This is a genomic window from Haloarchaeobius baliensis (assembly GCF_052060055.1).
In the GTDB taxonomy this organism is placed as follows: Archaea; Halobacteriota; Halobacteria; order Halobacteriales; family Natrialbaceae; genus Haloarchaeobius; species Haloarchaeobius baliensis.
In genome coordinates, this window is sequence record NZ_JBPPFR010000001.1 from 1825529 (window position 1) to 1932799 (window position 107271).

Genomic DNA, 107271 nt, shown 5'->3' on the forward strand with positions numbered 1-107271 from the left:
ATTGTTCGATAGACAATCCGAACTGCGAACGGGACGGGAATACAGGTTCCCAACGGGTTCCAGACGCCCGGGATTCTCGTAACTTATGAGAATCATGTGAATCTCGTGCGCTTCTCCACGGCGGGAGTGAACCGCAAAACAAGCCTTGCTCCGGCCCGTCGGTGCGAGCATGAGCAACTATCTCGTTGTGATGGAGGCCGCGTGGTTGGTCCGCGACGTCACCGATATCAACGACGCCATCGGCGTCGCCGTGAGCGAGGCCGGGAAGCGGCTGAACGAGCAGGGCAAGGACTACGTCGAGGTCAACGTCGGACTCACCGACTGTCCCGCCTGTGGCGAGCCGTTCGAGTCCTCCTACATCGCCGCCGACACCGCGCTCGTCGGCCTGATGCTGGAGATGGAGGTCTTCAACGCCGACAGCGATGAGCACGCGAACCGCATCGCCAAGAGCGAGGTCGGCGGTGCCCTGCGCGACGTCCCGCTCAAGGTCGTCGAGACCATCGAGCGCGAGAGCGACGAGGGCGAGTGACACCCGGAACACTTATTCTATAACCTCGGGTAATTCCCCGGTATGGAACTCCCGACCCCGGCGGACCTGCGCGAGCGCCGCACGGAACTGGGGCTCACCCAGAGCGAACTCGCCGACGCCGCCGACGTCTCACAGCCGCTCATCGCCCGCATCGAAGGCGGTGACGTCGACCCCCGGCTCTCGACCCTCCGCCGCATCGTCGAGGCGCTGGACGAGGCCGAGGGCGAGATCGTCCGCGCCGGCGACCTGATGCACGAGGACGTCATCAGCGTCGCGCCAGAGGACACCGTCAGCGACGCCGTCCGCACGATGGAGCGCGAGGCGTACTCCCAGCTCGCTGTCATCAAGGACGGCATCCCCGTCGGCAGCATCAGCCAGTCCGACCTCGTCCACGTCGAGGAGGGCGCGCGCGACGAGCCCGTCCGCGAGTTCATGAGCGAGTCGTTCCCGACCGTCAGCGAGGACGCGACGCTGGAGGAGGTCAGCAACCTGCTCGATCACTACAAGGCGGTGATGGTCACGAAGGGCGGCGAGACGCTCGGCATCATCACCGAGGCGGACATCGCGGCGCGGCTCTCCTGACCCCTGGCAAAGGTTGACGTATCGGGCGCTCGAACTGTCACGGATGGCGCTCCCGATGTCGACCACCGGCCCCGTTCCCATCACCCGTGCCCTCCGCGACGCGCTCGCCACCTGGGTCGCGTTCCTCGGTCTCCTGCTCGTCGCCGGACTCGCGACCGGCGTCTGGTGGCCGGCGGACGTCGAACTCTCCGCGTTCCTCACCGACATCGGCCCCCTGTACGGCCTGCTGTCGTTCGGACTCGTCGCGCTACCGGTGTTCGCGCTCCGCCGCTATCGGTTCCGCAGCCCGGCAGCACTGCTGGTCGGCTGGTGCCTCCTCGCCGTCGCGTACGGCCTCACGCAGGGAATCCAGCCGGTTCGCGCGTTGTACATCGCCGTGCTGTACGGCTTCCTGCCGGTCGCGACCTATCCGCTGCTCGCCGGGGTCGAGTACGTGTTCCGTCGGATGGGCGCGAAGAAGTCCTCGACCGCGGCCTGAGACTACGACAGCGAGAGTCCGCGCACCTCGACCGAATCGCCGTCTCCGACCTCACCGATGACCTTCCCGTCCTCGGTCGCGTCCGCGAGGTCGTCGGCCTGCTCGGCCGGCACGGCCGCGACGAACCCGGTGCCCATGTTGAAGGTGCGGTACATCTCCTCGGGCAGGACGTTGCCGAGGTCCTGCACGAACCCGAAGACCGGCTGGGCCGGGAACGGATCGTCGACCTGGTACTCGAACTCGCCCATCCGCGAGAGGTTCGTCCAGCCGCCGCCGGTGACGTGCGCGGCCGCGTGGACGCCGTGCTGGCGCATCGGTTCGAGCAGCTCCGTGTAGATGCGGGTCGGTTCGAGCAGGGCTTCCCCGATGGTCGTGTCGGGCTCGGGTGGGAACGGGTCGTCGTAGTCGTGCTCGCGGGCCACCGCCTTCCGGGCGAGGGTGAGCCCGTTCGAGTGGATGCCCGAGGACGGCCACGCGACGAGCTTGTCGCCCGCCTGTGCCTCGCCGTCGAACACGGCGTCCTTCGGGGCGAGCCCGGCGCAGGTGCCCGCGAGGTCCAGCCCGTCGACGACCTCCGGCATGACGGCCGTCTCGCCGCCGAGGAGGGCGACGTTCGCGCGCTCTGCGGCCTCGGCGAGCCCCTCGCCGACCTGTTCGGCGAACTCCTCGGTCGGCTCGTCGACCGCGAGGTAGTCGACGAACGCGACCGGGGTGACACCCGCGGCGACGAGGTCGTTCGCGTTCATCGCCATGCAGTCGATGCCGACCGTCGAGTAGTCCCCCAGTGCCTCAGCGACGAGCAGCTTCGTGCCGACGCCGTCGGTCGCCAGCGCGAGGTACTGGTCGCCGATGTCGAGCATCCCCGCGTACTCCGTGTCGACGACGTTGCCGACGGCGTTCAACAGCGCCGCCGTCGCGGCCTCGCTCTCCTCGATGTCGACCCCCGCGTCCGCGTACGTGAGCTCCTCGTCCTCGGTCATGGCAGAGAGCGCGCTGTGGACCCGCAAAAGCCCACCGAATTCTAGAATCATTCTGGCCGGAGTTCGAACAATGGCTTTAGGGCACGGGTGCCAGGGATACATCGAGGATGGCCGACAGAACCACCGATGGACGGCTGACGGACGCACTGATGGCGGTACTGGCGGGACTCGCGGCGACCGCGGGGTCGTTCGCGCTGGCGGGCTGGTCCCGCGACGCGTTCGTCGTCGCCCCCGTCGACGCACGCATCGTCCAGCTGACGCCGGGCCCCATCGTGGCCGTCGCCATCGAGGAGCTCGGCGCGGCCGGCCACATCCTGCACATCACGCTCGCCCTCGCCGTGGTCGTCGGCGGTCTCGGGCTCGCGACGGCCGCCGCCGTCGCCGTCGGTCGACGCGTGGGTGGTCCCCCGCTGGCGCTCGCGCTCTCCGGACTCCTCGTCTTCGCCGGCCTCTACCTGCCGACGGGCGCACTCCAGCCCGCGATCCTCGGCACGCTCTCCGCGATGGTCGTGGTGGGGGTGTACGCCGCCGCGCTCGACCCCCGGATGCGCGCCGACGCGGACGAGTACATGCCCGACGACGCGGCCCGCCGGCAGACCCTCGGCCTCGCGCTCGGCACCGTCGCCTACGCCGGCATCGGAGCTGCACTCGGAAGCCGCCGGGAGTCGGTCGATCCGACGGAGCCGCTCGATTCGGCCCAGCGACGGGCCGCCGAGGACCGCATCGCCGAGGCGGAGGCGCTGTCGTTCGAGTCAGAGACCCTCGGCGGGATGGTGACCCCGAACGCCGACTTCTACGAGACCGACATCGCCACGTTCGACCCCGACGTGGCGCCGTCGACGTGGGAGCTCCGGGTCACCGGCTCGGTCGACCGGGAGGTGTCGATGGACTACTACGACCTCACCGGGATGGAGCCCGAACACCGGTTCGTCACGCTGCGCTGCGTCGGCGAGGACCTCAACGGCCACAAGCTGGACAACGCGCTCTGGACCGGCGTGCCCATCCGCGAGTTCCTCGACCGCGCCGGCCCGTCGCCCGAGTGTGGCTGCGTGAAGGTGTACGCCGCCGACGGCTACTACCAGGTGTTCCCGCTGGCGGTGATGGAGACCGCGTTCCTCGCCTACGGGATGAACGGCCAGCGACTCCCGCTGAGCCACGGCAAGCCCGCGCGCCTGCTCGTCCCCGGCCACTGGGGCGAGATCAACGTCAAGTGGGTCACCGAGATCGAGCTCATCGACGAGGAGCAACTCGGCTACTGGGAGGAGCGCGGCTGGCACGGCACCGGTCCCGTCAACACCGTCGCGAAGCTGTACGACGAGGGTATCACCGTCAACGACGACGGCACCGTCGAACTCGTCGGCCACGCCTACGCCGGCCTCCGCGGAATCGACCGCGTCGAGGTGTCGACCGACGGTGGCGACACGTGGCACGATGCCGAGCTCACCGACCCCCTGCCCGACGAGGACGTCTGGCGGATGTACCGCTACGAGTTCCAGGGCGACGGCGAGCACGAGGTCGTCGTCAGGGCGACCGACGGCACCGGCGCGCTCCAGCCCCGGGAGCAGGCGAGCCCGTACCCGAACGGAGCGAGCGGCTGGGTGTCGAAGCGGATCGAGGTCTAGCGATGTCACTAAATAGCCTGTCCGAGGACACATGAGACGAACCGATGGAGAAGGCGTTGTGGTACCTACTGGTCGGGACGCGCGGCGGGAAGAACCGGGTGCGCATCATCCGGTCGCTCGACGAGCGCCCGCGCAACGCCAACCAGCTCGCCGAAGCAATCGAGGTGGACTACAACACCGTCAGGCACCACCTCGAGATGCTGGTCGAACACAACGTCCTCGAGAAGGGCGGTGAGGACTACGGCGCGATGTACTTCCTCACCGACCAGTTCGAGCACAACAGAGAGACGTTCGAGAACGTGACAGAACACATGGAGGAGACATGAGCATGGACCAGACGATAGCGGTCGCGAGCGCCTTCGCCGGAATCAACGTCGTGCTGCTGACCGTCCTGACGGTCATCTGGATACGGAACTATCGGACGTTCCGCACACCGTTGATACTCGGCCTCGTCGCCTTCGCGGTCGTCATGCTGCTGGAGAACGCAACCGCGCTGTACTTCTTCTTCAGCATGAAGATGTTCTACGGCAACGCCCCGAGCGTCCAGCAGGCCGTCGCGGTCCTGCGCGGGATGCAGTTCGTCGCCCTGCTGTTCCTGACCTGGGTGACGCTCAAGTAGCCGCTCGTCGCCGCTCCCGCTACCGCAGGAAGAACCCGTCCGGGAACGGGTCGTCCGGGTCGACGACGAACGTGTTCCGGCCCGTGATGTGTGCGCTCCCCCGAACCTTCGGAACGACCGCGTCGTACCCCTCGAACTCCGTCTCCTCGTCGTACCAGCCCGTGAACCGCGAGTCCACGATGCTCTCGACGGTGAACCGCTCGCCGGGAGCCACCCGGTCGTCGGCGGCGAGCAGCGCGAGCCGGCCGCTCACGCCCGTCCCGGTCGGACAGCGGTCGACCTCGCCGTCGGCGAAGACGCAGACGTTCCGGCTGTCCGCGTCCGAACCGGGGTCGTCGTCGACGAAGATGGTCCCGTAGAGGAACGAGAGGTCCGCCTCGGTCGGATGGTCGATGGCGAGGTCGTCCGCGACCGCCCGCTTGATCCTGCGGCCGACGTCGACCAGCTGCGACGCGTCGCCGGTCCCGAGCCCGACCCCCGCATCGGCGGCATCGACGTAGGCGTAGAACGCCCCGCCGAAGGCCACGTCGTAGCCGACCTCGCCCACACCGGGCACGTCGACGGTCCTGTCGCGGGCGTAGACGAACGAGGGCACGTTCTCGAACGCGACGTGCTCGACGCGCGGCCGACCCGCCGAACCCGTTGCGCCCGCGGTCGTCGCCGTCACCAGCCCCGCTGGCGTCTCGAACACGACCTCGTCGCCGGGGTCGCACGGGCCGGCCTCGACGAACGCGACCCCCAGCGCGACGATGCCGTGTCCGCACATCGTGCTGTAGCCCTCGTTGTGGGTGAACAGCACGCCGACGTCGGCCCGCTCGTCGGTCGGTTCCGTCAGCACCGCGCCGTACATGTCGGCGTGGCCGCGGGGTTCGTGCATCAGCATGCGCCGGTAGTCGTCCAGCTCCTCGCGCAGGTACCGTCGCTTCTCGAGCAGCGTCTCACCCTCGAGGTCGGGGAGCCCGTCGAGCACGATGCGCAGCGGTTCACCGCCGGTGTGTGCGTCGAGCGTCTCCACCCGTCGCCAGTCGTCGGGTGGGGTCCAGTCGAGCGAATCGGCGTCCATCGTCGGGGAATCGACCCCCACCGACAAGTAGGTTGGTCGTCGGACAGACTACGAATCCGCGAGCTGGTTCGCACGGACGACGACGTACATGAGGACGAGGGCAGTACCGACGGCGAGGACGAACTGCGAGGCGAGCGTGAACACGAAGCCGAAGACGGGCGTGGCCGCGACGAGTTCGAACAGGAGCCAGCGCAGCACGAGGGGGACGGCGGCGACGGCCGCGACACTCGCGACGAGCTTCGCCAGCGGAATGGCCTCGTACAGGATCTGTCCGGTGTCGAATTCGCCGGACGGCGACGTGAAGAACGGTCTTGAAATCGACATGATGGAGGGATTCGAAGCCTCGGTGGTTGAACCTTTCGTGTCGGAACGTGGACGAAACGATGCGGCAGTGCTCGCGGCGGCAGCTACTCAGGGCAGGTAGCCGAGGAACGCACCCGCCGCCAGCGAGCCACAGACTGCGAAGCTCGCCAGGAAGACGGGTTTGCTCCAGTTCCAGACCTTCTTCCCGTCGAGCGGGCCGTACGGGATCATGTTGAAGCCCGCGAGGAAGGCGTTGATCCAGACGCCGAGGAAGCCGACGACGCCGACGACGCCGCCGAGCAGGTACAGCGGGTAGAACACCGCGAGCAGCGCGACGTTCGTCGCCGGGCCGGCGAGCGCGATGAGGCCGCTCTCCCGTTCGGTCGTCTGCGGGTGGTACACCGCTCCGGGCGCGGCGAAGAGGAAGCCGACCATCGCGCTGAAGATGGCGAGCAGCAGCATGTTGTAGTCGGCCTTGAACGCCGCCGGGTAGCCGAAGCGTTGTGCGGTGAACTTGTGGGCCAGCTCGTGCAGCAGGAACGCCACGCCGGCGGTGATGGCACAGACGACGATGGCGAACGGGAGCTCGACGCTCGAGCTGCCGCCCGGCCGGAACGCGCCACGGAAGAACAGTAGCGCGAACGCGACAGAGAGCGCGACCCAGGCTGCCGCGAGGTCCCGCAGCTCGGTCTCCTTGATGGAGCGCATCGAGACGCTCATAGCAGCCCCACGATGATGTCGAGGCTGTTCTCGGCCCCACGCAGCAGCACGGCCATCAGCTCGTCGACGGTGTCGATCTCGTCCGGGGCGAGCCACGGCAGGACGACTACGGGGAAGCTGAAGCTCGCGATGACGCTCCCGATGTTCGTCGCGGCGACGACCATGATGAGCTTGAACAGCGGCACGTCGAACATCCGCTTCACCACGTCCATGAGCGGGCTCTCCTCGTCGGAGAGGATCTCGTTGAGCGTGGCGATGTCGCCCACGTTGACGGGGTCCTTCCGGAGCTCCATGTAGCCCGCGAACCAGCCGGGCGCGAGCACGGGGTTGAGGCTGGTGAGCCACGCGATGGCGCCGCCGACGCCCGCGCTCGTCCAGCGCGCACCGACGAGCTTGGCGAGCCCGAACGCGAAGATGCCGTTGTAGAGGAACCACGCCGCGAACAGCTGCAGGAGGAACAGGTCGTTGACGCCGGCCATCACGAGCAGGAAGAAGAAGGCGACGTAGCCGACGGTCAGCAGGTAGACGACCGCCTTCATGATGGAGAACCGGCGCTTCTTCTCGGTGCCCTGCAGGGACGCCATCGGCGGGAGCGTCTCCGGGTTCGCGAGGTAGCGTTCGATGCCCTCGCGGTGCCCCGCGCCGACGACCGCGACGACCGAGTAGCCCTGGTTCCGGAGGGTGACGAGGTTGTGGGCGATGTAGGCGTCGCGTTCGTCGATGAGCGCCTGTGCCCCACCGGGGGAGAACCGGCGGAACTCCTCCATCATCGCCGTCACGACGTCGCCGTCGGTGAGGTCGTCGATGTCGAACTCCTCGTACTCCTCGACCTCGTCGGCGTCGTAGCCGGTGACGGCGAGCAGGAGGCCGAAGACGGCGCCGAAGCCGACGCCGGCGAGGATGCCGCCGAGCAGCCCGGCGGCGAAGGCGACGCCGAGACCGCCGCCGAGGATGTTCGCGACGTACGGCGCGGTGACGCCGCTTGCGGCGACGCCCGCTCCGACGGTCAGGCCACCGATGGCCCCGAGCGCGATGGACTGGTCCTCGCGCATCGTCCGCATCCCGCCCTCCCAGAGCAGGTAGCCGGTGAGCAGGCCGACGAGGCCCCCACCCGCGACGGACTGGATCGTCGTCGTGCCCACGCTGAACAGCGCGGGGACCGCGAAGCCGGCGAGCGGACCGAGGAACAGGCCCAGGAACAGGCCGGCGGTGACGCCGACGACGAGCGCGTCCGCGACGCCGAAGATGAGCCCGGACATCATCTTGACCTTCTCCAGGGCGGTCATCCGGCGCCAGAACCGCTGGATGGTCACCTGGATGTCGCGGTCGACCAGCGAGACGCCGAGACCGTGCTCCTCGGCTGCCTCGACCGCCGCGAGCATGTCCGCGCCGGGCTCGATGTCGAACTTCTCGCCCATCCGGGTCTGGACGTACGAGAGCATCCAGTAGGCGATGAACTGGAAGACGGTGTTGCCCTCGAGCAGGTCGCGGGGCTCGATGTCATCGGGAGTCTCGCCGCGCATCTGGCGGTAGCGGTCCTCGTCGAGCTCGACGGCGACCACGTCCGGCCGTTCGTCCGCGATGGTCTCGCGGACCTCCTCGACGCTCCGCTCCGACACGTGGGCCGTCCCGAGCACGGTGACCGAACCCTCGCCGTCGCCGGGCGGTTCGGGTGGTTCGGGTGCCGGAGGGGCGGCTGAATCACTCATTGCCCCCGCTTCTAACTCGGACGGTAAACGGTTGTCGGAGCGCGTTCGTCACTGTCACACCCCCGGGATGGGTCCGCCGGGACGGCACCGTCTCAGCGGATCGCCCAGTTCGCCGCGGCGATGAGGGAATCGAGCTGGGAGTGCCCGAAGCGGTCCTCGTGGTTCGCACGGAGGGACTCGTCGCTGTTCGCGAACCCCTCGGGCGTCCAGAACCTCGCGTCTGCGGCATCGTCCGCGGCGTCGAGCTCGCCGGTCGTCGCGGAGCGCCTGACGGCGTACTCCAGCGAGACGACCTCCTTCCCGGGCTGGGTCTCGGCGGTCCGCGCCTCGAACAGCGTCAGGTCACCGGGGGCGACCGCGAGACCGGTCTCCTCGCACAGCTCGCGGGCGGCGGTCTCGTGTGGGTGCTCGCCCAGCTCCACGTGCCCGCCCGGGACCATCCAGTCGCCCGCCGTCTCGCCGACGGCCCGTTCGACGAGCAGGATGCGGTCGTCGTCGACCACGACGATACCGGTCCCCGGAACGGGGTTGTGGAAGACGTACTGGTCGCACGACCCGCAGAACCGGACCGTCCCCTCGTCGTGGGTCGTCAGCTCGACTTCGGTCCCGCAGTACGGACAGAACTCCGGAGGGAAGTTCACCATCGGAGCCACGTAGGGACGGCCGTTGCAAAAAGAGACTGCCAAACCGGATGGACCGAACCCGGTAGGCTATTCCATCGTGCCCCGGTACGACCAGCCATGCCCAGCCTGACCGACACCTACGTCGAGAACCGCGTCATCGTCAACCCGAACGACGCGAACAACCTCGGCGCGGCCCACGGTGGGAACGTGATGAAGTGGATGGACGAGGTCGCGGCGATGGCCGCGATGCGCTTCGCCGGCGAGACCTGCGTCACGGCGCGGATGGACCAGACGAACTTCCGTCGTCCCATCCCGCAGGCAGATATCGCACTCGTCAGGGCCTACGTGTTCGAGGCGGGTCGGACCAGCGTGAAGACCCGCGTCCGCGTGTTCCGCGAGGACCCCCACACCGGTGAGACGGAGCTGACCACGGAGTCGTACATGGTGTTCGTCGCCATCGACGAGGACGACGAGCCGACGCCGGTGCCCGAGCTGACGATCGACACGGAGCGCGGGCAGGAGCTGTACGAGGCGGCTGTCGACGGCGAGGAGTAGGCCCCCGAACGCTCACGCCAGCCGCGCCCGCACGCAGAGGAACACCGGGTAACGGGACTCCTTCTCGTAGCGCTCGGGGAGTCGCTCCCGGAAGCCCGCCGTCGGCTGTGGCTCGACGACCGTCTCCAGCCGGAACCCGTTCTCGAGCAGCGGGTTCACGACCGCCGAGAACGGCCGCCGGTAGTACGGCACCGGCACGTCCCACTCCTTCGTGAGCCGCTCGACCTCGAAGTAGTTCTCCGCGTCCGCCGGCTCGCCGCCCTCGTCGAGCGGGAACTGGTCGAGGGGATGGCCGGTCGAGAACACGACGAAGCCGCCGGGCCGGAGGACTCGGGCGAACTCCGCGAACAGCGGCTCCCAGTCCTCGACGTAGCCCAGCGCGAGGGCGCTGACGACGCCGTCGAAGCTGTCGTCGGAGAGGTCGAGCGGCTCGCCGAGGTCGGCCTGCCGGAGTTCGGCGCGGTCGCCGACCGCCGCCCGAGCGTGGGTCAGCATCTCCTCGCTCGCGTCGAGGCCGACGACCTTTGCACCCCGGTCGAGCAGGAGCTCGGTGTAGACGCCGGTGCCACAGCCCGCGTCGAGGACTCGTTTCCCGTCGACCTCGGGGATCATCGACGACGTGGCGGGAAACTCCAGGTGGGCGTTGTAGGCGTTCGAGCGCACGTCTTCGGCGTAGGAGTCCGCCAGTTCGTCGTAGGCGGCTCTGGCGATGGGGTCGTCGTCGGGAACCATGGGGTACCGTGCTACCGATGCGGCGTCCAAAATCCTTCCGGAGTCACCGCGACCCTACAGCAGCGTCAGCGTCTCCGTCTCTGGCTCGATGCGGACCTCGCCGCCGATGGGCAGGGGACAGGTCGGGTAGGTGTGGCCGAACTCGCAGTCGAGCACGACCGGCGCGTCCGGGTTGTACTCGGCGAGGACGGACTCGACCACCTGTCGATGCTGGTCGCGGAACGTCTCGCGTTCGTGGGCCGGCGTGTCGCCGGCCGGGGTGTGGTTCCGGGCGGTCGGTCGTCCGACCAGCACGCCGTCGAAGGCTTCGAGATAGCCCGCCTCGCCGAGCGCCTGCAACCACCCCTTCACCATCCCGGGGTGGGGGAGCTCCTCGCTGGTCTCCATGGCGAAGACGCAGCCCTCGAGCGCCTCGGGTTCGGGCAGCCACTCGTCGTGGACGAACCACTGGTCCAGCACCTCGAAGCAGCCGCCCCAGATGCGACCCTCGCATCGTTCCTCGCCGCCGACCCAGGTCCGACCGTCGGACGGCTCGATGTCGCGGTGATAGTCGAGGCTCCGGGGGTCCTCCCAGTCGCCCGCCTGGTCGGTGAAGCAGTCCGCCGCCTCCCACTCGCCGATTCTCTCCTCGAACAGCGCCCGGCCGATGTACTCGACCGAGTAGTCGAACATCTCGGCGTCCATCGCGTACTCCAGCAGCGTCGAGCCGCCGTAGTAGGAGACGATGCCCTGGTTCCAGAGGTAGCACGCGAGGTTCGTGTTGTCCGACCAGCCGTAGAACCGGGTCGGGTTCTCGCGGAGGAGCTCGGGGTCGAGATGTGGGAGCACCTTCAGCTGGTCGTTGCCGCCGATGTTCGCGATGACAGCCGAGATGTCGGGGTCCGCGAACGCGTCCATCACGTCCTGTGCGCGGGCTTCGGGGTGCTCGGCGAGCCACTCCGGGTCCTTCGTGGCGGTCGGGTACTCGACCGGTTCGAGGTCGAACTGCTCTCGAATCCGTTCGAGCCCCAGCTCGTAGACGTGTGAGAGTTCGGACGGGACGTTCGACGCCGGTGCGACCACGGCCACCGAGTCCCCTCGTTCGACGGGCGGCGGCGTGACGAACTCCTGCATGGCTGCTCCGACGAAAGCCGACAGAAAAAGCGTTCGGTGCGTCTGTGAGGCGGTCGCAGGGTCAGCCGAGGTCGGCGCGTTCGAACCGCCAGTAGCCCAGCGCGAGGGGGGCGACGATCCAGAACGCGAGGATGACGAACATGAACTCGGGCTGGAGGTAGAACGGGTCCGCCGCGGTCGCACCCGACTCGCCGCCGGTGAAGCGGCTCGGGAAGATGAGGTCGAGCGCGTTGAAGTACGAGCCTGTCGGGCTCAGCACCCAGACGAGGTCCTTGAAGTTCTGGGAGACGCTCGTGCCGAGCTTGTCCGCGAGGAACTCGATGACGGTCGCGGGCTGGATGGGCAGGAAGTTCCAGAACACGTTGAGCACGAACCACGAGCCGATGGCCGCCCCCATCGCACGGGACCGGGTGCTCGTCGCGGCGGAGATGCCGACCGCGATGGCGACGTAGCTCAGTGCGTAGACGAGCGTGATTGCGACGAACCCGGCGTAGTCCGCCAGCTCGACGGTCGGGAAGTAGTAGAACGCCATCCCGAGGCCGACGAGGAACGCGAAGACGATGGCGGCGACCACGATTGCCGACCGCGCGATGAACTTCCCGAGCACCACGTCACGGCGGCTGTTCGGGTACGAGAGCAGGAACTTCAGGTTCCCGGACTCGCGCTCGCCGGCGACCGAGAGGTACGCCGCGACCAGCGCGACGAGCGGGATGATGAGCACGGCGACCCCGGCCATCGAGAACAACGCGTTGTATATCTCGCTGTTCGGGCTCGAGCCGGTCCCCCAGAACGAGAGCACTGCGAACAGCGTGTAGAGCAAGCCGACACCCCAGACGAGCTTCGCCCGGCGCACGTCGAGGAAGTCCTTCTTGACGACCGCCTGCAGGCTCATCGGGCCACCTCCGGGGGCTGCTCGCGTTCCTCTGCGAGCTCGCGGGCGTCCTCGTCGAGGCCGTCGCGCCCGCCGCCGGTGTACTTGTTGAACAGCTCCTCCAGCGAGGTCTCGGTGGCGACGACGTTCGTCACGGTCGCGGCGCGGTCGACGTGCCGGATGACGTTCATCTTCGCCTCGCCGTCGTGGCAGTAGGCGCGGATCTCGTCGCCGTCCACCTCGACGTCGCTCACGTCGTCCATCACCTTCAGGCCGAGGTCGTCGGGCACCGTCTCGACGGTGAGTTCGACCTCGCCGGCGTCGCCGGAGCGCTCGCGCAGGTTGTCGATGGTGTCGACGGTGACGAGCTCGCCCTGGCTCATGATGCCGACGCGGTCACAGACCGCCTCGACCTCGCTGAGGATGTGCGAGGAGAAGAAGACGGTCGTGCCGTCGGCGGCCTCCTCGCGGAGGAGTTCGCGCATGTGCTGGATGCCGTTCGGGTCGAGCCCGGAGGACGGCTCGTCGAGGATGATGAGGTCGGGGTCGCCGACCAGCGCCATCCCCAGGGCGAGCCGCTGGGACATCCCGGTCGAGAAGCCACCGGCCTTCCGGTCGGCCTCCGCGCTGAGTCCGACGCGTTCGAGCACGTCCATCGGGTCGTCCGGGGCGTCCTTCATCTCGACGCAGAGCTGGAGGTGTTCCCGGGCGGTGAGCCGGTCGTACAGCTCGAGACCTTCGGGGAGGACGCCGACCCGCTCGCGGATCTCGTCGATCTCGTCCTGGGCGTCGAAGCCGAGGACGGTCGCCGAGCCGCTGGAGGGACGGTGGAAGTCGAGCAGCATGTTGATCGTCGTCGACTTGCCGGCACCGTTCGGGCCGAGGAAGCCGAAGATCTCCCCCTCCCGGACCGTGAGGTCCAGCTCGTCGACGGCGAGGACGTCGCCGAATCGTTTCGTCAGGGCGTTCGTTTCGATAGCTGCCATCGTGTTCGCTTCATCTCGCTCACCCGTTGTATAAACGTTGATTCGATTTCAGGAACAGAAAGTTTGGCCTCTTTTATAAGGGGTCGCGCAGAAAACCCGACTCGATGAGCGATGAGGTGCTCGTGGACGTCGCAGGGCTGCTCGAGGACGAGTACGCCCGCGCGATCCTCATCAGGACCAGCTCCGAGCCGATGTCGGCCGGCGAGCTTGCCGAGCGGTGCGACGCCTCTCCCCCCACCATCTACCGGCGGATCGACCGGCTCCGCGAGCACGACCTCATCGAGTCTCAGCAGGAGCTCGACCCCGACGGCCACCATTACGAGGTGTTCGTCGCCAACCTCCAGCGGGTGACCATCGAGCTCGGCGAGGACGGTTTCGAGGTGGAGATCGAGCGACAGACCGACCCGGCGGACCGGTTCACCAGCCTGTTCGAGGAGTTGAGATAGATGCAAGGCGTCACCACCACCGGCGGGCCGACGGTACTCGTCCTGACGCTGTTCGTCGGCGTCTTCGCCTCCATCGTGCTGGCGAGCATCATCGCCTACCGGGCCTACCGGGCCTACCAGCGCAGCCAGAGCACGCGGCTCCTCGCGCTCAGCACCGGACTGTTCACCCTCGTCGCCGTGCCGAAGGTGCTGAACCTGGTGCTGTCGACGCTTCGGTACCCCGGGCCGACGACGAGCACCGTCGTCGCGACCGCGCGCCTCGCCGGCCTCTGCATCGTGCTGTACGCCATCTACGCGGGTGACTGACCATGACCGGACCGACACCACAGACGAACGACCGAGACGGTGACCACCAGCCGGAGGTGTCGCGATGATGGACCCGCTTCTCGTGCGCGCTGCGGTCGCCGCGGTCGGCGTCGTCGTCAGCCTGCTCGTCGTCTACCAGGCGTACCGCGGCTACCTGCGGAACGGGAGCCAGGCGATGCGCGCGCTGGCGCTCGGCATCGCGCTGCTGGGTACCGTGCACTTCCTGCTCTTGCTGCCCGGTGGGACCACTCGGGAGCTCGACCTCGGACTCTCCATCCTCCGACAGGTGGTCGACCTCGTCGGGCTCGCCGTCGTCTTCTACGCGCTGACGCGGGCCTGAGACGGGACCGTCCACCGGCGACCATCGACTCGTCCCCGCTCACCGGCTCGTTCGGAACCGCGCTTTTACCGACGCCGGCCCAACGTCGGGTATGACCGTCTGGGTGCTCGGCGACCAGCTCGCGACCGACACCGACCCGCTCGCCGACCTGACACCCGGCGAGGAGCCGGTGCTGCTCGTCGAGTCACGGGCGTTCGCACACAGGCTGCCGTACCACCCGCACAAGCTCGTGCTGGTGTTCAGCGCGATGCGTCACTTCCGGGACCGGCTCCGCGACGCCGGCCACACGGTCGACTATCGCCAGGTCGGGACCTTCGGGGAGGGCGTCGCCGGCCACCTCGCCGAGCACGACCCCGACCGACTGGTGACGATGCGGCCGCCGAGTCACGGCGCGCCCGAGCGCCTCCACGAGGTCGTCGCGGCGGCGTCCGAGGAAGCGGGGGTCGACGTCGAACTGTCGGTCGTCGAGAACGACCTGTTCCTGTGCTCCCCCGACGAGTTCGACGACTGGGCGGGCGACGACGACCCCATCCACGAGCAGTTCTACCGCTTCCAGCGTCGCCGGACCGGCTACCTGCTGGCGGGGGACGAGCCGGTCGGCGGGGAGTGGAACTTCGACGAGGAGAACCGTTCGTTCCCCCGTCCGGAGGTCCGGTTCCCCGACCCGCCCACGTTCGAGCCGGACGAGACGACCCGCGAGGTCGTCGACTGGGTCGCGGAGACGTTCGACACGTGGGCCGACGCGGAGGCCGAGCCGTTCCGCTGGCCGGTCACCCGCGAGGAGGCACTCGAGGCGCTCGCCGCGTTCGTCGCCGACCGGCTCCCGACGTTCGGCCCGTACCAGGACGCGATGGTCGAACGGTCCTGGTCGCTGAACCACGCGCTGCTCTCGCCCGCGCTCAACCTCGGCCTGCTCCGCCCCGAGGAGTGCATCGAGGCGGCCATCGACGCCTACGAGGCCGGTGACGCTCCGCTGGCGAGCGTCGAGGGGTTCGTCAGGCAGCTCCTCGGCTGGCGCGAGTACACCAGACACGTCTACCGCCGGGAGATGCCCGCCATGGTCGACGCGAACCAGCTGGGACACGGGATGGAACTCCCCGACGCGTACTGGACGGGCGAGACCGAGATGCGCTGTCTCGAAGCCTGCGTCGGCCACGTCCGGGAACGGGGCTACGCACACCACATCGAGCGGCTGATGGTGCTCTCGAACCTCGCGACGCTGCTCGGGGTCTATCCCGCCGAACTGAACCGCTGGTTCCACCTCGGCTTCGTCGACGCGTACCACTGGGTGACGACGCCGAACGTCGTCGGGATGGGGAGCTTCGCGACCGACGCCATGTCCACCAAGCCGTACGTCTCCTCGGCGAACTACGTCGAGAAGATGAGCGACCACTGTGGTGCCTGTCGCTACGACCCCGACGAGACGACCGGTCCGGACGCCTGCCCGTTCAACGCGCTCTACTGGGCGTTCCTCGACCGCCACGAGGAGCGGCTTCGGGCGACCGGGCGGATGGGACTCGTCTATCACCATCTCGACAACAAGGACGAGGGCGAGCTCGCGGCAATCCGCGAGCGGGCAGCGACCGTGCGTGAGGCGGCGGACGACGGGACCCTCTGAGACCGAGGGCCACGACCGTCCGTCCCCGGACCTGCACCCTTATCGGACGGCGTGCCCTACCTCGGGGCATGGGACTTGACGTCGACGCCCCCGCCCCGCCAGCACTCGAGTACGTCGACCCGAACGAGTACGAGGACGCGTCGGTCGCCGCCGACGCGGACTACCGCCGGGAGGAGCTGGAGGCGTTCCTCCACGACGGCGCGTGGGAGCGGGCGTTCAACGAGTGGGCGGAGCACGCCGACATGACCGAGGAGGAGTTCCGCATCGCCGGCGAGATGGACCTGTTCGAGCAGTTCGACTTCTTCTGGGACGACTTCGCCGATCGGGTGGGCTACCACGCACCGGGCATCCCGGAGGACTGGAAGGAGCGGAACTACCACACCGACATCGACTCCTGGGGGACGGTCTCCGCGATCAACGCGGGCCTGACGGAGCTCGGGCAGGTCGTCTGCGACGTGCTGAAGGAGGAGTACATCGACTGGGAGGCGGACTACGAGCCGCCCGAGGACCTGCCCGACTTCTGACTCACTGACCGAGACCGACGCGACGGACCAGCCGGCGTGCGACGAACCCGGTCGAGAGGGACGCACCGAAGTACCACGCCAGCCAGAGTTTGATCGGCCCGACGACCGTCGCGGTCCACGACAGCTGCCCGACGAGCGGGACGAACACCATCGCCGGCGCGATGCCGGCGGCGGGTGCGAGGAACACCCAGCGCAGCCAGAGGAACGTCGGGACCGTGACGAGCGTGCTCCAGACGAGCGGCCTGAAGTTCGCCTTCAGCATCGCGAGCATCGTCCGGTTCAGCTCCAGCTGTTCGTCGTCGAGGTCGTCGACGGACAGGTCGTCGGCCTCGCGCGCCTCGCTGAGTCGTGCCTGGAGCTCCTCGATGCGTTCCTGGAGTCGTTCGGCCCGGTCGGAGTCACGCAACCTCGCCTGGAGGAGCGCGGTGAACACCCCGTTGGTCCCGGCGAGCAGCAGGAGCAGGGCCGAGAACGGGAGGACGACCGCCAGCGGGGCCAGAACCGCCGACCAGACCGCCACCACCGTCCGCTGGATCGGTGGGAGTACGTAGCCGAGGCCGAGGACGACCGCGAGCACCGCCGCGCCCTTGTCCGCCTTCGTCCAGCCGGCACGCTCGTTATTGTCCATACCCTGACCTGACTCCGAACGTACCTAAATCTTTCCTGAGACGTCCGTCGGGGTCGGTGAACGGCGAGTGCGGCCCGAGGGGGCCGCAGGAACGGGATCCGGTGGCGCTGGCACGTCGGTGTTCTCCGGCAGTGTGCTGTACTACTCTCGCGAGACGGCGACGTTCCGGACCTCGCCGTCACAGAGCGGGTTGTCACAGGTCGCGCTGGCCGAGTCGAGCCGCGCCCCACAGCGGACGCACTCGTACTCGGCCCTGGTCGGTGTGTACGGGTCGTTTCGTACCATCGTGATAGTATGTTACACATCCACACAATAAAGCGTTATCCTGTAACAAACGCATACTCCCCCAATGCAATCATACTCCTAGAACACATCCTAGCGGGAAAACTGGACAGACGTTCAGTCCCGGGTGGCGACGAGCAGCATGGTCTCGGGGCGCTCCTCCGCGCGCTCCATCGTGAAGCCAGCCTCCTCGTGATGGGAGACGGCGGCTTCCCGGTCGTACCGCTCGTCTCGCGACGGCCCGGACTCCCCCTCACCCGACGCCGTCCAGTCCACGGTGACGAGACGGCCCCCCGGACCGAGCACGCGCGCCAGCTCGTCCAGTGCGCCCTCGCCGGCGAACTCGTGGTAGGTCATCGTCGAGAACGCGGCGTCGAGGGCGTCGTCGTCGAGCGGCAGGTCGTCGATGGGAGCGGTCACGGGCTCGACGTTCTCCGGCATCCCCTTCTCGCGGTACAGCTCGTGCATCTCCGCCTGCACGTCCACGGCGTACACCCGGGCGGCGAACGGTGCCACGTCGTCGGTGTAGAAGCCGGTCCCGGAGCCGAGGTCGGCGACGGTCTCGCTCCCGTCGAGAGCGAGTGCGGCGACCAGCTCCTCACGGGAACAGTAGCGGTAGCGGGAGGGATCCTCCAGCGCGTCGGCGCGGTCGATTGGGAACGTGTGGAAACCCATGGTGACTCTTGATGCCGGACCGTTGTAGCGATGATGGATGACGAACGATGACATGGAACACGGAGTTTCAAGTGGTCCGCTCGACTCGGCCTACTAATGGTCGACCTGAAAGACGACCCCATCGAACTCGTCGACTCGCGTCACGAGACGTGGGTCGAACGGTACGAGGCCGAGCGCGGTCGGCTCCGCGACGCGCTCGCTGCGGCCGGCCTCAGCGACAGTATCGTCCGGGTAGAACACGTCGGCTCGACGGCCGTTCCCGACCTCGCCGCGAAGGACATCGTCGACCTCGACGTCGTCGTCACCGACGGCACGGTCCGCGAGGTGGCGACCGCCATCGTCCACCGACTCGGCGGAAAGCGCTACGACAACCACGACGGCTGGAACGTCGTCCCCCGCCGCCACGACGGCCAGCGGTTCAACGTCCACGTCTTCGGAGAGTCGGACGACGGCTGGAAGGTCAGCGTCGCCACGCGGGACGTGCTCCGCGACCGCGACGATCTGCGGGAGGAGTACGAGTCGGTGAAGCGACGGCTGGCCGACGACACCGACGACCTCGGCGAGTACTCGAAGGGGAAGACGGAGCTCGTCGAGACGCTGCTCGACGAGGCGAGAACCGAGACGTACGAGTTCGCCTTCGAGGTGCCCGAGTCGGCCTGAGACACCTCTCGGCCGTCAGCGCAGTTCGGGTGCGACCTCGCTCCCGAGCCGCTCGATGCACTCCGCCATCGTCTCCGTGCCGATGCCGGGGTGGTACGTGCGGAAGATGACGTGGATGTCGTCGCCGAGCGCGTCGCGATAGCGGTCGAGGTCCGAGACGACCTGCTCGGGCGTCCCGAAGATGGCCTGCTTCTTCAGTTCCGCCTTGCGTTCCTCGGGGAGCTCGTCGACCGGCTCCCCGGAGAAGATCTCGGCGTAGCGCCGCTGGATGTAGAAGTAGCCGGGCTTCATCGTCTCCCAAGCCTCCTCCCGGGAGTCGCCGACGAAGCCGTGCCGGATGACGTAGCAGTCGAAGTCGCCGTCGATGTCCTCCTCGTCGCGGACGGTCCGGATGTCCTCGATGCGCTTCTTCAGCCCGCCGATGGAGAGTTTCGAGGGTGCGCACCACGCGTCTGCGGTCCGGGCCGCACGCCGGACGGCGGGCTTGGCACCGCCGCCGAGCATGATGGGGACGTGCTCGTCGACGGGCTTCGGCGTCACCGACACGTCGGGGTCGATGTCGTGGAACTCGGCGTCGTAGTCGAGCGGGCCCTCGGACCACGCCGCGCGCAGCAGGTTCACCTGGTCGGAGAGGCGCTCGACGCGCTCGTCCTGCGGCACGCCGAACGCCTCGAACTCGCCCGGGTTCGAGCCGATGGCCAGCCCGAGCGTCGTGCGGTCGTGCGAGAGGTGGTCGAGCGTCGCGGTGTCCTCCGCGAGGCGGACGCCGTCGTACAGCGGCGCGAGCGCGATGCAGGTGCCGAGCTCGATCTGCTCGGTCCGCGCCGCGATGGCCGACAGCGACGGCATCGTCCCCGGCAGGTACTCGTCCTCGGTGAAGTGGTGCTCGGACACCCAGATGCTGTCGAGGCCCGCCTCGTCGGCCGTCTCCGAGAGTTCGAGCATCTCGTCGTAGATCTCGGTCGTCGAGCGGTCGTCGTCAGGGCGGCGCTGGCACGTGAACAGTCCCGTACCGAGTTTCATGCCTGTTCGATTCCCTCGGCGACGTGAAAACGGTTCGGCAATCGGCAGCGAGATTCAGCACACGTGGTGTGCGAAGGAGTGTCGCAACCGAACCCACCTGCCTACTTGACCCCCGCCCACGAACGCCGGAACATGACCGACGCTGCCTTCGAGCGACGGACCCGCGCCTGTCAGCAGCGCCTCCGCGAGGGGACCGGCGACCTCGCCGTGCTGTTCCCGAGCCGGAACCTCTTCTACGCGACCGGTTTCGACGAGGAGCCACAGGAGCGCCACCTGTTCCTGTTCGTCCCCCGCGAGGGCGACCCCGTCTTCCTCGTGCCGGCCCTCTACGGCTCGCAGGTCCGGGCCGAGAGCTGGGTCGAGGACGTGCGAACGTGGAGCGACGGCGACGACCCCGTGGCCGCCGTCGAGCGGGTCGTCGGCGACCTCGCCGTCCCGGCCGACGCGCACGTCCTCGTCGACGACACGATGTGGGCGCTGTTCACCCAGGACCTCGAATCGGAGCTCCCCGACGCGACGTTCGGGCTCGCCAGCGCGGTGTTCGACGACCTCCGGGTTCGAAAGGACGAGGCCGAACTCGACGCCCTGCGACGTGCCGGCGAACTCGCGGACGAGGTGAGCGTGGCGGTCCGGAACATGGGCGAGGAAGCCGTCGGCTGGACAGAATCCGAACTCGCCGCCGAGATCGAGTCGCGCCTGCTCGCCGGCGGCGACTCGCTCGCGTTCGACGTCATCGCCGGGTCGGGTCCGAACGGCGCGATGCCCCACCACGCACACGGCGACCGAGCGATCGAGCGCGGCGACCCCGTCGTTCTGGACTTCGGCGCGTACGTCGACGGCTACCCCGGCGACCAGACCCGGACGGTCGTGTTCGCGGGCGACCCGCCCGAGGAGTTCGTCGAGGTCCACGGAATCGTCCGCGAGGCACTCGAGGCGGGCGTCGCCGCGGTCGAACCCGGCGTCGAGGCCCAGGCCGTCGACCGGGCCGCCCGCGAGGTCATCGAGGACGCGGGCTACGGCGAGCAGTTCGTCCACCGGACCGGCCACGGCGTCGGTCTCGACGTGCACGAACCGCCGTACATCGTCGACGGTAACGAGACGGCGCTCGAACCGGGGATGGTGTTCTCCGTCGAGCCCGGGATCTACCTCGAGGGCGAGTACGGCGTCCGCATCGAGGACCTCCTCGTCGTGACCGAGGACGGCTGCGAACGGCTGAACGATTCGCCGCGGGGCTGGCACGCGGGCGACGCCGCGTAGTCGTCCCCCGCTCGGGGGAACAGTAATGGCCCACCGTCGCGTCATATCCTCCCATGAACTTCCGCCACGCGACAACCGAGGACGTGCCGGAGATAATCGGCGTCGCGGAGCGGTCGTGGGAGCACGACTATCCGGGAATCCTCACCCGCGAGACCGCCCGCGAAGCGGTCGCGGAGTGGTACGACACCGACCGGCTCGAGCTCGACGCCGTCGCCGCCGATACGGCGCTCGTCGTCGCCATCGACGAGGACGCGGACGAGGACCGGGCGGGACCCGTCGTCGGCTTCCTTCACGGGGTCGTCGACGACGACACCGGGACCCTGCTCCGGGTGTACGTCGACCCTGAACAGCGCGGCGAGGGGATGGGCAGAGCGCTCGTCGAGTACGCCATCGACGACTTCGACACCCGTGGCGTCGAGCGCGTCGAGGCGATGGTGCTCGCCGCGAACGAGCCGGGCAACGAGTTCTACGAGTCGCTCGGCTTCGAGCTCGTCCAGCGTGCGACGACGACCATCGGCGGCGAACCGCACGACGAGAACATCTACCTGAAGCTGCTGTAGTCAGTCCGCGAGCAACGTGGCGTCGACGACGCGCTCGACCTCTCGCCGAACCGCGTCCGTGTCGACACCGTCGGCCGTCGCTCGCCGGAAGAGGCCGCCCAGCATCACCGTGAGCAACAGCTCCGCCGTCGCCTCCGGCTCGACCGCCCGGAAGGTCCCGTCCTCGATTCCGTTCCGGATGATGCCGGCGAGACGGGCCTGAAGGTTCTCGTCGATGGTGGTGAACCGACTGCGGTAGGTCTCGTCGTGGACGGCCTGGCTCCGGAGCTCGACGAACGGTTCGCCCGAGCCGGGTTCGAACCCGCCCGGTGTCGGCGGGACGACATCCCCTGTCGCCCCGAACAGCGCGAAGTCGAGGTGGACCCAGAGATCCGCCTCCGGGTCGTCTCCGAACGACTCGTCGAGGGGCCCCACGAAGCGGTCCAGCATGTAGTCGAGGAACGACACCAGCAGGTCGTCCTTGTCGTCGAAGAAGTGGTAGACGGAGGACTTGCTGAGGTCGGCCTCGTCGGCGATGCGACCGATGGAGAGTCCGGCGTAGCCGTGGGTGTCGAGCACCCGGAGACACGCGACCATGATGCGCTCGCGCGTGTCGGTCGGCTCGCCGTCGTGCGCCCTGTCCATGTGGCACGGCTATTCGGGGGCGACCGATACGTGTTCCGACGCACTGGCGAGCGTCGAGCCGAAAGACCTATTGCCTACCGAACGTTCGTTCGCCACATGGTTACCGAACGTTCGTTCAGTAGGTTCGTTGCGCCGCGCTCGAGGTGGCCCAGATGACCGACAGGGACGGCATCGCGGCCATCCTCACCGCCCGCAGCCGCGCCGTCGTCGCGGTCCTGCTCGTCCTGACCGCCCTCGTCGGAGCGGGCGTCCCGATGGTCGAACAGGAGACCTCGCTCGACCAGTTCCAGGGCGACACCCGGGAGTCGGCGGCCCAGGACTACGTCGACGCCAACTTCTCGACCGAGGGCGCCGGCGCGGTGACCCAGGTCGTCGTCGGCGACGACGATGGCGACGTGCTCGACCGCGAGTCGTTGCTGGCCACCCTCGACTACCAGCAGACAGTGGTCGAAAACGAGACGGTTCAGGGTTCACTCGCCGAGAACGAGACCGGTCGCAGCATCGCATCGGCCGTCGGGACACGCGCGGTCGTCGAGGAGCGCGCGGCGAACCTCTCGGCCCGGGAGTCCGCGTTGAACCGGACCGCCAGCGCGCTGGAGCGGTCGCTCCTGACGCTCGAATCCGAGCCGAACGCGAGCGTGGCGGCCGCGTTCGAGTCCGTCGAGGCGAACACCGCCGTCGACCTCGACGACGGCGACTACCGCGCGTTCGAGGACTCCGCGGAGACCCTTCGGAACGGACCGACGAACGAGACGGCTCGACAGCGGGCGCTCCGGAGCGGGTCGGTCGGTCTGCTCGAGGCCGAGTACGACGCTCTGGCCGCGGACTACGCGGCGCTCTCGGCGGTCGACCCCTCGCTCGACCGACAGCAGGAGGCGCTCGCCGCCCTGAACGAGAGCGAACTCGACGCGCTGCTCGCGGACGTGCTCGGCGGTGAGAGTGGCGACAGCGGGAGCGCCGGTGGGAGCGGCGGCGACCGGACGCTCGCGCTCCTTCCGACCGGCTTCGACGCCGGGTCGACCGAGGCTGACGCCACGCTCGTGCTGTTCCACCAGGCCGTCGACGCCGGCGGCCCGGCCGCGGGAGCCGCACCCGACTCCCTCGTCGACTCGGAGCTCGCGATGGAGCGCCTCGCAGCCGACGCCGACGGCGAGACCTCGTACCTGGTGTTCGGCAGCGGCATCGTCGCGGAGGAGACGACCGACTCGATGGTCGACAGCATCCTCCTCGTCGGCCCGCTCGCGGCGCTGTTCGTCGTCGTCGTGCTCGCGTTCGCCTACCGCGACCTGCTCGACGTCCTCCTCGGGGTCGCCGGCGTCGGGGCCGTCCTCGTCTGGACCTTCGGCGTGATGGGCTGGGTGGGCATCGACTTCAACCAGCCCTTCATCATCGTCATCGTCCTCCTCATCGGGCTCTCCATCGACTACGCCATCCACCTGGTGATGCGCTACCGCGAGGAGCGCACCGGCGGTGACGACCCCCGGCCGGCGATGCGGACGGCGCTCGGAAGCGTCGGCGTCGCGCTCGTGTTCGTGACCGTGACGACGGCCATCGGTTTCCTCGCGAACCTCGCGAGCCCGCTCTCCGTGTTCCGCCAGATCGGCGTCGTGAGCGCCATCGGCATCGTCTCGGCGCTGGTCGTCTTCGCCGGACTCGTCCCCGCGGTGAAGCTCGAACTCGACGCCTGGCTCGAGAGCCGCGGCGTGGACCGCGACCAGCGCGCCCTCGGCTCGTCGGACAGCCGGCTGGGCCGCCTGCTCGCGGTCGGGGCAACGCTCGCCCGTCGCGCACCCGTGGCCGTGCTCGTGCTCGCCGTCCTGCTCAGCACGGTCGGCGCGTACGGCGCGACGCAGGTCGACACCAGCTTCAGCGAGTCCGACTTCCTCGCCGAGGACCCGGACCAGCGCCTCAAGGACCTCCCCGAACCCTTCGCACCCGGCGACTACAGCGCCAAGCGGGTGATGGACAGGCTCAACGACCGATTCGTCCGCCAGGACTCCGAGGCGACGGTCCTCGTCAGGGGCGACGTCGCCGACTCCGAGACGCTGGACCGACTCGCCGAGGCCGAGGACGACGCCGCCGGTCGCTCGACGACGCAGACGTACGCCAGCGGCGAGGCAGCGATAACCAGCCCGCTCACGGTGATGGAGTCGGTCGCGGCGGAGAACGAGACCTTCGCGGCGACCCTGGACGCCAGCGACACCGACGGCGACGGGACCCCCGACGAGAACGTCTCGGCGGTGTTCGACGCGCTCCACCGGACCGCACCCGAAGAGGCATCACAGGTCCTTCATCGGACCGACGACGGTGAGTACGTCGCCGCGAGGATGGTGGTCTCAGTCGACGGCGGTGCAGCCGGCGGCGAGGTCACGGAGGACGTACGCGCGGTCGCCGAGACGGTCGCGGGCGACGACGTCACCGCGACCGCGACGGGACAGGTGGTCATCAACGCCGTCACCGCCGACCAGCTGCTCGACACCGTCCTCGAGGGACTCGTCGTCGCGCTCGTCGTGGTGTTCCTGTTCCTCGCGCTGGTCTACCGCGTCAGCGAGGGCACCGCATCGCTCGGCGCCGTCACCGTCGTCCCCGTCGCGTTCACCGTGACGTGGATACTCGGCTCGATGGCGGTCCTCGGCATCCCGTTCAACATCGTCACCGGGCTGATCACCAGCCTGACGATCGGGCTCGGTGTCGACTACAGCATCCACGTCAGCGAGCGGTTCAACCAGGAGCTCGCCGCCACGGGCTCGATCGACGAGGCCCTCGTCGAGAGCGTCACCGGCACGGGCGGCGCGCTGTTCTCCTCCGCGGCGACGACCGCGAGCGGCTTCGGCGTCCTGACCGTCTCGCTGCTGCCGTTCCTCCAGTCGTTCGGCGTCATCACCGCGCTCACGATCGGCTACTCGTTCCTCGCGAGCGTGTTCGTGCTCCCGAGCCTGCTCGCACTGTGGGCGCGCTGGCACGGCCACGCCGACGCCGGGGACGACGCGGCCGGCGACACGACGGGTCTGGACGGCAACCCTGGGCCGGCAGGCGCGGCGGACCTCGTCGCCACCCGCCACGTCGAGGACTCGCTGGTCTCGCCGGACGGTGACGCTACGGTCTCGGTGACCATCGCGGGCGTCGCGGGTCGGGTCCGGCTCCGCGAGGCGGTTCCGGGTCCGTACGAGTTGGCCGCGGTCGACCCCGAGCCGGTCGAGCTCGTCGAACGTGCCGAGGGTTTCTACGCGCTCTGGGACGCAGAACAGTCTTCGGACCGGCTCTCGGTCACGTACACGACCCGGCACCCGCCCGGGACGCGCGACGGCGATACCGCGACCATCAGCGGCGAGGTAGCGACCGGGACGACCAGCCGCCCCATCGACGGAGACACCGAGCTCGTCCTCGTCGACGACGTGTTCCAGCGCGTGCTCGAACGGGGCGCGGCCACCGACGTGGACGTGCAGGCCGCCGCCTCGCTGCTGTCGGCCGGCGAGATAACGGAGCGGGAGTTCGAGCGCGTCTGTCGGGTGTGGCTCGGGCGCGAACGAGACGAGAGAACGGACCGGACGGTGGCGGTTGCCGAGGACTGAGACCGTCAGTCCGGGCGGTTCAGTAGTCGATGACCGTGATCTCCTCGACGGGCCACTGGCTCAGCACCTCGACGCCGTCCTCTCGGACGACGACCATCTCCTCGACGCGGACGCCCTGCCGGTCGGCCGGCTCCATCGTCTCGACGGCCATCGTCATGCCCTCCTCGATCTCGATGGGGTGGTCGGGCGAGAGGCCCCGCCAGATGAGCGGCACCTCGTAGAGCTGGAGGCCCAGGCCGTGGGCCCAGTGGTTCGTCGTCATCTGCCAGTGGTCGGTGGCGCCGTACCAGTCGGCGTGCTCGCCCTCCATGTCGGGGAAGCCCTTGCAGATCTCGTCGGTCGTCGCGCCGGGCTCGATGCGGTCGAGCACGTCGTAGAGGTTGGTGACGGCGGTCTCGTAGGCGTCCTGCTGGGCCTGGGTCGGCTCGCCCATGGAGAAGGTGCGGTAGTAGCAGGAGCGGTAGCCGAGGTAGCCGATGTTGTAGAAGTCCGCGTAGACGATGTCGCCGGGGCGGATCATCCGGTCGGTCGTGTTCGCCTGGTGCTTCGGCCAGGTGTTCGGACCGCTGGTGACGTAGCCGCCCTGGGCCATCGCGCCGTGGCGCCAGATCTCGCGGACGGCGTCGCCCCAGACCTCGGACTCGCGCTTGCCCGGCGCAGCGTTCTCGACGATCTGCTGGAAGCCGGCCTCGCAGATGGCCGCGACCATGCGCAGGCACTCGATCTCGTCGTCGGTCTTGATCTTCCGGGCGTCGTGCATCAGGTCGACACAGTCCTTGGTGCGGACGTCGACGCCGTTGTTCTCGAACGCGTCGATGAGGCCCATGTTGCCGACGTCGAGCCCCATCGGTGCCTTGTGGACGCCGTACTCCTCCATCGCCTCGTAGACGAGGTCGGCCATCTTCTGCTTGAGCCAGCTCCGGGCCGAGTCGCGGCCGGACGCCCGCGGGACGTTGCCGAGGCCGGGGCAGGCGTAGCGGATGTCGTCGAGCCACGGGCAGTTGAACCGCTGGTTGCTCGCGTGGTCCGCGGTGTCCCAGTGGACGATGTCGCCCTCCTCCGTGAGCAGCGTGTAGTGGTCCGCGCCGGAGCCGCCCGTCATCGCAAGCCCGGTCACGTAGCGGATGTTCGGGTCAGAGACGAGCAGCATCGAGCCCATCTCCGAGTCCTCGAGGCGTGCGAGTGCCTTCGCGTAGCGCTCCTCGCGGAGGCGCTTCACGTCGATTCGCTCCTCCCAGTCGACCGCCTGGGTGCCCCGCGTTCCCTCCATGAACGTGCGTTCGTACATGGAAGGTGCTACCGCCAGTAGGCATATCAAACTACGGGCGTTCCCCGGTCCCTGCTGGCAGTTCCCACGGTTCGAACAAAGCTTATGCCGGGGGCGCAACTCGCCCCGGACATGAAGCGCGTGCTCTCCAGCGTCGGCATCGGCTCCGCAACCGTCGACACGATCCTCCCCGACACCTCGTTCGTCCCCGGCGAGACCGTCGAGGCGACCGTCGAGGTCGAGGGCGGCTCCTCCGAGCAGGAGATCGAACAGCTCAACTTCGCGTTCGCCACCCGCTATCGCGGCGAGGAGGGATACGAGCAGTCGGTGTTCGAGCGGTTCACCGTCGCCGAGTCCTTCACCATCGGCGAGGGCGAGCGTCGCGACATCCCGGTCGAGTTCACCGTCCCCTACGGCACACCGCTCACGAAGAGTGGGGTGAAGGTCTGGCTCAAGACCGGGCTCGACATCGACTGGGCGCTCGACCCCAAGGACACGGACCACATCGAGGTGACGCCCGACGAGCGTATGACCGCCCTGTTCGCGGCCGTCGAGGACCTCGGCTTCGGCTTCCACAGCTCCGAGGTCGAGCGCGCCCGGTTCGGCCACTCCCACCCGTTCGCCCAGGAGTTCGAGTTCCGGCCGCGCTCCGGCCCGTTCACGGGAGACCTGGACGAGCTGGAGCTCATCTGCGCGCCGACAGCGGACGCGGTTGACGTCCACCTCGAGATCGACCGCCGCGGCGGACTGCTCTCAGAGATGACCGACACCGACGAGTCCCGGGACGGCTTCCGGTTCGACCACACCGACACGGACAGCATCCGGTCGGAGCTCCGGCGTCGCGTCGAGCGCCACGCCTGAGCCGCCGACCGGTTTCGCCCCCGCCATCTCTGGCGACTGCGACACGATCGACTGGAACCTTTTTCCCGTCGGACGACGTGTCTCCGCTATGTTATCACCCGTGAGTGGCGTCTTCCTCCAGCCGGGGTTCGAGCCCGGACCGAGCGGCATCGACGTGGCGGTCAACCTCGGTAGCTCGGCCGGGTCGGCGTTCCTGACGACCCTCGTCGTCGGCGCCATCATGGTCGCGCTCGCGCCGGACTACACGCGCCGCATGATGGAGACGGTCCGCGAGGACGCCGTCGGCTCGTTCGCCTACGGGCTCGTCCTGCTCCTCGGGCTCGTCGTCGTCACCGTGCTCCTCGCCATCACCATCATCGGCCTCCTCTTCGCCATCCCGCTCGTCATCCTCGCCACGCTCGTCTGGGCGGTCGGCGCGGCCATCGGCTACCTCGCCATCGCGGACCGACTCGTCAAGCCCGAGCCGGACGAGTGGCTCGTTCCGCTGCTCGTCGCCGCCGGGCTCAACGGCCTGCTCGTGCTGACCGGGATCGGCGGCATCGTCTCCTTTTGCATCGGCGCGGCCGGCTTCGGCGCGGTGCTGCGGGACTGGCTCGGCTGACCGGAACGCCTGCCGGCACCCGAATTGGTTTGTCGCCGTCCCACGTGTGTGCCTACCACATGGCACACGACGTCCCCATCCGGGTCGACCACGTCGGCATCGCCGTCGAGTCGGTGGCCGACGCCGAACCGGTGCTGCTCGCGCTCGGCTGCGAGAAGATGAACGACGAGACCGTCGAGGACCGCTTCCGCTGGGTGTACTACCGACTCGGCGACGCCTCGCGGATCGAGCTCATCGAGCCCATCGAAGAGGACAGCTTCCTCACGAGGTTCCTCGCCGAGAACGGCCCGGGGCTGCACCACGTCACCCTGGAGGTCGCCGACCTCGACACCGTCGCGGACTCGCTCGATGCAGCGGGGCTCCGCGTCGTCGACCGCGCCGAGTTCGACACCTGGACGGAAGCGTTCGTCTCGCCGGCGAACCCGACCGGGACGCTGTTCCAGCTGATGGAGTACCACGAGGACTACCCGGAAGGCCGGGACCCGCCGGAGGAGCTGTTCGTCAACGGCGGCCGCGTCGAGGAGGTGACCAGCGCATGAGCGAGGACACCGCCACCGGCGACGGCGAGGTCCCCGCCGACGTCCGCGACCGCATCGAGGCCGACCCCTACTGCGAGAAGCTCGGCATCGAACTCGTCGACCTCGGGCCGGGCACCGCGACCCTGGAGCTGACCATCGCCGAGGACATGCTGAACTTCCACGGCACGCCCCACGGCGGCGCGGTCTACTCGCTCGCGGACGCCGCCTTCGCCGCCGCGTCGAACTCCCATGGCACGACCGCGGTCGCGCTGGAGACCAACATGAGCTACCTCGACGCCGTCGAGGTCGGTGACACGCTCCGCGCCGAGGCGCGGGAGACCCACATGGCGGGCCGGACCGCCGAGTACCAGATCCCCGTCACCGCCGACGGCGAGCGGGTCGCGACGTTCCGGGGCCGCGTCTACCGCTTCGTGGACTGAGTGGCTATCTTTCGGGGAACTGAACGGGACCATTTATGTAGTACGGACTAACATTCTCCCCCATGGGGTTGGAAATCAAACAGACGCTCGAGGGGACCGTACAGCGGTTGGCCTCCCCGACGGGCCTCCTGGTGTTCGTCGGCTTCGCCGCCTTCCGTCTCTTCGAGATGGTGATGTACGAGACCGCCTGGGGTGCCGCGATAGAGTGGACCATCGACAACTACGGCGGACAGATCGCCAGACAGTACCTCGGCTACGACGTGCGCGACTCGCAGGTGACCGTCGAGCGGCTGCACATGGAACTGCTGCAGCACGGCTACCCGGAGGCCGCCGCGTTCCTCCAGCAGGCCACCAGCTCAGGGCTCGACCTCTCGCTACCGGTCGTGCTCGCGTTCCTCGTGGCGTTCCCGTTCGTCGCCGATCTCCTGCACGTGCTCGGGGTGCGTGCCATCGCGGCCGCCGGCCCGGACACCGACGGACTCCCGACCGGAGAGCTGCTCTCGGGGCTCCCCGTCGTCTACCTGCGCTCGCTCGTCGCGAACTTCCTCGCCTGGCTGTGCATCGCGCTCGGACTCGTCCTCGGGAGCGTCCTCCTGTTCGTCCCTGGACTCCTCCTCGCGATGGCGTTCCTGTTCGTCCGCCAGCGCATCGTCCTCGACGGCGACGGCATCGTCGCGTCCCTCTCGAACAGCTACGGCCTGTTCCGCGAGCACCTCGGGACGGTGCTCGTCGTGTTCGGCATCACGCTGTTCCTCGGGGTGTTCTCGACCTGGGGTATCTCGCTCGGCTCGGGATTCGTCGCGCCGATGCCGGGCTGGCTCTACAAGCTGTTCACCACCGGGGTCATCGTGTTCAACATGGCGCTCATCACGAGCGCGTACCTCCAGTTCGAACGGCCGAGCGCCGCCTGAACCCGGGGGCGTCGTCGGTCGCGGTCACTCCGTGACGACGGCCTCCGCCTCGACCTCGACCAGCATCGCGTCGTCGACGAAGCCGGCGACCTCGACCATCGTCGCCGCCGGTCTCACGTCCGCGAAGAACTCGCCGTGGGCTCTGCCGACCTGCTCCCAGTCGTCGGCGTCGGCGACGAACATCCGCGTCCGGACGACGTCGGAGAGCGACGCGTCGGCCGCCGCCAGTGCCGACTCGACGTTCCGGAACGCCTGCATCGCCTGGGCGTGCGGGTCGCCCTCGCCGACCACCTGGCCCTCGTCGTCGGTCGCGGTCGTCCCCGAGACGACCACGCGGTCGCCGACCCGAACCGCCCGCGAGTAGCCGACCGTCGATTCCCACTCGGTGCCCGAGGAGACGTGCGTTCGTCGCATGGCTGGCTGGACGAGCGACGACGGCAAGAAGGTGCGTGTCGAGTACCGCGGTCGGCTGCAGGTGGTCGCGACGGGTTACTCTTCGCGGTGGTCGAAGACGCGCTTGACCTTCCCGACCTCGGTGCGCTCGATGACGCCGGGACCGACGACCTCGACCTCGTCGGGCTTCACGTCGAGGACGTCCTTGAGCTTGCTCTCGATGTCGCGGGAGAGCTCCTCGTGGGTACCGTCGTAGGACTCGTCGTGCTCGACGGTCAGCTCCATGGTGTCGAGGTTGCCCTCGCGGTAGAGGTCGATGCGGTAGTACGGCGCGACGTCGGCCATGTCGACCATGACCTCCTCGATCTGGCTCGGGTAGACGTTGACGCCGCGGACGATGAGCAGGTCGTCCGCGCGGCCGGTGACGTTGTCCATCCGGACGATGGTACGGCCGCACTCGCACTCCTCGTAGTTCAGCCGGGTCATGTCGCCGGTCCGGTAGCGGATCATCGGGAACGCCTGCTTCGTGAGCGACGTGATGACCAGCTCGCCCTCCTCGCCCTCGTCGAGCACCTCGCCGGTCTGCGGGTCGACGATCTCCGGGTAGAAGTGGTCCTCCCAGAGGTGCAGGCCCTCCTGGGCCTCCTCGCACTCGATGGAGACGCCCGGGCCGATGATCTCGGAGAGGCCGTAGACGTCGACGGCGGTCACGTCGAGCGCCTCCTCGATCTCCTCGCGCATCGGGTCCGTGAACGGCTCCGCGCCGATGACGACCCGCTCCAGCGAGAGGTCCTTGATGTCGATACCCTTCTCCTCGGCGTACTCCGCGAGGTAGAGGCAGTACGACGGCGTACAGGAGAGCACGTCGGACTCCATGTCCTGCAGCATGTCGAGCTGACGGGCCGTGTTGCCCCCGCCGGTCGGGATGACGCAGGCGCCCAGCTCCTCGACGCCGTCGTGGAAGCCGAGGCCACCCGTGAACAGCCCGTAGCCGTAGGAGTTCTGGACCATGTCTCCCTCGCGGACGCCGGCGGCGTACAGCGACCGGGCCATGACCTCGTGCCAGACGCCGAGGTCGTCCTCGGTGTAGGCGACGATCTTCGGCTTGCCCGTCGTGCCCGAGGAGGCGTGGACGCGGCGGAGCTCGCTGTGGTCGACCGCGAACAGCTTGTCCGGGTAGTTGTCGCGGATGTCCTCCTTGGTCGTGAACGGGAGCTTCGAGACGTCCTCGACGCTCTCGATGTCGTCCGGTGCGACGCCGGCGTCGTCGAAGGCGTCCCGGTACCACGGGACGTTCTCGTACACGTGCTCGACCGTGTGCTGGAGACGTTCGGTCTGCAGTTCGGTCAGTTCCTCGCGTGACGCGGTTTCGATGTCGTTGTATGTCATGTGTCGTGACTCCGTGTGTTCGTCTGTTTCTCGCGCGATGCCGTAACGGTTTGTGAGAGGGTCACATGCTGACGCCGAGGTGTCTGTCGCGGACCTCCTCGTCCGCGTCCAGCTCCTCGGGAGTGCCCTCGTAGACGATGTTGCCCTTGTCGAGGATGTAGACGCGGTCCGCCAGCGCGGACGCCACCGCGACGTTCTGCTCGACGAGCAGGACCGTGATGCCCTCCTCGTTGAGCTCGCGGACCAGGTCCGCGACGCGCTCGACGATGATGGGTGCGAGCCCCTCCGTCGGCTCGTCCAGCAGGAGCAAATCCGCGCCGGCGACGAGCGCCCTCGCGATGGCGAGCATCTGCTGTTCGCCGCCGGAGAGGTCCGTCCCCCGGCTGTCCTTGCGCTCGCGCAGGTTCTCGAACGCGTCGAGCTCCCAGATATCCTCGACGCTCCGGCGATGGGCGGTGTCCGCGCCGCCGAAGCGTCCCATCTTCAGGTTCTCCGTGACCGTGAGGCCGGGGAACACCCGACGCTCCTCGGGGACGAATCCGATGCCGTCCCGGGCGACCGCCTCGGAGGACCAGCCGGTGATGTCCTCGCCCCGGAACCGGATCTCGCCGTCTGTCGGCGGGCATACGCCGACGATGCTCCGGAGCGTCGTCGTCTTGCCGACGCCGTTGCGGCCGACGAGCGTGACGACCTCGCCCTCCTCGACGTCCATCGTGACGCCCGAGAGCACCTCCGTCTCGCCGTAGCCCGCGTGGACGCCGTCGAGTTCGAGCAGGCTCACAGCACACCACCACCGAGGTAGGCCTGCTGGACCTGCTCGTTGTTGGCGACGGCCTCGGGCGGCCCGGTCGCCAGCTCTTCCCCGCGGTTCAGCACCGTGATGCGGTCGGACGCGTTCATGACGAGTTCGATGTCGTGTTCGATGAGCAGCACCGTCCGGTCGCCGAGCACCTCGCCGATGAGCTCCATCGTCGCGCGGGTCTCCTCGGCGCTCATGCCGGCGGTCGGCTCGTCGAGCATGACGAGCTGTGGGTCCGTCGCGAGCACGAGGCCGATCTCGAGCCGGCGACGGTCGCCGTAGGCCAGCGTGCTCGCCTGCTCGTGCCCGCGCTCGCCGAGCCCGATACGCGAGAGCACGTCGTCTGTCCGTCCGTTCAGGTCCTCGAACGAGTCCTTGTGCCTGAACGCGTTGTCGATCGGCGAGCGCTTCCGGAGGACCGCCTGCGCGGCGAGTCGGACGTTCTCCCGCACGGTGAGTCCACCGAAGACGTTCGTGATCTGGAACGAGCGACCGATACCGCGGTGGACGCGCTGGTGCGGTCGCAGCTGCGAGACGTCCTCGCCGTCGAAGATGACCGAGCCCTCGCTCGGGAGCAACGCGCCCGAGATGAGGTTGAACAGGGTCGTCTTGCCGGCCCCGTTCGGGCCGATGATGCTCCGGAACTCGCCGCGTTCGACCTCGAGGTCGAGGCTATCGACGGCGACGAGTTCGCCGAAGCGACGCGTCAGGCCCTTCGTCTCCAGCACCACCTCGCCGGTTCCGAACGTCGTCACGGCGTCGTCTGCGGTCGCCATCAGTCGGACACCTCCGCGGGTTCACCCTCGGGCGGTGCATCGGACGAACTGTCCGACCACTGCTTCACCAGCGACGGGATGGAGACGATGCCACGCGGCACGAAGATGACGAACAGGACGAACACGATACCGAGCACGCCCTGCCACTGTTCGATGCCGAAGTCCAGCAGGAGCTCCTCCAGCGAGAGGTAGCCTGCCGCCCCGACCATCGGGCCGTAGAGGGTACCCATGCCGCCGAGCAGGGTCATGACGATGACCTCGCCCGACAGCAGCCAGTCGAGGAAGCCGGGCGAGGCACGCCCCAGGTTCTGGGTCGCACGCAGCCCGCCGGCCAGCCCGGCGAGCCCACCACTGACGACGAACGCCCGGCGCTTGTACGCCGTCGTGTCGTAGCCGAGGAACGACGCGCGCTGCTCGGACTCGCGGATGGCCTGCAGCACGCTGCCGAACGGCGCGTCGATGAGCCGCCGGGAGACGAGGTACGAGCCGACCACGAGCGCGACGATGACGTAGTAGTACAGGTGGATCTCTCCGAGCAGCGAGACGTCACCGAACTCGGGCCCCGACGAGATGCCGTAGTAGAACGCGTCGGCACCGACGCCGTCCTCGCCGTTGGTCAGCGGCGGTACCGTCGGGAGGCCGAGCGATTCGAGCGTCGGGTTGAACTCCGCGCGCAGTCCGGGCATCTTCAGCGACAGGCTGGCGAACAGCTCCGCGAACGCCAGCGTGATCATCGAGAAGTACACCCCGGACACCCGGATGGAGAGGTAGCCGACCATCCAGGCGATGAGCGCCGCGACGACGATGCCCGCGAGCAGCGCGAGCCAGATCGAGGGTACCAGGTACAGCGCGAACAGCACCGTCGCGTACGCGCCGAGGCCGTAGAACAGCACGTGCCCCAGCGAGACGAGACCGGTGTAGCCCATCACGAGGTCGAGGCTCAGCGCGAACAGCGCCCAGATGAGTATCTCGACGAGGATGCTGTTCACGACGAACGAGCCGTAGAGGACCCCGATGCCGAGCGGGGCGGCGAACAGCAACGCCACCACCCCGGCCCCGATGAGCCGACGTTGTCTCCCGGTCAGCACGCCGCTCCCGGCGGCCGTGAGCAGTTCACCCCCTTCGCCGGGGTCGTGCCACTCGGGGCTGCCGAACAGCCCCTGCGGGCGGACGAGCAGGACGGCGATCATCAGCAGGAAGACCACGAGGCCCTCCAGGAACGGCACCTGCCACTGGACGAGCACCTGCACGACGCCGACGAGCAGGCCGCCGGCGACCGCGCCGCGGAAGCTCCCGAGCCCGCCGAGCACCACGACGATGAACGCCGGGATGATGACGGAGCCACCCATGCCGGGCCCGACCGACTGCCGGCCGGCGAGGATGACGCCGCCGACGGCGGCGAGGAACGCACCGAACGCGAAGACGAGCGTGTAGTAGCGGTCGATGTCGATGCCGAGGTGACGGACCATGTCGCGGTCCATCGACCCGGCACGGACGACCAGCCCGAACCGCGTACGTTCGAGCATCAGCCACGCGCCGAGCGCGATGAGCGACCCAGCGATGATGACGAAGTAGCTGTACAGGGTCTTCTCGAAGCCGAGGATCGTGATGGTGCCCGCGAGCGAGCCGACGTCGATCGTTCCAAGGGGTTGTGTCCCCCAGACGTACTCGATGGCGTCGACGAAGATGAGCACCAGTCCGAACGTCAGCAGGATGTGGTACAGCGGGTCCCTGCCGTACAGCGGTCGGACGGTCAGGCGCTCTATCGCACCGCCGAGTATCGCGACCGCGAGCGGGGCGACCAGCAACGCCACCCAGAAGTTGCCGATGCCGGCGGTCGTGAGCGCCACGCCGAAGTACGCACCCAGGGCCAGCAGTTCGCCGTGGGCGAAGTTGATGACGTCCATCACGCCGAAGATGATGGACAGGCCCGCCGCGAGGAGGACGTAGACCATCCCGACAGTCAGCCCGTTGATGAGCTGGTCGAGGAGGCTGACGCCGAAACTCGCTTGCAGCTCTAACATCTTACAGTGAGCACTCGGTCTCCTCGCAGGGGATCATCGCGTCGGGACCTTCCACCTTCGAGAGGAGCTCGACGTCCGCCATCTCGCCGGAGTCCGGTTCGACACACTTGCCCATCCACGTCGGGTTGAGCGCCTGGTGGTCGCAGGCCCGGAACTGGTTGGTGCCGAGGATGGAGTCCATCTCCAGCCCCTCCAGGGCGTCGATGACGTCGTCGACGTTGGTCGAGCCGGCCTCCTTGATGCCCTCCGCGGTCATCATGACGGACTGGTAGCCGACGCGAGCGAAGTTGTCCGGCGGGGCGCTCGTCTCCTCCATGTTCATGTACGCCTCGCGGAACGTGTTGTTCTTCGGGTTGTCGATGTCGGCGACGTAGCGGACACCACCGTACAGGCCGTACGCTGCCGGACCCAGCGCGCCCCGGACGACCTGGAAGGTCATCGTCGGCGCCATGATGTCCTTGTCCTCGGTGATGCCGGCCTCGACTGCCTGGCCGGTGAAGTTGATGAGGTCACCACCGGTCATCCCGACGACCACAACCTCTGCGTCGGAGTTGTCGATCTGGCTGATGTAGGTGTCGAAGTTCGTGGAGCCGAGCTCGGAGGCCGTGCTCCCGACGATGTTGAGGTTCGAGTTGGCCTCCCGCATCCGGGCCTCGACGCGGTTCCTGACCGAGGTCCCGTAGGCGTAGTCCGCGATGTGGAACCAGACGTTCGACCCGAGGTTGTTGACCGTGTACTCGGAGACGGCCTCGGCGATCTGTGCCGTGTTCGTCTCCGCGCGGAACACGTACTCGTTGCAGCCGCTTCCGGTGACCGGGACGGCGGCCCCGCCCGGGTTGTAGATGACCTCCTCCTCGGCGGCGAGTTCGTTCAGTGCGAGCGCGACGGAGCTCGAGATGGCGCCCATGATGAAGTTCGCGCCGTCCTCCTCGACCGCCCGCCGGGCCGCGTCGACGGAGGCGGTGTCCTCCGTCTGCCCGTCCTTGTAGACGCCCTCGATCTCGAAGTCGAACTCGTCGTCCTCCTGGAGCGTCTGGATGGCGAGCTTCGCGCCGTTGCGCTGTCCGGGTGCGAGACTGCTGTACGGGCCGGACATCGGACTGACGATGCCGTAGGTGACCGAATCGGAACTGCCCGCGGATCCACCGATGTTCCCGAGACAACCCGCCAATCCGAGAGCACTCGCTCCCGCAGTCGCTCGAAGGAAGGTACGACGAGAACCGAATCCACTCGACTCCCCCTGGCTGATAGTGCGCTGCTTGCGATTACTGGTACCCCGTGCCATGCATGAACATTTATTAAATAGAGCCTAAATCAGTTCGCCCGCACATATCCGGGGTACTTATGAGGTACATAGCCGTTCTCGATGCCGCAATCCCGGTTCCGTCGGCGGGAAACGCGAAAAATACTGCGCCGAGTTGTGGCGTCCGGTCCGTTCTCCAGCCCGAGGATACCGGTTGGATGTACACGCACTGCTGGAACGCGAACAGTGGAGCGACCTCATAGCAGTCGAACGCCGTCCCACGGTTCATCGGGCAGGAGTCGGTCCAGAAGGACGAGGCCGGGGACGTCGAGTGGGACTGAGCTGGCCACGCCGTGGGAGGAGGCACCGGTCCGGGAGTCCGCCCCCGAACCGTGTCGGTCGGCCGATCAGCGCAACAGGGCGGCGGCTCCGACCACGACGACCAGCACGAGGCCGAACAGGCCGCCACCCAGCGGGGTCGTGAGCGCACCGAAGAGGCCGACGAGTCCCGCGGTCGCGGCCCCCGAGACGATGCCCGCGGAGACGGCCGAGGACCGGGCCTCACCGTTCGCCGCAGCCTCGTCCGCCGCAGACTCGTCCGCGTCGACCCGTTCCTCGAGCGCGTCGAGTCGCCCCGAGACGCCGGCCAGTTCGTCGAACCGGTCGTCGAGCTCGTCCACGCGCGCCGTCAGTTCGGTGGCCCGCTCGGACAGCTCGTCGTCCCGCCCGGCGTCGTCGACCGCCTCGGCGAGGTCCTCGACCCGGGCCTGCACCTCGTCGATCTCCGCGGCGAGTGACTCCTGGGCCGTCGCGTCGGCGGACTCGCTCGCCACGGTGTCGACGTCGGCCGCCACAGAGTCGACGTCGCCCGCCACCGAGTCCACCTCGTCCGCCACCGTCTCGACCCGGTCGTCGAGGCCGCCGACGTCTGCACTGACGTCCGAGAGCTCCGACCGCAGCTCCTCGACAGCCTCGTGCTGGTCGACCACGTCGGCACGCAGCGCGGCGAGGTCCTCGGTGCTCGGTGCGTCGCGCTCGTCGACGTTCCGTGCGACGTCGTCGACCCGGTCCGACAGCCGGTCGACACGCTCCGCCAGCTCGCCGTGGTCAGAACCGACCTCCTCGACGCGGCCGTCGATGGCCGCCACCCGGCTGTCGACCGAGTCCACGTCCGTCCGGGTCTCGTCGAGTCTGTCGCCGACACCGTCGAGGCGCTCCCCCACCGCCGAGACGTCCGTGGCAACGTCTGCCACGTCCGCTTCGACCTCCGCCATGTCTGCTTCGACCTCCGCCACGTCCGCCGCCACCGAGTCCACGTCCTCCTCGACCTCGTCCACCCGCTCGTCCACCGACTGGACGGTGGTGTCGAGGTCGCCGAGGCTGGCCTCGACCCACTCCAGCGAGGTGGCCACCGAGTCCAGGCGCTCGGCGTCGGCCGCGCCGTCCTCGACCGACTCGACCCGTTCGGAGACCGCGTCGACACGGCCGTCGACGTCGTCCACGCGACCGTCGACATCGGCCACGCGGTCCGAGACGTCGGCCAGCCGGTCGTCTATCGCGCTCACGTCGTCCCGGAGGTCGGCCAGCGAGCCCGCCGTGTCGTCCAGGTGCGCGGCGAGCCCGTCCACCCGTTCGGCGTCGGCGCTCTCCTCCCGCAGGGCAGCGAGGTCCTCGCCGGTCGCGTCGAGCGCGTCCTCGACCGCGTCGAGGTCGGCGGTGAGGTCCAGCCGGAGTTCGGCGAGCTCGTCGGCGACCGTGTCGACCTCGGACCCGAGGCCGTCGAGTTCGGCCGCGACCTCGTCCACCAGCGATTCGAGGGCGTCGTGGGTCTCGGTGTCGACTGCCCGTTCGTCGAGGTCGTCGAGCCGGTCTGCCAGCGCCGACAGCTCCGCGCCCGTCTCGTCGAGGTCCTCGCGGAGGTCCTCCAGCAGCGAGCCGTTCAGGTTCGTGCGTCGTTCGAGGTCGCCGACCCGGTCGGCCGCGTCCTCGATGCTGTCGGTCGCCTCGTCGAGGTCCGCCGTCACGTCGTCGACCCGGTCGGCGGTCTCCTGGAGGTCGGTCGCAGAGGCGGCACGGCCCTCCAGTTCGGCGAGGTCCGTCGCCAGGTCGTCCACCCGGTCGGCGACGTCGGCGAGGTCGGTCGCGACGGCGGCCTCGGCCCGCAGGTCGTCGACCCGCTCGTCCAGTTCCTCGACCGCCGCCTGCACCTCGTCGAGTTCGTCGTCGCGCTGGCCGAGCCGTTCGAACATCTGGTCGATGGCCCGGTTCGCGGAGTCGTCCTCCGGGTTCCGGCTGCCGGTGCTGTCTGGCGAGGCGGTCGAGCCTCGGTCTGCCTGCGTGGCCGCGGCCGTCGCCGACGCCGCAGCCGCACCGTCGCCCCCGTCATCCGTCGCGGCGTCCGACCAGGAGACCGCCTCGTAGGCGTCAACGTCTGCCTCGGCCGCCGCGAGTGCACCACGGACGGGGCATTCGACCGGGTCCGCCGCGCGTCGGACCTCGGAGACCGAGACCGGCACGTCGGACTCGTCGAGCCGGCCACCGAGGAGGAGTTCGAGGCCCGGGACCGCGCCCTCGCCGGCGACGACGACCGGTGCGGCGACGCCCGGGCGCACGTCGCCCTCGTCGGCCTCGCGGGCGAGCGTCGCGAGGAGGTCGCCCACGAGTTCGTCCACGGCCTCCGCGAGTGCACCCTCGACGCCACCCGATGCCGTGTCTGGACCGATCGAGAACGCGGACAGGGCGACGCGCACGTCGCTCTCGTCGGCGCCGCAGATCCAGGCCGCGCGCTCGACGATGTCCTCGGTACCGGTCGGGAGGGAGAACGCGACCACGGGGACGCCGTAGTAGGAGAGACAGACGGCGGTCGATTCGGGGCGGATCGCGACGCCGAGGCCGGTGTAGCCGTCGTCGTCGGCCGCGCCGTAGAGTGTCGCCAGCCCGGTGTGGATGGGCGTCGCGTCGAAGCCCGCCGCGTCGAGCGCGTCGGCGACGGCCTCGCGGTGTGCGTCGGTCGGCAGGTCGGCGTCGACGACGGTCCCCGGCGAGGTGTAGCAGGCCCGGCCCGGGTCGTCGGGTGCGAGCGATTCCACGAGTGCTGCGAGTGCGTCGGCCGCCCCGTCGCGGGCGTCGAGCACGTCGCGCACGAACAGCGGTTCCGCCGTCGCGCCCGTCGCGTCGGCAGCGCGGTTCGCGTCCTCCCCCACCACGTGCACCGTCCCGTCGCGTTCGGCGTGCGCGAGCCCGTCGAGCGAGAGCTCCGCGTCGGCGAGCGCGTCCGCGTCGACCGTCGCGACGAGCGCCGGCGCGTCGACGAGCGTCGGGTCTGCCGGGTCGCCCGTGGCGACGCGAAGTCGGTCCGTGCAGAAGTCTAGTCCAGTCACCATGTCAGATACACGGCTGGTTGACGGGGGGAGGTATTGGTCGTTGTGACCGAGCGGACCAACTTTGAGGTGTCTGGATACTGAAACACGTGCTCGAGCATGAGACGACGTGCCCTCCTCGCCTCGGCGACGAGTGCGGTCCTCGCGGGCTGTTCCGGGCAGGCGGACGCTCCGGGTGCGACGACCCGACCGAAAACCGGAACCACCACAGGGACGACGACAGACCCGACGAGCACGGTCGAGACTGCCGACGGCGGGTCGGAACCGGGACCGGCACCGCGGGTGACCGCCGTCGACCAGTCCTCGTTACGGGACGTGGGGCTCGCTATCGAACTCACGGTCGACAAACGCGCCAACCGGTACAGCCCGGCGATGGTGCGGGCGACGCTCCGGAACGAGTCCGAGACGCGGGTCAGTGTCGTCTGCGACGGCGTCGTCCCCCTCGGGAACGCGCACGACTCCGACGACGAGTCGCTCTTCCTCGCCCCCCAGCGACTCGACATGGCAGGCAGGGTCGGCAACGTCGGTGACTGCCGGTTCGCACCGCCTGAACGGGAAGGCAGGTGCTGGCAGTCCCAGGGGACCATCTCGACCATGGACCGTCTGGCCGGCCACACGCTCTACCCCGGCGAGGCCATCTCGAACGTACACGACGTCCTGGTCGCTGGGCGGCACGGCTGTGTCTCCGAAGGAGAGTACGAGTTCACCGACTCGCGGTTGCAGTACGAGCGACCCGACGACGACCGTCGGACGAGGGTCGAGTGGGGGTTCACGCTCTACTACCCTGGACCGAGTGGCTGAGCGCGAGACCGTTCCGACCGGTTACAGCGGTTCGAGGCCGGCCTCCTCGCGGAGGACGTCGATGTACTTCCGGAAGCCGGATTCGAGGTCGTACTGCACCTCGTACCCCGTGTCCTCCTGGAACGCCGTCATGTCCAGGCGCTGGGTCCACGGCAGCTCGCCCTCGTCGCTCACCTCGATGTCGGCGTCGGGGATGATGGACTCGACAGTCTCTGCGGCCTCGCGGATGGACGCGAGCTCGCCGCGGACGTTGTAGACGCGCTGGCTGAGGTCGTCCTCAGGCGTGAACGCCGCGAGTCGGAACGCCTGCGCGATGTCCTCGACGTGCTGCCAGTCGATCTCCTGGTCGCCGTACTCCACCGAGAACGACTCCCCGACCGCGGGCTTCTCGATGATGTTCGCCAGGAATGCGCTCCCGCCGGTTTCACGATAGGGGCCGTAGGCGACCGTCGGCCGGATGGCGACGTGGTCGACGTCGAACTCCTCGTTGTACACCCGGGCCTGGTGCTCGTTGTACTCCTTCGTCGCGCCGTACAGCGTGTCGGGGTAGACGAGGTCGTCCTCGGTGACCCACCAGTCCCCACCGTCGTCGTAGTTCGCCGGCGGGGCGTAGACCGCAGCCGAAGATGCCCAGGCGACGCGCTCGACCTGGTCGTCGAGGGTGCGCGCGGCCTCGAAGATGTTGTTCGTCCCCTCGATGTTCACCTGCATCGCCGCCCGCGGGTTCGACTCCGCCGTGTTCGTCAGCAGCGCGGCGAGGTGGATGATGTGGGTCGTGTCCGTCTCGGCGACCGCGTTCACCACGTCCGTCGGGTCGCTCACGTCGCCACGGCGGATCGCCACGTCGTCGGCGATGCCGAGCTTCTCCAGGATGCGCGGGTCCGTCGACAGGTCGTAGGCCACGACGTCGTGCCCGTGGTCCAGCAGGTCCTTCGCGACGTACGACCCGATGAAACCGGTGCCACCAGTGACGAGGACGGTCGAATCCGACATTGGCGGAACGTTCACCGAGGCCGGCCAAAAAGGTTCTCGTGAGGGCAGCCGCGTCCGCCGTTCCCGGCCGAACGAGGCGTACGAGCGCTACTCGTGGAGGCCGCCGACCTCGGCGTAGAACGACGACTGGAGCGTCTCGGCCATGTCGGGCTCGCGGTCGATGCGCACGTCGAGCACCGTCGGCACGTCGTTGGCCTTCGCCTCCTGGAGCGTCGGTTCGAGGGCCGCGGGGTCGGTGATCCGGTGGCCCTCGCCGCCCAGTGCCTCCGCCACCTGCACGAAGTCGGTGTCGTGGAACTCGACGCCGGGGATGGAGTCGTCCATCTGGCGGACCATCCCGAGGCTCGTGTCGTTGAGTATCACGAACGTCGGCGCGACGCCGTGGTCGACCGCCGTCTCGACCGCGGTCATCGTCATCGTGAACCCGCCGTCACCGGCGACGCCGATGGCGTCCTTGCCGAGCAGCGCGGCGGTGACCGCCGCGGGGGCCGCCCAGCCCATGCCGCCGACGCCGCCGGAGCCGTAGTACGTCTCCGTGTCGGGCGTCTGGAGGTAGTTGAGCAGCCAGAACCGGTTGTTCCCGGAGTCCGCGGTGACGACCGTCTCGGAGTCGACGACGCTCTCGATGGCCTTGCACGCCCGCTGGGGCATGATAGGCACGTCGTCGGACTCGCACTCGGGCACCGAGAAGTCCTCCCGGGCCTCGGCCGCGCGGTCGAGCGCCCAGCCGTTCTCGCTTCCACCGGCGTCTGCGAGTGCGGCGAGCGACTCGGTAGCGTCGCCGATGAGTCCCACGTCGGCCGGGTACACCCAGCCCGCGTTGCGCGTGTCGATGTCCGCGTGGACGATGGTCTGCTCGTCGGGGCGGATGAACGACGTGGCCTGCCAGTTGGTGTCCATCGGGTTCATCCGACAGCCCACGACCAGCAGCGTGTCCGCCTCGCTCACCACCTGGTTCGCACCCTCGTGACCGAAGGAGCCGATGACCCCGGCGGCCCGGTCGTGGACCTCCGGAATCGTCGACTTGCCGAGGTAGGAGGTGGCGACGACCGCGTCGTAGGCGTCGGCGACGGCCTGCAACTCGTCGTACGCGTCGGCTGCGTGCACGCCGTTGCCCGAGATGATGACGGGCCTGTCTGCGGATTCGAGCGCTTCGACGGCGTCGGCCACGTCCGCGTCGGTCGGCTGGGCCTGCCAGTTCTGCACCTGTCGCTCGTCGTCCCAGACAGGCGGGACGCTGTCCTCGGGGAACTCGTCGCTGACGGCGTCGCCGTCGAGGATGACGGCGGTCGGCCCCGGTCTCCCGGCGGTCGCGTGCTTGAACGCGAGCTGCGTGGAGCGGACCGTCTCGGTCGGGCTCCGGGGGAACCACCACTCCTTGGTGACCCCGTCGAGGATCTTCGGCAGGGCGAGCCCGCCGTAGTCGCCGCGCGACTGCTGGTACGGGGCGAGCGTGGAGTAGTCGCCGCGCTCGCTGGCCTCCGTGATTGCGACCATCGGCGAGGAGGCGAGGCGTGCCTCCATCTGGCCCATGTTGCCGAGGCTCCCGATCCACGGGCCCTGTCCCGCGAGGACGCCCGGCTGGCCGGTCATGCGGCCGTAGGACTCGGCCATCACGCTCGCCTCGCGCTCGTCGCGCGGGCGGACGACCGCTATCTCGTCGTGATCGGCGAGCGTCTCGAACACCTCGATGACGCGGCCGCCGGGGTAGCCGAAGACGTACTCGGTGCCGAGCGCGGAGAGCGTATCGACGACTCGTTCGGCCGTGTTCATTCGTCGCCGTCCATCTGGACGGTCTCGTCGACGTACAGCGTCGGTCCGGCGTCGGGCTTCGCGAAGTTCGCCAGGTCGGCCTGAACCTCCTGGCCGACCTCGGACTCGAAGGCGGCCTGCAGGTCGCTCATGTCGTCGAAGTACAGCTCGACGATGCCGTCGTACTCGCTGCGCTCCGGGGCCGTCGGGACGCTCGTCACGTACCTGTTCGCGTGGGGTAGCTCCTTGGCCAGCGGAACGTGTTCCTCGTACCAGTACTCCACGAACTCCTCGTGCGACATGTCGTCCTGCCGGACGAGGAGGTTGACGAGCTTCACCATAACGGTCGGAACGACGCTCGGCCCGCCCTTGGGTCTACCGGTGGGAGAAACCTGCCGGGGGCGCGTGAGCTTTTGTGCCTCGCCGTCCCACTGGGAGTATGACGGAACTGAAGCGACCGACCGCCCGGACCTGCGAGCGGTGTGGCCGACAGGAGCACTGGGACGGGGACGCCGAGTCCTGGCGGGTGACCGACGGCGAGGTCGGCCAGCGATTCTGCATCCACGAGTGGGACATCAACGGAACGTTCAACCCCGTCGGAGAGTAGTCGAACGGGCTGAAACAGCGGTTTCAGCTAGCAGAAGACCGTTATCTGTCCCTCTCGTTCGTCCGAGCATGAAGCGACGTGCCCTCCTCGCGACCGTCGGTGCGGCCGCCACTGCACTCGCCGGCTGTACCGGACTGCTGGACGGCGGCTCCACCGACGAGCCCGACGACGACGGCGACAGCACGCCGAACGACGGAACCACGCCGAATGACGGCGACAGCACGCCGAACGACGGAACCACACCGAGCGACGGCGACACGCCACACGACCTCTACCTCGCGAACCTCCGCGACGAGACGCTGCGAATCCACGTGGAGCTCCGCCGGACGGACACGGACGAGACGCTCGTCTCGGGAACGTACGAGCTCGACGGCGGGCAGGCAGCCGAGTTCGAGAACGTCGCCGGGTGGGACGGCGAGTACGCGGTGACGGCGACGCTCCCGACCGACGCCAGCGCGACGTACGACTGGCCGACCGAATCCTGTCCCGATGAGTCCTACTCACGCAACGCGAGCCTCCGTGTCGGTGGCGAGACCGCCGACGCCGACGGCTTCTCGTTCGTCGTCGACAACTGCGATGCCATCGTCGCCGGGACGGCCGCGTCGGCGGGCCCGGCCGAGCACTTCCGGGTCGAGGACGGCGACGGTGACGGCGGCGACACGACGACGAGCGCCTGACCCAGGTCCTGCAGACCCGGGTCGTTTTTGCCCACCCGCCCGGAGAGATAGCCATGCCCACCGTCTACATCACCGCTCCGCCGGACGCCGCGACAGACCTGGCCAGCCAGCTCGTCGAGGAGCGCCTCGCAGCCTGCGTCAACCGCGTTCGCTGCCGGTCGACGTACCGCTGGGACGGCGAGGTCCACGACGACGACGAGGAGATACTGCTCGCGAAGACGACCGACGACGCCTGCGACGAGCTGATGGCGCGCGTGACGGAGCTCCATCCCTACGACGTGCCGGCGATCGAGCGGTTCGACGTGACCGAGGCGTCGGCGCCGTTCGAGGAGTGGCTCGATTCGGCCGTCGAGACGGGAGAGAACTGAGTGACTACGGGCGAACCGCGTGGGTCGCCTCGACGAGCGTCGTCGCGCGGGACTCGAACAGCGCTGGTACGTCGTCGGTCGCGTCGAGCCGGAGGTCGTAGCCGAGCGCGGGTCGGTCGCCCTCCCACTCCTGCGAGGGGATGAGGACCGGCAGCTCGTAGCGCTGGAGCCGGCCGTCCGCGCGTTTGACCGCCGCCCACGCCTCGTCGGTCGGGGGGTCGACCTCGAACGCCTGCCAGATGGCGTCCTGGACGCGCTCCTCGGCGCGCCTGTAGTTCGGGAGGTGCTTCTTCAGCGGGCCGGGGACGTCCGCGACGTACGCCTCGGAGGCGTCGTGGAGCAGGCCGTAGAGCTGCGTCCGCTCGTCCGCGCCGGCGCGTTCGAGTTCGCGGCTGACGTAGAGGGAGTGGAGGGCCACGCTGTAGAAGAACCGCGACTGCCCGGCGGCGCGACAGACGTTCGCGGTGCCGTGGGCGAGGTCCGCCAGGTCGACCGCGTCGGGGTCTGGGTCGAACGGGCGGAGAGTCCGGCCGGACTGGGTGCTGATCGCTGCGTCTCGTTCGTTCGGAGTGGGGTCGGTTGCCAGTTTCATGTGAGAGTACCAGTTTCCACTCTCTCAAGAACGGCCTTCATATAACACTTGCCAATCACGAAATCGTGACGGCCGTCGGTGGGTGTCCCATGTCAACCCCCAACATCCGGCGTCGAAAGACAATCCTTAAAACTCGCGCACGGATTCGTTCACGCATGGCTGGAACCATCGAAGTGCTCGTTCCGGGTGGCCAGGCCAACCCTGGCCCGCCGCTCGGTCCCGAGCTCGGTCCGACACCCGTCGACGTGCAGGCAGTCGTAAGTCAGATCAACGAGGAGACCGCCGCGTTCGACGGCACGGAAGTGCCCGTCACCGTCGAGTACGAGGACGACGGCTCCTTCACCATCGAGGTCGGCGTCCCGCCGACCGCGGAGCTCATCAAGGACGAGGCCGGCTTCGACACCGGCAGCGGTGAGCCCCAGGAGAACTTCGTCGCCGACCTCACCGTCGAACAGGTCAAGCAGATCGCCGACCAGAAGCAGTCGGACCTGCTCGCGTACGACCTGAAGAACGCCGCGAAGGAGGTCGTCGGGACGTGCACCTCGCTCGGTGTCACCATCGAGGGCGAGAACCCGCGCGAGTTCAAGCAGCGCATCGACGACGGCGAGTACGACGACACCTTCGCCGACGAAGCTGCAGCGTAATCCGCGAACTCGAACAGCGAGCGGACCCAGATTCTCCGATTCTCCACGACCGGTAACGGAGCGATGCATCGAGCGTCAGCGACCGGTGTCTCCCACGAGGCGGCCACGCAACCGGCCGGCGGCTACGACAGCCGCTCCCGGAGCAGGGCGCCACCGACGACGGTGACGACGGCGAGCACCGAGGCGATGGCGGCGATGACGGCCAGGGGGACGCCGGTCCCGGACGCCGAGAACGGACCACCGGCCTGAGCGGGCTGGAGGCCGACCAGCGCGTCGGGTGCGAGCACGCCGACGACGGCGTAGAGGCCGACCAGGGCGACGGCGAGCCCACCGGTGCCGAGGCCGAGCATGGCGGCCATGTCCTCGACGTTGAGCAGCCGGTGGGCGGTGCGCTCGTCGACGACCTCCTGCCGGAGCCGGAGGGCCGCGATGGCGAAGAGTGCGGTCGCCGCGAGCGTCTCGACGCCGACGGCGAACAGCCCCAGGATGGCGAGCTTCGGCGACGCGAACAGCGCCGCCCACGTCGTGCCGCCCTTCGCCGTCGCGGTGGCGGCGGCGAGCGCCGGGACCGTGGCGACGAGCGTCGCGAGGACCAACCCCTGGCGTCGGAGCTTCGACGAGATTGTCCCCGAGAAGAGGCTGTAGCGTCGTGCGCGTAGTCGTTCGTACGGCGTGCCGTCGACGATGGCACGCGAGATGTGGTCGTCCAGTGCGTCTGTGGTGTCTCCCATCCGCTTCAGTGGGGACAGATTACAGAGCGACAAAAGCGCTCCGGCCCGTTCGTGCTCAGGTAGTTGCACGTTACGCCCCGGTAGAGAACGCGTATCGACCGCGTGCCAGCCCGGGGCAGTCGGCCCACGTACCGTGGTATGACATGCCGATGTCTGGATAACGTCACGTGATGTGGTCGTCGGTGCCGTCGGCCTTCGGTCCGCCGAGCACGGGCGCCACGGCCGCCGTCCGGCACGTTGGTTTCCACGGCCTCACCCTGCAAACTGCCCGAATCACCGCCAGACTGGTTCGACGGCTTTAAGTTTGCACTCCGTCACGGCCTACGTGAGACAGGCTTCGCCTGTTTCACTGACCCGTAGGAGCACTACGCGTACTACGGAGGTGAACGATGGCAGACCAGGATATAGTCACAGCAGTCTCTCGCGCACTCGAGGACGGCCCGCAGCGGAACTTCCGCGAAACGGTCGATCTCGCGATCAACCTGCGCGACCTTGACCTCAACGACCCGTCGAAACGTATCGACGAGTCCGTCGTGTTGCCGTCGGGCACCGGTCAGGAAACCCAGATCGTAGTCTTCGCCGAAGGCGAAACCGGCCTTCGAGCGGAGGACGTCGCTGACGAAGTGTTCAGCGGCGACGAACTGGCGGACCTGGGCGGTGACGACGACGCCGCGAAGGACCTCGCCGACGAAACAGACTTCTTCATCGCACAGGAGGACATGATGCAGGACGTCGCTCGCCACCTCGGGACCATCCTCGGTCCGCGGGGGAAGATGCCGACACCGCTCGGCCTCGACGAGGACGTCGTGGAGACCGTCAACCGCATGAAGAACACCGTCCAGCTCCGGAGCCGTGACCGGCGGACGTTCCACACCCGTGTCGGTGCAGAGGACATGGGTGCGGACGAGATCGCCGACAACATCGACGTCATCATCCGGCGGCTGGAGGCCAACCTCGAGAAGGGCCCCCTCAACATCGACTCCATCTACGTGAAGACGACGATGGGGCCGTCCGTGGAGGTGAGCGCCTGATGAGCGCCGGAGCCGAGCGCAAGACCGAGAACCTTCCGCAGTGGAAGGTCGAGGAGGTCGACGAGCTGGTCGAGATGATCGAGTCCTTCCAGAGCGTCGGCGTCGTCAACGTCGCGGGCATCCCGAGCCGTCAGCTCCAGGCGATGCGCGCGGACCTCTACCCGGACACGAAGCTCCGGATGAGCCGGAACACGCTGCTCGAGCGTGCACTCGACGAGGTCGACGAGGGTATCGAAGACCTCGCAGAGCACATCGAGGGCCAGGTCGGCCTCATCGGCACGGACGACAACCCGTTCGCGCTGTACAAGGTGCTCGAGGCGAGCAAGACCCCCGCACCCATCAACGCTGGCGAAGTCGCGCCGAACGACATCGTCATCCCCGAGGGCGACACCGGTGTCGACCCGGGGCCGTTCGTCGGCGAACTCCAGCAGGTCGGTGCGGCGGCACGCATCATGGACGGGTCCATCCACGTCACGGAGGACTCGAACGTCCTGAGCGCCGGCGAGGAGGTCTCTGACGGGCTCGCGAACGTCCTGAGCGAACTCGGCATCGAGCCGAAGGAGGTCGGGCTCGACCTGCGCGCCGTCTACTCTGATGGCGTCATGTTCGACCCCGAGGACCTCGACATCGACATCGAGGCCTACCGCAGCGACGTGTCCACGGCAGCGGCACGCGCACGCAACCTCTCCGTCAACGCGTCCTACCCGACGACGGCCACCGTGCCGACGCTCATCGCGAAGGCGACGGGCGAGGCCAAGAGCCTCGGCCTGCACGCCTCCGTCGAGAGCCCCGAGCTGATGGACGACCTCGTCCGCAAGGCGGACGGGCAGGTCCGCGCGCTCGCGGCAGCGTTCGACGACCCCGAGGCGCTTCCGGAGGAGCTGCAGGACATCGAGCCTGCGGCACCCGAGGAGGCGGAGACCGAAGAAGCCGAAGACGAATCGGACGACGACCAAGACACCACCGAGGAGGCTGACGCCGACGACGCCGACGAAGACGACGGCGACGACGAGGACGGCGCAGCGGGCCTCGGAAACATGTTCGGATAATCACAATGGAGTACGTTTACGCAGCACTCATCCTGAACGAATCGGGCGAAGAGATCAACGAAGAGAACCTCACCGCAGTGCTCGACGCAGCGGGCGTCGACGTCGAGGAGTCCCGCGTCAAGGCCCTCGTCGCAGCGCTGGAGGACGTCGACATCGACGAGGCCGTCTCGGAGGCGGCCGCTGTCCCCGCCGGCGGCGCAGCTGCAGGCGGCGCTGCCCCGGCTGACGAGGGCGGCGACGACGAAGGCGACGAGGAGGAGGAGGAGGTCTCCGACGTGCCGGACACGACGGACGACGACGATGACGACGACGACGTCTCCGACGAGGGCGCCGAGGGTCTCGGCGGCCTCTTCGGCTGAAGTCGCGCCACACGAACCGCGCATTCTTTCGACGCAGCCACCGAGAAGCGACAGCCGTCGCGACCATCGGAGGCGGACCTTCATATACCGGGACGGTACCAGAGTCGGCGATGGAGCCGTCCCTCCCGCCAGTCGCGGTCGGTCCGACCGCACCGCTCGCCACCGCCGGCGTGCTCGCCGACCTGCGCCTGCTGGCGTGTGTCCTCGCCGGCGTCTGTCTCGGCACGGCGAGCGGGCTGACCCCGGGGCTGCACGCGAACAACTTCGCCCTGCTGCTGGCAGCGGTGGCACCGTCCGTTCCGGCGCCGGCGGCCTGTGTCGTCGCGGCGATGCTCGCGGCCGGAGTGGTGCACACCTTCCTCGACGTGGTGCCAGCGCTCGCACTCGGAGTGCCGGACGCGGCGATGGCGGCGTCGGCGCTGCCCGGGCATCGGCTCGTCCTCGGCGGCCGTGGCCGGGAGGCGCTCCGGCTGTCGGCACTCGGGAGCGGCGCCGCGCTCGTACTGGCAGTCCCGCTCGCGGTCCCCCTGACCGAGTTCATGACCGCGGTCTACCCCACATTGCTCGCGCACCTCTCGCTGGTGCTCGCGGCGGTGGTGGTCCTGACACTCGCCGTCGAGCCGTCGTGGTGGCCGCGGCTGGCCGGGGTGGTCGTCCTCTGCCTGTCGGGTGCGCTCGGGGCGGTCGCGCTGCCGATGGAACCCGGCGCGCCGCTCCCGGCGAGCGTGCTCACGCCGCTGTTCGCGGGGCTGTTCGGTGCGCCCGTGCTGCTCGACGCGATGGACGGCGGTGGCGTCCCGCCCCAGGCCGATGCCCGACTGCTCGTCGACCGACGCTCGGTGGGTGTCGCTGCCGGGACCGGTGCTCTGGCGGGCGGGGCCGTGGGCTACCTGCCCGGTGTGTCGAGTGCCATCGCGGCGACGGCGGCGCTGGCGGGGTTGCCTGCCGACACGGGCGACCGGGGATACGTCGTGGCGACGAGCGGCGTCAACACCGCAAACGGCGTCTTCGCGCTGTTCGCGCTCGTGGCGCTCGGCGCTCCCAGAACCGGCGTGCTGGTGGCCGTCGACCGTGTCGGTGGTGTGCCGTCGCTCCCGGTCGCGCTGGCGGCGGTCGTCGTCGCCGGAGCGGCGGGGACCGTCCTCGTCGTCACGGTCGGCGACCGCTACCTGTCGCTCGTGGGACGCGTGGACTCTCGGCGGCTCTCTGTCGCCGCCCTCTGCCTGCTCCTCGTGCTCTCGGTCGCGTTCGCCGGACCGGCCGGGGCCGTGCTGTTCGTCGCCGCGACACTGGTCGGGCTGGTGCCCGTTCGGCTCCGCACGCGTCGGGTGTACTGCATGGGCGTCCTTCTCCTTCCGCTCGCGTTGTAAGGTCGAAAGACAACCGTTAAAACCGACGGGCGGGAAACCAGCGGTATGAGCGAGTCGAACCAACGCGCCCGGCGCACCTGCGTCTCCTGTGGGATCAACATCTCGGGGACGAACGCAGCCGCGTTCAAGTGCCCGGACTGTGGTGCGCAGATCTACCGCTGCGCGAAGTGCCGCAAGCAGAGCAACCTGTACAACTGTCCCGACTGCGGGTTCGAGGGGCCGTAACGATGGGGAAGGTCGCAGCCAAGATCAAGGTCATGCCGAACAGCCCGGACATCGACCTTGACGAGCTCCAGGAGCGTCTCGAGAACTCCCTGCCCGAGGGCGCGAAGATCAACGGCGTCGAGCGCAAGGACGTCGCGTTCGGTCTGGTCGCGCTGTTCCCGACCGTCATCGTGCCCGACGACGCCGGTGGCACCGAGGCCGTCGAGGAGGCCTTCACCGAGGTCGACGGCGTCGAGTCCGTCTCCGTCGAGAACGTCGGCCGCATCTGAGTTCGGTCCGACCCCATCCGTTCTCACGGTCACCGTACGGTGACCAGCTGTCCGCGCCGTAGCCGCGGCGCCATCGCTGTCAGCGCGGGAGGACGCGCCGCCAGAGGACGTCGATCACGACGACGCCCACGTAGGAGCCGACGGTCATGACGAGGACGGTCGTCATCGCCTCCTCAGGCGTGTCGACCCCGAGGACACCCACCCCGAGGAGGTCGGCGACCACCGACACCGCGGCGATACTGACGACGAACAGGAAGAGCCGCGGGTCGACGAACTCGTCGCGGAGACTCCCCCGATCCGGGGACGTGGAGTCCGACACGGTCAGCTCCGTCGCTCGTCGTAGATGGCGGCGATGCGCTCGGTCCCGGCGTCGGCGGTGCCGCCGTGGTAGCAGTGCGTGGTCTCGACGTCGAGTTCCGCGAGGCGACCGACCGAGTCGATGGCGACGTCCATCTCGGGCGTGAAATGTGGTTTCGGACCGCCGAAGCTGTCCGCACCCGCGTTGTCGTTCGTCAGGGCGTCACCGGCGACGAGGAACCGCTGGTCGGGGAAGTAGAGCGCGACGTGGCCGGGCGAATGCCCGGGTGTCTCGACGACCCACATCGGCCCGGCGGCGGTGTGGAACGTCTCGCCGCCGGTGAGTTCGATGTCGACCGTCTCCGGCGGGTAGCGCTCGTCGTCCGGGTCGGCCTTGACCGGGTGTCGCCGGCCGTCGACGTAGGGGGCCTCGTCCTCGTGTGTGACGACGATGAGCGGCGTCTCGCCTGCCAGTTCGGCGAGCCCCGCGGCGTGGTCGCCGTCGTGGTGGGTCAGGAGCACCATCGAGAGGTCGTCGAGGGAGCGGCCGACGTCGGCGAGGGCGTCCCGGAGCTGGCCGGCTGCGCCGGGAAGTCCGACGTCCAGCAGCACGAGGCCGTGGTCCGTCTCGACCGCCGTCGGGTGGACGGTGAGCTCGCGGCCGCCGAACTCGAACTCGAAGCTGAAGGTGTGGACGCCGTCGGGTGTCATGTCTCGGTCTGCGACCGGGAGGCGGATAGCCGTTGTGCCGACTTCGGAACGGGGTCGAAGGCCCCGTCCGGGTCCACGCCGGCCAGGGCGTCGGCGATGGGCGAGGGACGCCAGCCCAGCAGGTCGACGAGCCGCCGGCAGTCGAGCGAGCGGTCGCGGGGATGGTCGCCCGCCATCGACTCGCCGACGAGGGTCGTGGTGTCGACGCCCAGCGCGGCGAGCGCGTCGCGGTGGAACTGGTACACGCTGGTCCGGGGGCCACCGAGGTGGACGACACCGTCGGCGGCCGACCGAGCGAGGTCGACGACCGCCCGCGCTGCCTCGTGGACCGCAACGGGGCTCCTGAACATATCGGTGAACCGGGGGTAGGGTTCGCCGGCGTCGAGGGCCTCCCGCGCTGCGGCGAGTCGGTCGTCGAGGCCGGTCGGCGCCACCCCGGAGAGGTAGCTCGGCCGGACAACCAGCGCGTCCAGTCCGGCCCCGAGGACGCGGTCCTCGAAGACGGCGAGACGGCGACCGTACGGCGAGACCGGCCTCCGCGGGTCGTGGTGGCGGTAGTCGCTGGACGTGGCGTCCCGGTCACCGTCGAACACGGCGTCGCTGGAGACGTAGACAAGGCGGGCGTCGTGGTCGTCGACCGCGGCGATGAAGCGGTCGACGGCGTTCCGGAAGCTCCGGAGGGAGCGGTCGTCGTCGCCGAGCTCGACGGCCGCCGCGAAGACGACGGCGTCGGGCTCGACGGTGGCGAGCAGCTCGTGGGCGTCGTCGGTGAAGAACTCGAAGGGGGCGCTCGCGTGGGGCGTCGCTGCCGACGGGTCCCGGCCGGTGCCGACGACGACGTCTCCGTCGGCGGCGAGCGTCGCGGCGACGGCGCTCCCGAGGAATCCGGTCGCACCAACGACGAGGGCGGTTGACTCGCTGGTGTCGGCGGAGTCGCTGGTGTCGGCGGAGTCGCTGGTGTCGGCGGGGTCGCTGGCGGGTCCCACGGCGTCGCCTCAGAGGTCGGCGGCGTCGAACGCCTGCTCGAGGTCGGCGGTGAGGTCGTCGACGTGCTCGATGCCGACGCTGGCGCGGATGAGCCCGTCGGTGAGGCCGGCTTCGAGGCGTTCCTCCTTCGGGATGGCCGCGTGGGTCATCGCGGCGGGCTGTTCGATGAGGCTCTCGACGCCGCCCAGGGACTCGGCGAGCGTGAACACGTCGGTCTCGCTGACGACGGTGCTGGCCTGTTCGAGCGTGCCGTCGACCTCGAAGCTGAGCATCCCGCCGAAGTCGTCCATCTGCGCCGCCGCGACCTCGTGACCGGGGTGGTCGTCGAGGCCGGGGTAGAACACCTCGGAGACGGCGTCGTGCTCGGCCAGCCAGTCGGCGATGGCGCGGGCGTTCTCGCAGTGGCGGTCCATCCGGACGGGCAGGGTCTTCGTCCCGCGGAGGACGAGGAAGCAGTCGTGCGGGCCGGGCGTCGCACCGACCGAGTTCTGGTAGAAGCCGATGCGCTCGTCGAGGGCCTCGTCGTCCGTGATCAGCGCGCCGCCGACCACGTCGGAGTGGCCACCGAGGTACTTCGTCAGCGAGTGGCTCACGATGTCGGCACCGTGTTCGAGTGGGCGCTGGAGGTACGGCGTCGCGAACGTGTTGTCGATGGCACAGAGCGCGTCGTGTTCGTGGGCGACCTCGCTCGCGCCCTCGATGTCGACGATGGACATCAGCGGATTCGTCGGCGTCTCCAGCCAGAGCAGTTCGGTGTTGTCCTGCATCGCCGCCTCGATGGCGTCGAGGTCGGTCATGTCCACGAACGAGAACTCCAGGTCGTAGTCCTCGTACACCTGCGTGAAGATGCGATGGGTGCCGCCGTAGACGTCCTCGCCGGTGACGACGTGGTCGCCGGATTCGAGCAGGTTCAGTACGGTGTTGATGGCACCCATGCCCGAGGAGAAGCAGCGACCGTGGTCGCCACCCTCGAGGCTCGCGAGGTTGGCCTCGAGGTCGGTCCGCGTCGGGTTCGCAGTACGGGAGTACTCGTAGCCGCGGTGGTCGCCCGGGCCGTCCTGCTTGTACGTGGAGTTCGCGTAGATGGGCGTCATGAGCGCGCCGGTCTCCTCGTCGGGTTCCTGCCCGGCGTGGATGGAGCGCGTCTCGATGCGGAATGCGTCGTCGTCGTCCATAGGCGGGGCATCGCCCCCCGGACTGGTTACTCTTGCGTTGGGCGGCTACAGCTCGCGGCGCATCTCCAGCTCACCGTGGCCGACGTACTCGCCAGAGAAGCCCATGGACCGGTAGAGGTTGAGCGCGGGCCGGTTGCTCGCCTCGACGTAGAGCGTGATGGCCGGGATGCCGTAGCGGCCGGCCTCCCAGCAGAAGCGTTCCAGTAGCCGGGTCCCGATGCGCGCGTGGTGGTAGTTGCCGAGCAGGAAGATGGCGAGTTCGTGGGCATCGTCGTCGCGGACCTCCATGAGGACGGCGTGGCCGACGACCCGGCCGTCGTGGCGCGCGACGACGTGCAGGCCGGGACGCAGGTTGTCGAGCCAGTCGCGGATGTTCCCGGTCCCGAGCGGCGGGAGGCCGTGGGCCCGATCGCTCGGGTCGAACGCGTCGTACAGCTCGACGAGCGCGTCGTAGGTCTCGTCCGAGAGGCCGTGGCCGACCGAGAGCTGGAGGTAGCGCCCGCGAGCGTCGAGGAACGACTTCGGCGGGCGGTCTGGTCCTTCGGACGGTTCCGAGACACACCTCTCGACCGAGCGCCCAGTTTCTAGCGAATATAATTCTGTTTCGGTCATTGTCTTTGCTTGTAGATGGATATTCGGCCGAGTTTAATACGCCTTTCTTGCTATACGTTCAAAGAGATTGGGGTGGATGAACGTCCTCCAACTGTTTAATGACGTTAAGGACGACACCGCGGCTGACCACCACACGGCACGTGCCGCCGTGGCCCGATGACCGACCGGCCGCGTCTCCGAGCCGAATCCGGGCGTTTCGGCAGTCGAACAACGTGCGATTTATAACGGCGACGAGACAAGGGAGGTGTACGACTATGCCCAACTCCAACGGACCCATGAAGAACACGCGGAACAAGCTCAAGAACCACCCCCGCGAGCGGGGCACATCGCCGCCGCAGCGCGCGATCCAGGAGTACGACGAGGGCCAGAAGGTCCACCTGAAGATCGACCCCTCGGTCCAGAAGGGTCGCTACCACCCGCGCTTCGACGGCCAGACCGGCGAGGTCGTCGGCAAACAGGGCGCCGCGTTCAAGGTCCAGATCACGGACGGCGGCAAGGAGAAGACCCTCATCGTCGCGGCAGCACACCTCAAGGCCCAGCAGTAATCGCATGACGATATTCAAAGAAAAGCTCGACGAGGAGTACGTGACCGTCCCGAAGGTCAAGGAGCTCCTCGCCGATATCGAGGAGGAGAGGGCCCTCGACGAGGAACGCGAGATGCAGTACGAGCTGGCGCGGGCCATCGAGCACGTCAACCGCTTCGCCGTGCTCGAGGTCGAGGAAGCACAGGAGCTGGTCGACGAGCTGCAGGCATTAGAGAAGGTCGACGAGGCGACGGCGTACAAGATCGCGAACCTGCTCCCGCAGGACCGCACCGAACTGCGCTCGGTGTACGCCCAGGAGCGCTACACGCTCGACGGCGACGAGCTGGACGAGATCCTCAACGTCGTCGCGAAGTACGCCTGAACCGGGCACCCCGTCGCCATCTTTTAAATACGCGCCTCCCCTACCTTGTACCTAGAATGAGCGATTCCGAACGCGAGGCGGAGGCGGCGGTCCACGCCGTCGTCCTCGACATCTTCCCCAACGGCCGTTCGAGTGACGGGCGGGCCGGATACGACCGGGAGCCCCTGGCCTACGCCATCGGCACCCGCGACTTCCGCCTGTTCGAGGTCGTCTTCTCCGAGACGCCGGACGTGGCCATCGACGACGAGGTGGCCGTCGACCCGCCGGGAGACACCCTGAAGCGGGTCCGTAACGTCGAGTTCGAGGACATCTCCTCGGGGGCGCAGTCGGAGCTCGAGTACGTCGTCGCCGAGATGGTCGAGGCCGACGAGGACCGCTTCGTCGCGTTCTACAACGACGCCCAGCCCATCACGCTCCGGCTCCATCAGCTGAACCTCCTGCCGGGCATCGGGAAGAAGCTCCGGAACAGCATCCTCGACGAACGGAAGCGCAAACCGTTCGAGAGCTTCGAGGAGCTCGAGGAGCGCGTCGCCGGCCTGCACGACCCGAAGGGCGTCCTCGTCGAACGCATCCTGGAGGAGCTGCGCGACGACGACCTGAAGTACAAGGCGTTCGTCGGCCGGAGCGACGAGTAGGCGGCTTTTTCCCTCCCGGTCCCGTAGCCGGGGGCAATCGATGAGAGACCCCGACGGACTGCTGGCACGGGCGGGGGTCCGTGGCGACCCCGACCGCGACCAGCACTTCCTCGTTGACGACCGCGTCCTCGACCGACTGCCCGGCTACCTCCCGGAGACCGCCGACCACGAGCACCTGCTGGAGATCGGCGCGGGCAACGGCGCGCTGACCGACCGACTCCTCGCGACGGCCGAGCACGTCACGGCCATCGAGCGCGACCCGACCCTCGCCGCCTTCCTGCGCGAGGAGTTCGCCGAGGAGCGCGAGGCGGGCCGGCTCACCGTCGTCGAGGGCGACGCGCTCGAGGTCGACCTGCCCGAGTTCTCGGCGTCGGTGTCGAACCTGCCGTACGGCGTCTCGAGCCCCATCACGTTCCGACTGCTCCCCCTGGAGCGACCGCTCGTGCTGATGTTCCAGCAGGAGTTCGCAGAGCGGATGGTCGCCGAGCCGGGGACCGACGCCTACGGCCGGCTCTCGGTGAGCACGCAGCACTACGCGGACGTGGAGCTGGTCGAGACCATCCCCGCCGAGGCGTTCTCGCCGCCGCCGCAGGTCGACAGCGCGGTGGTCCGCTGTACGCCACGCGACCCGGACTACGAGGTCGACGACGAGCAGTTCTTCCTGGACTTCGTGAAGGCGGTGTTCACCCAGCGTCGGAAGACGATGCGCAACGCCATCCGGAACACGGCGCACATCTCGGGGCTGGACGACGCCGACGCCGTGGTCGATGCGGCCGACGAGGAGCTGATGGGCAGACGGGCGGGGAAGCTCCCGCCGGAGACGTTCGCGGAACTCGCGAGGCTCGCGGCCGACGTCGGCCGTGGTCCGTCGGATGAGTGACGTCGGCGTCCGTCCGACGCTCGCCGATGTCACCGTGAGCCTCCAGTCCGGAGACGGGAGCTGGGTCACGGCCCTCGTCGAGGCGGTGAACAGCATCGCCGACGTCGTCCAGAGCCCGGTGTTGCGGGTCGTGGTGACCGTCGCAGCGGTCGCGTTCCTCGCGGCCATCGGCTACGTCACCAACCGGGTTCAGGGCGAGCTCCGCGAGCGGTTCGGGAACACCGTCGCCGACCTGCTGACGGTGCTGCTCATCGGTGCGGCGGTGTTCGCATCGGCTGCGGTCGTCGTGGGCGTCTGGTCGACCGCGGACGAGGTCGCCACCGCGATGGAGAACCTCCCGGTGACGACCGACGACACGGACAAGGTGCTCATCTCGGTCGTCCTCGTCCTGCTCACGCACATCCTGTCGCGGCTCGTCAAGCGGGTCCTGGAGGACTACCTGGCGACGACCGAGGCGTTCTCGGACCACCAGCGACGGCTCACCTACCGTCTGTCGCAGGTGGTCCTCTGGACCGGTGCGGCCATCGTCGCACTCGGGATCTGGAACGTCGAGCTGACCGGGCTGCTGGTCGGGGCCGGGTTCGCCGGCATCGTCATCGGGATGGCCGCCAGACAGACCCTGGGTGCGGTGCTCGCGGGCTTCGTGCTGATGTTCTCGCGGCCGTTCGAGATCGGCGACTGGATCCAGATCGGCGACGTCGAGGGCATCGTCACCGACATCTCCATCTTCAACACGCGAATCCAGACGTTCGACGGCGAGTACGTGATGTTCCCCAACGACGTGGTCAGCGGCCAGCAGATCACCAACCGCTCGCGCAAGGGGCGGCTCCGGCTGGAGGTCGAGGTGGGCGTCGACTACGACGCCGACGTCGAGGAGGCGGTCGAGATCGCCGCGGAGGCCATCGACGACCTCGACACCATCCTGACGGTGCCGACGCCCCAGGTCGTCGTCAAGCGGTTCGGCGACTCTGCCGTCGTCCTGGGCATCCGCTTCTGGATCGACAACCCGAGCGCCCGCCGGAAGTGGCGGGCACGCACCGCGGTTGTGACCGCCGTCAAGGAGGCGTTCGACGAGGCCGGGGTTTCCATCCCGTTCCCCCAGCGCACGTTCGGCGCGCGTGGGGACGTCGATGTCCCGGAGACCGTCGCCGAGCCGACCCCCGACGGGGGTGAGGAGTAGATGGCTGACGACCTGGCCGAGCGGCGTGGCATCGAGACCGAGGTGTACCAGCCCGCGGAGGACTCACACCTGCTCGCCGAGGCAGCCATCGCCGACGGGGTCTCGGGAACGGTCGTCGAGGTCGGCACCGGCTCGGGCTACGTCGCCGAGCGCATCGCCGCGGAGACGGACGCCCGGGTCGTCGCGACCGACCTCAACCCACACGCCTGCGAGCAGGCCCGCGAGCGCAGCGAGCACGGCGTCGGGGTCGTCCGCGCGGACCTCGTCGCCCCGTTCCGCGACGGGAGCCTCGACGCCGTCGTCTTCAACCCGCCGTACCTGCCGGCCGACGACGCGGCGGCACGGAACGACTGGATGGAGGTCGCACTGACCGGCGGCGAGGACGGCCGGGCGGTCATCGACCCGTTCCTCGACGACGTGGCTCGCGTGCTCGCGCCGGATGGAGTGGTCTACCTGCTCGTCTCCTCGCTCACTGGCGTCGACGACGTCGTCGACCGTGCCGCCGCCAATGGGTTCAGCGCTGTCGCGCTCCGCGACGAGTCGTTCCCGTTCGAGACGTTGACCGTCCTGAAGCTCCTGCGGTAGATTACCCACACGCATCTGCATGGTTCGAAAATATTAAACACTCGCATAGCCAAGCCGGTGACAAGATGACGGAGCTTGTCGCGACGACACCAGGACTGTTCCCCCTCCCGGACTGGGCGAAATCGGAGCTATCGGACCTGAAAGGACACCAGAAGGGCGACCTCATCTCGGGCGACGAGGGGCCCGAACTGCAGGACGCCTACGACCGCGCCCGGAGCGAGGTGCTCGACGTGCAGACCGACGCCGGTCTCGACCGCGTCGTCGAGGGCCAGGTCCGCTGGGACGACATGCTCGCACACCCGCTGGCGGTCCACGACAGCGTGGAGACCCGCGGCATCGTGCGCTACTACGACAACAACAACTTCTATCGCGAGCCGGTCGTACAGGACGACCTCACCTTCGACGGCGACGTGGCCGCCGAGCTGGAGACCGCCGCCGTGCAGGTCGACGAGGGCCTGCAGGCCGTACTACCGGGGCCGTACTCGCTGGCCGACCTCGCGACCGACGAACACTACGGCGACGAGACCGAGTTCCTCCACGCCGTCGCCGACTTCCTCGCGGGCGAGGCCGACGCCTTCCCGGAGGTCGAGACGCTGTTCCTGCTCGAGCCGTCGCTCGTCGAGAACGCCCCCGGTGAGGGCCTCGACAGCGAGGTGCCGGAGGCCGTCTCGACCGTGGCCGACGCGGTCGACGCCGAGGTCGTCGTCCACCCGTACTGGGGCGCCCTCGACGAGAAGGTGTACGCGCACCTGCTCGACGCCGACGTGGACGCCGTCGGCTTCGACTTCGTCTCCGACCACGAGGCGAACCTGTACAACCTGCAGGAGTACGGCGCGACCGACGACATCGCGCTGGGCCTGCTCGACGGCCAGAACACGCTCGTCGAGGAGCCCGAGGCCATCGACGAGCGCATCGACTGGGTGTTCGACAACCTCCCGGTCGCCGAGTTCGACACGACGTACGTGACGACGAACACCGAGACGTTCTATCTCCCCTACAGCAAGTTCGAGGCGAAGCTACAGGCGACCGCCGACGCGGTCGCTCTCGCCGAGACGGAGGTGCAAGCATGACGACGAACGCAAACCGCGACCAGTTCCGCCCCGAGGACCATCCGAACGACCACTTCCTCCTGACGACCGTCGTCGGGAGCTACCCGAAGCCCAAGTGGCTGAACCGCGCGAAGGAGCTCTACGAGGACGAGGACCACGAGTTCGACGCCGACGACTGGGCCGAGGCGAAGGACGACGCCTGCCGGCTCATCACCGACGAGCACGAGCGCGCCGGCCTCGACGTCGTCGTCGACGGCGAGATGCGCCGCAACGAGATGGTCGAGTTCTTCGCCCACCGGATCGAGGGCTACGAGTTCAACGGGCCCGTGAAGGTCTGGGGCCACAACTACTTCGACAAGCCGAGCGTCGTCGACGACGTCGAGTACGACGAGTCGTGGCTGGTCGACGAGTACGAGTTCACCGCAGCGGCCGCCGAGCGGCCGGTCAAGGTACCCATCACCGGTCCGTACACGCTCGCGAACTGGTCGTTCAACGAGGCCTACGAGGACGACGAGGCGCTCGCCTACGACCTGGCTGACCTCGTGAACGAGGAGATCGAGAAGCTGGTCGAGGCCGGCGCCCGCTACATCCAGATCGACGAGCCCGCGCTCGCGACGACCCCAGACGACCACGCCATCGTCGGCGAGTGCCTGGAGCGAATCGCCGAGGACATCCAGGACGACGTGCGCATCGGCCTGCACGTCTGCTACGGCGACTACTCCCGCATCTACCCCGAGATCCTCGACTACCCCGTCGACGAGTTCGACCTCGAGCTCGCCAACGGCGACTACGACCAGCTCGACGTGTTCACCGCCGACGAGTTCACGAAGGACCTCGCGCTCGGCGTCGTCGACGCCCACGTCGCGGAGGTCGAGTCCGTCGAGGAGATCAAGGAGAACGTCCGGAAGGGCCTCGAGGTGGTCCCCCCGGAGCGGCTCGTCATCTCGCCGGACTGCGGCGTGAAGCTGCTGCCCCGCGAGGTCGCCTTCGGCAAGATGCGGAACATGGTCCAGGCCGTCCGCGAGGTCGAGGCAGAGCTCGACGCCGGCGAGATAGAGGTGCCCGCCACGTCGCAGCGCTCGCCCGCCGACGACTGAGCAGTCCACGCTTCTCCGTTCGACCCGGCGCTCTCTCAGTTGGCACGGGGCAGTGTGACACGGACGACGGTTCCCTGCGGGTCGTTCTCGGCGAATGTCACCTCGCCCCCGGCCGCCAGCGCCATCCAGTTCACGAGCCACAGACCGAGCCCCGAGCCGTGGTCGAGCGGCGTCTCCTCGTCGGCGGCCAGCACGCGCCGCTCGGCGTCCGGGATGCCGGGACCGGTGTCCGCGATCGCGACCGTGACCGTGTCGTCGTCGACCTCGACGGTCACGGTGGCGTCGGGCTCCGACGCCCCGTCGTCTGTGGCGCCGTCGTGCGCTACCCCTCCGTCTGTCGAGCCGGGGCCGGTGGCGTCTTTCCGACCGTTCGAGCGGAGGACCGTGGAGCCGTGTTCCACGGCGTTGTCCACCAGCTCGAACAGCGCCCACTCCAGGGTGCCGTGGCCGAGCACGACCACGTCGACGCACTCGGGCACCTCGACGGTCGCGTCGGGGTACGCATCGCGCACCCGCTCGACGGCGCTGTCGAGCGTCGGGGCGAGCGGGACCTCCCGACGCTCGTCGTCGACGCCGTCGAGGGCGCGCTCGGCGAACCGGGCGCGGTCGGACCAGTCGACCAGCTGTTCGGCCGACGAGAGCATCGTCTCCAGTCGGTCGCGCTGGGCGGGCGAGAGCTCCTCGGAGATCGTCTCCCCGTGGCCCAGGATGAGGTTTGTCTCGTGGCGGACGTTGTGCCGGAGGACCCGGTTGAGCACGTTGAGCCGCTGCTCGCGGAGCACCTGGTCGGTCACGTCCTGCAGCGTGAGCAGCTGGCCGACGTACAGACCGCGACCACGGTACACCGGCGTCGACTCCACGTCGACGTAGCGCTCCCGGTCGTCGTCGCCGCTGAGCAGCAGCCGCTGGGCGTCCTCGTCGTCCCCGCCGTCCCTGGCGACAGCCAGCTCCGGCTGGACCGACTCGAGTCGGCGCCCGACCGTGTCATCGACGCCGATGATGCGGTCGGCGGCCGGGTTCGTCTGCGTGATCTCGCCGTTCGCGTCGAGGACGACCACGCCGGCCGCCATCTCGGAGACGACGGCCTCGGTCGCCACCGTCGGGGAGATGGGGACGACCCGGAGCAGCTCGTGACCGAACAGCGCCACGGCGAGCGCGACCAGCGAGACGGCGAAGGCCACCGGCCCCAGCCGCAGTCCGACCACGAGCGGTGCATCGAGGACGGCCGGGAGGCTCCCCAGCAGTGGGGCCGTGGCGGCGGCGAGCAGCGCGACGGTCCGCCCACGGTAGAGCTGTGGCACGCGGACGGTCGCCCGGACGAGGACCGCGGAGCCCGCGATGACGAGCGCGTAGACGTAGAGGATGGTCACCAGGTACAGCGGGCCGTGGTCGAGCGTCGCGGTCGGGAGTCCCGGGCCCCCGACGGAGACGGACTCGACCACCCGGAAGACGCCGTCGGGGTTCGTCCAGACGAGCGCCAGCGTCACCACCGGCTGCACGGAGAGCAGGGCGACGAGCCGCCAGGAGTAGCCGCCGCGGGCCCCGGTGTACGCGAGCACGAACAGGAACCACGCGGGGGCGACGAGCAGGATTCCGACCCACTCGGCGTTGACGAGGAGGAGGAACGACTCGCGGGTGGTCGCCCCGACGCGCAGTCCGTGGATGCCGACCCACAGACCCGACCCGAGACTCAGCGTCGCGAACTCCACCGCCCCCGGAACTGACCGGCGGCGGGCCTCGCGGAGTGCGTACGCCGCGAGACCGAACGCCATCGCTGCCACCGAGATGAGGGCGATCGAGAAGACGTTGAGGGAGATCATCGATGATGACGTGGCGGGGACGGGCCGGTGGTCTCGATGAACTGTCCTCCGAGCCGTGGTTACTTGGCTCTACTTGCCGTTACAGGTTCCCGAGTCAGACGATACCCCGGACGAGCGCGCCGAACGTCGGGAGACCGAGCCCGAGTCCGAGCGCGAGCCAGGCCGGCTGGCCCATCCCGAGGACGAGCCCGAGCGTCCCGGCGAGCCAGAACTGTCCGAGGAACACGACGACCGCGAGGACGCCGACGCCGAAGCCGGCGGCGAGGCCGCGCGGAATCGTCCGCTGGGGGAGTGCCGCCAGGGCACCCGCGAGCAACAGCCCTGACCAGTGGAACAGCGAGAGGCCGACACCGAGCAGGACCGCACCGTTCGTCGCCGCGACCCGTCGGCTGTCGTCCTCGCGCAGCTCGGTGAGGAATTCGGGCGTCATCCGTCTCCCTCCTCGAAGGTGACGTCGACGCCGTCCGGCACCGTCCGGGCCATCGGCTTGTACTCGCCCTCCGCCCACTGGCGGAGCTGGTCGTCGTAGTGGGCGGAGAAGTAGTCCCCCGAGTTCCCGCCGGGCAGGATGGCCCGGGACTCGCCGTCGAAGGTGGCGACCATCCGCCAGCTCGCCCCGGTCGACGCCTCGCTGTGGAAGTTCCGGACGGTGCCGGGCGAGCCCGAGGTGCGGAGGCGGTCGTAGTTCAGGAACGGCTGGTCGAACGGATGCTCGAACCGGACGCGGTTCCAGTCGCCGTAGTCGTCCCAGCTCTCGTCTCGAAGCTCCTCGAACGTGCGCTCCATCGCGCGAACCGCGACCGCCGCTCTGTCGCCGTCGAACCACTCGCTGTCAGACGGCAGCGTGCCGAGGACGTGGTCGTTCGGCTTCGGGAGGTCGTCTGGGAGTCCGGCGTCCTCGAACGCTGCGTCGAACGTCTCCTCCCGAAAAAGGCGAATCCAGCGTTCGAAGACGAGCGCGCCGACGGAGTCGGGCTCCATCCGGCCGTCCCAGTCGAGGACGGCCGTGTACGGGTCGTAACCGAGTCCCTGTCCGAGCGTGTCGCCACGCCCCCGTGCGGCCTCGATAGCGGGCCGGAACAGCTCGTACCGTGGGTCCACGACGTCTAGCTGCACGTCGCGGGCGAACGCGGCGTCCATCGGCTCGTCGCTCGCTGCGCGCTCGTCCAGCCGGTCGTAGATGCGGCCACCCCGGAACGGCGGCGCGTACCCCTCGGAGATGTAGTGCTCGGGGTCGTCCGTGAGCCGCTGGTTCGCCGTCGCGAGGTACTCCGGATTCCTGACGCCCGGCTTCTCCTCGTAGGGGACGAACCCCTCCCAGGACGACTCGCCGAAGGGCGTGTACCCCGGACCCCAGTCTCCCTCGCGGGCCGAGCCGTCGAAGACCCGTGTTCCCTGCACCGCCTCGCCGTCGGTCGTCCGGATGGGGATCTGCCCGGTCACCCAGTAGTAGGTGTTGCCGTCCGCGTCGGCGTAGACGAAGTTCTGCGTGGGCTCGTCGAACTTCCGGATGGCCGCCTCGGCCTCCGCCATGCCGCCTGCGACGTTGAGCTCGTGGACCGCCTCGACGGTTCGGGTCGCCGAGAGGCCCGTCCACGCGACGCCGAGCTCCTCGGCCGCCTCGAACTCGTCCCCGTCGGGGTACTGCGTCAGCACGGCACCGTGGACCGACCGCTTCACCGTCACCTCGACGTCCTCGCCCCCGGACACCTCGACCGTCTCGGCCCGGCTGTCGAACTCGCGGGTCTCGTCGCCGTAGCGGTAGCTGCCGTCGCCGGTCGTCTCGTACGTGTAGAAGTCGATGACGTCCGCGCCGGTGTTGGTGAAACCCCACGCCCCCGCGTGGTTCTGTCCGATGATGACGAACGGCACGCCCGGGAAGCAGACCCCGCGAACGTCGAGCGGGTCGGGCCCCACGACGTGCTGTTCGTACCAGACCGGCGGGACCGTGAGGTTCAGGTGCGGATCGTTGGCGACGATGGGGTCGCCGGAGGCGGTGTGCTCGCCGGAGAGCACCCAGGAGTTCGACCCGATGCCCGGGTCGGACTCGAACGATTCGAGCCACGAGACCATGGCCGCCTCGGGCGTCGAGGCGTCCGTCGCTGCGTCGGTGGTCGCTGCCGTCGACCCCCCACTGTCCCGGATGATGGGAACGTCGTGGTCCATGATTCGCGGGTACAGCTCCTCGGTCGCCTCGCTGCCGAGCCGGTCCCGCGCCAGCGCCCGCCGGAGGGTGGTGAACCGACCGGTCAGCCCCCACGAGATCTGCTTCGAGATGAGCAGGCTCGCCGTCGGCGTCCACTCACGTGGCTCGAACGACAGGAGCCGGTACTCGAGCGGCTTCGACTCCCGCTCCATCGCGTGGTTCACGCCGTCGACGTAGGCCTCGACCACGTCGCCGGTCGCGGTGCCCTCGGCACGCTCCCACGTGGCCTCGGCCGCGCCCGCGAAGTCGAGCTGGCGGTGGAACACGTCCGAGTCGACCGCCACGTCGCCGACGACCGCCGAGAGGGTGCCCTCCATCAGCCGTCGGTAGAGGTCCATCTGGAAGAACCGGTCCGCGCCGTGGCAGTAGCCCACCGCGAAGTACGCCGCGCGCTCGTCGTCGGCCTCGACGTGTGGCACGTGGTCGTCGTCGTAGCTGACCGTCGCCTGCCCGTACGGGCTCTCGACCGTCCCGGCCGCGTTCCGGTTCGCCGCACCCCACACCGTCCCCGAGTTCGGCGCGAACCGTCGCAGGTACGACCGCGCCTCCGTCAGCGCCATCCCCCCGACCCCCGCCCCGAGGACCGCAGAGAGGACCGCGCGTCTCGTGGTCTCTTCGTTCACGATGGACCGACAACGGTACGGACGGGTAAAGTTTCTTTCCGTGGTACACGTCCCCGGGAAGCCGTGTCTCTGCCCAGGCATTGTTCACGATTTGCGCCCATTATCCGCCATAAATTACCAGTACATGATTTTAGGCACCATATTTTTGTACTGTCGGCTATTTCACCCAGGTATGTGGCAAGATCCGTGGACGCCCGGTCGGGACAGACGACCGGTCGACCCTCCCGCAGACCTCCGCCGGCCGAGTACACTGCGTCGCCCCACCGCCCGAGCCCGTGCTGTCGGGTCCCGGGCCCGCACCTCCCACCGCGGCGGCACCAGCGAGACCACCGTCGTGTCTCGCTCCCCTCCGAGGTCCTCGTGAGCGAACCGTCCCGCCGACTCCCCAGCGGACTCCACCACCGATGAGCGACGACGAACTCGCGAAGGACCTCGGACTCGTCTCGGCGATCACGATCGGAATCGGCACGATGATCGGGGCCGGAATCTTCGTCCTCCCGGGCGTCGCCGCCCAGGAGGCCGGTCCCATCGTCGTGGTCTCGTTCGTGGTCGGTGGCATCATCGCCGTCGTCAACGCGCTCTCGGTCTCCGAACTCGGGACCGCGATGCCGAAGGCCGGCGGCGGCTACTACTACATCAACAGGGCCCTCGGACCCCTGTTCGGCTCCGTCGCCGGGATGGGCGACTGGCTCGGCCTGGCGTTCGCCTCGGCGTTCTACTGCATCGGCTTCGGCCAGTACCTCGCGGTGTTCGTCGGCCTGCCGACCATCCCCGGCCTCAACCAGATCCAGGTCGGCGCGCTCGTCGCCGGCCTCGTCTTCGTCGGCGTCAACTACGCCGGCGCGAAGGAGACCGGCGGCATCCAGACCGTCATCGTCTCCCTGCTGTTGCTCGTGCTCACCGGGTTCGCCGTCGCCGGGTTCCTCTCGTTCGACTACGGAACCCTCGCGGGCTCGGGCGGCCTCACCCCGAAGGGCGCCGATGCCGTCCTTCCGGGGACCGCCCTCGTCTTCGTCTCCTTCCTCGGCTACGCGAAGATCGCGACGGTCGCCGAGGAGCTGAAGAACCCCGGCCGGAACCTCCCCATCGCAATCGTCGGGAGCGTCCTCGTCGTCACCGTCGTCTACGCGATCCTCGTCTCCCTGATGCTCGGCGTCGTCCCGTGGCCGGAGCTCAGCCAGGACGCGCCCATCGAGCAGGCCGCCCGCGTCGCGTTCCCCCAGTCCATCGGGCCGGTGACCGGCGTCGCAGCCGGTGCCGCGGCCGTGATGACCCTCGGCGCGCTGCTGGCGACCGCCTCCTCCGCGAACGCGTCCATCCTCGCGTCCGCCCGCATCAACTTCGCCATGGGGCGGGACCGCATCGTCACGAACTGGCTCAACGAGATCCACCCGACGTACCTGACCCCGTACCGGTCCATCCTGCTCACCGGGGTGTTCATCGCCGTCTTCATCGCCGCGCTCGGACAGGACATCGAGGTGCTGGCGAAGGCGGCGAGCGTCCTGCATCTCGTCGTCTACGCGCTGATGAACGTCGCGCTCATCGTCTTCCGGGAGACCGACCCCGACTACGACCCGGCGTTCACCGTCCCGCTGTACCCCCTCACACCCATCGCGGGTGCAGTGCTGTCGCTGGGGCTCGTCGCCTTCATGGACTGGACCGAGATCCTCATCTCGGGTGCCTTCGTAGCGTTCGCCGTCGTCTGGTACGTCGCCTACGCCCGGCGGAACGAGCCGGACACCGGCCTCCTGACCCGGTACATCCGCCGCAGCGAGGACTCGATGCCCGGTGCAGTCGTCGACGCAGCAAACAGCGTCGCACCGGACTCCGCCGACGGCCCCACCGTCATGGTCGCCCTCGCGAACCCACGGACGGAGACACCGCTCGTCACACTCGGCGCGGCACTCGCCGGACAGAAGGGGGGTCGGGTGCTCGCGACGCACGTCGTCCGCGTGCCCGACCAGACCGCACTCGCCGCGGCACGCGAACAGCGCGCCGAACTCGACCGGACCTCGGACCGGCTGCTCGCCTCCGCTCGCGAGGACGCGGCACGGCTCGACGTCCCCATCGAGACGAAGACCATCCTCTCACACCGGGCCGTCGAGGAGGTCATCGACGCCGCCCGCGAGCACGGCGCCGACACGCTCGTCATGGGCTACGGCGGTGCCCGCTTCGCCGGTGGCCGCGCCGAGGGCGTCGCCGACGAGCTGTTCCACGACCTGCCCTGCGACGTACTCGTCTTCGACGGCGAGGACCTCGACACGGGCGACGTCCTCGTCCCGACCGCCGGCGGGGACTCCTCCGACCTCTCCGCCGAGGTCGCGGCCGTGCTCCGGGACCGGCTGGGCTCGACCGTCTCGCTCCTCCACGTCGTCGGCGACGAGTCCGCGGCCGACGAGGGCCGGACGTTCCTCACCGAGTGGGGTGCCGACCACGGGCTGGGGGACGCCGACACCATCGTCGAGGTCGGCGACGTCGAGTCAGTGATCGCCAGCTACGCCCCGGCGTACGACCTCGTCATCGTCGGCGCGACCGAGCGCGGCCTCCTCTCGCGGGTGCTCAGCGGCTCGCTCACGTTCGAGACCATCAGCGAACTCGACGTGCCCGTCCTCCTGGCCGAACGGCCGTCCACCCGGTCGCTGTGGGAGCGGCTGTTCGGACGGCGCTGACGGTCACGTCCGCCGACGGCGGAGCGAGAGTGCCGTCGCTGTTCGGATATCGTGCTGCTGAAAAAGCGGTCGAAGGCCTACTCGTAGAGCCAGCCTTCGTCGACCTTCTCGTAGTCGACGAGCTCGTCCTCGTCGAAGAACAGGTCGATCTCTCGCTCGTTCGACCCGGGGTCCTCGTGGTCCGAGCCGTGGATGACGTTGCGGCCGAGGTCCAGCCCGAAGTCACCGCGGATGGTGCCCGGTGCGGACTCGGCGGGGTCGGTCTCGCCCATCATGCCGCGGACCTGGCGGATGGCGTCGTCGCCCTCCCAGACCATCGCCATGACGGGGCCGGAGGTGATGAACTCGACGAGGCCCTCGAAGAAGGGCTTGCCCTCGTGCTCGCCGTAGTGCTCCTCGGCGAGCTCCTGGTCGATCTGCATGAACTTCGCGCCGACCAGCTTCAGACCGCGGTCCTCGAACCGGGAGACGATCTCGCCGGTGAGGCCGCGCTGGACGCCGTCGGGCTTGACCATGACGAAGGTGCGCTCGCGCTCGCTCATTCCTCGTCGTCCTCCTGCTCCTCGGAGACGCCGGCACCGGCCTCTGTCCACTCGAGGTCGCGGGGCTCGCGGCCGAGGTCGGCGTTCTTCTCACACTTCGCGGAACAGTAGTGGACCGTGGTGCCGTCCGTGTGGACGAACATGGTCCCCGTTCCGGGCGTGATCTCGGTACCGCAGTACTCGCAGTCGCGCGTCGTCACCATTATTGTCCTCCGATGGAGTCGGCCTCGCGAGCGGTCTCCCGCAGCTGCAGGATGTCGCCCTCGCGGACCGGGCCGAGGCAGTTGCGCGTGATGATTCGACCCTGATTCTCCCCTTCGCGGATGCGGCACTTGACCTGCATGGCTTCACCGTGCATGCCGGTCTTGCCGACTATCTCGATGACTTCCGCGGGGGTCGCGCCGTCTTCGGACTCTTCGGCACTCATGGATTACCTCTAAAGGTCCTCGAGCTTGCCCGCGATGTCCTCGACGTCCGTCGAGGCCTCGCCGGCGTCGACGACGGCGGCCGCGGCGCTCCCGACTTCGAGGCCGGCCGCGTGGCCGACGTCGTCCTGCGTCTCGATGAAGACGACCGGGATACCCTTCTCGTCGGCCAGCTCGGGGAGGTGCATGACGATCTCCTCGGGCTGGACGTCCTCGGCAACGAAGATGAGCTCGGCGTTGCCGCGCTCGACGGCCTTCGTCGTCTCGTTGGTTCCTTTCTTTACGCTACCTGTGTCTCGTGCGACCTCGAGGGCCTCGAGGGCGTCCTCTTGGAGGTCGGCTGGGATCTCTTTTGTTACGTAGACTGCCATGGTTGTTCACCTCTCCTACGCGTGGGCTCGCGCTCCCCTGCCGTCGCGGGTCGGGCCCGCATGACCGTCAGCTGGGTCCGACGGTCGGAATCCTGTGGGGCTAGGAGCATCATCAACCCCGCGTAGGGTGTAATACAACGGTAGCCCGGCCCACCTTATAAGGGTGTCCAAACCGTCGAGCGCGTGGGACACCGCCCCACAGTTCGGTCGGGCGAGACGTCGGCCCGTCGTGGGACCGAAACGCCCCTGTCCCTCGGGGTCCCACGCGGCTGTATGGACGCAGTCGACGCCGCTCGTGCGCTGCTCAGCGAGGCCGACGCGACGAACGAGCGACGGCTCCTCGTGCTGACCGGCGCACGCGAGGACTGCTATCGGGTCGCCGACGCCGTGCTCGACGCCGTGCCGGTCGGCGTCTCCGACACCGCACTCGTGGGCGAACGCGACGCGCTCGCCTGCCAGCAGGTCGAGCCGAACCGGGCGTCGTCGCTGCTCGGGACGACGCTCTCGGCGGTCGTCTACGACGCACACGACACGCTCCGGCCCAACTCCCTCGGTCAGGTCGTCGGCGCGGTCGACGGGGGCGGCCTCCTCCTGCTGCTCGCCCCCGACCTGGACGGCTGGCCGAACCAGCGCGACGGCTTCGACGAGGGGCTCGCGGTCCCGCCGTTCGGCGTCGAGGACGTCTCGGGCCGGTTCCGCCGCCGGTTCGTCGCCAGCCTTCGCGCGCACACGGGCATCGGGATCGTCTCGGTCGGCGCAGTCGACGGCGACGACGATGCGGCCGGGTCGCGGGTCGTCGACGACGGCCTGACGAACCCCGCACCCCGACTCGTGGACAGCCGCGAGCCCGAAGACGAGCTCCCCGTCCCGGTCGACCACGAGTTCCCCCGCGAGACGTACGAGGCGTGCCGCACCGCCGACCAGGTCGAAGCCGTCCACGAGTTCGAGCGCCTCGTCACCGACCGGGAGACGGATGCGGGAGCGGAGGACCAGAGCGAACGACGCGCGCTCGTCGTCGAGTCCGACCGCGGCCGGGGGAAATCGAGCGCCGCGGGACTCGCCGCTGGCGCGGCTGCGGCCGACGGGCTCGACGTGCTCGTCACCGCCCCGAACCGCCGGAACGCCGCGGAGGTGTTCGACCGCGCACGCGAGCTCCTCACCACTCTCGAGGCCGCGGGCGACCACCCGGACGAGGACGGCCACCTCGTCAGCGCGGCCGGCGGCGCGGTCCGGTACGAACCACCACGCGTGGCCGCCGACTCGGCCGCCGAACCGGACCTGCTCGTCGTCGACGAGGCCGCCGCGCTCTCGGTCAGGCTGCTGGACGAGACGCTCGCCGCCGACCGGGTCGCCTACGCCTCGACGGTCCACGGCTACGAGGGCGCCGGCCGCGGGTTCTCCGTGCGCTTCCGCGAGCACCTCGACGACAGCGACCACGTGGTACGCGAGTGTCGGCTCGCCGAACCCATCCGGTACGCCGCGGGCGACCCCGTCGAGGTCTGGTCGTTCGACGCGCTCGGGCTGGACGCGCGTCCACCGGTCCCGGAGATCGTCGCGGGCGCGACGCCCGAATCGGTCAGCTACGAGCGCATCGACGGCGAGGACCTGCTCGCCGACCCGACCTTGCTGCGGGAGACGTTCGGCCTGCTCGTGCTCGCGCACTACCGGACCGAACCGGACGACCTCGCGCGGCTGCTCGACGCGCCGAACCTGACCGTCCGCGCGCTGACCCACCGAGGCCACGTCGTCAGCGTCGCGCTGCTGGCCCGCGAGGGCGACCTCGACGCCGGGACCGCCGCCGGGATGTACGAGGGCGACCGCATCCGGGGGAACATGATCCCCGACGTGCTCGTGAGCCAGGTACGCGACGAGGCCGCCGCCGCGCCCGTCGGCTACCGCGTCGTCCGCATCGCCACGCACCACGCGGTCCGGTCCTCGGGGCTGGGCTCGCGGTTGCTCGACGAGGTGCGGGACGAGTTCGCCGACGAGGTCGACTGGCTCGGCGTCGCCTACGGCGCGACCGCCCGACTCGTCCGGTTCTGGGAGCGCAACGACTACGCTGTCGTGCACTACTCCACGACCCGGAACGACGTGAGCGGCCAGTACTCCGTCGTCATGCTCGACCCCTGTTCGGCGGCCGGCGAAGCCATGGCCGACCGCCACGGGGACTGGTTCGGCCGCCGCGTCGGCGGCCAGCTCACCGACTCGCTCGACGACGCCGACCCGGACGAGGTGCGCGCAGCCCTCGCGGCCTGCGACGGCGACCTCGACCTCGCCCTCTCCGAGCACGAGTGGCGGATGGTCGCCGGCGCGGCCTACGGCACCGGGCTGTTCGACGTGGACCCGACGCCGTTCCGCGACCTCGTCGTCAAGCACCTCGTCGACCCCGACCACGCGGTCGACCTGACCGACCGCCAGGAGCGCGTGCTGGTCGAGCGTGCGCTGCAGGCGCGGGACTGGTCGACCGTCGCCGACGACTGCGGGTTCCACTCCCCCGGCCAGTGCATGCGCGCCCTCGGCGACGCGCTCGTCCCGCTCTGTGACGCCTACGGGGGCGCCGTGGCCGACGAGGAGCGCGAGCGACACGGGTGAGGGTCCGACGGGGGATGGCCAGCGGCGGTGGGGAACTTTGGTAACCGTCGGCGCGGAACGTTCTGGCATGGACTGTTCGGAACCGGACTGCGACCGGGCGGCCGCGGTCGAACTCGACATCCCCTGGGACGAGAACCGGGTCGTCTGCCCGCCCCACGCCCGCGTCCTCGGTCGACAGGACGGCGTCGTCGCCCTCCCGCTCGACGGCACGGAGGACGAGTGGCCGTGACGTACGTGATGGCCACCGAGCCACCGACGTACTGCCCGTACTGCGGGGAGACGGTCGACGAGCGCGACGTCGAAGGCGTGGCGACGCCGCACTGTCCGGACTGCGAGGTGACGTTCTTCGAGGAGCAGCTGGTGTCGGCGCGGGCGACCGTCGTCGACGGCGATTCGGCCCTGCTCATCGAACGCGGCCGCGGGGCGGACGTCGGCGTCTGGGCGACCCCCGGCGGCTTCGTCGACCCCGGCGAGACGCTGCCCGAGGCCGCCGCCCGCGAGCTTCGCGAGGAGACGAGCCTCCGGGTCGACCCGGCCGACCTCGCGCTCGTGGGCACCGGTCGCATCGCGTTCGCGGACGGGAACGCGCAGCTGTTCGTGACCTTCGCCGCGCCGATGGCCGCCGCCGATGGGGCCGTCGAGCCGGGCGACGACGCCGCTGACGCACGGTTCTGGACGCGGACCGAGCTGGAAGCGCATCCGGACACGGGCGACCCCGAGACGAGAACGCTCGGGGCCACGGGGCTGGAGCAGCTGCTCGAGGCCATCGAAAGAGACGGAAGGTGAGTGTGCGCCCGGCTCAGACCGTCGTCGCCATCATCACTTCGTCGACGTAGTCGTCAGCGATCTTGTAGTGGTTCTCGCGGACCGCCTCGGTCTCCCAGCCGTGTCCCTCGAGGAACGTGATGGCGGCCTCGTTGGTCGCCGGGACGGAGTTGTAGATCTTCTCGTAGCCGTTCGATGCGGCCCAGCTCACGCCACGCTCGAGCAGGTGCGAGCCGATGTCGTGCCGGCGGTACTCCCCGAGCACGCCGACGGTCAACTCGGCGGTGTGGGACAGCTTCTCCAGCTCGGGCGCGCGGATGTGTACCCAGCCGACGACCTCGTCGCCGACGGTCGCGACGAAGAACATGCGTGACTCCAGCTCGTTGTGCCGGAGCAGTACCTCCTCGTGGTCCAGTACGTCCGCGACGGATTCGGCGACGATGTAGTCGCCACTGCTGGCGACCGCGCGAATCGCTCCGACGAGCCCGGCGAGGTCCTCCTGTCGCGCCTGTCGGATGACGAAGTCGACGTTCTCGGAGGTGTGTTCCTCGGCGGCCGTCTCGTCCTCGAAGGCGACCTTCAGTTCACCGCCGGTGTCGGTGAGGTAGCCGTCGCGCTTCAGGATGGCGACGTGGTGTCGGACCGCTCGCGGGTCCAGGTTCAGGGCACGGTGGAGCGAGTCCCGTTCGACGGTGCCGTGGCTCTCGACGTAGTCGTAGATGCGCTCCCTGTCCTCGTGGTCGAAGCTCAGCTTGTCAGTGAGTTTCATGATGGTTGTTACCACGACGCCAGCTGTAATGATTGTTTGGGAGAATCCCATCCCGCGGGGGAGTCAGGCGAAGCCCTTCAGGAGGTCTCCGACGACGTACGCGACCGTCGCCGCTGCCATGCCGACGACGAACATCTCCCCGCCGTTCCAGTACCACGACCGACTCGTCACGAGGCTCCGGCTCGCACCGACGACGAAGAACGCCAGCCCGGTCACCGCGATGGAGATGAGGAACGCCGGTTCGAGGACGAAGATGTACGGCAGCAGCGGCGCCCAGCCCGCGACGACGAACGCGAGGAAGGTGACGAAGGCGGTGCTCGCCGGGGACTTCCCGCCGTCGGCCGGCCCGTCCGGTTCCCCTTCGACCGTGGCCTGGTAGTCCATCTCCGAGCGCCGGCTCAGGTAGTTGCTCATGCCCATCGAGAAGCCGTCCGCGAACAGGTTCGCTGCCCCGAGCACGAGGACGATGCCCGGGTTGAGCGCCGCGCCAGCGACGCCCGAGACGACGGCGAAGGTCGTGACGATGCCGTCGTTCGCGCCGTAGATGACCTCCGCCAGATACCGACCCGTGTCGTCGACGTCGTCGCCGAGGAGAATCTCGAGCATGTAGCAGCCGCTACGGCGGGATGGGATACGAAACTACGGGTCGGAGAACGGCCGAGACGGTGCCGTTGGAGCCTCAGCGCCGGTCCGGCACCGTCGTCAGCAGCTGCGCCACGTCACGGGCGCTGTGGGTGTCGACCAGCACCTCCGCGCCGGTCCGGATGGCGAACGAGCAGTCCATCTCGACGCCGTAGCACAGCGCGTACAGCTCGAGCCACTCGTTGAAGACGGCCTCCAGCCGCTCGCGTTCGGCCGACGGCAGCTCTGGACCGCCCGTCCGGCAGTCCGCGAACAGCACGACGGCGGGGCCGACGCCCTCGCGGACGTACTCCGTCGCCCTCGCGTCCGGATCGGCGGGCGGCTCGAACGACGCCCACTCGGCAGCGACCCGGCGTTCGAACTCCTCGATGCGTGGGGCGACCGACATGACTCAGCCCTGCTTGTACTCCACGCCCTTGCCGCCGCGTGGGTGCTCCCACTTCGTGTCGGCGACGACGGCGCAGGTCCCACACTCCACGCAGGGCTGGGTGTCGAGGCTCACGACGCGCTCCTCGCTGCCGTTCGTCCCGACGGTCTCCGAGCGGTAGCAGCCGCCGCCGAAGTCCTCGGCGCTGACCGGACAGGCCGTGACCGCCGCCCCGCTGGCCGCCCAGGAGTTGTCGAGCACCTCGATGTGCGGGTTGCCGATGTCGGTGTTGTAGCTCAGGTCGCCGATGCGCTCCTCCAGGCTCGGCGGCTCGACGGTGCTCTCGCCGCTGACCGGCGCACCCTGCTCCTCGCCGATTAGGGTGGGCACGGTGACGTACGCCGGCTTGATGTCCGGCAGCATCGACAGCAGGCGCGGCGAGTTGAACGCCTTCTCGACCATCGACTCGGCGGCACCGGTCCGCAGCACCGCACGGCCGACCGGCGACTTCGCGACCGTCTCCATGACACTCGCCGTCGCCGAGTGCTCGCTGATGGACCTCGTCAGGTCGTAGCTCTTCGGCCGGAGCTTGCCCATCACGCCCTCCTGCTCGAGCAGCGTGGTGTAGCGCTGGCCGGCGGTCTCGGCCGACCGGCCGCGGGACGTGACGTACGCGTCGGCCGCGAGCGCACCCGCCGTGACGGCGTGGTTCATCCCCTTGATGATGGGGCCCTGGGCCTGCATCTGGCCGGCGGCGTCGCCGACGAGCAGCAGGCGGTCGCGGTGGGGCTCCTTCAGCGCCACCTTCTTCGAGTCTGGCACCAGCTTCGCCGAGTACTCGAGCTCGTCGTACTCGTCGGGCAGCCAGTTCGAGAGGTGCGGGTGGGTCAGCAGTGCGTTCAGGAGCTCGTGCGTCTCGGCGCGCTCCTCGACGATGCTGTCGAGGTGGAACACCGTCCCGATGGAGAGGGTGTCCTGGTTCGTGTACAGGAACCCGCCGCCCCGGGCGTCCTGGAACAGGTCGCCCGAGAACAGCCTGGCGACGCCCTCGTCCTCGTCGACGTCGAACGTCTCCTGGACGAACCCGTCCGGCACGTCGACGACGGCCTTGACCCCCTGGAACCACTCCTCGGGGTCCTCCCAGTCCATCAGCCCTGCCTCGCGGGCCAGCTCGGAGTTGACGCCGTCCGCCGCGATGACCACGTCGGCCTCGATCTCGTCGAGCTCGTCGCAGGTGACGCCGATGATCTCGCCGTTCTCGCGGAGCAGCCCGTTGACGCGCACGTCGGTCAGCAGGCCGCCGCCGGTCTCCCGGCACCTCTCGTGGACCTGTTCGGCCATCCACGAGTCCATCTTCCGGCGAAGCACGGAGTCACACCAGAGCGTGTCGTTCTCGTGCAGGGACGTCAGGTCGTACGTCTTCACCCGGTTCCCCGCGATGTTGTCCATCTTGTAGTCCGTGATGGGGCGCTCTGCGGCCTCCTCTCGGAACTCGGGGAACAGGTCGTCGACCGTGTACGGCGCGGACTGCTCCGCGTAGATGAGCCCGCCCGAGACGTTCTTCGACCCGGCGTCGACGCCACGTTCGAGCACGAGCGTCTCGACGCCGTGGTCGGCGAGCCGTGCCGCGGCGGCAGCACCACCGGGGCCGGCGCCGACGACGATCGCCTCGTAGTGCTCGCGGTCAGTCATCGTCACCACCTCCGGGTGCTGCGGCCTCGGCAAGCGCCTCCCCTACGTCCCCGCTCTTGACCGCGTCGATGAGTCCGGGGAGGACGTCGAACAGGTCGCCCTCGATGAAGTAGTCCGAGAAGTCCCTGATGCGGGCGTCGGGGTCGGTGTTGATGGAGACGATGACGTCGGAGTCGTCCATCCCGACCTTGTGCTGGACCGCGCCGGAGATGCCGGCGGCGATGTAGAGGTCGGGTGCGACGACCTGCCCCGTCTCGCCGATCTGTCGCTCCTCGTGGGTGTACTGCTCGACGTTCGCGTCGAACTGGTACGAGCCCGTGACGATGCCACGGGTGACGCCCACGTCGGCCTCCTCGAAGCAGTTCGCGAGCTCGACGCCGAGCTCCATCCCCTTCGTCGGGTTCGCGCCGATGCCACGGCCCATCGCGACGATGACCTCGTTGCCGGTGAGGTCGACGCCCTCGTCGAGCACGTCGTGGTCGGTGACCTCGACGCGGAACCAGTCGTCGTCGACCTCGCCGTCCCACTCGACGACCTCGCCTTCGCGGTCGGGGTCGGGGTCCGGTATCTCGAAGCTGCCCGGGATGACAGAGCCACCCTGCGGGTGGAAGTCCCGGTGCGGGTTGTCGATGCAGAGGATGGTCGAGTACTCGAAGCCGGAGAAGTCCGGCCGCTTCATGTGCAGGATGCGGTCGAACGTCTTCGTCGTGCCCGGCTCGCCCGTCTTGACGGGGTTCGAGATCTCCGCGTCCTCGATGTAGAGCCCGGAGCAGTCCGAGGCGAGCCCGGAGTCGAGCTCCGCCTGGACGAGCGCGGAGAGGTCGCGGCCGTTGTTCGTCGCCGGGAACAGCACGTACCGCGGCTCGTCGTACTCGCGCCAGTCCGCCGGCTCGGGGTTGCCCTCGCCGGGGTCGCCGCCCCAGCGCGCCATGTCACAGAAGATGCGCGTGTAGGGCTTGTGGCGGAAGCGTCCGAGGCGCTCGTCCTCGGCCGTGACGACGACGTCGGCGCCGAGTTCGATGCACTCCTCGGTGTGCGCCTCCACGTCGTCGCCGATGAGCACCGCGACGACCTTCTCGTCGCCGCCGTAGTCCTCGGCGTAGTCGTCCATCAGCTGTCGGGCCTTCCCGAGCATCTCGCGGGAGACGTCGAGCATGTCGCCCTGCTGGGTCTCGCAGTACACCCACATGTCCTCGTAGGTGCCGTCCTCGATGGCCCGGACGTGGCGCTTGTCGGCCGTCGGGTGGTCGAGGTCCGGATGGCGCTCCTCCGGCGTCTCGGCCTCCAGCTCCGCCTCCTCACCGTCGTCCTCGCTCTCGCTGAGGTCGTCGATGCGCTTCTGGATGAGCCGCTTCGCGCTGTCGCGGTCCTCGCCGGCCTCCTCCGCTTCGAGCAGGGCTTCGAGGTCCGCGATCTCCTCCAGATCCCTGACGGCGTTGCCGACGTCGGCGACGCTCATGTCCGAAGGGTCCATGTCGCCGGCGTCGGCCTCTTCGTCGTCCTCGCTGAACTTCTCGATGCGGCTCTCGATGAGGGTCACCGCGCCGGTGCGGTCCTCGCCCGCCTTCTCCGCCTCGAGGATGGCTTCGAGCTCGTCGACGTCCTCGATGTCCTTCAGCTCGGGGCCGAGTTCGGCGATGGTGTACTCGCCGGGGTCGATGGCGGGCACGGTCAGTCACCCCCCGCGAACGGCGTCATCTCCTCTAACACCTGTTCCATGCCCGCCTCGTCGTCGGGCGTCACCATCGTCGCCTCGCGCTCGGAGGGTGCCTTCGGTATCGGGTCGACCGACGAGACGATGGTCGGCGAGCCGTCCAGTCCGACGAAGTCCGGGTCGAGGTTCAGCTCCTCGTGGTTCCACATCGTGAGGTGGTCCTCGTAGTTCTCGGCGCGCTGTTTCGTCTGCTCGCGCAGGTCCTTCAGCTCCAGCCGGTGCTCCGCACGGCGGTACGTCGGCTCGAACTCCGGGTCGGTGACGACGACACAGGGGAGCGGTGCCTCGACGGTCTCGATCTCGTCCACGTCGCCCTCGACGAGGCGCTTCGCGCGCACCACGTCGTTCTCGGGCTCGATGTCGAGCGAGATGACGTGCGTGAGGATGGGTCGGTCCAGTCCCCAGCAGGTCTGCGGGCCGGTGTGGCCCGTCTCGCCGTCGGCCGTCTTGAAGCCCGCGAACACCACGTCGGGCTCGTTCTCCATGTGTTCGAGCGCGGCCGTCAACGTGATCGCCGTCGCCCAGGTGTCCGCCGCGGCGAACTCCCGGTCCGACACCAGCACGAGGTCGTCGGCGTAGACGTCGCGCATCCCCTCCTCGAGGATGTTGTCGTAGCCCGGTGGGCCCATGCTGCACAGTGTGACGTTCCCGCCGTGGCGTACCTTCGTCTGCAGGGCGGCACGCAGGGCGAACTTGTCGTTCGGGTTCATCACCGTCGGGGTCTTCCCGCGCTCGAGGTGGCCGTCCTCGTCGAAGGACACCTGCCCCTCTCGGAAGTCGGGAACCCCCTTCGTGAGTACTGCTATCTCCATCTGTGCCTATGCACGCCCCTGTCGTCCTGCGTCCACGTCGATGGCGTCGACCGGGCAGACGTCGACACAGAGCATGCAGTCGATGCACTGGGCCTCGTTCGCCGGGTCGGCCTTGATCTCGGACTCGGGGTGGCCCGGGGTGTCCACCCACTCGAACACGTCGACGGGGCAGTCCTCGAGACACGCGCCGTCGGCGAGACAGATGTCGAAGTCCACCGCGACGTGCGTGCCGTGTATACCGAGCGTGTCCGGCTCCTCGACCGGCCCCCACACGTCGTGGCCGTTGTGCTCGTCCACAAGTTCACGGTTCTCCTCGAAGTTCGGATCGATGGGCATTGTCAGCTAGGGCCATAGGGTGCCCGGGTCTTAAATTTACGTTCGTGAACGTCGGGACGGCGGCGCGGTCGGCACTCGCCAGCGACCACGCTGCACCCCTCGCAGAACACACCTGTCGAGACCCCGACCGCTGGGTGCACCGGCCGTAGTGGAGCGTACTCCCCGGTTTCCCACGGCAAAACAGCCTTGGGGGCGACGCGTCTACCAGCTGGCATGGACGTCAGTGCCCTCCTCGGCGGGGTCGAACCCGTGCTCGTCGTCGCCGTCGTCCTCCTGCTCGCCGGCATCGTCGGGAGCGCCGTGCCATCGATGCCCGGGCCACTGCTGTCGGTCGCCGGCGTGCTCGTCTTCTGGCTCTGGGGCGACGGGCTCGGCCCGTTCGTCGCGCTCGCCCTCGTCGCCGTCGGACTGTTCGCCGTCGTCGCCGACCTCCTCGCGGACGCCGTCTCCGCCCGCGTCGGCGGTGCCTCCTGGCAGACGACGGCGCTCGCGGGCGCGGTTGGCTTCGCGCTCCTGTTCGTCACCGGCCCGCTGGGCATCCTCGTCGGGGTCGTCGGCACCGTCTTCGCGCTGGAGTACTGGGAGACCGAGGACCACCGCCACGCCGCTCGAGCTGCCGCAACCACCAGCCTCGGCATCCTCGCCAGCGCGGTCGTGCAGGTACTGCTGACGCTCTCGATACTGCTCGGCTTCGGGTTGTTCGTCTTCGTCCTGTAGAAGGAGCGTCGCCTGCTACTCGTGAGCGAAGTACGCCACGGAGCCGTCCTCGTCGTGCGAGTCGACCCGGGCGAAACCGACGCGCTCGAACTGCACCATCGCGTCGACCGGCTGGTCGCGGAAGCCCGGCTCGGCGTGGCCGGAGACGACCCCGTCCATCGTCCAGAGCTCGACGGGCTCGTTGTCGTCCGCGGGCACCCAGTGCACCACGTCGACGCCCTCCTCGCGCACCGCGGAGATGTCGTCGCCGGTGTACTGGAGCGCGTCGCGGGTGAACCGGAAGCAGCCGAGGCCCTTGAGCCAGACGCGCTCCTCTCGCTCGGGCAGGTCCTTCGGCTCCAGCAGGACGGCCGCGCCGACCGGAATCTCGCGGACGCCACGGTCCTCGTGGTCCGGGTGGACCGGCGGCTCGCCGACCTCGGGTGCGCCGCCGATGATGCCGAGCTCGGTGCCGTCGCGCACGAGGAACTGCCGGTCCGCACCGTCGTCGATCAGGTCGCGGTTCTTCGAGTAGACCGACGACATCGCGAGGTCGACGTTCGAGGTCGAGGTGCCGAGCTCGATCATCGACTCGACGATGGCCTCGCCGCGGATGCCCCGCCGACGGAGACTCTTGATGGTCGGCGCGCGCGGGTCGTCCCACCCGTCGAGCTCGCCCGCGTCGACGAGCTCCTTCAGCGTCGAGGTGGACATCTTCACGTCGTAGGCGTCGACCTGGACGTGGCCCCAGTGGACGACCTCGGGGTACTCCCAGCCGAAGTAGTCGTAGACGAAGCGCTGGCGCTTCGCCGAGTCCTGCAGGTCGATGCCCCGGATGATGTGCGTGATGCCGACGAGGTGGTCGTCGATGCCGGACTGGAAGTCGAGCATCGGCCAGCAGCGGTAGTCCGCGGCCTCCTCGCGTGGGTGGGGCGTGTCTATCATCCGGAAGGCGACCCAGTCACGCAGCGCCGGGTTCTTGTGCTCGATGTCGGTCTTCACCCGCAGGACCATCTCGCCGGAGGTGTACTCCCCGGCGACCATCTCCTCGAACTCGGCCATCGTGGTCTCGGCGTCCTTCTCCCGGTGCGGGCAGGACTGTCCGCTGTTCTTCAGGTCGGAGAACTCGCCCTGCGGGCACGAGCAGGTGTACGCCCCGCCCATCTCGATGAGCTCCCGGGCGTGCTCGTAGTACGTGTCCATCCGGTCGCTCGCCTTCATGACCTCGTCGGGCTCGAAGCCGAGGTACTCGATGTCCTCGAGAATCCCGTCGTAGGCGTCCATGTCCGGACGCTTCGTCTCGGGGTCCGTGTCGTCGAACCGGACGCAGAACCAGCCGTCGTAGCGCTCCTTGTACGTCCCGATGACGGCGGGCATCCGGGCGTGGCCGACGTGCCACGGGCCGTTCGGGTTCGGCGCACAGCGCATCCGCACCTGGTCGTACTCCTCGGCGTTGTGCAGGTCCGGCAGCGTGTGCGCCTCGCCCTCGTCCTCGCTGTCGAGCTCCTCGAGCAGCTCCGGCGCCAGCTCGCCCAGCCGCTCGCGCTTCTCGTCGTGGCTCATCTGGTTGACGCGGCCGCAGACGCCGCCGACCACGCCGGGCACCTCGTCGCCGTGCTCGCGGAAGGCCGGGTTCTCGCCCATCAGCGGGCCCATCACCGCGCCGACCGCCGCGTCGCTCTCGTGCTTGATGGCGTTGAACAGGGCGTGCTTCTCGGCCTCTCGCTCGACCTGCTCGCGTAGCGAATCGTCCATTGGCGTGGCCTACTGCCGGAACCGTCAAAACAGTCGTGATGTTCGTCGCGGAGAACCGTGTGGTCGACATCCACCAACCAAGCCGACCGGCGCGCGCTGGCGAGCGTGCCGAGCCATAGCGAGGTCTCCGCGAGCTTGCGAGCGGAGGGCAGCGAGACGACGGAGGAGTCTCGCCAGGCCGCGAGCCATGCACGTGCGAGGGATGAGAAGCGCAGGGAGCGTGCGACCGAGCATCGGTCACGAAACGCTCGCGTTTCGTGAGCCCGCCGGAAATCTCTGATTTCCGGAGATGTGGCCAGAAAGCGGAGCTTTCTGGCTGCTAACCGGAAACCGGAGGTTTCCGGTGATGCAATCGGTTGGGGAGGCGTGAGGTGCGGTGCGGTCGGGCGGGACTGAAAGGGGCGAGGGTATCGACGAACCCGGCCGAAGCAAGGACCGGAACGGAGTGAGGACCGCTGCGAGGCCCGGGAGTCGATGCCCTCGGGGCTTTCTGGCTGTTGGCGGTATCGGACAGTCCACAGCAAGTAAGCAAGCTGTAACCGTCGAGCTACTCACAGAGATACGAATAACAGTCCGAGAAGACAGCAGACCCGGCGTGCTCTTTCCACCGTGGAGCCACCAACCGCACCGCATCCACCGGCCGCACCGTAGACCGCCACTATCACACCGCGAACCGCCACTATCGCACCGCAACCGTCGCACGCACCGCAGTCGTTGCCTCCGTACCGCAGTCGCCGTCAACCGCACCGCGTCGACCGCAACCGCACCGCAGCCGCACGTGTTGACCGACACTGCGTCGGTCGACCACCCAGATTCGGAGTGTCGGTCGGGAAGCCGACACAGCCACGGACGCACTACTTCGTCACTCGGTCGCGGACTCGGGGAACTGGCGCGTGTTGAACACGCGCTGGGCGACGAGGGCGTCGGACATCTCGCCGGCACGCCACTGCGCGACCCACGAGGCCTCGACGTGGTACTCCTGGGCCTGCTCGGCGAACCGGTCGCCGATGCTCGCCTCCAGCCGCTCGGACGGCCCGCCGCTGTCGATGATGAGCCCGTACGAGGAGATGACCTGACCGATCTCCTCGCGGGACTCCGCGCGGTCGCTCGCCCGGGACTCGTACTCGAGGGTCACGACGTCGTCGCTGTAGGTCATGCTCGTCACCGACATACCGTGGGTCTCCTCGAGGATCCAGCGCAGTTCGCCGAGGGTTCCCTCGCCGTCCTGGTTCGGTTCGGACTTCTGTACCTGGTTGCCGCCGAGGCACCCGGCGAGTCCCGCCAGGGTCGCGGCCCCACCCGCGAGGACGCTCCGCCGCGTCGTCATGCTGTCCTGTGGCATAACTACGGGTACAGGGGGAGACCCACTAAAACCGCGGAGGATTTCGCCCCGCGAAACGGGGTTCGACTCAGGAACTGAGTCGTCCGCGAACCGTCAGTAGCCGCGCTCTATCAGGTAGTCGGCGATATCGCACAGCAGGTCGCGCGCCTCGTTGTCCGGGAGGACCTCGAGCCGGGACTTGCCGCGCTCGACGAGGTCGCGCGCGGTCTGGTTCGCGTACTCGATGCTGCCGGCGTCCTCGAGGGTCGCCACCGCGTCGTCGATCTCGGCCTCGGTGACCGCCTCGACGCTGTCGGTGTCGACCAGTCCGCCCACGTCGACGCCCTGCTCGCGGGCGTGGACCGTGATGAGCGTCTGCTTGTTCTCGACGAGGTCGGAGCCCCGCTGCTTGCCCAGCTTGTCGGACGGAACGGTGAGGTCGAGCACGTCGTCCTGGATCTGGAACGCTCGCCCGACGTCGAGCCCGTAGCCGTACAGCGCGTCGACGACCTCGTCGTCCGCAGAGAGCAGCTCGCCGGCGATGGCCGCGGAGGCCGCGTACAGCACCGCGGTCTTCTGCTCGATCATCTCGAGGTACTCGTCTGGGTCGACGTCGCGACGCGTCTCGAAGGAGACGTCGAGGCTCTGGCCCTCGCAGATCTTCGTGCAGGTGGACGCGAGCGTGTCCGTCGCCGCGACGACCCGCTCCGGTGGCGCGTCGGTCTCGACCATGATCTCGAACGCCTTCGAGTACAGCGTGTCGCCCGCGAGGATGGCCGTCTCCAGGTCGTACTCCTTGTGGACCGCCGGCACGCCGCGCCGGAGGTCGTCGTCGTCCATGATGTCGTCGTGTATCAGCGTGAACGACTGGATGACCTCGACGCTGACGGCGGCGGCCATCAGGTCGACGGGCTCGTCGGTCAGCGACGGGAACTCGCGGTAGTCGACCGACATCGGCTCCACGTCGGTCAGGGCCTCGCCGACGACGAGCAGCACCGTCGGGCGGAGCCGCTTGCCACCCGCGTCCAGCAGGTAGCGGGACGCCTCGTACAGTCGCTTCGGCGACTTGATGGGCAGCTCCTCGGTGATGGCCTCGTTGACGAGCTCGCGTCGCTGGCCCACCGCGTCGAGCACCGTCTGTTCTCGCGTCTGCGGGTCTGTCATGCTGTCACTCGGTCAGCTGGATGAGGTTGCCGTTGCGGGTGACGTGGAGGTCGCGACCCATCTTGTAGCCCTCGCTCTCGCAGAGGTTGACGTAGCCGCTGAAGCCGCTCATGTCCTGGTGGGCCGGGATGATGTTCTGGGGCTGGAGCGCCTGCAGCATCTCGTAGTGGCCCTCCTGGTTCAGGTGGCCGGAGACGTGGATGTCGTCGTAGATGCGGGCGCCCTGCATGCCGAGCAGGCGCTCGGACTGGTAGCGCTGGCCCTCGTTCGTCGGCTCCGGGATGACCCGGGCCGAGAAGATGACCTTGTCGCCGTCCTCCAGTTCGTAGGGAGTCTCGCCGCGACCCATCCGGGTGAGCATCGCGCGCGGCTCGCCCTGGTGGCCCGTGACGATGGGCAGGAAGTTGCCCTTGCCCTCCTTCATGACCCGCTTGAACGTGCGGTCGACGGACTTCCGGTGGCCGAACATCCCGAGGTCACCCGGGAAGTCGACGAAGCCGAGCCGTTCGGCGGTGCCGGAGTACTTCTCCATCGAGCGCCCGAGCAGGACCGGCTGACGGCCAATGTCGCGGGCGAACTCGACGAGGGACTTCACGCGGGCGATGTGGCTGGAGAACGTCGTGGCGACGATGCCGCCGGTGTAGTCCTCCAGCGAGTACATCACGTCCTTGAGGTGGCGCCGTGCGACGGCCTCGCTGGGCGTGCGACCCTTCTTGTTCGCGTTGGTACAGTCCTCGATGTACGCCAGCACGCCGTTGCCCTCGCGACCGATCTCGCGGAACCGCTTCATGTCGATGGGGTCGCCGATGACCGGCGTGTGGTCCATGCGCTTGTCGAGGCCGTAGACGACCGCGCCTTCGGGCGTGTGCAGGACCGGGTTGATGGCGTCGATGATGGAGTGGGTGACGTTGACGAACTCGAGCTCGACCTGCCCGGAGTCGCCGATGGTCATCGTCTCGCCCGCGTCCATCTTCACGAGGTCGTTCTCGACCCCGAACTTCTGCTCGCTCTCGACCTGCTGCTTGACGAGCTCGATGGTGAACGGTGTCGCCACGACGGGTGCGTCGTAGCGGTGGGCCAGCTTCGAGATGGCCCCGATGTGGTCGAGGTGGCCGTGCGTCGGCACGATGGCCTGCACGTCGCCCTCGAGGTCGCTCATGATCCGGTCGTCCGGGATGGCCCCCATGTCGATGAGGTCCAGGCTGTGCATCTTCTCGGTCTCGACGTTGTCGTGGATGAGAACCTGCGAGAGGTTCAGACCCATGTCGAAGACGACGACGTCGTCGCCGGCTCGAACGGCAGTCATCTGCCGGCCGACTTCCTCGTATCCGCCAATGGTTGCGATTTCGATTTCCATGGTTGGTAGCACCGAAATACCGCGTCTCGGTATGTGCAAACTCCCCCGGAGAACGGAACGCTACGCCCCGGCGTCTTACAGCGCGTCGGCGCACATCCCGCTATGTGGCCGCGGGCGCTGTCGGGGATGCCGACATCGTCGCGACCACACTTACCCGCGGGGTCTGTTAGCCGACCATTCTCGGCCCGAGGTTAAAAGCACGTGGGTTACGCCGCGAGGACACTCGCCGGACCCATCGCCAGACCTCCCGGCCGGCCCGACAACCGACCCCGTGAACGATGCGTGTGAACAGTCCACAGGTTTAACTTTCACTGCGCCCAACCCGAGGTATGGCGTCGTGCTCGTTCTGCGGTCGGGAGGTCGAGGGCATCCCGTACTCCTGCAACGAGTGCGGCGAGACCCTCTGTGGACGCCACCGCCTCCCCGAGCGCCACGACTGCAGCGGGCTCGCACGGGTCGACGACCGACCCGACGACGGTGCGGGGTTCATCGGACGGTCAGACGACCACGAACCGAAGGAGAGCAGCGTCGTCGGGCGGGCACTCGACGCGATGCTGTCCCCGCTCCGCCGGCTCCGACGGTAACCGACAGTTACTCGCGACCGCTGTTCAGTCGACCGTCGTCCCCGGCGTCTCGCCCGCGAGGAACGCCGAGAGGTCGTCCAGTCCGAACACGCTCGCTGGCGTCGGCAGGTCGAGCAGCGTCCGCACCTTCCCGGCCATCCCGCCTGAGACGTCCGTCGACTCCGCCCCGCCGAGCGCTTCGGCGGCGTCCTCGAACCGGTCGATCCTCGGGATGACGTCGCCGTCGGTATCCAGAACCCCGGGTACCGTCGAGCAGAGTCCGACTCGTTCGGCGTCGAGGCTCCGCGCGAGCGAGGTGACGATCTCGTCCCCCGACAGCACCGTCACGCCCTCGCCACGGTGCGCGACGACGTCGCCGTGGAGCACCGGGACGAATCCCTCTGCACGGAGCGTCGCGACCTGCGCTGCCGGCAGGGTCAACTCGCCCCCGGTATCGCGGCTCGCCGCCGAGAGCGGGTGCACCGGCACGGCGGGAACGTCCCGGTCGTGGAGACGCCGCAGGACCAGTCCGTTCAGTGCCTTCATCGCCGCGTGGATCTCGGTGACACCCTCGATGTCGTGTGTCCCCTCGGTCGTGCTGACGCCGTACGCCTCGGCGTTGTGATGTCCGAAGCTCCCACCCCCGTGGACGATGACGAGGTCGTCCGCCGCCCGGGCGACCGCGTCCGCGGCCCGGTCCAGCGCCGCGCCGTCGACGGTCTCCGCGCGGTCCTTGTCGGTGATGACCGAGCCGCCGAGCTTGAGGACGGTCGTCACGAGACCACCACCCCGTCACGGGCGAGCGCTGCACGGAACACCGCCTCGCAGGACTGCGAGTACGACAGTGCCGTCTCCGTCGCCGGGGAGTCGTCGAGGGCGACGATACAGCCACCACCCCCGGCACCGGTCAGCTTCGCGCCGTAGGCACCCGCCTCGCGAGCGGTCCACACCATCTCGTCGAGCGAGCGCGAGGAGACGCCGAGTGCCTCCAGCAGTCCGTGGTCGAAGTCCATCAGCCGTCCGAGCTCGTCGAGCGACGGGTCGTCGGCCGTCAGGACGGTCTCGCCACGGCGGACGACGTCGCCGATGGCGGTGACGGTGTCCGCCGCGAACTCGTAGCGCTCGCGCAGGTCGCGCACGCCTGCGACGAGCTTCCCGGTGTCACCGCTCCCGCCGTCGAAGCCGATGACGAACGGGAGGTCCGGCGCGTCGAGGGTGCGGCAGTCGTCGCCCTCGACCCGCACCGCGCCACCCATCGCCGAGCAGAACGTGTCCGCCCGCGACGCCTGGCCGTCCTGCACCGCGAGTTCGACCTGATACGCCCGGTCCGCGACCTCGCGCGGGTCGAGCTCGACCCCGAGCTCCGCCGCCGTCGCCGCGATGGTGGCGACGACGACCGCCGCCGACGAGCCCAGGCCGGCACCGAGCGGAATCTCGCTCTCGACGGTGACGTCGAAGCCCGCGTCCGGCTCGTCGCAGGCGTCGCGTGCCTGTTCGACCGCGCCGTCGACGTACTCCGTCGCCGCCTCCAGCAGTTCGGTCGGCACCTCGACGCCGAGCTCGTCCGTCGCCGCGCCGTACTCGACCGTGAACCCCTCTATCTCGAGGTCGCGTGCGTCGACCCTGAGACGAGCGTCCGTGCGCTCTTCGACCGTGACGGTCGCCCGCCGCTCGACCGCGCAGGGGACCGCCGGCTCGCCGTAGACGACCGCGTGCTCCCCGAAGAGGTACACCTTCCCGGGAGCGCTTGCCGTGACCATACCGTCTCTCTCCCCGCCACTCGTATCAGTGTTGCCGATTCCGGCCCCACAGGACAGCCAGAACACTCCTAAGGGCTGCGCCCGTGAATCCTGTCACGCTCGTGCAACCACTCCTCGTCGCGTATCTCGCCAGTCTGGCGTTCTCCGCACTCCTGGCACCCACCCTGGCGGTCCAGGTCTGGCGGCGACACGACCGGCCCGGCGCCCGCTGGTTCGTCTTCGCCCTCGCCAGCGTCGCCCTCTGGAGCGGCGCCCAGTTCGTGAGCGCGCTCCAGCCCACGAAAGCCGCCTCGATGCCGTTCTTCAAGCTCGTCTACGTCGGCGCCGTCTCGCTCGTCGTCGCGATGCTGCTGTTCACGCTCGCGTACACCGGCCGCGACCACCTGATTACCCGACGCCTGCTCGCACTGCTGGCGGTCGAGCCGCTCGTCGTCCTCGCGCTCGTGTTCACCACGGAGCAGCACTCGTACTTCCACCGGACGATCGCCCTCGACCCGGCGACCGGACAGCTGCTCACCGTACAGTACGCCATCGGCTTCCACCTCCACATGGTCTACTCGTCGGTGCTGCTCGCCATCAGCACCGCCCTCCTCGTCCAGCTGGCGATGCGCGCCAGGGACCTCTACCGCTGGCAGGCGATCGCCCTCGTCGCTGCCGTCGCGCTCCCCTGGGCGGGCAGCATCGCCGACGTCGTCTCGACGAGCGGCCTCAGCTACACCGAACCCTCGTTCGCGTTCAGCGTCATCGCGCTCTGGGTCGGCCTCTTCTGGTACGACCTCATCGACGTCCCACCGGTGGCGCGTGCGACCGTGCTCGAGACCCTCTCCGACGGCGTCCTCGTCGTCGACCGGCGGGGCCGCCTGGTCGACCTGAACCCAGCCGCCAAGGAGCTGCTGGGGCTCGACGAGGCCGCCGTCGGCGACCAGGCGACGTCGGTGCTGGCCTCCCACCCCGACCTGCGTGACAGCGTCGACGGTCCTGGGCCCCCATCCGGTACCGTCACCATCGAGACCAGCGACGGCGAACGGCACCTCGAGGTCACGCAGACACCGCTCGCAGCCCGCGGTGGGAACGTGTTCGTCCTTCGCGACGTGACCGGGCGTATCGAGCGCGAACGCGAGCTCGAACGACAGAACGAGCGCCTCGACCAGTTCGCCGGCGTCGTCAGCCACGACCTCCGGAACCCGCTGAACGTCGCGGAGGGCTACGTCGACCTGCTGGAGGACCACGTCGACAGCCAGGAGACTGCGGGCTACATCGCGGAGGTCCAGACCAGCCACGACCGCATGGACCGCATCGTCGACGACGTGCTCGCACTCGCCCGCGAAGGCGACTCCGTCGAGGACCCCGAACCCGTCGCCCTCGACGGCGTCGTCGCCGACGCCTGGGCCCAGGTCGACACCGCAGACGCCGCCCTCGTCTGTGACATCGACCGGACCGTCCACGGCGACGCCGGCCAGCTCCAGCGCAGCTTCGAGAACCTGTTCCGCAACGCCGTCGAGCACGGCTCGACGAGCCCTCGTTCGACTTCGTCTCACGAGGACGCGGTGGAACACGGTTCCACGAACCACCGTTCGAACGCTCGCGGGGAGCGCACGGACCACGCCGGACGGGACGTGACCGTCACCGTCGGGGAACTCGAGGACGGCGAAGGCTTCTTCGTCGCCGACGACGGCCCCGGCATCCCGCCGACCGAGCGCGACCGCATCCTCGACTCCGGCTACTCCGGCAGCGATGGCGGCACCGGACTCGGACTCGCCATCGTCGACAGCGTCGTCCGCGCCCACGGCTGGACGCTCGCGGTCACCGACGCCGAGTCCGGCGGCGCCCGTTTCGAGGTCCGGGACGTCGAGTTCGTCGCCGCCGGAGCAGAGACCACCGCGTAGCGCCGCCGCTGCGCCGCGGTGAGAAACAGGAAAAGTCGACCAGTTCAGATACCGCTCTCGAAGTCGTCCAGCGAGTACGTCGGCTCGGCACCGCGGCGGTCGAGCGTCTCGTTGGCGAGCAGCCAGTAGACGACCGACAGCGCCTTGCGCCCCTTGTTGTTCGTCGGGACGACGAGGTCGACGTTGCTCGTCTGGTTGTTCGAGTCGCACATCGCGATGACCGGGATGCCGACCGTGATGGCCTCCTTGACGGCCTGTGCGTCACCGATGGGGTCGGTGACGACCACGACGTCCGGCTCGATGTAGCCGTCGTACTTCGGGTTCGTCAGCGTGCCGGGGATGAACCGGCCCGTCCGGGCGCGCGCGCCGACCGCGTCGGCGAACTTCTCAGCCGGGAAGCGACCGTACTGGCGCGAGGACGTGACGAGGATCTGCTCGGGACTGTAGTTCGACAGGAAGTCCGCGGCCGTGCGGATGCGGCTGTCGGTCATCCCGACGTCGAGGACGTACAGTCCGTCGGTCCGGACGCGGTGGATGAACCGCTCCATGTCCTTCGTCTTCTGCTGGGTACCGATGTGGACACCGGCACCGAGGTAGTCCTCGACGGGGATGAGGAGGTCGGCCTCGTCGTCGGCCATGACGTCCTCGTCCAGCGCGGACTCCTCCTCTGCTGGTTCGGCCTCGGCCTCGGCGGCCTCGGCGTCCTGTTCCTCGGCGGGCGCGGCGTCCTCGACGGGTGCCTCGTCGGCCGCCTCGTCGGCGGCGTCGAGGTCCACGTCGGAGTCGGACGCGTCGAGCCCCTCCTGTTCGGGTTCCTGGTCTGTCATAGTGCGTCGTCTGCGATTCGGATGAGTTCGTTCAGCTTGGCGGTTCGCTCGCCGCCGACCGCGCCGGTCTTGATGAACGGCGCGTCGGTCGCGACGGCGAGGTGTGCGATGGTCGTGTCCTCGGTCTCGCCCGAGCGGTGGGAGATGACCGGGTCGTAGCCGTTCCGGACCGCGAGCTCGACTGCGTCGAACGCGTCGGTCAGCGTCCCGATCTGGTTCGGCTTGATGAGGATGCTGTTGCCGGCGCCGAGCTCGATGCCGGTCGAGAGCCGCGCCGTGTTGGTGACGAACAGGTCGTCGCCACAGACGAGCGTGCGGTGACCCACGCGGTCCGTGAGTTCGGCGTAGCTCTCGTAGTCGTCCTCGTCGAGGGGGTCCTCGACGTAGACGAGGTCGTACTCGTCGACGAGTCCGGCGATGTAGTCGATCTGCTCGTCGGTCGTGCGCGACTCGTCGCCGTAGCGGTAGACCTCCTCGTCGGCGTCGTACAGCTCTGCGGCGGCCACGTCGAGCCCGAAGCCGACCTCGAAGCCGACCTCGTCCTCGACCAGACTCGTCGCTTCCTCGACGACCTCGAACGCCTCGGCGTCGTCGATCGAGGGCGCCCAGGCACCCTCGTCGCCCTTGCCGCAGGGCACACCGCGCTCGTCGAGCAGGTCCGCGACGGCCTCGTGGACCGCCGCGTTCGCGAACACCGCATCAGCGACGTTCGGCGCACCGACGGGGGCGGCGAGGAACTCCTGGATGTGGGTCGCATCGGCAGCGTGTTCGCCGCCGCCGACGACGTTGCCCAGCGGAACCGGGAAGTTCTCGCCGCGGAACGCACCGCCGAGGTGCTGGAACAGCGGCGCACCGAGCACGTCCGCACCGGCCTTCGCCGCCGCCATCGAGATGGCGACCGCGCTGTTCGCGCCGATGCCGGAGAAGTCGTCGGTGCCGTCGGCCGCGTGGAGTGCGGCGTCGACCTCGCGCTGGTTCCCGGCGTAGACGTGGCCGACGAGACGCGGGATGGCGTCCTCGCGTGCGTTCGCGATGGCCTCGCCCGGTGGGAGCTCCACCGCCTCGTACTCGCCCGTGCTCGCACCCGACGGTGCGGCTGCACGGCCGAAGCCGCCGCTCTCTGTGAGCACGTCGGCCTCGACCGTGGGGTTGCCACGGGAGTCGAGCACGCGCCGGAGTCGAACGTCGCTGACGAGCGTCATTCGTCCCCTCGCTTGACCGTGAAGGGGAGCGCATCCGCGTCGTACTCCTCCGCGGCGACGAGGATCGGCTCCGTCTGGTCCGTCTCGATGAGGACCGGTGCGCCGTAGGACACCTGCAGCGCTCGCGCGCCGAGGATGCGTGCCTTCTCGTACCGGTTGTATCGTTGTCGGGGCATTACTGGTAGGGGCTCACGATGTCGACGAGGTCCTTGTGCGAGACGAGCATGCGCCGGCAGCAGTAGCGGTCGACGCCCAGCTCGTCGAGCACCTCCTCGGGGTCCTCGTCGTCCTCTCGGGTCCGCGCCTTGAACTCCTCCCAGTGCTCGCCGACGACGTTGCCGCACGTGAAACACCGGACTGGTACCATCATGGTCTGATCACCTTAGCGGTAGGACTTCTGGTAGCGGGCCCGGGCGCCGGGACCGCCCCACTTCTTGGGTTCGGACTGGCGGACGTCGTTCACGAGCAGCGAGCGGTCGAACTCCATGTACGCGTCGCGGAGTTCGGCGTCGCCGGCGTGCTGGACGAGGCCACGGGCGATCGCGGTGCGCACCGCGTCGGCCTGGCCGCTGATGCCGCCACCGGAGACCTCGACGTCGACGTCCACGTCGTCGCGGACGCCGTCGACGATGCGGAACGGCTCCAGCATCTTCAGCCGGGAGATCTCCGGCTCGACGAGCTCGACCGGCTTCGAGTTGATTCGGACGCGACCCTCGCCTTCCTTGACGGTCGCGCGGGCGATGGCCGTCTTCTTCTTACCTGATGTGTTCGTTACCATGTGACGTTAGCACCCAGTTCAGCCGAGACCTCCCCCAGCTGGACGAACTTGATGTTCGAGAGTCGATCCAGCGACGTGCCGTCGAGCACCTCGCCGTCCTCGTCGTACGGGTTGCCGACGTAGACGCGGACGCCCTCGAAGGCCTCGCGGCCTGCCGTCGTCTTGTACGGCATCATGCCGCGGATGGACCGCTTGAAGATGCGGTCCGGGCGCTTCGGGTAGTACGGGCCGCTGTCGGAGCCGACGTCGACACGCTTCCGGTAGGTCGACATGATGTCGTCCTCCGAACCCGTGATGACCGCCTCCTCGGCGTTGACGACCGCGATGGTCTCGCCGTCGAGTGCGCGCTCTGCGACCAGGGACGCGACGCGACCGAGGATACAGTCGCTGGCGTCCACGACGACGTCTGCGTCGAACTCTGCGAGACTCATCGGATCACCCGGACGTTCGAGCCCTCGGGGTTCTGTTCGATTGCCTGTTCCAGTTCGAGCGATTCGCCGACCTGGTCGATCTTGGTCTGCGCGGACGACGAGAAGTCGACCGCCGCGACCGTGACCGACTTCGAGAGGGCACCCGAACCGAGCACCTTGCCCGGCACGATGACCGTCTCGTCTTCCTGTGCGTATCGCTCGATCCGACCGAGATTGACCTCCGCGTGCGTGCGGCGGGGCTTCTCGAGTCGGGTTGCTACGTCGCTCCAGACGTCAGCATCCTTGTCTCTGGACACCGACTTCAGCTCGGCGATGAGACTGCTGAGCCGTGGGTTTGTCTTACTCATGACTTTCCTCCTGCTAGTTTCGATAGAAGTGGATGCAGGGAGCAGGATTTGAACCTGCGGACCCCTATGGGACAGCGCCCTGAACGCTGCGCCGTTGGCCAGACTTGGCTATCCCTGCTCGCACCCTTGCGGGTACACATCCCTTCTGTGCCCCCCTTCAAACCACTTTCGATTGTCGACCACGAGTCGGGGACGGGAGCGTCGTCGCTCCGCGTGCGAGACCACGTGGTCTCGCCCCCGCGTGCAGCCGTCAGGGTGTGGATTGAAGAGGTCATGTTCTTACAACGATACCGCGTCTTCGAGCTCGACCGCCCGCGACTCGATGGAGTCGGTCGCGCGCTCGACGAGCTCCTCGACCGTCATCGATCCGTCGGTCTCGACGTGGAACACGAACGCGTTCTCGACGTCGTGGACCGCGACCTCCTTCCCGGGGAACCGTTCGGTGAGGTCGTGGTCGAACTCGGCCGTGTCGACCAGTTCGCCGTCGATCTCGACGACGCCTCGGACGATGTTCGGTTCGCTCTCCTCGAACTCGTCGGCGTCGCCGACGACCTCCACACGCTGGAGGTGCCGGTAGCCGACCGAGACGCCGCCCTGGTGCTTGGCGTGTGCCTTGCCGGTTTCGAGGACCGCGTCGGCTTCGAGTTCGAGACGCTGGCCGTCCTTCAGCTCGATGATGGGGACGTTCTGGTCCGCGGGTTGGACCATCTCGTCAGCGCTGACGAGGTCGCCCGAGTACGCCGTCGCCGGGCCCTCCACGTCGATGGAGAGCGTGACGACGTCGTCCTCGTCGAACTCGTTCGGCGGCGTCGTGAGCGGCACGAGCCCCAGACGGAGCGCGATCTGCTCGTCGAACATCACCGACGAGTTCTCGATGACGCGCACCTCGTCGATGGCGAGGGTCGGCACGTCGGCAATCATCGTCCGCCGGATGCCGTTCGCGAACGCGGGGGTCACCCCGCGAACGAGGAACAGCGCCTTCCGGTCGCCGCGTTCGACGAACTCGACCTCGTAGTCCTCGTCCATGGCTCAGAACCCGCCCTTGCCCTTCGGTGCTCGGGACCCGTCGTGCGGGATCGGCGTGACGTCCTCGATGCGGCCGATCTCGAAGTCCTCGCGAGCGAGTGCGCGGATCGCTGCCTGCGCACCCGGCCCGGGGGACTTCTGCAGGTTGCCACCGGGGCCGCGCACGCGGACGTGCAGGCCCTCGATGCCGGCCGCACGGATCTCGTCCGCGATGGACTCGACCATCTGCATCGCCGCGTAGGGCGAGGCCTCGTCGCGGTTCTGCTTGACAGCAGTCCCGCCGGAGGACTTCGCGATGGTCTCCGCGCCGGTCAGGTCCGTGACCGTCATGACGGTGTTGTTGAACGATGCGTGTACGTGGGCGACGCCCCACTTGTCCTCTTGCTGTTCTGCCATATTACTGACCCTCCGCGCGCTCGGGGTGCAGGTCGTCCGCGAGCGGACTGTTCTCGTCGAACGCGATGCTGTCCTCCTCGGAGACCTCGACCGTGTACGAGGGCACGCGGACGCGTGCGCCGTCGACGGTGATGTGTCCGTGGACGATGAACTGCCGCGCCTGGCTGGTCGTGTTGGCCAGCCCCTTGCGGTAGGCCACCGTCTGGAGGCGACGTTCGAGGATGTCGGAGATCTCGAGCGACAGGACCTGATCGAGTCGGTCCTCCTCGTCGAGGATGCCGATGCGCTTGAGTCGCGTGAGGAAGTCGCCGCCTGCGGTGGCGACCTCGTCCTCGGACTGGGTCTGGCCGAGCAGGTCACGGGCCTCGCGACGGTAGTCGCGCAGCTCGGACTGTGCTCGCCAGAGCTCCTCCTTGTTCTTCAGGCCGTAGCGCTCGACGAGGCTGTGCTCCTCGCTGATGCGCTCGCCCTGCCACGGGTGGTTCGGCGTCTCGTAGGACTTCGTGTTGCTACCGAGCGCCATTATTCGTCACCCTCCGCTTCTTCGGCTTCCTGCTCCCGGATCTCCTCGACGTTGACGCCGATGGTACCCTCGGTACGACCGGTGGACTTCGTGCGCTGACCGCGCACCTTCTGTCCCTTCTTGTGCCGGACGCCCTTGTAGGAGCTGATCATCTTCATGCGGTTGATGTCGTAGCGGCGCGACATCTGGAGGTCGTTGCCGACCTCGTGGGTGGTCTCGCCGGTGTAGAAGTCGTTCTGGCGGTTGGCGAGCCAGCTCGGGACTTCGTCGGCGTACTCCTCTACTTTCTCGACGACGGCGTCGATCGCGTCGTCGTCCAGACGGCCGAACGTAGCCGTCCGGTCGACGCCCGCCTTGTCGGCGATGATACGCGCCGTGCGTCGGCCGATGCCGTTCATCTCGATGAGCGAGCGTTCGACGGACTTCGTCCCATCGAGGTCTGTCTGCCCGATGCGGACGAAGTACTGAAGGTCTTCGTCGTCTTGCTCGTCCTGTGGTTCTTCTGCACTCATGTGTGATGGTGTGCGAAGTGCCCGATGCACTTCTGGTTGGATGGTCACACCGTGCCCAAATGCCGGTGTGAAGGTCCGACGTCGTGGCTGGGATTCGAACCCAGGAGGCTTGACGCCACAGAGTTAGCAACCCTGCGCCTTGGGCCAGGCTTGGCTACCACGACTCGCGTGTTTATCTTCGCCCTCTCGGACTCGGGACCGATGCCCCTACAGCGTAGTGCGTCTTCACGTATTCCGGTACACTACTTAAGCCCAACGGAACGCCCCCGTGGTGAGGAACCGTCGCATGCGGGCGATTCCGGGGGGTGACGGCGGCTCAGTCGGTGGAGCTGTAGCCGTCCTCGACCCCGCCGTCGTACGCGGGTTGGGGCTCCGAGCCCGCGTCCGTGTCGGCGGTCGACTCGTCCTCGGGCGCGTCCAGATACTTCTCGTTCATCTCCCACTCGCCGTCGCCGTTCCGGACCATGTACTCGCCGTAGAAGGGGACGCGGTTGGCGACCGTCTCGCGGAACGTCTCTCGAATCTCGTCCGTCGTCATCTCGCCCATGGAGCGCAGGTCGTCGTTCCGGTTGAGACAGCCCTTCAGGTAGCCGTCGTGCGTGACCCGCACCCGGTGGCAGTTCGCACAGAACGTCGGGTTCTCGACGGGGTCAACGATCTCGACCATGCCGCCGGTCGCCTCGTCGACGTCGCCGTCTTCCGGCGCGTCCTCGTCGCGAATCCAGTACCGTCGTCGGTCGTGCATCTCGCGGTGTTCGACCCGGTCGGCGCGCTCGCCCAGCCAGTCGTGGACGCGGTCGATGTCGATGGCCCACTCGGGCTTGCCGACCAGCTCGGGCATGTACTCGATGAGCTGGAGCCGGAGCCCGTCGTTCTCCGCGACGTGGTCGACCATCTCGGGGACGTAGCCCGCGGTCTTCTCGAAGACGACCATGTTGAGCTTCACCGGCGCGAGCCCTGCGTCGAGGGCGGCCTCGACGCCCTCCAGCACTCGGTCGTACGCGCCGGACTTCGTGACCGCGGCGAACTGCTCGGGGTCGAGCGCGTCCTGCGAGACGTTCACCCGCGAGAGCCCGGCGTCGACGAGGGCCTCGGCTCGCCCGGGCAGGAACGTCCCGTTCGTCGTCATCGAGGCCTCCATCGAGTCGGGCGTTCGCCGGATGATCTCCTCCAGGTCCTGGCGGAGCATCGGCTCGCCGCCGGTGAACTTCACGCTGTCGACGCCGAACTCGGCGGCGACCTCCAGGAAGCGGACCACGTCGTCGGCGCTCATCTCGTGGTCCTGGGGGGCCATCGGGCCGCGCGTGTCGCCCAGCCCCTCGTTGTGGCAGTAGACGCAGTCGAAGTTGCACCGGTCGGTCAGCGAGACCCGGACCCCGGAGACCTCCCGACCGAACTCGTCTGCGAGCATATGTCACACAGTCGGTTCGGACGCGCATAAAACCGCCGTCGAGATGCGGCGGAACTGACCGGTTTCGGGCGACGGAACCGGCGGTGATCGGGTGGTCTCGGCGAGGTCACATCCCCGGAATCGTCTCCAGCTCGCCGGCCTGCACGCCCCAGAGGTCGGCGTACGTGCCGTCCACGGCGAGCAGTTCGTCGTGCGTGCCGCGCTCCTCGACCCACCCCTCCTCCAGTACGAGGATCTGGTCGGCGTCCTTCACCGTCGAGAGCCGGTGGGCGATGGCGACCACGGTTCGGTCCTCGACGAGGTCCTCGATGCTCTCCTGGATGCGGAGCTCGGTCTCCGTGTCCACGTCGGAGGTCGCCTCGTCGAGCAGGAGGATGTCGGGGTCACGGAGCAGCACGCGGGCGATGCCGATGCGCTGGCGCTGGCCACCCGACAGCTTGACGCCGCGCTCGCCGACCTCGGTGTCGTAGCCGTCCGAGAAGTCGGTGATGAACTCGTGGGCGTCGGCGGCCTTCGCAGCCTGCCGAATCTCCTCGTCGGTCGCGTCGAACTGGCCGTAGGCGATGTTGTCGCGGACGCTCCCGTAGAACAGGTAGGTGTCCTGACTGACGTAGCCCACGGCGTCGCGCAGGCTCGCCGGGGTCACTTCCCGGATGTCCTGTCCGTCCACGCGGATGCACCCATCGTCGACGTCGTAGAGTCGGAGCAGGAGCTTGAGGACCGTCGACTTGCCGGCCCCGGTCGGGCCGACGAGCGCGAGCATCTCCCCGCCGGAGACGTCGAAGGAGACGTCCTCCAGCACCGTCTCGTCGTCCTCGTAGCCGAACGTCACGTCGTCGTACTCGACGCGGCCCCCGGAGACGGCGAGGTCGGGCAGGTCATCGTCGGCCCCGAGCGTCTTCGGCTCGTCCATCAGCCCGAAGATGCGCTCGGCCGAGGCGCGGGCGTTCTGGTAGAGGTTGACGAGTTCGCCGAACTGGCTCATCGGCCAGATGAACCGCTGGCCCAGGTAGACGAACGCGACGAACGTCCCGACGCTGAGCGAACCGCTCATTAACGGCGGGGCCTGGTCCGTCAGCACCCAGTGGCCACCGACGGCGAACGTGAGCACGAACCCCACGCCGGCGGTGAGCCGGAGGCCCGGGAAGAACTTCACGCGCGTCGTGATGGCGTCCCAGTTCCGCTCGAAGTACTCGTTCGAGGCGTCGGTGACGCGGTCGGCCTCGAAGTCCTCCGTCGTGCTGGCCTTGATGACCTCGATGCCGCCGAGGTTGTTCTCCAGCCGGGAGTTCAGCTGCCCGACCGTCGAGCGCACCTCTGAGTACATCGGCTGGATGATCTGGACGAACTTGTAGGTGAAGTAGCCGATGAGCGGCACCGTCACCATCGTCAGGATGGCGAGCTGCCACTGGAGGTACGCGAGCAGCACCGCGGTCACGCCGACGTTCACCACGAGCATCGTGGCGATGAACAGCCCGCCGTTGAGGAACTGCTCCAGCCGGTTCACGTCGTTGTTCAGCACGCTCATCAGCTCGCCGGTCTGCTTGTCGGCGAAGAACTCGTAGTCCAGTCGCTGCATGGCGTCGTAGCTGTCCGACCGGACGGTGTGCTGGACGGACTGGGCGAACGAGTTCAGCCCGAGCCCCATCAGCCAGGTGAACACGGTCGAGCAGACGTAGGTCAGTCCCACGAGCGCGACCGAGAACCAGAACTGACCGGTCCGCGTGCCGGGGACGACCGCCTGGGGCACCAGCGGCAGCGAGTACTGCGGCTTCGTCTGCAGGAACACCGCGTCGATGGTCTCGGCGAGCACGTACGTCGGCAGCAGCGCCATCGTGTGGGCGGCCAGGCCCATGACGATGCCGCCGACGATTGCCAGCCAGTGCTCCCGGCCGTACTCCCTGAACAGGCGGACCATCGGTCGGTCCACCCGCTCCCGTTGCTCCTCGAACGTATCGTCGTCGTCGTCGTGTGGTGTGTCCGTCATCGTGTCGTCGGTGGTGTCCGTGGTCGTCGCAGGCGTCTTCGTCCGAACCGCCCTGTCCGGTGCGTCGCGGTCGCGGGGGTCGCGCCGGTCGTCGGCCCGTCGCTCTGTGCGGGCGTCGTCTCGTGGATCTGTTCCGTCGTGGTTTCGTGCGTCGTGGCTGCGATGGTCTCGTACATGGTGTGTTCCTCACGGATGGTCCGTGTGTGTCGCCCGACGAGTGTGGCGTCGGGCGTCGATGCTCCAGTCCGTCGAGCGGTCGGTCGGTGGGGAGTCGCCGGAGCAGCCGCAGTGCCGCGGCTACGGCCGAGACGTGACCGACCGCGCCACCCGGCCCGGGTGGCGGGAAGAATCAGGCTTCGAAGTCGGGGACCTGGAGCATCGTTTTCCTCGTTCGAATCGTCGACCCCCAGTATAAAGAAATTGTTCGACCCATGTTACCATGCATCGATACGGTTTCGGCTGTCCACGACGGTCACCGCGGGCAGCAGACCTTTGCCTCGTCGGGGACTACGCGGTGCCATGACCGACGGCGACGACGCGAGCGATGCCTTCGGCGCGCTCGGCAGCGAGACCCGGATGGGCGTCCTGCGGACGCTCGTCGAGGACGGCGGGCCCGTCGACCGCTCGTTCTCGGAGCTGTTCGACGCCAGCGACGAGGACACCTCCGCCGGCTTCGCCTACCACCTCCGCCAGCTCGTCGGCACGTTCGTCCGGAAGCGCGAGGACGAGCGCTACGAGCCCACCGACGCCGGCCTGCGAGTCGCCCGCGGCATCGCCGCTGGCGCGTACACCGACAGCGTCGACCGCGAACCTGTCGGCCTCGACGACCCCTGTCCGTTCTGCGACGAACAGGGGCTCGAAGCCCGTGTCGCCGACAACGTCACCACGGTCGGCTGTACCGCCTGCGAACGCGACCTGCTCGAACTCCCGTTCCCGCCGGCCGGCTACGCGACCCACGACGACGAAAACCTCCCCGCCGCCTTCGACCGGTACCACCGCCACCGCATCGGCGCGTTCGACGACGGCGTCTGCCCGACCTGTGGTGGGACGGTACATGCGCGGGTCGAACCCGTGGATGAGGACGACGCCCGGCCGAGCGACGAGGAACCAGCCGACGAACCGCGACCCGTCACCGCCCGGTACGCCTGCGAGGGCTGTGGCGACCGGCTGCGCTGTCCCGTCGCGCTCACCGTCTTCGACCACCCGAGCGTCGTCGCCTTCTACCACGACCACGACGAGGACGTGACCGACCGCCCCGTCTGGAACGTCGGCGGCGAGTGGCGCGAGTCGCTGCTCTCGACCGACCCGCTCGCCGTGCGCGTCACGACAAGACTCGACGACGAGGAGCTGGTGCTGTACGTCGGCCGCGACGGCTCGGTCGTCGAGCACCAGCGCCGGACGGTCGAGACGGCGACGCCCGAGGCCGGCGACGCGACCGACGCGGAGGTTGCCGAGGCGGAGTCAGTCTGATTCTGAAGATTCTGTCGACCACTCACGACGGCTGTTCCTGAACCCGTGGCGCGACCCGCCGAACCGCAGGCAACGCCACCAGCGCGATGGCGAGTTCCAGCCCGCCGACGACGAGGAACGCCGTCAGGTAGTTCGCCGACTCGACGACGAGTCCGCCGACGAGGAAGCCGCTCAGGAAGCCGAGGCTCCCGAACACGTTGAACCCGCCCATGGCGGCCCCGCGCTGGTCCGTGGCGGCGATGTCGGTCACGAGTGCCATCGTCGCCGGGGCCATCAGCGCGCCACAGACCCCGGCGGCGACCATCGCGAGCGCTGCCAGCGGGTAGACCGGCGCGACGCCGACCGCGACGATGGTCAGCCCGTAGACGACCGAGCCGCCGACGACCGGGAGGAACCGGCCGATCCGGTCCGAGAGCGAACCGAAGGGATACTGCAGCAGTGCGAAGGGCAGGAAGAAGCAGGCGAGCGTCAGCCCGGCCATCGCGGCGTCGAGGCCGAACACGTCCCGGAAGTAGTAGACGCCCACCAGCGAGAAGAAGCCGGCCGTCGAGCGGTCGATGAAACCGAAGGCGTAGGGAACCCCGAGCGACGGGCGGTCGCGGAGCCGGTCGAGGATGGCACCGACCCCGGGACTCTTCGAGGGCGTGCGGTCGGGCACTGTCGCGGCGAGAAGCCCCGCCGCGAGCAGGACGGCGGCGCTCGCGTACAGCGGCGTCAGGGCCCCGACGGTCGAGAGCTGGCCACCGACGACGGAGCCGAGCGCGGCCCCGAGCCCGATTGCGATACCGGCCGCGCCCATGTTCCGGCCGTGACCGCCCGAGAGGTCCATCAGCATCGTGATGGCGAGCGAGAACGCCCCGATGGTCAGCGCACCGCCGACGAGACGGACCACGAGGACGGCCTCCCAGCCGAGTCCGAGCGAGGGGAGCTGGGTCAGCACGAGATAGCAGGCAGCCCCGCCGGCGGCACCGACGACGACCCACGGCACGCGCTTGCCGGTCACGTCGCTGACGACGCCCCAGACACCCGCGAACGTGACGAACGCCGCGAACTCCGCGACGAGGAACCACATCCCGGCCTGGATGCCCGGCGGCGCGCCGAGCGCGCTCACGAGGTCCGAGAGGCCGGGGTAGAGGAACACCTGCGACACGAGCACGCCCCAGACGACCACCGCGAGGCGGAGCCGAGCGGAGCGTGCAGTCGTTTCCATGTCGACCTATCAGACACGAGGGGACAAAACGGATGCGCCTTCGAACGGCTCGCGGGGGACCGCTTACGACGCGCCGCCGAAGTGGCCGGCGACCGTGTCGGTGTCCACGGTCCGGAAGCCGTCGGCGTCCATCGTCGCGACGGCGACCTCCGCTGCGGTGAGGTCAGCCGCGCCGGCGCGCAACGCGTCCAGCGCGAGTGCGAGGCCGTCGGCGGTGTCGAGGCCGTCCGTGTACTCGGTTTCGAGATAGTCCCGGATCACGTCGCCGTCGCTCCCGACGGCGGTCGCGCGCCAGGCCGAGGGCGTCCCCGAAGGGTCGGTCTCGTACAGCCGTGGCTCGCCGTCGGTGACACCGCCGACGAGCAGGCCGACGCCGAACGGACGCATCCCGCCGGTCTGGGTAGACTCCTGGACGACGTCGGCGATGGCCTTCGCGGTGGTCTCCACGCCGGGGGCGTCACCGTAGCGGAGCCGCTCCGTCTGGGCGAACCGGCGCGCCTCGTCGACCAGCCGACGGGCGTCGGCGACGTGGCCCGCGCTCGCGATGCCGAGGCGACCGTCCACGTCGTGGATCTTCTCCACGCTGTCCCGTTCGAGCAGGGGCGACCGCGTGCTGGTGTCCGAGGCGAACACGACGCTCTCGGCGGTCGTCACGCCGACGGTCGCGCTTCCCTTCCGGACGGCCTCGCGGGCGTACTCGACCTGGTAGAGCCGGCCGTCGGGGGAGAAGATGCTGGTGCCGCGGTCGTAGCTCCGCCGGTCGCTGTCGCCCTGCATCTACACCCCCTCCCCCGGCTCGGCTGCTTCGTCCATCTCGACGCCCTCGGCCGTCACCGTGGCGACGCTGACGCCGTTGCCGCTGGCGGTGTCCCGCTCGCTGGCCGCGGCGACCGCGTCGGCGGCGAGTTCGCGGGCCGAGTCGACGCTCTCGACGGTTTCGGCGCGCCCCTCGAGCGTGCCGTAGGCGACCTGCATCCCGCTGCCGCCGGCGGCGTAGTCGGTCTCCATGACACTGCCACCGCCGTCGAGCTCGTAGACCGCGGGGCCGCTCTCGTCCACGCCTGCGAGCACGACCTGCGCGGGGATACCGCGGACCAGGTTGCCCGCGACGTTCGCCAGCGCCTCGGTCGAGAGCCGGTCGCCCCGACGGGCCTCGTACAGGTTCGCCTCAGCGCGGAGGGTGTCCGTGAACGACTGGAGCGGGCCGACCGAGCCGGAGAGCGCGAGCGCGGCGCGGTCGGTGATCCGCTCGACCTTCGTCACGTCCTTGTTGGCGACGAACTGACCACCGAGGCTGGCCCGGCGGTCGGCCGCGACGACGACCGCCCCCGGGGCAGTCAGCGCGACGATGGTCGTACCGGTCTCGAGGGTCGGTGCGTCGTCGCCGGGCTGGTCGCGTCTGCCGGCCGCCGCGTGCTGGACCGAGAACTCGGTGCGCCTGTCCGTCCGGATAGCTGGGTCGGGCATGGAAGAGTGCAGGGCCCACCGATGGAAAAGTGTTAGCTAAAGAATATTTTAGCCGCCGGACTTCCCTTCCCAGCTGCTCCCGGCTTCGAAGCCCTTACCATCCGTTCGCCCGGAGAAGGAGACATGGACGAAGACGCCGTCCTCGACCGTCTCGGGACCGTCGAGGACCCCGACCTCGGTGACGACATCGTGTCGCTCGGACTGGTCAACGACGTATCGGTCGACGGCGACACCGTCGCCATCTCGCTCGCGCTCGGCGCGCCGTACTCCCCGAACGAGACCGACATCGCGAACGCGGTGCGCGAGGCCTTCTCGGACACCGACGTCGAGCTGGACCTCTCCGCACGCATCGTCGACGACCTCGCCGCCGGCGACGAGGTGTTCCCCAACGTCGAGAACGTCATCGCGGTCGCCTCCGGCAAGGGCGGCGTCGGGAAGTCGACGATGGCGGTGAACATCGCCGCCGGGCTGGCCGACATGGGCGCGAGCGTCGGGCTCTTCGACGCCGACGTGTACGGTCCGAACGTCCCGCGGATGGTCGACGCGGACGAGCCGCCGGGCGCGACCGAGGACGAGAAGCTCGTTCCCCCGGAACAGTTCGGGATGAAGCTGATGTCGATGGCGTTCCTCGTCGGCGAGGACGACCCCGTCATCTGGCGCGGCCCGATGGTCCACAAGGTGCTCACGCAGCTCTGGGAGGACGTGGAGTGGGGCCACCTCGACTACATGGTCATCGACCTCCCGCCGGGCACCGGCGACACGCAGCTGACGCTGCTCCAGACCGTTCCCGTCACCGGGTCGGTCATCGTCACGACGCCCCAGGAGGTCGCACTCGACGACGCCCGCAAGGGCCTGGAGATGTTCGGCAAGCACGACACCGTCGTCCTCGGCATCGCGGAGAACATGGCGACGTTCAGGTGCCCCGACTGCGGCGGCGAACACGCCATCTTCGGCGAGGGTGGCGGCGAGCGCTTCGCCGACGTCCACGACATGCCGTTCCTCGGGTCGGTGCCGCTCGACCCCGCGGTCCGAACCGGCGGCGACGAGGGCCGGCCGGTCGTCCTCGACACGGACAGCGACACCGGTGCGGCCTTCAGGGAGATCACGGAGAACGTCGCGAACAACGTCGGCTTCGTCCGGCGACAGAAGCAGGCGAACACACGGTGATCGACGATGGGTGACGACAGCGCCGAGGCCGGGCGCGACGGGGGCGACGGCGGTCCGTCGGACCCGCTCCCCGAACACGACCCGGAGACCGTCGCGTTCCTCAGGGAGGTCGCCGAGGAGATCCGCGCCGAGAGCTCCGAGTCCGAGCAGCTCGCGAACATCCTCTACCGCACCAGCGACATCTACGACGCTGACGAGGAGACCACCCCCGAGGACGTGATCCGGAACGTGAAGTTCATCCTCGAGGTGAAAGAGCGCGGCGGGCTCGGTCGGTAGTCCGGGCCGCCCGGTGGTGTCCGTTTCTCCGGCCTCAGTCGGACGCGAACGGTTCCTCGGGCCGCCGGACGACGAGGTCGCAGTGCGGGTCGCCCTCCAGCTGGCAGGTCCGGTGGTCGACCCGATACATCTCGTCGTAGTGCTCGCCGACCCCGTCGATGATGCCCTCTGCGAGCATGCAGAGCTGGCGGTCGGACCCGTACCGGACGACGACGGCGTCTTCTCCGAGGCGCTTCGACTGGAGCTTCGGCGGCGTGAACTCCGAGAGCTGCTTCGCCCGCAGCGCCCGGTGGATGTACGTCTCCGTGTTCGCGAGGAGGTCCAGCCCGGTCCACTCGCCGTCGACGTGGACGCCGTAGGTCTCGACGAGCGGCCCGACCGCGTAGCGACCGAACTCGTAGAGCAGGTCCGCCTCGTCCTCGCCCGAGAGCGCCGATGCCGCCGACACCAGCGCGAGCGTCTCCTCGTCGGTGTACTCGCTGACCGGCACGTACAGCTTGCCCGGGACGCCCGCCTCCTCCTGGATCGCCCGCCAGGTCTCTGTGTCGTACCTATCGACGACGAAGTCCTTGAGGGACTTCGGAACGATTCCGTGCATACGTGCCCAGGCAATCGTTTACGACCAGTGGACATATACTTACCCCATAGCCTCTGGTAACGAACGCTCCAGACGACTTTTGTCCGTGCCCTGCCTCGCCCCCGACGTGGACGCCAACCAGGACGACCTCGCGAACCCGTTCGGCATGGACGAGGACTGCACGAACTGCGACCTCTGCGAGCGACGCGAGCGCGTCGTCCACGGCTACGGCGACGTGGGGGCGGACTTCCTCTTCGTCGGCGACGGGCCGGACGCGGCCGCAGAGGCCGCAGGCGTACCGTTCGGCCGCGACGGAGCCTTCGGGCGGGTGCTCCAGCGGCTCGGCCTCCGACGCGTCGACGACGACCCGGACGAGCCGGAGCTCGCGAACGTCTTCCTCACGTCGCTGACCCGATGTCACCATCCCGAGCGTCCCGCGACCGACGACGAGGTCGCCACCTGCGAACCCTACCTCAACGCGGAGATACGGATGATCAACCCCGAGATCATCGTGCCAGTCGGCGAGCGCGCCCTCGCGGAGATCGGCACGGAGTACACCACGACGCCCGCCGCCGAGCTGGACCTGTCCGAGCAGCACGGCGAGGCCATCCGCGGCAGAGGCTTCGAGCTGGT

Annotated in this window: 121 protein-coding genes and 2 tRNA genes (1 of these 123 running past the window's edge); 51 read left to right on the forward strand and 72 right to left on the reverse strand. The window is 68.7% G+C overall.

The genetic code is table 11. The annotated features are described in order from the left end of the window. The first annotated feature begins 169 nt into the window (after positions 1–169). From ACSG06_RS09270 to ACSG06_RS09280, 3 genes are read left to right on the forward strand one after another with little or no spacing between them, the layout of a single operon-like run. On the forward strand, positions 170–529 hold the full coding sequence (locus ACSG06_RS09270) for a DUF555 domain-containing protein (RefSeq protein ID WP_440989981.1): 360 nt from the start codon (positions 170–172) through the stop codon (positions 527–529). A gap of 42 nt (positions 530–571) precedes the next feature. Next, a complete protein-coding gene (locus ACSG06_RS09275; RefSeq protein WP_440989982.1) occupies positions 572–1111 on the forward strand; it encodes a CBS domain-containing protein in 540 nt (179 codons plus the stop codon). 43 nt (positions 1112–1154) lie between these two features. Next, positions 1155–1589, forward strand: a complete 435-nt coding sequence (locus ACSG06_RS09280) for a hypothetical protein (RefSeq protein ID WP_440989983.1) — start codon at positions 1155–1157, stop codon at positions 1587–1589. A 2-nt stretch (positions 1590–1591) separates the two neighbouring features. Here the strand turns inward: ACSG06_RS09280 and purM are convergent, their stop codons facing one another. After that, positions 1592–2569, reverse strand: a complete 978-nt coding sequence (purM, locus tag ACSG06_RS09285; RefSeq protein ID WP_440989984.1) for a phosphoribosylformylglycinamidine cyclo-ligase — start codon at positions 2567–2569, stop codon at positions 1592–1594. A 107-nt stretch (positions 2570–2676) separates the two neighbouring features. Here purM and ACSG06_RS09290 point away from each other — a divergent pair, with 107 nt between their 5' ends. The 3 genes from ACSG06_RS09290 to ACSG06_RS09300 are packed head-to-tail and all read left to right on the forward strand — an operon-like array spanning position 2677 to position 4810. After that, entirely contained in the window at positions 2677–4191 is a 1515-nt protein-coding gene (locus tag ACSG06_RS09290; protein ID WP_440989985.1) for a molybdopterin-dependent oxidoreductase, read from the forward strand. Positions 4192–4235: 44 nt separating this feature from the next. Further along, positions 4236–4517 (forward strand): winged helix-turn-helix domain-containing protein, encoded by a 282-nt coding sequence (locus ACSG06_RS09295; RefSeq protein WP_440989986.1) that lies wholly within the window; start codon positions 4236–4238, stop codon positions 4515–4517. A gap of 2 nt (positions 4518–4519) precedes the next feature. Further along, positions 4520–4810 (forward strand): DUF8036 family membrane protein, encoded by a 291-nt coding sequence (locus ACSG06_RS09300; RefSeq protein ID WP_440989987.1) that lies wholly within the window; start codon positions 4520–4522, stop codon positions 4808–4810. 19 nt (positions 4811–4829) lie between these two features. Here the strand turns inward: ACSG06_RS09300 and ACSG06_RS09305 are convergent, their stop codons facing one another. The 5 genes from ACSG06_RS09305 to ACSG06_RS09325 form a co-directional block, all read right to left on the reverse strand. Beyond that, entirely contained in the window at positions 4830–5873 is a 1044-nt protein-coding gene (locus ACSG06_RS09305) for a proline racemase family protein (protein WP_440989988.1), read from the reverse strand. A gap of 48 nt (positions 5874–5921) precedes the next feature. After that, complete coding sequence (locus tag ACSG06_RS09310; RefSeq protein WP_440989989.1) at positions 5922–6197, reverse strand: hypothetical protein; 276 nt, start codon at positions 6195–6197, stop codon at positions 5922–5924. A gap of 87 nt (positions 6198–6284) precedes the next feature. Further along, a complete protein-coding gene (locus ACSG06_RS09315) occupies positions 6285–6896 on the reverse strand; it encodes a zinc metalloprotease (protein ID WP_440989990.1) in 612 nt (203 codons plus the stop codon). Continuing rightward, on the reverse strand, positions 6893–8605 hold the full coding sequence (locus tag ACSG06_RS09320; protein ID WP_440989991.1) for a TraB/GumN family protein: 1713 nt from the start codon (positions 8603–8605) through the stop codon (positions 6893–6895). Before ACSG06_RS09320 ends, ACSG06_RS09315 begins: the two co-directional genes overlap by 4 nt. A 92-nt stretch (positions 8606–8697) precedes the next feature. Next, positions 8698–9249, reverse strand: coding sequence for an NUDIX hydrolase (locus tag ACSG06_RS09325; protein ID WP_440989992.1), 552 nt, complete (start codon positions 9247–9249; stop codon positions 8698–8700). Between the two features lie 96 nt (positions 9250–9345). Here ACSG06_RS09325 and ACSG06_RS09330 point away from each other — a divergent pair, with 96 nt between their 5' ends. Then, positions 9346–9783 carry an acyl-CoA thioesterase gene (locus tag ACSG06_RS09330; RefSeq protein ID WP_440989993.1) on the forward strand — a complete coding sequence of 146 codons (438 nt, stop codon included), beginning with the start codon at positions 9346–9348 and terminating at the stop codon, positions 9781–9783. 12 nt (positions 9784–9795) lie between these two features. Here the strand turns inward: ACSG06_RS09330 and ACSG06_RS09335 are convergent, their stop codons facing one another. The 4 genes from ACSG06_RS09335 to ACSG06_RS09350 form a co-directional block, all read right to left on the reverse strand. Next, a complete protein-coding gene (locus tag ACSG06_RS09335; protein ID WP_440989994.1) occupies positions 9796–10515 on the reverse strand; it encodes a class I SAM-dependent methyltransferase in 720 nt (239 codons plus the stop codon). Positions 10516–10569: 54 nt separating this feature from the next. Then, positions 10570–11628 carry a S66 family peptidase gene (locus ACSG06_RS09340; RefSeq protein ID WP_440989995.1) on the reverse strand — a complete coding sequence of 353 codons (1059 nt, stop codon included), beginning with the start codon at positions 11626–11628 and terminating at the stop codon, positions 10570–10572. 61 nt (positions 11629–11689) lie between these two features. After that, on the reverse strand, positions 11690–12520 hold the full coding sequence (locus ACSG06_RS09345) for an ABC transporter permease (protein WP_440989996.1): 831 nt from the start codon (positions 12518–12520) through the stop codon (positions 11690–11692). Beyond that, positions 12517–13485 (reverse strand): ABC transporter ATP-binding protein, encoded by a 969-nt coding sequence (locus ACSG06_RS09350; protein WP_440989997.1) that lies wholly within the window; start codon positions 13483–13485, stop codon positions 12517–12519. The genes ACSG06_RS09345 and ACSG06_RS09350 overlap by 4 nt, the downstream gene beginning before the upstream one ends. Positions 13486–13589: 104 nt before the next feature. On the opposite strand from ACSG06_RS09350, the gene ACSG06_RS09355 reads away from it, so the two are divergent. The 5 genes from ACSG06_RS09355 to ACSG06_RS09375 all read left to right on the forward strand — a co-directional run bounded on the left by ACSG06_RS09355 (position 13590) and on the right by ACSG06_RS09375 (position 16719). Further along, complete coding sequence (locus ACSG06_RS09355) at positions 13590–13931, forward strand: ArsR/SmtB family transcription factor (RefSeq protein WP_440989998.1); 342 nt, start codon at positions 13590–13592, stop codon at positions 13929–13931. Further along, positions 13932–14237 (forward strand): DUF7521 family protein, encoded by a 306-nt coding sequence (locus ACSG06_RS09360; RefSeq protein WP_440989999.1) that lies wholly within the window; start codon positions 13932–13934, stop codon positions 14235–14237. It abuts the gene before it with no gap. Between the two features lie 64 nt (positions 14238–14301). Continuing rightward, complete coding sequence (locus ACSG06_RS09365) at positions 14302–14577, forward strand: DUF7521 family protein (protein ID WP_440990000.1); 276 nt, start codon at positions 14302–14304, stop codon at positions 14575–14577. A gap of 91 nt (positions 14578–14668) precedes the next feature. Then, positions 14669–16195 (forward strand): cryptochrome/photolyase family protein, encoded by a 1527-nt coding sequence (locus tag ACSG06_RS09370; protein ID WP_440990001.1) that lies wholly within the window; start codon positions 14669–14671, stop codon positions 16193–16195. A gap of 68 nt (positions 16196–16263) precedes the next feature. Continuing rightward, a complete protein-coding gene (locus tag ACSG06_RS09375) occupies positions 16264–16719 on the forward strand; it encodes a DUF7992 family protein (RefSeq protein ID WP_440990002.1) in 456 nt (151 codons plus the stop codon). 1 nt (position 16720) lies between these two features. Here ACSG06_RS09375 and ACSG06_RS09380 read toward each other — a convergent pair whose 3' ends face one another. The 3 genes from ACSG06_RS09380 to ACSG06_RS09390 all read right to left on the reverse strand — a co-directional run bounded on the left by ACSG06_RS09380 (position 16721) and on the right by ACSG06_RS09390 (position 18304). Beyond that, on the reverse strand, positions 16721–17347 hold the full coding sequence (locus ACSG06_RS09380) for a DUF106 domain-containing protein (RefSeq protein WP_440990003.1): 627 nt from the start codon (positions 17345–17347) through the stop codon (positions 16721–16723). A gap of 141 nt (positions 17348–17488) precedes the next feature. After that, positions 17489–17632, reverse strand: a complete 144-nt coding sequence (locus ACSG06_RS09385; protein WP_440990004.1) for a rubrerythrin-like domain-containing protein — start codon at positions 17630–17632, stop codon at positions 17489–17491. Between the two features lie 114 nt (positions 17633–17746). After that, positions 17747–18304: a class I SAM-dependent methyltransferase gene (locus ACSG06_RS09390; RefSeq protein WP_440990304.1), complete on the reverse strand. Its 558-nt coding sequence runs from the start codon at positions 18302–18304 to the stop codon at positions 17747–17749. Positions 18305–18400: 96 nt separating this feature from the next. Here ACSG06_RS09390 and ACSG06_RS09395 point away from each other — a divergent pair, with 96 nt between their 5' ends. Further along, the gene (locus ACSG06_RS09395) at positions 18401–18964 is read left to right on the forward strand and encodes a GrpB family protein (protein ID WP_440990005.1); all 564 of its coding nucleotides are present in this window, start codon (positions 18401–18403) and stop codon (positions 18962–18964) included. Positions 18965–18979: 15 nt separating this feature from the next. Here the strand turns inward: ACSG06_RS09395 and ACSG06_RS09400 are convergent, their stop codons facing one another. Continuing rightward, the gene (locus ACSG06_RS09400; RefSeq protein ID WP_440990006.1) at positions 18980–19987 is read right to left on the reverse strand and encodes an LLM class flavin-dependent oxidoreductase; all 1008 of its coding nucleotides are present in this window, start codon (positions 19985–19987) and stop codon (positions 18980–18982) included. Positions 19988–20119: 132 nt separating this feature from the next. Here ACSG06_RS09400 and ACSG06_RS09405 point away from each other — a divergent pair, with 132 nt between their 5' ends. Then, on the forward strand, positions 20120–21244 hold the full coding sequence (locus ACSG06_RS09405; protein WP_440990007.1) for a M24 family metallopeptidase: 1125 nt from the start codon (positions 20120–20122) through the stop codon (positions 21242–21244). A gap of 53 nt (positions 21245–21297) precedes the next feature. Continuing rightward, entirely contained in the window at positions 21298–21804 is a 507-nt protein-coding gene (locus ACSG06_RS09410) for a GNAT family N-acetyltransferase (protein WP_440990008.1), read from the forward strand. Here ACSG06_RS09410 and ACSG06_RS09415 read toward each other — a convergent pair whose 3' ends face one another. Beyond that, entirely contained in the window at positions 21805–22428 is a 624-nt protein-coding gene (locus ACSG06_RS09415) for a TetR/AcrR family transcriptional regulator (protein WP_440990009.1), read from the reverse strand. 152 nt (positions 22429–22580) lie between these two features. Here ACSG06_RS09415 and ACSG06_RS09420 point away from each other — a divergent pair, with 152 nt between their 5' ends. Beyond that, positions 22581–26000, forward strand: a complete 3420-nt coding sequence (locus ACSG06_RS09420) for an efflux RND transporter permease subunit (protein WP_440990010.1) — start codon at positions 22581–22583, stop codon at positions 25998–26000. Positions 26001–26019: 19 nt separating this feature from the next. On the opposite strand, the gene ACSG06_RS09425 is transcribed toward ACSG06_RS09420, so the two are convergent. Then, on the reverse strand, positions 26020–27288 hold the full coding sequence (locus ACSG06_RS09425) for a M24 family metallopeptidase (RefSeq protein ID WP_440990011.1): 1269 nt from the start codon (positions 27286–27288) through the stop codon (positions 26020–26022). A gap of 111 nt (positions 27289–27399) precedes the next feature. Between ACSG06_RS09425 and ACSG06_RS09430 the strand changes: the two genes are divergently transcribed. The 5 genes from ACSG06_RS09430 (at position 27400) to ACSG06_RS09450 (ending at position 30598) form a co-directional block, all read left to right on the forward strand. Next, complete coding sequence (locus ACSG06_RS09430) at positions 27400–28128, forward strand: sporulation protein (protein ID WP_440990012.1); 729 nt, start codon at positions 27400–27402, stop codon at positions 28126–28128. Between the two features lie 88 nt (positions 28129–28216). Further along, on the forward strand, positions 28217–28729 hold the full coding sequence (locus tag ACSG06_RS09435) for a DUF8173 domain-containing protein (RefSeq protein ID WP_440990013.1): 513 nt from the start codon (positions 28217–28219) through the stop codon (positions 28727–28729). A gap of 59 nt (positions 28730–28788) precedes the next feature. Beyond that, the gene (locus tag ACSG06_RS09440) at positions 28789–29268 is read left to right on the forward strand and encodes a VOC family protein (protein WP_440990014.1); all 480 of its coding nucleotides are present in this window, start codon (positions 28789–28791) and stop codon (positions 29266–29268) included. Beyond that, a complete protein-coding gene (gene paaI / locus ACSG06_RS09445) occupies positions 29265–29687 on the forward strand; it encodes a hydroxyphenylacetyl-CoA thioesterase PaaI (protein ID WP_440990015.1) in 423 nt (140 codons plus the stop codon). Before ACSG06_RS09440 ends, paaI begins: the two co-directional genes overlap by 4 nt. Positions 29688–29749: 62 nt before the next feature. After that, positions 29750–30598: a hypothetical protein gene (locus ACSG06_RS09450; protein WP_440990016.1), complete on the forward strand. Its 849-nt coding sequence runs from the start codon at positions 29750–29752 to the stop codon at positions 30596–30598. Between the two features lie 24 nt (positions 30599–30622). Here the strand turns inward: ACSG06_RS09450 and ACSG06_RS09455 are convergent, their stop codons facing one another. The 7 genes from ACSG06_RS09455 to ACSG06_RS09485 form a co-directional block, all read right to left on the reverse strand. Continuing rightward, complete coding sequence (locus ACSG06_RS09455) at positions 30623–31012, reverse strand: RidA family protein (protein WP_440990017.1); 390 nt, start codon at positions 31010–31012, stop codon at positions 30623–30625. A 75-nt stretch (positions 31013–31087) separates the two neighbouring features. Further along, positions 31088–32380, reverse strand: coding sequence for a phenylacetate--CoA ligase PaaK (gene paaK, locus ACSG06_RS09460; protein WP_440990018.1), 1293 nt, complete (start codon positions 32378–32380; stop codon positions 31088–31090). A 61-nt stretch (positions 32381–32441) separates the two neighbouring features. Then, positions 32442–33161 carry an ABC transporter ATP-binding protein gene (locus ACSG06_RS09465; protein WP_440990019.1) on the reverse strand — a complete coding sequence of 240 codons (720 nt, stop codon included), beginning with the start codon at positions 33159–33161 and terminating at the stop codon, positions 32442–32444. Further along, a complete protein-coding gene (locus ACSG06_RS09470) occupies positions 33158–33955 on the reverse strand; it encodes an ABC transporter ATP-binding protein (RefSeq protein ID WP_440990020.1) in 798 nt (265 codons plus the stop codon). The genes ACSG06_RS09465 and ACSG06_RS09470 overlap by 4 nt, the downstream gene beginning before the upstream one ends. Further along, complete coding sequence (locus ACSG06_RS09475) at positions 33955–35979, reverse strand: ABC transporter permease (protein ID WP_440990021.1); 2025 nt, start codon at positions 35977–35979, stop codon at positions 33955–33957. Before ACSG06_RS09475 ends, ACSG06_RS09470 begins: the two co-directional genes overlap by 1 nt. 1 nt (position 35980) lies before the next feature. After that, positions 35981–37264, reverse strand: coding sequence for an ABC transporter substrate-binding protein (locus ACSG06_RS09480; protein ID WP_440990022.1), 1284 nt, complete (start codon positions 37262–37264; stop codon positions 35981–35983). Positions 37265–37629: 365 nt separating this feature from the next. Beyond that, the gene (locus ACSG06_RS09485; RefSeq protein ID WP_440990023.1) at positions 37630–40605 is read right to left on the reverse strand and encodes a disk-shape morphogenesis protein volactin; all 2976 of its coding nucleotides are present in this window, start codon (positions 40603–40605) and stop codon (positions 37630–37632) included. A gap of 96 nt (positions 40606–40701) precedes the next feature. On the opposite strand from ACSG06_RS09485, the gene ACSG06_RS09490 reads away from it, so the two are divergent. Next, positions 40702–41403 (forward strand): hypothetical protein, encoded by a 702-nt coding sequence (locus ACSG06_RS09490; RefSeq protein ID WP_440990024.1) that lies wholly within the window; start codon positions 40702–40704, stop codon positions 41401–41403. 21 nt (positions 41404–41424) lie between these two features. On the opposite strand, the gene ACSG06_RS09495 is transcribed toward ACSG06_RS09490, so the two are convergent. The 3 genes from ACSG06_RS09495 to ACSG06_RS09505 all read right to left on the reverse strand — a co-directional run bounded on the left by ACSG06_RS09495 (position 41425) and on the right by ACSG06_RS09505 (position 44489). Further along, positions 41425–42396, reverse strand: a complete 972-nt coding sequence (locus tag ACSG06_RS09495) for an NAD-dependent epimerase/dehydratase family protein (protein ID WP_440990025.1) — start codon at positions 42394–42396, stop codon at positions 41425–41427. Positions 42397–42483: 87 nt separating this feature from the next. Beyond that, positions 42484–44169: a thiamine pyrophosphate-binding protein gene (locus ACSG06_RS09500; RefSeq protein ID WP_440990026.1), complete on the reverse strand. Its 1686-nt coding sequence runs from the start codon at positions 44167–44169 to the stop codon at positions 42484–42486. Then, positions 44166–44489, reverse strand: coding sequence for an EthD family reductase (locus tag ACSG06_RS09505; protein WP_440990027.1), 324 nt, complete (start codon positions 44487–44489; stop codon positions 44166–44168). Before ACSG06_RS09505 ends, ACSG06_RS09500 begins: the two co-directional genes overlap by 4 nt. A 98-nt stretch (positions 44490–44587) precedes the next feature. Between ACSG06_RS09505 and ACSG06_RS09510 the strand changes: the two genes are divergently transcribed. The 3 genes from ACSG06_RS09510 (at position 44588) to cutA (ending at position 45800) form a co-directional block, all read left to right on the forward strand. Beyond that, the gene (locus tag ACSG06_RS09510) at positions 44588–44755 is read left to right on the forward strand and encodes an HEWD family protein (RefSeq protein WP_440990028.1); all 168 of its coding nucleotides are present in this window, start codon (positions 44588–44590) and stop codon (positions 44753–44755) included. Between the two features lie 68 nt (positions 44756–44823). Next, positions 44824–45432, forward strand: a complete 609-nt coding sequence (locus ACSG06_RS09515) for an Ig-like domain-containing protein (protein ID WP_440990029.1) — start codon at positions 44824–44826, stop codon at positions 45430–45432. A 53-nt stretch (positions 45433–45485) separates the two neighbouring features. Further along, positions 45486–45800, forward strand: coding sequence for a divalent-cation tolerance protein CutA (gene cutA / locus ACSG06_RS09520; protein ID WP_440990030.1), 315 nt, complete (start codon positions 45486–45488; stop codon positions 45798–45800). Between the two features lie 4 nt (positions 45801–45804). Here cutA and ACSG06_RS09525 read toward each other — a convergent pair whose 3' ends face one another. Beyond that, the gene (locus ACSG06_RS09525) at positions 45805–46392 is read right to left on the reverse strand and encodes a hypothetical protein (RefSeq protein ID WP_440990031.1); all 588 of its coding nucleotides are present in this window, start codon (positions 46390–46392) and stop codon (positions 45805–45807) included. A gap of 155 nt (positions 46393–46547) precedes the next feature. Between ACSG06_RS09525 and ACSG06_RS09530 the strand changes: the two genes are divergently transcribed. Next, a complete protein-coding gene (locus ACSG06_RS09530) occupies positions 46548–47036 on the forward strand; it encodes a 50S ribosomal protein L11 (RefSeq protein ID WP_440990032.1) in 489 nt (162 codons plus the stop codon). A gap of 122 nt (positions 47037–47158) precedes the next feature. On the opposite strand, the gene ACSG06_RS09535 is transcribed toward ACSG06_RS09530, so the two are convergent. Continuing rightward, on the reverse strand, positions 47159–47767 hold the full coding sequence (locus tag ACSG06_RS09535) for a hypothetical protein (protein WP_440990033.1): 609 nt from the start codon (positions 47765–47767) through the stop codon (positions 47159–47161). Positions 47768–48156: 389 nt separating this feature from the next. Between ACSG06_RS09535 and ACSG06_RS09540 the strand changes: the two genes are divergently transcribed. The 6 genes from ACSG06_RS09540 to ACSG06_RS09565 all read left to right on the forward strand — a co-directional run bounded on the left by ACSG06_RS09540 (position 48157) and on the right by ACSG06_RS09565 (position 52070). Next, complete coding sequence (locus ACSG06_RS09540; protein WP_440990034.1) at positions 48157–48798, forward strand: 50S ribosomal protein L1; 642 nt, start codon at positions 48157–48159, stop codon at positions 48796–48798. After that, entirely contained in the window at positions 48798–49847 is a 1050-nt protein-coding gene (locus tag ACSG06_RS09545; RefSeq protein WP_440990035.1) for a 50S ribosomal protein L10, read from the forward strand. Before ACSG06_RS09540 ends, ACSG06_RS09545 begins: the two co-directional genes overlap by 1 nt. Before the next feature lie 5 nt (positions 49848–49852). Next, positions 49853–50206, forward strand: coding sequence for a 50S ribosomal protein P1 (gene rpl12p, locus ACSG06_RS09550; RefSeq protein WP_440990036.1), 354 nt, complete (start codon positions 49853–49855; stop codon positions 50204–50206). Between the two features lie 110 nt (positions 50207–50316). Next, positions 50317–51576, forward strand: a complete 1260-nt coding sequence (locus tag ACSG06_RS09555; RefSeq protein WP_440990037.1) for a tripartite tricarboxylate transporter permease — start codon at positions 50317–50319, stop codon at positions 51574–51576. Between the two features lie 45 nt (positions 51577–51621). Beyond that, positions 51622–51801, forward strand: coding sequence for an HVO_2753 family zinc finger protein (locus tag ACSG06_RS09560; RefSeq protein WP_089731760.1), 180 nt, complete (start codon positions 51622–51624; stop codon positions 51799–51801). A 2-nt stretch (positions 51802–51803) separates the two neighbouring features. Continuing rightward, complete coding sequence (locus tag ACSG06_RS09565; RefSeq protein WP_440990038.1) at positions 51804–52070, forward strand: elongation factor 1-beta; 267 nt, start codon at positions 51804–51806, stop codon at positions 52068–52070. Between the two features lie 79 nt (positions 52071–52149). On the opposite strand, the gene ACSG06_RS09570 is transcribed toward ACSG06_RS09565, so the two are convergent. From ACSG06_RS09570 to ACSG06_RS09590, 5 genes are read right to left on the reverse strand one after another with little or no spacing between them, the layout of a single operon-like run. Then, positions 52150–52389 (reverse strand): hypothetical protein, encoded by a 240-nt coding sequence (locus ACSG06_RS09570; protein WP_440990039.1) that lies wholly within the window; start codon positions 52387–52389, stop codon positions 52150–52152. A gap of 2 nt (positions 52390–52391) precedes the next feature. Further along, complete coding sequence (locus tag ACSG06_RS09575) at positions 52392–53078, reverse strand: MBL fold metallo-hydrolase (RefSeq protein WP_440990040.1); 687 nt, start codon at positions 53076–53078, stop codon at positions 52392–52394. Then, complete coding sequence (locus ACSG06_RS09580) at positions 53075–54064, reverse strand: sugar nucleotide-binding protein (protein WP_440990041.1); 990 nt, start codon at positions 54062–54064, stop codon at positions 53075–53077. The genes ACSG06_RS09575 and ACSG06_RS09580 overlap by 4 nt, the downstream gene beginning before the upstream one ends. A gap of 9 nt (positions 54065–54073) precedes the next feature. Next, the gene (locus tag ACSG06_RS09585; RefSeq protein ID WP_440990042.1) at positions 54074–55240 is read right to left on the reverse strand and encodes a cystathionine gamma-synthase; all 1167 of its coding nucleotides are present in this window, start codon (positions 55238–55240) and stop codon (positions 54074–54076) included. A 45-nt stretch (positions 55241–55285) separates the two neighbouring features. Next, positions 55286–55852, reverse strand: coding sequence for a GNAT family N-acetyltransferase (locus ACSG06_RS09590; protein WP_440990043.1), 567 nt, complete (start codon positions 55850–55852; stop codon positions 55286–55288). 254 nt (positions 55853–56106) lie between these two features. Between ACSG06_RS09590 and ACSG06_RS09595 the strand changes: the two genes are divergently transcribed. The 8 genes from ACSG06_RS09595 to ACSG06_RS09630 all read left to right on the forward strand — a co-directional run bounded on the left by ACSG06_RS09595 (position 56107) and on the right by ACSG06_RS09630 (position 62184). Continuing rightward, the gene (locus ACSG06_RS09595) at positions 56107–56397 is read left to right on the forward strand and encodes a 50S ribosomal protein L21e (protein ID WP_257300097.1); all 291 of its coding nucleotides are present in this window, start codon (positions 56107–56109) and stop codon (positions 56395–56397) included. A gap of 4 nt (positions 56398–56401) precedes the next feature. Beyond that, positions 56402–56758 carry an RNA polymerase Rpb4 family protein gene (locus ACSG06_RS09600; RefSeq protein ID WP_440990044.1) on the forward strand — a complete coding sequence of 119 codons (357 nt, stop codon included), beginning with the start codon at positions 56402–56404 and terminating at the stop codon, positions 56756–56758. Between the two features lie 56 nt (positions 56759–56814). Then, the gene (locus ACSG06_RS09605) at positions 56815–57393 is read left to right on the forward strand and encodes a DUF655 domain-containing protein (protein ID WP_440990045.1); all 579 of its coding nucleotides are present in this window, start codon (positions 56815–56817) and stop codon (positions 57391–57393) included. 40 nt (positions 57394–57433) lie between these two features. Continuing rightward, a complete protein-coding gene (locus ACSG06_RS09610; protein WP_440990046.1) occupies positions 57434–58273 on the forward strand; it encodes a 16S ribosomal RNA methyltransferase A in 840 nt (279 codons plus the stop codon). Continuing rightward, positions 58266–59453, forward strand: coding sequence for a mechanosensitive ion channel family protein (locus ACSG06_RS09615; protein WP_440990047.1), 1188 nt, complete (start codon positions 58266–58268; stop codon positions 59451–59453). Before ACSG06_RS09610 ends, ACSG06_RS09615 begins: the two co-directional genes overlap by 8 nt. Further along, positions 59454–60038: a HemK2/MTQ2 family protein methyltransferase gene (locus tag ACSG06_RS09620; protein WP_440990048.1), complete on the forward strand. Its 585-nt coding sequence runs from the start codon at positions 59454–59456 to the stop codon at positions 60036–60038. Positions 60039–60103: 65 nt separating this feature from the next. After that, positions 60104–61108, forward strand: a complete 1005-nt coding sequence (locus ACSG06_RS09625) for a 5-methyltetrahydropteroyltriglutamate--homocysteine methyltransferase (protein ID WP_440990049.1) — start codon at positions 60104–60106, stop codon at positions 61106–61108. After that, on the forward strand, positions 61105–62184 hold the full coding sequence (locus ACSG06_RS09630) for a methionine synthase (protein WP_440990050.1): 1080 nt from the start codon (positions 61105–61107) through the stop codon (positions 62182–62184). Before ACSG06_RS09625 ends, ACSG06_RS09630 begins: the two co-directional genes overlap by 4 nt. Before the next feature lie 35 nt (positions 62185–62219). On the opposite strand, the gene ACSG06_RS09635 is transcribed toward ACSG06_RS09630, so the two are convergent. The 3 genes from ACSG06_RS09635 to ACSG06_RS09645 all read right to left on the reverse strand — a co-directional run bounded on the left by ACSG06_RS09635 (position 62220) and on the right by ACSG06_RS09645 (position 66833). After that, positions 62220–64004, reverse strand: a complete 1785-nt coding sequence (locus tag ACSG06_RS09635; protein WP_440990051.1) for a sensor histidine kinase — start codon at positions 64002–64004, stop codon at positions 62220–62222. Between the two features lie 94 nt (positions 64005–64098). Beyond that, positions 64099–64434 (reverse strand): hypothetical protein, encoded by a 336-nt coding sequence (locus ACSG06_RS09640; RefSeq protein ID WP_440990052.1) that lies wholly within the window; start codon positions 64432–64434, stop codon positions 64099–64101. Continuing rightward, positions 64431–66833 carry a penicillin acylase family protein gene (locus ACSG06_RS09645; RefSeq protein WP_440990053.1) on the reverse strand — a complete coding sequence of 801 codons (2403 nt, stop codon included), beginning with the start codon at positions 66831–66833 and terminating at the stop codon, positions 64431–64433. The genes ACSG06_RS09640 and ACSG06_RS09645 overlap by 4 nt, the downstream gene beginning before the upstream one ends. Before the next feature lie 404 nt (positions 66834–67237). Here ACSG06_RS09645 and ACSG06_RS09650 point away from each other — a divergent pair, with 404 nt between their 5' ends. After that, positions 67238–69502, forward strand: coding sequence for an amino acid permease (locus tag ACSG06_RS09650; RefSeq protein WP_440990054.1), 2265 nt, complete (start codon positions 67238–67240; stop codon positions 69500–69502). Between the two features lie 77 nt (positions 69503–69579). Here ACSG06_RS09650 and ndk read toward each other — a convergent pair whose 3' ends face one another. The 4 genes from ndk to rpl7ae are packed head-to-tail and all read right to left on the reverse strand — an operon-like array spanning position 69580 to position 70840. Then, positions 69580–70044: a nucleoside-diphosphate kinase gene (gene ndk, locus ACSG06_RS09655; RefSeq protein WP_440990055.1), complete on the reverse strand. Its 465-nt coding sequence runs from the start codon at positions 70042–70044 to the stop codon at positions 69580–69582. After that, positions 70041–70247 (reverse strand): 50S ribosomal protein L24e, encoded by a 207-nt coding sequence (locus ACSG06_RS09660; protein ID WP_440990056.1) that lies wholly within the window; start codon positions 70245–70247, stop codon positions 70041–70043. The genes ndk and ACSG06_RS09660 overlap by 4 nt, the downstream gene beginning before the upstream one ends. Further along, entirely contained in the window at positions 70247–70471 is a 225-nt protein-coding gene (locus tag ACSG06_RS09665; protein ID WP_089731743.1) for a 30S ribosomal protein S28e, read from the reverse strand. The genes ACSG06_RS09660 and ACSG06_RS09665 overlap by 1 nt, the downstream gene beginning before the upstream one ends. Positions 70472–70480: 9 nt before the next feature. Continuing rightward, positions 70481–70840, reverse strand: coding sequence for a 50S ribosomal protein L7Ae (rpl7ae, locus tag ACSG06_RS09670; RefSeq protein ID WP_089731742.1), 360 nt, complete (start codon positions 70838–70840; stop codon positions 70481–70483). 273 nt (positions 70841–71113) lie between these two features. Between rpl7ae and tmcA the strand changes: the two genes are divergently transcribed. The 3 genes from tmcA (at position 71114) to ACSG06_RS09685 (ending at position 74218) form a co-directional block, all read left to right on the forward strand. Continuing rightward, positions 71114–73432: a tRNA(Met) cytidine acetyltransferase TmcA gene (tmcA, locus tag ACSG06_RS09675; RefSeq protein ID WP_440990057.1), complete on the forward strand. Its 2319-nt coding sequence runs from the start codon at positions 71114–71116 to the stop codon at positions 73430–73432. A gap of 67 nt (positions 73433–73499) precedes the next feature. Beyond that, the gene (locus ACSG06_RS09680; protein ID WP_440990058.1) at positions 73500–73661 is read left to right on the forward strand and encodes a DUF8014 family protein; all 162 of its coding nucleotides are present in this window, start codon (positions 73500–73502) and stop codon (positions 73659–73661) included. Continuing rightward, complete coding sequence (locus tag ACSG06_RS09685; RefSeq protein ID WP_440990059.1) at positions 73658–74218, forward strand: NUDIX domain-containing protein; 561 nt, start codon at positions 73658–73660, stop codon at positions 74216–74218. Before ACSG06_RS09680 ends, ACSG06_RS09685 begins: the two co-directional genes overlap by 4 nt. A gap of 13 nt (positions 74219–74231) precedes the next feature. Here ACSG06_RS09685 and ACSG06_RS09690 read toward each other — a convergent pair whose 3' ends face one another. The 7 genes from ACSG06_RS09690 to ACSG06_RS09720 all read right to left on the reverse strand — a co-directional run bounded on the left by ACSG06_RS09690 (position 74232) and on the right by ACSG06_RS09720 (position 80529). Further along, on the reverse strand, positions 74232–74966 hold the full coding sequence (locus ACSG06_RS09690; RefSeq protein ID WP_440990060.1) for a GNAT family N-acetyltransferase: 735 nt from the start codon (positions 74964–74966) through the stop codon (positions 74232–74234). A 63-nt stretch (positions 74967–75029) separates the two neighbouring features. Beyond that, the gene (locus tag ACSG06_RS09695; RefSeq protein ID WP_440990061.1) at positions 75030–75572 is read right to left on the reverse strand and encodes a VIT1/CCC1 transporter family protein; all 543 of its coding nucleotides are present in this window, start codon (positions 75570–75572) and stop codon (positions 75030–75032) included. Positions 75573–75645: 73 nt separating this feature from the next. Continuing rightward, complete coding sequence (locus ACSG06_RS09700; RefSeq protein WP_440990062.1) at positions 75646–75996, reverse strand: DUF8055 family protein; 351 nt, start codon at positions 75994–75996, stop codon at positions 75646–75648. Between the two features lie 3 nt (positions 75997–75999). Continuing rightward, a complete protein-coding gene (locus ACSG06_RS09705; RefSeq protein ID WP_440990063.1) occupies positions 76000–77667 on the reverse strand; it encodes an FAD-dependent oxidoreductase in 1668 nt (555 codons plus the stop codon). Next, positions 77660–79336, reverse strand: a complete 1677-nt coding sequence (locus ACSG06_RS09710) for an electron transfer flavoprotein subunit alpha/FixB family protein (protein WP_440990064.1) — start codon at positions 79334–79336, stop codon at positions 77660–77662. The genes ACSG06_RS09705 and ACSG06_RS09710 overlap by 8 nt, the downstream gene beginning before the upstream one ends. Before the next feature lie 2 nt (positions 79337–79338). Further along, entirely contained in the window at positions 79339–80193 is an 855-nt protein-coding gene (locus ACSG06_RS09715; RefSeq protein ID WP_440990065.1) for an electron transfer flavoprotein subunit beta/FixA family protein, read from the reverse strand. Positions 80194–80199: 6 nt separating this feature from the next. Next, positions 80200–80529 carry a 4Fe-4S dicluster domain-containing protein gene (locus ACSG06_RS09720; RefSeq protein ID WP_089731733.1) on the reverse strand — a complete coding sequence of 110 codons (330 nt, stop codon included), beginning with the start codon at positions 80527–80529 and terminating at the stop codon, positions 80200–80202. A 213-nt stretch (positions 80530–80742) separates the two neighbouring features. Here ACSG06_RS09720 and ACSG06_RS09725 point away from each other — a divergent pair, with 213 nt between their 5' ends. Then, positions 80743–81246, forward strand: a complete 504-nt coding sequence (locus ACSG06_RS09725) for a DUF456 domain-containing protein (RefSeq protein WP_440990066.1) — start codon at positions 80743–80745, stop codon at positions 81244–81246. 15 nt (positions 81247–81261) lie between these two features. On the opposite strand, the gene ACSG06_RS09730 is transcribed toward ACSG06_RS09725, so the two are convergent. From ACSG06_RS09730 to ACSG06_RS09745, 4 genes are all read right to left on the reverse strand, one after another. Continuing rightward, positions 81262–82980 (reverse strand): glutamate--tRNA ligase, encoded by a 1719-nt coding sequence (locus ACSG06_RS09730; RefSeq protein ID WP_440990067.1) that lies wholly within the window; start codon positions 82978–82980, stop codon positions 81262–81264. An 862-nt stretch (positions 82981–83842) separates the two neighbouring features. Then, the gene (locus ACSG06_RS09735) at positions 83843–84322 is read right to left on the reverse strand and encodes a DUF8159 domain-containing protein (RefSeq protein WP_440990068.1); all 480 of its coding nucleotides are present in this window, start codon (positions 84320–84322) and stop codon (positions 83843–83845) included. Positions 84323–84415: 93 nt separating this feature from the next. Further along, the gene (gene idsA3, locus ACSG06_RS09740) at positions 84416–85465 is read right to left on the reverse strand and encodes a geranylfarnesyl diphosphate synthase (RefSeq protein ID WP_440990069.1); all 1050 of its coding nucleotides are present in this window, start codon (positions 85463–85465) and stop codon (positions 84416–84418) included. A 4-nt stretch (positions 85466–85469) separates the two neighbouring features. Further along, complete coding sequence (locus ACSG06_RS09745) at positions 85470–86822, reverse strand: RNase J family beta-CASP ribonuclease (protein WP_440990070.1); 1353 nt, start codon at positions 86820–86822, stop codon at positions 85470–85472. 329 nt (positions 86823–87151) lie between these two features. Here ACSG06_RS09745 and ACSG06_RS09750 point away from each other — a divergent pair, with 329 nt between their 5' ends. Further along, the gene (locus ACSG06_RS09750; RefSeq protein ID WP_440990071.1) at positions 87152–87406 is read left to right on the forward strand and encodes an AN1-type zinc finger domain-containing protein; all 255 of its coding nucleotides are present in this window, start codon (positions 87152–87154) and stop codon (positions 87404–87406) included. Positions 87407–87430: 24 nt separating this feature from the next. Here the strand turns inward: ACSG06_RS09750 and ACSG06_RS09755 are convergent, their stop codons facing one another. Next, positions 87431–88162 carry an isopentenyl phosphate kinase gene (locus tag ACSG06_RS09755; RefSeq protein WP_440990072.1) on the reverse strand — a complete coding sequence of 244 codons (732 nt, stop codon included), beginning with the start codon at positions 88160–88162 and terminating at the stop codon, positions 87431–87433. Continuing rightward, positions 88159–89145, reverse strand: coding sequence for a mevalonate kinase (gene mvk, locus ACSG06_RS09760; RefSeq protein ID WP_440990073.1), 987 nt, complete (start codon positions 89143–89145; stop codon positions 88159–88161). Before mvk ends, ACSG06_RS09755 begins: the two co-directional genes overlap by 4 nt. A 101-nt stretch (positions 89146–89246) precedes the next feature. Here mvk and ACSG06_RS09765 point away from each other — a divergent pair, with 101 nt between their 5' ends. Beyond that, the gene (locus tag ACSG06_RS09765; RefSeq protein ID WP_440990074.1) at positions 89247–91031 is read left to right on the forward strand and encodes a histidine kinase N-terminal 7TM domain-containing protein; all 1785 of its coding nucleotides are present in this window, start codon (positions 89247–89249) and stop codon (positions 91029–91031) included. Between the two features lie 44 nt (positions 91032–91075). On the opposite strand, the gene rpsB is transcribed toward ACSG06_RS09765, so the two are convergent. From rpsB to ACSG06_RS09840, 15 genes are all read right to left on the reverse strand, one after another. Beyond that, the gene (gene rpsB / locus ACSG06_RS09770; RefSeq protein WP_440990075.1) at positions 91076–91858 is read right to left on the reverse strand and encodes a 30S ribosomal protein S2; all 783 of its coding nucleotides are present in this window, start codon (positions 91856–91858) and stop codon (positions 91076–91078) included. Then, the gene (eno, locus tag ACSG06_RS09775; RefSeq protein ID WP_440990076.1) at positions 91855–93060 is read right to left on the reverse strand and encodes a phosphopyruvate hydratase; all 1206 of its coding nucleotides are present in this window, start codon (positions 93058–93060) and stop codon (positions 91855–91857) included. Before eno ends, rpsB begins: the two co-directional genes overlap by 4 nt. Beyond that, on the reverse strand, positions 93057–93236 hold the full coding sequence (locus ACSG06_RS09780; RefSeq protein WP_440990077.1) for a DNA-directed RNA polymerase subunit K: 180 nt from the start codon (positions 93234–93236) through the stop codon (positions 93057–93059). The genes eno and ACSG06_RS09780 overlap by 4 nt, the downstream gene beginning before the upstream one ends. Next, entirely contained in the window at positions 93236–93430 is a 195-nt protein-coding gene (locus ACSG06_RS09785; protein WP_256300202.1) for a DNA-directed RNA polymerase subunit N, read from the reverse strand. The genes ACSG06_RS09780 and ACSG06_RS09785 overlap by 1 nt, the downstream gene beginning before the upstream one ends. Positions 93431–93442: 12 nt before the next feature. Next, positions 93443–93838: a 30S ribosomal protein S9 gene (locus tag ACSG06_RS09790; protein WP_440990078.1), complete on the reverse strand. Its 396-nt coding sequence runs from the start codon at positions 93836–93838 to the stop codon at positions 93443–93445. Then, positions 93832–94269 (reverse strand): 50S ribosomal protein L13, encoded by a 438-nt coding sequence (locus tag ACSG06_RS09795; RefSeq protein WP_440990079.1) that lies wholly within the window; start codon positions 94267–94269, stop codon positions 93832–93834. The genes ACSG06_RS09790 and ACSG06_RS09795 overlap by 7 nt, the downstream gene beginning before the upstream one ends. Beyond that, positions 94266–94640 carry a 50S ribosomal protein L18e gene (locus tag ACSG06_RS09800; protein ID WP_440990305.1) on the reverse strand — a complete coding sequence of 125 codons (375 nt, stop codon included), beginning with the start codon at positions 94638–94640 and terminating at the stop codon, positions 94266–94268. The genes ACSG06_RS09795 and ACSG06_RS09800 overlap by 4 nt, the downstream gene beginning before the upstream one ends. Positions 94641–94649: 9 nt before the next feature. After that, positions 94650–94734, reverse strand: a tRNA-Leu gene (locus ACSG06_RS09805). Between the two features lie 161 nt (positions 94735–94895). Next, positions 94896–95642, reverse strand: coding sequence for a DNA-directed RNA polymerase subunit D (locus ACSG06_RS09810; protein WP_440990080.1), 747 nt, complete (start codon positions 95640–95642; stop codon positions 94896–94898). Positions 95643–95645: 3 nt separating this feature from the next. After that, positions 95646–96038 (reverse strand): 30S ribosomal protein S11, encoded by a 393-nt coding sequence (locus tag ACSG06_RS09815; RefSeq protein ID WP_440990081.1) that lies wholly within the window; start codon positions 96036–96038, stop codon positions 95646–95648. A 1-nt stretch (position 96039) separates the two neighbouring features. Further along, entirely contained in the window at positions 96040–96561 is a 522-nt protein-coding gene (locus ACSG06_RS09820) for a 30S ribosomal protein S4 (protein WP_440990082.1), read from the reverse strand. Continuing rightward, complete coding sequence (locus ACSG06_RS09825) at positions 96561–97073, reverse strand: 30S ribosomal protein S13 (protein WP_440990083.1); 513 nt, start codon at positions 97071–97073, stop codon at positions 96561–96563. Before ACSG06_RS09825 ends, ACSG06_RS09820 begins: the two co-directional genes overlap by 1 nt. 79 nt (positions 97074–97152) lie before the next feature. After that, positions 97153–97237 (reverse strand) — tRNA-Ser (locus tag ACSG06_RS09830). Between the two features lie 152 nt (positions 97238–97389). Further along, the gene (gene moaA, locus ACSG06_RS09835) at positions 97390–98484 is read right to left on the reverse strand and encodes a GTP 3',8-cyclase MoaA (protein WP_440990084.1); all 1095 of its coding nucleotides are present in this window, start codon (positions 98482–98484) and stop codon (positions 97390–97392) included. Positions 98485–98590: 106 nt separating this feature from the next. Next, positions 98591–100471, reverse strand: coding sequence for an ABC transporter ATP-binding protein (locus ACSG06_RS09840; RefSeq protein WP_440990085.1), 1881 nt, complete (start codon positions 100469–100471; stop codon positions 98591–98593). A 519-nt stretch (positions 100472–100990) separates the two neighbouring features. Here ACSG06_RS09840 and ACSG06_RS09845 point away from each other — a divergent pair. Beyond that, the gene (locus ACSG06_RS09845; RefSeq protein ID WP_440990086.1) at positions 100991–101941 is read left to right on the forward strand and encodes a DUF7351 domain-containing protein; all 951 of its coding nucleotides are present in this window, start codon (positions 100991–100993) and stop codon (positions 101939–101941) included. A gap of 22 nt (positions 101942–101963) precedes the next feature. Here the strand turns inward: ACSG06_RS09845 and ACSG06_RS09850 are convergent, their stop codons facing one another. The 3 genes from ACSG06_RS09850 to ACSG06_RS09860 all read right to left on the reverse strand — a co-directional run bounded on the left by ACSG06_RS09850 (position 101964) and on the right by ACSG06_RS09860 (position 104618). Next, entirely contained in the window at positions 101964–103151 is a 1188-nt protein-coding gene (locus tag ACSG06_RS09850) for an MFS transporter (RefSeq protein WP_440990087.1), read from the reverse strand. Between the two features lie 63 nt (positions 103152–103214). Then, positions 103215–103928 (reverse strand): archaeal proteasome endopeptidase complex subunit alpha, encoded by a 714-nt coding sequence (locus ACSG06_RS09855; RefSeq protein ID WP_440990088.1) that lies wholly within the window; start codon positions 103926–103928, stop codon positions 103215–103217. Further along, positions 103929–104618 (reverse strand): Ntn hydrolase family protein, encoded by a 690-nt coding sequence (locus ACSG06_RS09860; RefSeq protein WP_440990089.1) that lies wholly within the window; start codon positions 104616–104618, stop codon positions 103929–103931. It lies immediately after the preceding gene. A gap of 123 nt (positions 104619–104741) precedes the next feature. Between ACSG06_RS09860 and ACSG06_RS09865 the strand changes: the two genes are divergently transcribed. Further along, on the forward strand, positions 104742–105785 hold the full coding sequence (locus ACSG06_RS09865) for an Mrp/NBP35 family ATP-binding protein (RefSeq protein WP_440990090.1): 1044 nt from the start codon (positions 104742–104744) through the stop codon (positions 105783–105785). A 6-nt stretch (positions 105786–105791) separates the two neighbouring features. Further along, positions 105792–106061, forward strand: a complete 270-nt coding sequence (locus ACSG06_RS09870) for a DUF7976 family protein (RefSeq protein WP_440990091.1) — start codon at positions 105792–105794, stop codon at positions 106059–106061. A 34-nt stretch (positions 106062–106095) separates the two neighbouring features. Here ACSG06_RS09870 and ACSG06_RS09875 read toward each other — a convergent pair whose 3' ends face one another. Then, a complete protein-coding gene (locus ACSG06_RS09875) occupies positions 106096–106659 on the reverse strand; it encodes a heme NO-binding domain-containing protein (RefSeq protein WP_440990092.1) in 564 nt (187 codons plus the stop codon). Positions 106660–106765: 106 nt separating this feature from the next. Here ACSG06_RS09875 and ACSG06_RS09880 point away from each other — a divergent pair, with 106 nt between their 5' ends. After that, a protein-coding gene (locus ACSG06_RS09880; protein WP_440990093.1) for a uracil-DNA glycosylase crosses the window boundary here: on the forward strand, positions 106766–107271 show its 5' portion. Its footprint extends 115 nt past the window's final position; only the first 506 of its 621 coding nucleotides appear in the window; its start codon is at positions 106766–106768; the stop codon falls past the right edge of the window.

Bases quoted from the DNA above. Each gene is read 5' to 3' on its own strand.
- ACSG06_RS09270 (WP_440989981.1), top strand. From the start codon at position 170: ATGAGCAACTATCTCGTTGTGATGGAGGCCGCGTGGTTGGTCCGCGAC.
- ACSG06_RS09275 (WP_440989982.1), top strand. From the start codon at position 572: ATGGAACTCCCGACCCCGGCGGACCTGCGCGAGCGCCGCACGGAACTG.
- ACSG06_RS09280 (WP_440989983.1), top strand. From the start codon at position 1,155: ATGGCGCTCCCGATGTCGACCACCGGCCCCGTTCCCATCACCCGTGCC.
- purM (WP_440989984.1), bottom strand. From the start codon at position 2,569: ATGACCGAGGACGAGGAGCTCACGTACGCGGACGCGGGGGTCGACATC.
- ACSG06_RS09290 (WP_440989985.1), top strand. From the start codon at position 2,677: ATGGCCGACAGAACCACCGATGGACGGCTGACGGACGCACTGATGGCG.
- ACSG06_RS09295 (WP_440989986.1), top strand. From the start codon at position 4,236: ATGGAGAAGGCGTTGTGGTACCTACTGGTCGGGACGCGCGGCGGGAAG.
- ACSG06_RS09300 (WP_440989987.1), top strand. From the start codon at position 4,520: ATGGACCAGACGATAGCGGTCGCGAGCGCCTTCGCCGGAATCAACGTC.
- ACSG06_RS09305 (WP_440989988.1), bottom strand. From the start codon at position 5,873: ATGGACGCCGATTCGCTCGACTGGACCCCACCCGACGACTGGCGACGG.
- ACSG06_RS09310 (WP_440989989.1), bottom strand. From the start codon at position 6,197: ATGTCGATTTCAAGACCGTTCTTCACGTCGCCGTCCGGCGAATTCGAC.
- ACSG06_RS09315 (WP_440989990.1), bottom strand. From the start codon at position 6,896: ATGAGCGTCTCGATGCGCTCCATCAAGGAGACCGAGCTGCGGGACCTC.
- ACSG06_RS09320 (WP_440989991.1), bottom strand. From the start codon at position 8,605: ATGAGTGATTCAGCCGCCCCTCCGGCACCCGAACCACCCGAACCGCCC.
- ACSG06_RS09325 (WP_440989992.1), bottom strand. From the start codon at position 9,249: ATGGTGAACTTCCCTCCGGAGTTCTGTCCGTACTGCGGGACCGAAGTC.
- ACSG06_RS09330 (WP_440989993.1), top strand. From the start codon at position 9,346: ATGCCCAGCCTGACCGACACCTACGTCGAGAACCGCGTCATCGTCAAC.
- ACSG06_RS09335 (WP_440989994.1), bottom strand. From the start codon at position 10,515: ATGGTTCCCGACGACGACCCCATCGCCAGAGCCGCCTACGACGAACTG.
- ACSG06_RS09340 (WP_440989995.1), bottom strand. From the start codon at position 11,628: ATGCAGGAGTTCGTCACGCCGCCGCCCGTCGAACGAGGGGACTCGGTG.
- ACSG06_RS09345 (WP_440989996.1), bottom strand. From the start codon at position 12,520: ATGAGCCTGCAGGCGGTCGTCAAGAAGGACTTCCTCGACGTGCGCCGG.
- ACSG06_RS09350 (WP_440989997.1), bottom strand. From the start codon at position 13,485: ATGGCAGCTATCGAAACGAACGCCCTGACGAAACGATTCGGCGACGTC.
- ACSG06_RS09355 (WP_440989998.1), top strand. From the start codon at position 13,590: ATGAGCGATGAGGTGCTCGTGGACGTCGCAGGGCTGCTCGAGGACGAG.
- ACSG06_RS09360 (WP_440989999.1), top strand. From the start codon at position 13,932: ATGCAAGGCGTCACCACCACCGGCGGGCCGACGGTACTCGTCCTGACG.
- ACSG06_RS09365 (WP_440990000.1), top strand. From the start codon at position 14,302: ATGATGGACCCGCTTCTCGTGCGCGCTGCGGTCGCCGCGGTCGGCGTC.
- ACSG06_RS09370 (WP_440990001.1), top strand. From the start codon at position 14,669: ATGACCGTCTGGGTGCTCGGCGACCAGCTCGCGACCGACACCGACCCG.
- ACSG06_RS09375 (WP_440990002.1), top strand. From the start codon at position 16,264: ATGGGACTTGACGTCGACGCCCCCGCCCCGCCAGCACTCGAGTACGTC.
- ACSG06_RS09380 (WP_440990003.1), bottom strand. From the start codon at position 17,347: ATGGACAATAACGAGCGTGCCGGCTGGACGAAGGCGGACAAGGGCGCG.
- ACSG06_RS09385 (WP_440990004.1), bottom strand. From the start codon at position 17,632: ATGGTACGAAACGACCCGTACACACCGACCAGGGCCGAGTACGAGTGC.
- ACSG06_RS09390 (WP_440990304.1), bottom strand. From the start codon at position 18,304: ATGGGTTTCCACACGTTCCCAATCGACCGCGCCGACGCGCTGGAGGAT.
- ACSG06_RS09395 (WP_440990005.1), top strand. From the start codon at position 18,401: ATGGTCGACCTGAAAGACGACCCCATCGAACTCGTCGACTCGCGTCAC.
- ACSG06_RS09400 (WP_440990006.1), bottom strand. From the start codon at position 19,987: ATGAAACTCGGTACGGGACTGTTCACGTGCCAGCGCCGCCCTGACGAC.
- ACSG06_RS09405 (WP_440990007.1), top strand. From the start codon at position 20,120: ATGACCGACGCTGCCTTCGAGCGACGGACCCGCGCCTGTCAGCAGCGC.
- ACSG06_RS09410 (WP_440990008.1), top strand. From the start codon at position 21,298: ATGAACTTCCGCCACGCGACAACCGAGGACGTGCCGGAGATAATCGGC.
- ACSG06_RS09415 (WP_440990009.1), bottom strand. From the start codon at position 22,428: ATGGACAGGGCGCACGACGGCGAGCCGACCGACACGCGCGAGCGCATC.
- ACSG06_RS09420 (WP_440990010.1), top strand. From the start codon at position 22,581: ATGACCGACAGGGACGGCATCGCGGCCATCCTCACCGCCCGCAGCCGC.
- ACSG06_RS09425 (WP_440990011.1), bottom strand. From the start codon at position 27,288: ATGTACGAACGCACGTTCATGGAGGGAACGCGGGGCACCCAGGCGGTC.
- ACSG06_RS09430 (WP_440990012.1), top strand. From the start codon at position 27,400: ATGAAGCGCGTGCTCTCCAGCGTCGGCATCGGCTCCGCAACCGTCGAC.
- ACSG06_RS09435 (WP_440990013.1), top strand. From the start codon at position 28,217: ATGTTATCACCCGTGAGTGGCGTCTTCCTCCAGCCGGGGTTCGAGCCC.
- ACSG06_RS09440 (WP_440990014.1), top strand. From the start codon at position 28,789: ATGGCACACGACGTCCCCATCCGGGTCGACCACGTCGGCATCGCCGTC.
- paaI (WP_440990015.1), top strand. From the start codon at position 29,265: ATGAGCGAGGACACCGCCACCGGCGACGGCGAGGTCCCCGCCGACGTC.
- ACSG06_RS09450 (WP_440990016.1), top strand. From the start codon at position 29,750: ATGGGGTTGGAAATCAAACAGACGCTCGAGGGGACCGTACAGCGGTTG.
- ACSG06_RS09455 (WP_440990017.1), bottom strand. From the start codon at position 31,012: ATGCGACGAACGCACGTCTCCTCGGGCACCGAGTGGGAATCGACGGTC.
- paaK (WP_440990018.1), bottom strand. From the start codon at position 32,380: ATGACATACAACGACATCGAAACCGCGTCACGCGAGGAACTGACCGAA.
- ACSG06_RS09470 (WP_440990020.1), bottom strand. From the start codon at position 33,955: ATGGCGACCGCAGACGACGCCGTGACGACGTTCGGAACCGGCGAGGTG.
- ACSG06_RS09475 (WP_440990021.1), bottom strand. From the start codon at position 35,979: ATGTTAGAGCTGCAAGCGAGTTTCGGCGTCAGCCTCCTCGACCAGCTC.
- ACSG06_RS09480 (WP_440990022.1), bottom strand. From the start codon at position 37,264: ATGGCACGGGGTACCAGTAATCGCAAGCAGCGCACTATCAGCCAGGGG.
- ACSG06_RS09485 (WP_440990023.1), bottom strand. From the start codon at position 40,605: ATGGTGACTGGACTAGACTTCTGCACGGACCGACTTCGCGTCGCCACG.
- ACSG06_RS09490 (WP_440990024.1), top strand. From the start codon at position 40,702: ATGAGACGACGTGCCCTCCTCGCCTCGGCGACGAGTGCGGTCCTCGCG.
- ACSG06_RS09495 (WP_440990025.1), bottom strand. From the start codon at position 42,396: ATGTCGGATTCGACCGTCCTCGTCACTGGTGGCACCGGTTTCATCGGG.
- ACSG06_RS09500 (WP_440990026.1), bottom strand. From the start codon at position 44,169: ATGAACACGGCCGAACGAGTCGTCGATACGCTCTCCGCGCTCGGCACC.
- ACSG06_RS09505 (WP_440990027.1), bottom strand. From the start codon at position 44,489: ATGGTGAAGCTCGTCAACCTCCTCGTCCGGCAGGACGACATGTCGCAC.
- ACSG06_RS09510 (WP_440990028.1), top strand. From the start codon at position 44,588: ATGACGGAACTGAAGCGACCGACCGCCCGGACCTGCGAGCGGTGTGGC.
- ACSG06_RS09515 (WP_440990029.1), top strand. From the start codon at position 44,824: ATGAAGCGACGTGCCCTCCTCGCGACCGTCGGTGCGGCCGCCACTGCA.
- cutA (WP_440990030.1), top strand. From the start codon at position 45,486: ATGCCCACCGTCTACATCACCGCTCCGCCGGACGCCGCGACAGACCTG.
- ACSG06_RS09525 (WP_440990031.1), bottom strand. From the start codon at position 46,392: ATGAAACTGGCAACCGACCCCACTCCGAACGAACGAGACGCAGCGATC.
- ACSG06_RS09530 (WP_440990032.1), top strand. From the start codon at position 46,548: ATGGCTGGAACCATCGAAGTGCTCGTTCCGGGTGGCCAGGCCAACCCT.
- ACSG06_RS09535 (WP_440990033.1), bottom strand. From the start codon at position 47,767: ATGGGAGACACCACAGACGCACTGGACGACCACATCTCGCGTGCCATC.
- ACSG06_RS09540 (WP_440990034.1), top strand. From the start codon at position 48,157: ATGGCAGACCAGGATATAGTCACAGCAGTCTCTCGCGCACTCGAGGAC.
- ACSG06_RS09545 (WP_440990035.1), top strand. From the start codon at position 48,798: ATGAGCGCCGGAGCCGAGCGCAAGACCGAGAACCTTCCGCAGTGGAAG.
- rpl12p (WP_440990036.1), top strand. From the start codon at position 49,853: ATGGAGTACGTTTACGCAGCACTCATCCTGAACGAATCGGGCGAAGAG.
- ACSG06_RS09555 (WP_440990037.1), top strand. From the start codon at position 50,317: ATGGAGCCGTCCCTCCCGCCAGTCGCGGTCGGTCCGACCGCACCGCTC.
- ACSG06_RS09560 (WP_089731760.1), top strand. From the start codon at position 51,622: ATGAGCGAGTCGAACCAACGCGCCCGGCGCACCTGCGTCTCCTGTGGG.
- ACSG06_RS09565 (WP_440990038.1), top strand. From the start codon at position 51,804: ATGGGGAAGGTCGCAGCCAAGATCAAGGTCATGCCGAACAGCCCGGAC.
- ACSG06_RS09575 (WP_440990040.1), bottom strand. From the start codon at position 53,078: ATGACACCCGACGGCGTCCACACCTTCAGCTTCGAGTTCGAGTTCGGC.
- ACSG06_RS09585 (WP_440990042.1), bottom strand. From the start codon at position 55,240: ATGGACGACGACGACGCATTCCGCATCGAGACGCGCTCCATCCACGCC.
- ACSG06_RS09590 (WP_440990043.1), bottom strand. From the start codon at position 55,852: ATGACCGAAACAGAATTATATTCGCTAGAAACTGGGCGCTCGGTCGAG.
- ACSG06_RS09595 (WP_257300097.1), top strand. From the start codon at position 56,107: ATGCCCAACTCCAACGGACCCATGAAGAACACGCGGAACAAGCTCAAG.
- ACSG06_RS09600 (WP_440990044.1), top strand. From the start codon at position 56,402: ATGACGATATTCAAAGAAAAGCTCGACGAGGAGTACGTGACCGTCCCG.
- ACSG06_RS09605 (WP_440990045.1), top strand. From the start codon at position 56,815: ATGAGCGATTCCGAACGCGAGGCGGAGGCGGCGGTCCACGCCGTCGTC.
- ACSG06_RS09610 (WP_440990046.1), top strand. From the start codon at position 57,434: ATGAGAGACCCCGACGGACTGCTGGCACGGGCGGGGGTCCGTGGCGAC.
- ACSG06_RS09615 (WP_440990047.1), top strand. From the start codon at position 58,266: ATGAGTGACGTCGGCGTCCGTCCGACGCTCGCCGATGTCACCGTGAGC.
- ACSG06_RS09620 (WP_440990048.1), top strand. From the start codon at position 59,454: ATGGCTGACGACCTGGCCGAGCGGCGTGGCATCGAGACCGAGGTGTAC.
- ACSG06_RS09625 (WP_440990049.1), top strand. From the start codon at position 60,104: ATGACGGAGCTTGTCGCGACGACACCAGGACTGTTCCCCCTCCCGGAC.
- ACSG06_RS09630 (WP_440990050.1), top strand. From the start codon at position 61,105: ATGACGACGAACGCAAACCGCGACCAGTTCCGCCCCGAGGACCATCCG.
- ACSG06_RS09635 (WP_440990051.1), bottom strand. From the start codon at position 64,004: ATGATCTCCCTCAACGTCTTCTCGATCGCCCTCATCTCGGTGGCAGCG.
- ACSG06_RS09640 (WP_440990052.1), bottom strand. From the start codon at position 64,434: ATGACGCCCGAATTCCTCACCGAGCTGCGCGAGGACGACAGCCGACGG.
- ACSG06_RS09650 (WP_440990054.1), top strand. From the start codon at position 67,238: ATGAGCGACGACGAACTCGCGAAGGACCTCGGACTCGTCTCGGCGATC.
- ndk (WP_440990055.1), bottom strand. From the start codon at position 70,044: ATGAGCGAGCGCGAGCGCACCTTCGTCATGGTCAAGCCCGACGGCGTC.
- ACSG06_RS09660 (WP_440990056.1), bottom strand. From the start codon at position 70,247: ATGGTGACGACGCGCGACTGCGAGTACTGCGGTACCGAGATCACGCCC.
- ACSG06_RS09665 (WP_089731743.1), bottom strand. From the start codon at position 70,471: ATGAGTGCCGAAGAGTCCGAAGACGGCGCGACCCCCGCGGAAGTCATC.
- rpl7ae (WP_089731742.1), bottom strand. From the start codon at position 70,840: ATGGCAGTCTACGTAACAAAAGAGATCCCAGCCGACCTCCAAGAGGAC.
- tmcA (WP_440990057.1), top strand. From the start codon at position 71,114: ATGGACGCAGTCGACGCCGCTCGTGCGCTGCTCAGCGAGGCCGACGCG.
- ACSG06_RS09680 (WP_440990058.1), top strand. From the start codon at position 73,500: ATGGACTGTTCGGAACCGGACTGCGACCGGGCGGCCGCGGTCGAACTC.
- ACSG06_RS09690 (WP_440990060.1), bottom strand. From the start codon at position 74,966: ATGAAACTCACTGACAAGCTGAGCTTCGACCACGAGGACAGGGAGCGC.
- ACSG06_RS09695 (WP_440990061.1), bottom strand. From the start codon at position 75,572: ATGCTCGAGATTCTCCTCGGCGACGACGTCGACGACACGGGTCGGTAT.
- ACSG06_RS09700 (WP_440990062.1), bottom strand. From the start codon at position 75,996: ATGTCGGTCGCCCCACGCATCGAGGAGTTCGAACGCCGGGTCGCTGCC.
- ACSG06_RS09705 (WP_440990063.1), bottom strand. From the start codon at position 77,667: ATGACTGACCGCGAGCACTACGAGGCGATCGTCGTCGGCGCCGGCCCC.
- ACSG06_RS09715 (WP_440990065.1), bottom strand. From the start codon at position 80,193: ATGGAGATAGCAGTACTCACGAAGGGGGTTCCCGACTTCCGAGAGGGG.
- ACSG06_RS09720 (WP_089731733.1), bottom strand. From the start codon at position 80,529: ATGCCCATCGATCCGAACTTCGAGGAGAACCGTGAACTTGTGGACGAG.
- ACSG06_RS09725 (WP_440990066.1), top strand. From the start codon at position 80,743: ATGGACGTCAGTGCCCTCCTCGGCGGGGTCGAACCCGTGCTCGTCGTC.
- ACSG06_RS09730 (WP_440990067.1), bottom strand. From the start codon at position 82,980: ATGGACGATTCGCTACGCGAGCAGGTCGAGCGAGAGGCCGAGAAGCAC.
- ACSG06_RS09735 (WP_440990068.1), bottom strand. From the start codon at position 84,322: ATGCCACAGGACAGCATGACGACGCGGCGGAGCGTCCTCGCGGGTGGG.
- idsA3 (WP_440990069.1), bottom strand. From the start codon at position 85,465: ATGACAGACCCGCAGACGCGAGAACAGACGGTGCTCGACGCGGTGGGC.
- ACSG06_RS09745 (WP_440990070.1), bottom strand. From the start codon at position 86,822: ATGGAAATCGAAATCGCAACCATTGGCGGATACGAGGAAGTCGGCCGG.
- ACSG06_RS09750 (WP_440990071.1), top strand. From the start codon at position 87,152: ATGGCGTCGTGCTCGTTCTGCGGTCGGGAGGTCGAGGGCATCCCGTAC.
- mvk (WP_440990073.1), bottom strand. From the start codon at position 89,145: ATGGTCACGGCAAGCGCTCCCGGGAAGGTGTACCTCTTCGGGGAGCAC.
- rpsB (WP_440990075.1), bottom strand. From the start codon at position 91,858: ATGACAGACCAGGAACCCGAACAGGAGGGGCTCGACGCGTCCGACTCC.
- eno (WP_440990076.1), bottom strand. From the start codon at position 93,060: ATGACGCTCGTCAGCGACGTTCGACTCCGGCGCGTGCTCGACTCCCGT.
- ACSG06_RS09780 (WP_440990077.1), bottom strand. From the start codon at position 93,236: ATGCCCCGACAACGATACAACCGGTACGAGAAGGCACGCATCCTCGGC.
- ACSG06_RS09785 (WP_256300202.1), bottom strand. From the start codon at position 93,430: ATGATGGTACCAGTCCGGTGTTTCACGTGCGGCAACGTCGTCGGCGAG.
- ACSG06_RS09790 (WP_440990078.1), bottom strand. From the start codon at position 93,838: ATGGTAACGAACACATCAGGTAAGAAGAAGACGGCCATCGCCCGCGCG.
- ACSG06_RS09795 (WP_440990079.1), bottom strand. From the start codon at position 94,269: ATGAGTCTCGCAGAGTTCGACGCAGACGTCGTCGTGGACGCCAGCGAC.
- ACSG06_RS09810 (WP_440990080.1), bottom strand. From the start codon at position 95,642: ATGGACGAGGACTACGAGGTCGAGTTCGTCGAACGCGGCGACCGGAAG.
- ACSG06_RS09815 (WP_440990081.1), bottom strand. From the start codon at position 96,038: ATGGCAGAACAGCAAGAGGACAAGTGGGGCGTCGCCCACGTACACGCA.
- ACSG06_RS09820 (WP_440990082.1), bottom strand. From the start codon at position 96,561: ATGGCGCTCGGTAGCAACACGAAGTCCTACGAGACGCCGAACCACCCG.
- ACSG06_RS09825 (WP_440990083.1), bottom strand. From the start codon at position 97,073: ATGAGTGCAGAAGAACCACAGGACGAGCAAGACGACGAAGACCTTCAG.
- moaA (WP_440990084.1), bottom strand. From the start codon at position 98,484: ATGCTCGCAGACGAGTTCGGTCGGGAGGTCTCCGGGGTCCGGGTCTCG.
- ACSG06_RS09840 (WP_440990085.1), bottom strand. From the start codon at position 100,471: ATGACGGACACACCACACGACGACGACGACGATACGTTCGAGGAGCAA.
- ACSG06_RS09845 (WP_440990086.1), top strand. From the start codon at position 100,991: ATGACCGACGGCGACGACGCGAGCGATGCCTTCGGCGCGCTCGGCAGC.
- ACSG06_RS09850 (WP_440990087.1), bottom strand. From the start codon at position 103,151: ATGGAAACGACTGCACGCTCCGCTCGGCTCCGCCTCGCGGTGGTCGTC.
- ACSG06_RS09855 (WP_440990088.1), bottom strand. From the start codon at position 103,928: ATGCAGGGCGACAGCGACCGGCGGAGCTACGACCGCGGCACCAGCATC.
- ACSG06_RS09860 (WP_440990089.1), bottom strand. From the start codon at position 104,618: ATGCCCGACCCAGCTATCCGGACGGACAGGCGCACCGAGTTCTCGGTC.
- ACSG06_RS09865 (WP_440990090.1), top strand. From the start codon at position 104,742: ATGGACGAAGACGCCGTCCTCGACCGTCTCGGGACCGTCGAGGACCCC.
- ACSG06_RS09870 (WP_440990091.1), top strand. From the start codon at position 105,792: ATGGGTGACGACAGCGCCGAGGCCGGGCGCGACGGGGGCGACGGCGGT.
- ACSG06_RS09875 (WP_440990092.1), bottom strand. From the start codon at position 106,659: ATGCACGGAATCGTTCCGAAGTCCCTCAAGGACTTCGTCGTCGATAGG.